This is a genomic window from Candidatus Paceibacterota bacterium (assembly GCA_041666545.1).
Lineage (GTDB): Bacteria > Patescibacteriota > Minisyncoccia > Phycocordibacterales > JBAYGS01 > JBAYGS01.
Genome location: JBAYGS010000003.1, coordinates 1 through 111096, shown reverse-complemented (window position 1 = coordinate 111096; position 111096 = coordinate 1). Strand labels below are relative to the sequence as shown.

Genomic DNA, 111096 nt, shown 5'->3' with positions numbered 1-111096 from the left:
AAGTAATTACCCTCGCTCCGGCTTCAAGAGGTTTTTTGTAGTAAAACTCGGATATCTTCCCAATTCCGATACTCGGAGTCGAGATAAAAACAACTGAATCCTTATCTAGATACCTATGAAAATTTTCCGTGGTGTCGATTATAAAATCATTGGAATCATAAATTCCACCGGTACGAACGATATACTCAGCACTGAAGCCATGTTCAGAGAGAACCTGGCGTAATTCCTTACCGACATTGCCGTATCCCACAAGAATAATTTTCATCGGCTCACTTTTGAAATATATACTCTAACTGTTCAAAGCCTCCGAACCAGTAACACCAGACGCGGGAACAGAGATACGGACCCAGATTCGCCAGAAAAGACAAAATGGCGCTTATGACTTTTAGTGTAAAAAGAGTTAGCGGATTCACATAAGGTGCTTTCAAGTCCCAGCGTATCATCCAAGTGAGTTTCATAGATTTGACCTTTAAAGCGGCGCCGGAAAAACCTCCTTTAAACCCTGGATTAAAATACTCAGCAAAAGTGAAATCAAACCCTCGTTGATGTTCCGGGTGTGTAAACCCTCTCGAAAAGTGTGGTACCCGTATTTCCACCACCCCGTCTTTTGCGAGCAGTCGGTGGACTTGTATCATTATTCCAAACACATCGGATAAATGTTCTAAACAATGATCTAAAACTATGTGTTCGAAGTGATTGCTTGGTAAAACATCTAAAGATTTTGGGTTGTTTAAATCAAGAACTAAATCTGGGTTTTCGCGAACATTAATATCCACATTCAAGTAGCCTTTGAGCGGGAAATGTCCTGAGCCAAGATTGAGTTTCGTTTGCATGCTTGACATATCTATAAATATATTGTGGGGTGACTATCGGGAGTTGAACCCGAACTAAAAGCTCCACAGGCTTCTGTGCTACCGCTACACCATAGTCACCATATTGCCAAAACTATAAGCTATTTATAGCTAGGCGGTTGCTCATTTATACCACTTTTATGATTACTTAGTCTAGCCAAGGCATACAAAAGTGAAGAGAGGCGGTTTAAATATGCCAAAGTCGATGGCCCCACTTTTACTTTACCTTCTTCATTTACCCCTACCACTCGCCTTTCGGCTCGGCGCGCTAGAGTGCGAGCGAAATCAAAAGTGGCTCCGAGCTCGGTCCCGCCGGAGATAAAGAAGGTTTTAATCTGTGGTAATTCCTTTTCGGCCGAATCAACAAGAGATTCAATTTCTTTAACCTTCTCTTCAGTAATACTTTTCGGCGCTCCGGCTAATTCGGCTTGCACAATAAAAAAGTTTTCTTGGACACCATGAATGACATCTTCAAATCTTGAATCCTGAATCTTGAATCCTGAATCTTTCGCTTTTACTTTAACCAACCCTAAAAGCGAGTTTGCCTCATCGAGCGATCCTAGTGCTTCGGCAATCGCCGAACTTTTAGAGATTCGCTGATCACAACCAAAGGTTTTGGTAGTGCCGTTATCGCCTTTGCGGGTGTAGAGCATGCAAAGATTATAGCAAAAATTTAAAGATTAACTTTTGAACCATTACGCACGATTGACAATTAATCAAAATTGTATTAGGGTCAACAGCAGAACTGTCCCTAAACAATCGATTTGGAGAAAAAATGAGACTTAAATTCGACCCGTTTGCTTTTGAGTATCTCGAGATTGATGGCGTGCCAGTTTTTTACAAAAAGCTACCCTGGTGCCCGACAATCCACACAAGAATTATTCTGAAAATTGGAGCGGTAGATGATCCTGTCGACAAAGAAGGTCTGACTCACTTTCTTGAGCATATGCCTTTTGAAGGCTGCCGGATTTTCCCTAATCGTGAACTTGTTCGAAAGTTCACGGAAAAATTCACACTTGATTCATTCGGGGCATACACTGGTCACAGTGAAACTGCCTTTCGATTCAGAACCAACGAAGATAACTTTTTGGGAGTAATGACGGGGATTAAAAATGTCATCTTTCATCCCCTACTCGAACCAAGCACCGTTGCTGGAGAGCGTAAAGTCATCATTAATGAGGCGTGGGAAAAACTCGGTAACCATTCAGTGATAGAGCTAAGAAAACGGACGAGAAAAGATCTGTTTCTTGATCACCCGAGTTCTAAGTTCGACCGCCCTTTGGGATGGCCGGATACAATTGCCCAAATTACTGATGAAGACATCTCCGCTTGGCACAAACAGTGGTATCACAGAAACAACCTGGCTTTGGTGTTTGTTGGAAACCTCAATACCGGTTTGGTCCGTGAAGCGGCAAAGTCAATAGCCATCAACCTGCCTTGTGGCCAAAAGCCAACCTGCGTAGCTACGCCCTTATGTTGGCCGGCACCGCGCTCTAGCGGTTTTACCATTGAAACCCGAAAACTCTATGGAGCAACGGCCAAAATCAGTGAGCAAGCCACCCTACAGATCTCTCGTGTCATCGGCAAGTCTAGCGACCCTGAAATACTGGAAGCGGCGCTGGAGATGTTTAACAGGGCCGCAACCCAAGCAATAAGGGGCAAGCTAAAGGCGACCTACGATGTCGATGCTGGCGCCGTTGACTCACGTGATCATTCACTAGTTAGATTAGAAACCAGGATTCCGGCAGATATGGTCGGACCCACTAAGAATGTGTTGGCTGAAATCCAAAGCGAAATAGCCGACAGAAAATTGGCTGACCTATTCGGACAAGTACGGCAACAGCTAATTGATGACGAGATCTATTCAGAGATAACTGGTGGTCAAATTATCAACGCCGCCACTAACCAAATCGTACATGATGGCACGGTAATAGACCTGAACAGTAAAATCGAGCGACTACAAAAACTGTCTCACGAGGAAGTCTGTTCCTTTGTCGAGAAAGAGTTCGATCCTAGCAGGCTCTACACGATTACCGGATTACCTTAGCATCCAAGCACCCTAACTGGGTGCTTTTTATTTTGTGCACGGGAGAGGAAGAGGGACTTGGTCACAAGTTTTTGCCTGCTGAAAATTGTCGCGGGAGAGGACTTTGTCACGGATATTTTTCTGCTGAAAAATTCCGCGACCCCGCCTCGCGCCGTCGCGCTCCGGCTTTCAAGTCCTCACGAAAGCTCTCCCAGAGCTTTCTTCCCGCCGCAAAATCAAAAACGCCTCTCGGCGTTTGATTTTGTGCGCGGGAGAGGACTTGAACCTCCAAGCCTTACGGCACTTGCTCCTAAGGCAAGCGTGTCTGCCAATTTCACCACCCGCGCATTTGTTTGGCTATTATGTACGAGAAATCCGCTTTTTTCAACTAAATTCAACTAAAAATCCCTCCGTAATTCGGAGAGATTTTTACTTAGTTTCTGCTACAGCCTCTTTGGTTTCGGTAGCGGGAGCTCGGGATTCATCTTTTTCCTTCATGACATTTCGCATACTGCGACGAATTTCCTTGGCCGCCTTCTCGCGAATATAATAGAGCTTGGCTCGGCGAACCTTGGCTCGGCGAACAATCTCAATTTTGTCAATTGCCGGAGAATACATTGGAAATGTTCTTTCCACACCCACTCCATCAACAACCTTTCGGACGGTAAAAGTGGCACCAGCCTCGCTACCATGCTTCCGTGCCAAAACTAGACCATCAAAAGCCTGCGAGCGAGTCTTATCGCCTTCCTTGATTTTCACCCAAACCTTAACAGTATCGCCAGAGCGAATACCTTGCTTGGCGCGCAGAGCCATATCAACCGATGAAATTTTGATTCCCTTAGTCATATCTTTAAGACCGCTACTTTAGCATATTGGTTTTCCCTCTGCAACTTCCTTTGGTTCTAGCCTTTAATGGCAGTAAGTTCAATGGCTTTTTGGAAATCTTCTGGATATGGAGCTTTGAGTGTTACCTCTTTGCCACTTACCAGTTTGAGTTTGATGGCCAAGGCATGGAGAGCTAGCCTCTTGAAGCCTAGCAGGCTTTTTTTATCGCCATATTTTTTATCACAAATTATCGGGTGCCCGATTGCCTGTAGATGGACTCGAATTTGATGAGTCCGGCCGGTTTTAGGCTGAACTTCCAATAAACTAAAATCGGGGCTGGAAATAATTGTCCGATAGTCAGTCTCCGCCTCTCTCAACTTACCCCGCGTATCTTTACCGGCTGACCAAAGCCGAAAGTCTCCCCTTTTCCGGCCGATGGCCTTATCAATTTTGCCTTGCTTTGGTTTTATCTCGCCAACCACAAAAGCTTGATAGGTCTTTTCAGCTGTCCGATCCAAAAACTGCTTCTGAAAAAAAACAAAAGCTTTTTGATTTTTCGCGACCAAAATTAAACCCGAGGTGTCCTGATCAATCCTGTGCAAGATACCGTTGCGTTTGGTCTCACCACCATTGGCCAATTTTACGGAACCACCAACACCCGGGGTTTCTGGATAATTATCAGCCAGCCAGTCGGCAAGCGAGGTTTCCTTGGTTTTACCGTCGGCGTGTACGATTAAACCGGCCGGCTTGTTTACAGCCAGGAGATCATTGTCTTCGTATAAGATTTGAATAGTAGGAGTCATTCGTGTGCCCTTTTTGTAAGGGTTCTTAACTTTATTTCCCGCGGCGCCTTTGGCGCGTTGCGAATTCGGCCAAAATGTCTAAAAATTCCTTTTCGCTGAAATCCGGCCAGTAGGTTTTTATGAAGAATAATTCACTGTAAACCCCTTGCCATGGCAAAAAACCCGAAAGTCGCTCTTCCCCACTGGTCCGAATGATTAGGTCAGGATCCGGCATTGGATAAGTTTGCAAAAATTTATTGAAATACTCCTCACTAATATCATTTTGATTCGGCTTCTCGACCACGATTTTTTTGACGGCCGACAAAATTTCCTGCCGACCACCATAGTTCAGAGCAAAGTAAACATTGATATCAGCATTTTTGGCGGTCTCGGCTGTAGATTTTTTAAAAGCGTTTTGCAAATCAGCAGAAAATTTTGAAAGGTCGCCGACAAAGTGAAGCGACCCGCCTTCTTTGGAAAAATTCTCCAATTCCTTTTTTAAAAATTCGCCAATTAAGTTCAAAAGATAAACCACCTCGGTTTGTGGCCGTTGCCAATTTTCAGTCGAAAAAGTGTAAAAAATGATGTGTCTGACACCAACCTTTTTGGCCCAGCGGATAGTCTGCTTCAAGGTTTCGCCACCGGCCCGATGCCCTTCAACGACTGGTAAATTTTTAGTTTTAGCCCAGCGCCTGTTGCCGTCCATGATAATGCCAACACACTTGGGGATCGATTCAAGATTCATGATTCAAGAATTAGATTAAAAACTAAAGGCGATCAAATAAATTCCGGTAAATAATTTCAAAATTATCGAATATTTGCTTTGGTTCGGACCAGGTCTCGGAAATTCTCTCTACCTTAGCCAAAGCTGGGCCTTTGCGCAAGTAAGTCAACAATTGGTTTAGTTTGGCCTCTTCGCCTTGAGCTAAAACCTTGACCGACTCGGCTTCAGTATTCTGTACAAAACCTGACAAACCAAGCTTCACCGATTGGCGTCTCACAAAATCCCGAAACATGACCATCTGCACCCGGCCAAAGATTTCACATTCCAACTGTTTTACCATCGCTATAGTATAACTCAAATGGATTGATAAATGCTCCATTTTGGCTATACTTATGCCCTGAGCACTCTTAGCTCAGTTGGTAGAGCGTTCCCTTCACACGGGAGAGGCCAGAGGTTCGAATCCTCTAGAGTGCACACCACATATAAAAGCGCGATTAGCTCAGTTGGTAGAGCGCTTCATTTACACTGAAGATGTCGCAGGTTCGAGTCCTGCATCGCGCACAAATTGTTTAGTCTAAAGATCTAATATTGACACCGGTCATTTGGTTTTCTGATTTTAGTCCTTTCAAAATCTCGAGGCCATGATCATTCGATTCTCGGATTCGTTCATGAACGTCTTTATCGACAAAATACACCTGGACACCCTTACCTACCATGGCATCCAACGTAGATGAGTACTCTATTTTTTTATCAGGTTTTATTTTTTTCTTGCTGGTCCACTCGTATTCACCGAGACCTTTATTGGGGTCCTTTTCGAAACTGGCACTCGGCAGAATGTAAACATGGCCACCATTATCATCTCGTTTAAATATTTCTTTGGTGCCAACAATAACCGCGTAGGGTACATCACCAGACTTACCACTTTCCACAACACCCGCGGCCATAAAAATGGTCGCTAGTGCTAATTCTTGGGTAGCAAAAACAACAGGACCTTCTCCCGGATCTCTTACACTTTCATTTCTTGGCTCTAATTCCTCAATATGCTTATGTGCAGAACCATGATACAAAAAAGGTGGTTTTTCCGGAGTCGGGACATTTTCATTTTGACCAACACGACCTGTAAACATACTTAATTTATATACAGCTAATTCTGTGCCCCCGGGGTGAATCGAACACCCATTAGTGGCTTAGAAGTCCACAGTTCTATCCATTAAACTACAGGGGCAATCGTCTGCAAATATAGCAAAGGATTGATTTTTAATCTATCGATTCAAATCTTTCACTGCAAGGAGGGGTCAACATAAATTGTGCCGCCATTTTTGATTTCCTTAAGTTTCAAGGCCTTGCGGTCCATTGCGTCTAGAGCCTGCTTTACTTTCTCGCGGTCGATCGTTCCCAGATTTTCGGTGGCCGGTTTACTGACAGTAAAAATTTCTCCACGATTAATCTTTACAAATAAATAGCCGGAAAAAGCCAAGAGTAATAAAGCCACCACCAGAAAGCTACCGAAAATTATTTCCCAGGCACGGTTCGGGTCGCGTTTGGCTTGGACAAACCAGGCTCCAACCCCTTTGGAATCTGCCCCTACCGCCTTGACCAATTGATTAATATTTTTTAGATCCATAGAATTTATTTTCTTTTTAGGACTTCCAGTGAAAAGGCCACCTGCCAACTGACGCCAGTTTTGGAGTCGACTGATTTATTGAGAGAGACCTGCTCGAAACGCAGGCCATAAGGTAAGTTCTCCAAAGCACTAAACAATCTTGTAACTTGTCGCCAAGAACCGCTAGCCGAAAGCCGGACTGCCAAAATTTCCAAAGTATCAGAGCCTAAACCGGACAGACTCTTCACATCAAGCGAGCCGATTGCCACCGTCGTGCCAAGGCTTACCCCCAACGCCTCCAGCTCGCTCGCAAAATTGGCCACCCCATCGGCTGCCACCACCGCCTTCGCCAATTTGGCCCGATCAGAAGAAGTATCGGCCAAAATTGATTTGATTGAATCTAGTCTTGTCGCTTTTTCCGCCAGGAGATCAATTTCATTTTGCAGGCTCGAAGCAGCTTCCCCGTCGCCCTTAATATGATTGAAATAAAAATAGTAGCCAACGAGTCCGCCCAAAGCCAAGCAGACAGCGAGCGCCAGAAGAGTTTTAGTTGTAGTATTTTTCGGTTTCATATTTTAAAAAGTTGCGGTCGTGCTAAGCGAAAAGTTGAGATCTTTATTTTTGGCCAATTCTGAAACCGGCAGAACGACCTTGGAAAATATACTTTGTTTTTCAAGATTTTTGGCAAGCTCGAGCAGAGTAAAGCGATCATCCGCTACCCCGCCAAATCCAATAGACAACTCATTGTCCTTAGCACCTTTCCCTAAATTCAAGGAATTGATAACTACCCCTTTTGGTTTGACATTTATCAATCGTCCCAGAAGCATATACCAAGAGACTGGCGACCGGAACTGACCAAGCAAATCTAGCTCAGTTTTCGCTCTTGCCAAAACTGGACCCAAACTGCTTGTTCCGCTTGAGATTTCATCGGCATGTTCCGATTTCAAAGTCGCCTGAGCACTATTCACTTTGTACGAAGAAAGAATGTCAATCGGATAAAGAAAAGCTAAGGCCAGTAAGGTCGCCAAGAAAAGCAAAAACAAGGAAGTGGTGGTAATCCGAAAATAGTACTCCCTCTTAATAATTTTCGCCTGTTCTTCTGGTAAAAGCTTGAACATATTTTTAAATTTCAGCTATAACTCTTTCGGTAAAGCCAGCCCGATAGCGGTCGCATAATTGAGCGATTCGCTCTGGCTAATATCCGGAATACAATCATCGAAATCAAAAGCGTTGAGCCAAACATTACCGACCGCCACCTCAACCCCAAGCGCGGCGCGCATGTAGACATCAAAACCAGGAATGGCCGAATCCTGGCCACAAAATACCACTCGACTGATATCCTGCTCGACACGGTTATGAATTTTCTCGTGTGAATTCCAATAAATCATAATCCGACTAATCTCATCCTTGAGAGCCGCCAAAACAGTAGTGAGCGAAGCGAAAACATCAAGATTTTCTTTATAGCCGGCCAAACCTTTCTCCGCTTTTAAACGACGCGCTACTTCCGGTGCAATTTTAAGAGTGTTCGCCAGAGTTTTAGTAAGCATTTCACCGCTAATACTTAGGGTTGAAGTAAAATAGATTAAGTTGCCGATAGCCACAGCTAAAACGGTTTTGGTTTCTTTGAAAAAGACGATAATCGTGGCCCGTGAATCATTCTTTTTTAGCAAAGTCCGCACAAAAGCCCTGGCCTCCACTTCAAAAGAAATCGGAGTCAGCCCCGCCAATCCCAAAACATTGGAAAAATCCACAACAAACTGGCGAGGGATAGCCGAGACACTGATTTCCAGCTCATTTCCAGATTTAGGCCCGCGACTTGGAATAATTTCGTAATCAAAAATTACTTCGGCCGGCGACAAGGGCACATTTTCTTCCAACTTGAATTCCAAAAGACTACGCACCTCTTTGGCTTCGACTTTGGGAATTACGGTTCTAAATAAATAAGCTTTTTCTTCCGGCAGAGCAACTCTAGCAAATTTGAGACCGGTTCTCGCTTTGACCTGTGTCAAAATCTCTGATAATTCCTTGGGCTTTTTAATCTCCCCGCCAACCACTAATCCCTCTGGGAGAATAATTTCGCCAAAATTTTTCAGGACCGGCAGACCGGAACGGCGGCCAAACTCAACAAACCGGATTGCCCGATCAGAAACATCTAGACCGACCGCCGGCATTGCCAAAAATTGCGGGGTTGGGAAAAAACGCAGAAAAGATTTTACAAAAGACGCCATATAATATGCCTCTATTATAACTTGTCTTTCTTCAAAGGAGAACTAAGCGCTGTGCTTTTGGCGCCAAACCTGCCAGATTTCCGAGATAGCCGGCAAAAATGAGGTTAAAATAATCAGAACCAAAATCAAAGTGACATACTTTTCAATCCCGGGCACAATCTCGCCAAGAAAATAACCGCCTCCGGCAAGCAAAACCGTCCAAGCCAGACCGCCAAAAATATTATAGGTCAAAAATTTCCGATAATCCATCTGCCCAACCCCAGCCACAATCGGAGCAAAAGTCCTGACAATCGGAATAAACCGCGCCAAAACAATGGTTTTGTTACCATACTTTTCATAGAAGTTTTTGGCGCGCTCAACGTGTTTTTTGTGAAAAAATAACGAATCTTCGCGCGTAAAAATTTTGGGGCCGATTTTCCGACCAAAGGTGTAGCCGAAGGTATCTCCCAGAACTGCCATCAAAAATACCCCGGGTAAGAGGTAATAAATATTCAGATAACCCTGCGAGGCCAAAAGTCCGGCAGTGAATAGGAGCGAATCACCAGGCAAGAAAAACCCAAAAAATAACCCCGATTCGGCAAAAATTATGAGCAAAACTCCGATAAGTCCGAGAGCTTTGATTAAAAATAGCGGGTCGAGATAATCTAACATAATGTAAGAAAGATAAAATAACAAATTTCAAATTACAAGTTCCAAATAAATCTCAATCTGCAAAAAAAGAAAAATTTATTCGGTGCTTGGTGCTTTTACTTCGCTTTTGTCCCTATAGGTATCTCGGCCGATGGTTCAAGCAAAGAAAACTTGCCATCTTCAGTCGACAAAGCCAAAATCATCCCATTACTCTCCAGACCTTTGATTTTTCGCGGCTCTAGGTTGGTGACAAACATGCACTTCTTCCCCACCAAAACCGAAGCGTCCGGAAAATAGAGCGAGATTCCTGAAATAATCTGCCTGACATCTTTAGCCTCCTGAATTTCCACCGTGCCATCTTCTTTTTTAACTTCGGTTTTGAAGGAGCCAAAATCCACCGATAACTTTACCAGCTTATCGGTTTCAGGAACTTTTTCCGCGCTCAAAATTTGCCCGGCTTTCATTTCAACTTTCACAAAATCGTCATACCCGATCTTTTCTGCTAAGATTTCTTCCTTTTTTAATTTTAAATTGTCATTTTCCATTTTGATTTTTCAAATTTAATTTATCAAGATGTGATTGCAAGATAATTGTTGCTGCTGACGCGTCAATCTGATTACTCCCGCCTTGAATCTTAGAAGCTTGGTGCGAGGTCAGAAATTCTGGCTCATTGATGACATTAAGACCGGTCGCTTTAGCCAAAGACACACTAAACTCTTCGGCCTCTTTCATTATGGCGTTTGGTTTACCGGAATAATCTCGCGACTCACCAATTATAACCCTCTCAATCTCCTTCTTCTCACAGATAGAGGCGATTTCACCAATTAAATTCTTATTATTTGGTAAAGTTTGGTCAGGAAAAGCCATTTTTCCACTCTCGTCGGAAATCGCCAGCCCTACCCGCTTTTCACCATAATCAATCCCCAAAAAACGCATCTTTGTATATTACACTAAACTGGTCGCGCTGGCATTAAATTGCAAAACCAACCTTTTTTGCTATTATGGCCTAGTTCTTCCGGGAGGAGTGGCAGAGTGGTCGAATGCACCGGTCTTGAAAACCGGAGCCCTCGTAAGGGGGCCGTGAGTTCGAATCTCACCTCCTCCGCTTTTACAAAAATGTGCACGCAAGTGCCATTTTTTGTTAAGCGGAGGAGAGCAGTGCTGGGGAGCACTGCGTGTGAGATTCGAAGCCCGATTGAGCCGAGCGCTTCGCGAACCAATCGGGGTACGCCGAGATCTTAAAGAAGCAAAGCGACTATTAAAATCCAAGTGCAGTTTTCGGAAAAGCTGCCTGAAACTGTAAGTTTCAAAAAACGTACTCGTGGTCTCACTCCCTCCGCCAAAACGAAACACCCCGAGTTATTGAAACTCGGGGTGTTTGAAATTAAAATTTTATGACTCCGCCTCCTCGCTTTTATTTTTATCACGCCTCACAACAAAGAAAATATAAATTATTTCCAAAATTGCGAGTGTGTTTAAAATCAAAATTGCAACAAACCATTTGGTATCATTTCGCTTGGCCGCCATCCACAAGGCATAACCTTTCCAAGGCAAAACCCAGACGATACTCAGAATCAAAAACCAGAAAATTTGTGGATCAGTTGGCATACGACAATGATACCAAAAGACTGACCCGAAGCAAAGCCAATCAACTGCTCGAGCTCACTAAAGTTATGCTACAATAGTTTAAATATGCCGTTAGCTATTTTCATTATCATCGCAGTTCTAGGTTTCTGTGGCTTCGCCGTTTCCCATTTTATTTACACCGAAAAGCAGAAGCCGACCCCAATCGTCTGTCCGGTCGGTTTCGATTGTGATGCCGTGGTTAGGAGCAGGTTTGGCTCCCTGATGGGTGTCAGACTGGAAGTGGCGGGTATGGCCTATTATGGACTTATCGCTCTATGTTATACCTATTTTGTTTTTCTGCCGTCAGCTAATTCGCCGACAGTCGCTTTACTTTTATTTCTGATTAGCGCGGGAGGATTTTTAATGTCATTTAGCCTGTCTTTGGTCCAAACCTTCATCATCAAACAGTATTGCACTTGGTGTTTGGTGTCGGCTTTCATTACAACCGCGATTTTCATCCTAATGTTTATAAATCTTTAGTCATGAGAAAGTCTTTACAGTGGCAAGCTCTGGAATATCCAGTCAAAACTAGAACTTCCGACTGGTATGTCGCCACGGTTATTATTATTGCCTCGCTGGTCGTCAGTGCCATTATTTTTGGCAACGCCCTTTTTGCCGTCCTCATTGTCATTGCTGCCGCCACCCTTTTTATGCACACCCGACGCCCGCCAAAATTGATTACTTTTGAAATTAATCAGGAGGGCATCCTTTCCGGGGAGATTTTCTATCCATTTGGCAATCTTTTAGCTTTCGGAATTGATGGTGATGAGTCGGGGCCGAAATTGATCTTGAAAGCACAGAGCGGTTTTTTGCCGATTATCACTCTACCTTTAGGAGAAGTCGACATAATTGTGGTCAAAGACTATCTCAACGACTACATCAAAGAAGAGCCCCTGCGAGTTCCCTTCTCCGAACAAGTGATGGGATTTTTGGGATTTTAGAGACTAGCTGTGCTAGCTTCATTAGCTTCACTAGCTTAATTAGAAGATTGGTTTTGATATTCTTTGGTTTTTAAGCTAAAGTAAGCAAATTCAATATATGCTCCCGTCGTTCAATGGATAGGACACTCCCCTGCGAAGGGAGAAATGCAGGTTCGATTCCTGCCGAGAGCACAAAGCGAGTCCGCGAGGTTTGTGCTCTCGGAGCAAGCAAACGATTTTGCTTGCGTCAGGAATCGAAGCCCCGTTGAGCTTATTTTTGCGTCCTCGGCGGACGACAAAAATAAGCTCAACGGGGTACTGAAACTGTAAGTTTCGAATTTCCTGCCGCTCCTACCAACTCTTCATCCTGCTCTTGTCGTTCAATGGATAGGATGTTCCCCTCCGAAGGGAACGATGCCAGTTCGATTCTGGCCAAGAGCACATGATAGAAAAACATGAACTGCTTCAGGTTTTTTGATACATATGCTGGCCAGCGCCCTGTTTTGCTAGCAGGCAAAACCGGCGGGGCAGGGTCGTGAAATTTTGCAAGCGACGGCGAGCAAAATATTCCTGACCACCCGAAACAAAAATTCCGCTTTGGGCGGAATTTTTGACTAAGAGTTCTTCTTGAGAAGCTTGGCCAACCGAGATTTCTTTCTGGAAGCGGTATTTTTCTTGATAGTCTTCATCTTGGCCGATTTATCCAGAGCTTGATAGGCTTTAGGAAGCAAGGCCTTGGCTTCGGAGACTTTCTTTTGGGCCACCAGTTTGCGAATCTGCTTTACCAACTCATCGGAAGCTTTTTGTCGTCGTAAGTTGAAAACTCGCTTTCTCTTGGAAGCGCGGAGAGCTTTTTTGGCTGAAGATGTGATAGGCATAAGTTAGTTAGTAGTTGGTAGTGAGTAGTTTGTAGTTAAAGACATCAGAAAAACGAACAAGGGCAATACTAACAGAGACTTTCAAAAAATGCAAATTTATCCATTCCTGTGGAATTATCTGATACTTTATACTATATACCTTATACTATATACTTAACTTCATGATTTCCCACCTAAGCGGTACCGTAGCCGACACCACTGAGCGATATTTGGTAATTTCCGTTGGTGGAGTGGGATACAAGGTCTTCGCTACCGCCGAAACTATCGCCAAAAGCCAAAAGAGTGAAGTTATCTCACTTTGGACTCATTTAGCCGTCCGAGAAAACGCCCTGGACCTTTATGGTTTTTTAAACAAAGAGGAGCTTTCTTTTTTTGAACTTTTGATTACGGTCTCTGGCATCGGTCCGAAAACCGCTCTGGGAATTTTGAATGTGACAACTGTCCCCTCTTTACGAAAAGCGATTATCTCCGGCGAGACTGCCCACCTCACCAAAGTTTCCGGCATTGGCAAAAAAATGGCCGACAAAATTGTTTTGGAACTCAAAGGCAAACTCGGTGTCGATACAGAAGCTGATGAAATGAGTTTGCGTGACGAAATTGATGCACTTGAAGCCCTGAAGGCTCTTGGCTATAAGCACCAAGAAGCCCGTGAAGCGCTAAAAGAAGTCGATCTAAAAATTGCTGATACCGGCGAAAGAATAAAAGCTGCATTAAAAGTTTTAGGTAAATAAATGAAAGAAAAAATTCTAAGACAAATTGAGAAAATAATTCCGGCTAAGGCTTACAACTTTTTTCAGCCGGCCTATCACTACCTGATGTCGCTTTTGGGCGCGATTATTTACCGCTTCCCTTCTCGTAAACTGATCGTCGTTGGTGTCACCGGCACCAAAGGAAAAAGTTCGACTACCGAAATCTTAAATGCGATTTTAGAAGAGGCCGGATTTAAAACTGCTCTACAAAACACAGTGCGCTTTAAAATTGACCAGAACTCTGAAGACAATAAATTTAAGATGTCGATGCCGGGACGATTTTTCATGCAGAAGTTTCTTCGCCGAGCCGTGAAGGCGGGTTGCCAGTACGCCATCCTTGAAGTCACCTCCCAAGGCGCCCAATTTTCTCGCCACCGCCTGATAAACTTTGACGGACTGATCGTCACCAACATTTCTCCGGAACACATTGAGGCTCATGGCTCATTTGAAAAATATAAAGACGCCAAACTCTCAATCGGTCGGGCTCTGGCCAAATCCAAAAAGAAGCGAAGAGTTTTGGTGGTAAATGGCGACGATAAAGAATTAGCTCTATTTCTCGCTCTAAATATTGCGGAGAAAATCAAGTTCTCGGTCAAAGATGCTGAACCGTATGAACTACACCTTCATGACACCGATATTACAATCGACAAGACCTTGATCACCTCTCACCTTTCCGGTCTTTTTAATGTTTACAATATGCTCGCGGCCATTACTTATGCCAAATCGCAAAGTATCGGAATTTCGGTTATAAAATCCGCCCTGGAAAGATTCAAAGGGATCCGCGGTCGAGTGGAAAATGTAAAGATTTCTGACAATCAGAAGTTTGAGGTAATTGTTGACTACGCCCATACCGCCGATTCCCTAGAAAAGCTTTATCAGGTTTTCCAAGATTCGCGAAAAATCTGCGTCTTGGGAAACACCGGTGGCGGCCGAGACAAATGGAAAAGACCGGCCATGGGGAAAGTTGCCGATCAATATTGCGATGAAATAATTCTTACCAATGAAGACCCTTACGATGAGGACCCGAGAGCAATCGTTGAGGAAGTGGCTAAAGGAATCGCCGACGGACAATATAAAATTATTATGGACCGCCGCGAAGCGATTCGCGAGGCTTTGAAACTCGCCCAAACTGGCGATACGGTTTTAATTACTGGCAAAGGCACCGACCCCTGTATCTGCGGGCCAAACGGCACCAAAATCCCTTGGGATGATGCGACTGTTGCTAGAGAGGAATTAAAAAACTGCTAGAGAAAAAATAATAGAAAAACACCAAGAACTAATCTTGGTGTTATGCAAAACAATAAACCCTGACTATCGCCCCACCCGGTCGCGCATTTTCGACAGGGCATTCTTGATAGCTGGCCTCGAAGCAACCCTGACCACAATGTCCATGCGGGTCAGGTGATAAAGGAAGTCAATCGTGTCGAGGTCCGACGGATCGTTCAGCGCCACCTTGCAGACACCCCGGGTACCACCAGCACTGATTTGGACCGGAACCACCTGGCGTTCCTTGAAGAACTTGGCGCCAACACTTCTGGGTAAACGCCTTCTCCAGTTCTTAGCGACGACGACCTTGTCGTCCTCGATGACCTCGGCGCCGAACTGGGCCGCCCTGGCCTTGGTGACCTGCCACTCAGTCAGCCGTCCGTGTTTCATGAGCCATTCGACCACCCCGCCCTTGCGAAGAGTTTGGGCCCGAACTTCATCCACCTGCGCTTGCTTGAGAAACCCCATATCAACCAGGGCATTAAGAAGGTAATCCAAGCTGACCTCCGGCTTTTTTGCGCTCATACTCCAATCCTTTCACTTTGAGTTAACCGCACTTAGATTGATTTATAAAACCAACCCCTTTCTGAAATCAGACTATATTAAAATTCATTTGTTTGTCAAGTCATTCTTCCTTAGACGCCTTACGCCCCGACGCTTTAGACGGGGTCCCGACCTTGTAAAACAACCGTCGGAGCTATACCCTTATAATCATGCCCGAACTTCCCGAAGTCCACACTACCGCAACAATGCTAGACCGGCTGATTTCCGGCCTTACTATTTCTGATGCTTGGACCGATTATGGCGGAAAAATTCATGAGGGAAAAGATAATATTAAGGACCCGAAATTTTTCCGAAAATTTCGGGTCAGCGTAATTGGCGCGAAAATTAAAAATGTCGAAAGGCGCGGTAAAAATGTTTTGATAAACCTCTCAAACGGTCAGACAATTCTGGTTCACATGAAAATGACCGGCCAACTCCTGTACGGAACGTACAGGCGAGTTCCAAGTTCCAAGTTAAAAGTTTCAAGTAAATCCGAAAAACTAAAAGCTAAAGGCCAACAGCTAACAGCTTCCCCTTGGATCGCGATTGCGCCCGAGGCGCTTAAAGACCCCTACAGCCGATTCGTTCATTTAGTTATTTCGTTTACAAATGGCAAACATTTGGCTCTCTCCGATGTGAGAAAGTTCGCTAAAGTCACTCTCCTACCAACCAAAACCGCTCACGAAACTGGGCATTTGGCCGACATTGGCCCAGAACCCCTCGAAAAAAGTTTTGATTTCAAAAAATTCCAAGGCCGTCTATTCACTTGGCCCAAAAGCAGAATCAAACAGGTTCTCATGGACCCAAAAGTTGTATCCGGCATTGGCAATATTTATTCTGACGAAATTCTTTGGGACTCTGGCATCCATCCCCTCTCGATTGTCTCTAAAATTCCTGCACTAAAGCTAAAAAAGATGTTCGACTCAATGAAGCTGATTTTGAGAAAAGGCATCCAATTTGGCGGTGATTCAACTTCGGATTATCGCACTCCACTCGGCACCAAGGGCAATTTCCAGTATCACCATCAGGCTTATCAAAAGACTAGCGGAAAATGTGGCAAGAAAAGATGCTCCGGTATCATCACCAAACTCAAACTCGGCGGTCGCAGCGCTCACTTCTGCCCCAAGCATCAAATTCTTTACTCTTAGATTTTTCTTTCCCCATACTATATACTTAATACTATATACCTAATACTATTTCGATGGCCGATAAAAAAACTAAACCAACTCAAAGCGCCGGCAAAGACTTTATGTCTTTGGTGGCCATCATGATTCTCATCATCATCGCCTGGGTTTGGACCGGTGGCTATAACCGACCAATTGCCACTCAAGGACCGTATCTCATCCCACCCACAACTATTGGCGAAAACAGCACCGGCTATGGCAGTCTACCCAAACCTTTGGAAGGTCTAGTCGGTAGTGGCGGTACCGGCCCGACCGATTCGAACACCGGCCAAACCAACAATAATCAAGCACCCCAAACTCCTACCGGGCCAGCTTCGGCTGTAGCGGACATTTTGCCAGACAAAGGTATTTCGGTTTACGCCGATTTGGTCTTAATAGATAGCACCTATGGCGCTATTGCCTCTAACCCGCAACAGGAATACATCACAATCAGGGCCGCCAGCAATAATGCCAAAGGGGTTAATATTACCGGGTGGAAAATTGCCAGTGGCGCAACCGGTAACGGTTATCCTATTGGCGGTGGCACCCAAATCTTTCGTTCCGGCCAATTAAACTCTGAAGGCGCTATTGTCCTTACACCGGGTGAACGAGCGATCATCTCAACCGGTCGGTCGCCGGTCGGCTATTCTTTCCGTGGGAACAAATGTTCAGGCTACCTTAACCAATTCCAGACCTTCACCCCAATAATCAACTATCAATGTCCGGCCGCCAGAGACGCCAACATCCCGCTTGACCCGCAAAGCTTCAATGACACTTGTCGCGACTACATTGACAGAATCAGTCTCTGTCAGATGCCAACTGAGATTTTTCCGTTCAAAGCCGGCAACACCTGCCAAGACTTCATCACGGCTCACTTTAATTACAACGGTTGTGTCGACGATCACCTAAACGACACCGATTTTTACTCGACCTCCGAATGGCGGGTTTTCTTAAATCGCACCGACGAAATTTGGAAAAGCAAACGAGAAATCATTAAACTTATTGACTCGGCCGGCAACACGGTCGATATCTCAAGCTACTGATTCAGAATTCTAAAAAGCGCCACTCCGGTCGCCACGGAAACATTGAGCGACTCTTTTTGGCCACGCATCGGGATTTCGGCTACTAAATCGCAAAGAGCTAAAGATTTTTTAGTGATTCCCTTGGTTTCTTCACCCACGACAAAAGCAACTTTTGCTTTAATCTTTACCTTTTTATAATCAACTGAACCGTTGCCTTGTTCGACCGCAATCAATTGATAATCAGCTTTTTTTAGTTTTTTTAAGACAACAGTCAGGGTCGAAACCGATTCCCAAGCCACACTCTTCTCCGCACCCAAAGCAGATTTAGCCAAATCTTTGCGAAATCGGCCAAAACGATCAATCGGCGCAGGTGTCACACCGACTAAATAGATTTTATCAACAGCCAAAGCGTCGGCAGTCCGAAAAATCGCGCCAACATTATAGACACTTCGGATATTGTCTAGCACGAGACAAACTTCTTTTTTTTGTTTTGACATAATTAAATATAAAATCACTCCACAATCACCAATGACCAAGAAACAATAACCGAACAAATTCCGATTAACAATACTCGGTAGCGTCTACTTACCTTGGTTATTGTTTCTTGGTTATTGTTTCTTGGTTATTGATTATTCATTATGCTATCATAATGCCATGTTAAGTATTTTTCCAAATTTATTGACCTACGGACTCGCCGGACCGACGCTTCTTCGGATCGTGGCCGGTTTGATTATTATTTATTCCGGTTACCAGCTTTACAGGAGTCTCTCGGCCCCAAAATCAATTCTGGCCAGAATAATTGCCCTCTTAGAGGTTTTGGGCGGAATTTTTTTGGTTATCGGATTATTCACCCAACCAGTTGCCTTAGTTTTGATTTTGATTTTGCTAATTCAAGCATTGAAATCCAAAACTCCGAGATGGGCCGGTGCAATTGTTTACAATAAGCGGGTTTACTTACTACTCATCGTAATCTTGCTTTCACTTTTAGTTAGCGGCCCGGGTTTTCTCGCCTTTGATTTGCCGCTTTAGTCGACTGGTAGCAGCTAGTTTATAGTTTATAGTAATTGGACAAAGAACTATTTTTTGATATAGTTCTTCTACTTTTTTATCCGCCCGTAGCTCAGTTGGTAGAGCGGCTCCCTTTTAAGGAGAAGGTCGTAGGTTCGATTCCTACCGGGCGGACTATGTAGCGAAGCGGAATGGTCCGCCCGAGGAGACATGTTATGTCTCCGTGTAGGAATCGAAGCCTGTTTGAGCATTTTTCTAAGCTTTCTCACGCGCAAGAAAAATCCAAACAGGGCACTGACCCTGTAAGGGTCGAACTTCCTACCGGGCGGACAAGATAGAAAAAAGCGGACTGCTCCGCTTTTTTCGATACTTGTCCGAGCCGGAGGCATGTTTTGTGAGCAAGCAAAACAGCCGAGGCGTGGTCAGAAAATTTTGTGAGCGACGGCGAACAAAATATTTGTGACGACAAGTCCGATTTCGATACTTGTCCGAGCCGGAGCGACCTAAATTTCTTCGAGCTATGCGAGTTAGAAATTGGAAGTACCCTTGCGGTGCGATGCCGAGCCAGCAGGCGAGGCCGCGAGGCGGGGGCTGCGACCGAGCTTTGCGACGGCAAAGCGAGAGTTGTGGCCGACAAGATTAGATCTCGGCTTTTGGATTTAAAAAACCCATCTTTCCCAAGACGAGTTTTGTTTTCCCTACTCCATCCCAAACGCTTTCTGCATATTGTGGTAATAGGCCAAATAGCGTTTGGTGCGACTGAGATTTTGCTCGGCTCGCGAGCGATACTTATATTTTTTCCAATCGAAGTAGGTTTCTTCGAAGTAGTCGATGAGGTAGCGGGCCGCCAGTTCAAGGGTAATCAGTGCCACCGCATCTTTAACCAGATCATCCCCGATAAGCTTTCCTCCTCGCCACCACAAGTTATGTTTCGATCGATAAGCTTTAAGAGCTAAGTTAAACCGATTCAGGTTAAACTCGGTTTTGCTTTCACGACACCAACTGCGAAAGGCATCGCCCAGATCCAGAAGCTCGTGACCAAGCATCACGGTATCAAGATCAAACATCCCAACTACTTCCCCATCACGAAAAAGAAAATTGTCGAACTTTGGATCGCCGTGAATTAGAGTCGGAGACAAATCGGTCGGCAAATAATGCTTCGTGATTGAGCCAACAATATCGTGATAAATTTCCGTCACCCACATCGCCTTCTCGGCATACTCCTCACTTAAGAAAACGCGGGAGAGCTTCTCGATTATCTTCCGAGTCTCGTGGAAATTTGGGATTTTAAACTTCGGCTGAAGCGGGCAACAGCCCATTATCCCGTGGAATCTACCGAGTGCGGCGGCCGCCTCAACCACAGTCTTGTCACTCACCTTTACATCTTCATCATGTGGGATGTAGTAGCACACTTTCCAAAGGGCGCCGCTGATTCTAGCCGACAGCACATTGTCTCTGACTTCCACAATCTTGGGGGCCAGAAAGTCGTTGAGTAGAAGGTGCCTAGCCACGACATCGTGATCCTCGACCACTGCTTCGGTGAAAATCGGATTTAACTTTTGCGCCATAAAATGACCCCGGTCCGTCTTGAGATAGTAGGTATCATTCACCAGGCCTTTTTCATTTTTCACAGCCGACTGAATTCGGCCTAGGCCATAAATTTCCGCAATTTGATTGAGTTCGGTTTGATTCATAATTTTTTCGGTTTGAGATTAGGAACTGTCTACTAGCTTTAACCTCGTTTGAGGCAGTTAGTTACCTAAATATTTTTAAAGAACAAAAAACCGCTTTGGTACAGCGGCAACAAAAACTAACCAGTTTAAACCGTTAAAACAAACTTCTCGAGGGAAATTTCAAAGTCCAGCTTACCTCGATGAGCGTCGTGATAGATTGAAACCAATTTTTCAGCCATTTTTTTAATTTCGGCCTTTTCAAAACTGCTATTCCCTTTGGTGAGTAAATCTTTTAGTTTCCAAAACAAAATTCCACAAATTTCTTCCGGTGGAAAGTCTTTCGAAATTGCCTCGCGGTACAGGAGCCAAAGTTGTCGTCGATCACGCCTAGCCAAAACACTAGCCAAATCAAAGATATTAAAATCATTAAGGGAAACTGCTTGACCGCCACCCAGGCCGAATTTTCTCGCCTTCCCTTCACCACTTTCAAATTTCTGAACCTTCTCAGCAACTTTTTCGAGTTTAGTTAGAGTCGCCTTGTCGACTTTCCCTTCCAGCCAGATGAAAGCATTTTCGGAAGCGCCGATTTCTTTATAAAATTTTAGAACTTGCTCTTTGATTTCAGCATCTTCAAAAAGTGAGTCGAGAAAAACAATGTACTTATTCGAGAAAAGTCCTTGCCCTAGAACCAGCTCCTCAAGTTTGGCCAAATCAAAACCATCAGTTTCCAGTTTAAAAAGCGACGCCTCCGGGCGCTTCTTAGCCAAACTTTCCATTAACTCACGAGCTTTCTCTCGCGCTTTGTCCTTATTTTCGCCGTAGAGGAAAAGAAGCATAGGTAAAGTATATAGTATAAAGTATTAGGTATATAGTATAAAAAATAGTGAAAAGAAAAAAACCGACAATTTGCCACTGTCGGTTTTATAAAATTCACCTCATAACCTCGACGCTAAAAATGATCTTGCCCCTCCCGTCGTCGGAGTAATTCGAGACCGAAACCCAAAGCTTGGTCCCGTCTCTCAAAGTGACTTCAAAACAAAAGCTGGTACAAATCTCCACATTAGCGCCGACGCCACGATAATAACCAATCAACTTCTCTGTAATGGTGGCGCCCGAGACCGGAGCCTCAGGAACAATGGTAAAATAGGCGTCGCGGGAGTGGCCACAGGGATTATTCGCCGGAGAGGCATTAAGCTTGCCCCCTAAACAACTAAACATGTGGTCACACAAACTCTCGGGGATTGTTGCGGTCATTTTTAACTCACTTTCTTTAAGGTTTCCTCTTTCAGCCTACATTTAATATTAAAAATGTCAACCATACCCACCTGTCCAGTCTTACACCTTGCCAATTACAACAATTTCGTTAGACTTGTCCCGGAAACAGTTCTTCCGACATATAAAATATGAAGCTTTTTGGATTCATCGCGGGCTTCGGTGTCATTTTCGTCTTAATTCTAATTGCCTTCCCTTTTTTCGGTGATTTTTCTCCGGACACTGAATGGGCAAAAATTGCAGCCACAGTAATCACGACAATGCTAACTATTGGTGGCGCCCTCTGTCTAATTTGGAAACTCGCAGTCACAGTCACCAACAAACTGTTAGGCCGAGAGTGAGCAATTTAAAAACCCTTAAGCCGCCCCGGCAACCCTCGGGCGGTTTTTCATTGCCTACCGCGAGAACCGTTCTTGCGTGTGCCTACTATAAGTCAGGAGCTTTTGTTGACAGGTGCTGAGTTTAAGACTAATCTGAAAATAGAAAAACCACACTGAAAAGGAAACATGCGTAATGTAGCTTTGAAAGTTGCCGTGGCAGGATTTTGCTTCGCTATCTGGCCCCTCTTTATGAATCGTAGCGGTCTACGGAGCAATATCGCCACAGGGATCTTCACCGCCGTGGTTCTTGCAATCGTCTCACTACCAGCCATAAACCAACTTGAGGACCTGACTAAAGCTAAGTGGCTGATGATTTTGGCCGGCGGAATATTTGGTGCCGTAGGAGTCATGGCTTTCAACAGTGTAATAACGCAAGCAACCCTGAAAGAGGCGGGTACTTTGTTTATGGCCACCGTCATGGTACAGATCGCCGTGATCGCCACATACCAAACAGTCATGTCCGGCGACCTCAGTCCCAAAAGATTAATCGGCTATTTGTGTGCTGGTCTCGCCGCCTTTCTTTTGCTTCGATAGCCCAACAACCAAGTCGCTCTCATCGCGCCGTCCGCTTCGGACGGCTTTTATTTTCTACCGCAAGAACCGCTCCTACGAGCCAGTCCTTGCGAGCCGTTGCTTAAAATATTTAAGGTGTTAAGCTAAATTCAGGCCCAACCTGGAGGTTCTATGATTAGTAAAAAAGCAAAAAGATATATAGCGGAAATCGCCAAGAAATACAGCCCCGGAATCGCAAAGGAGTTAAGAATTGCGATTGAAGCAGACTTGAAACAGAATCCCAACGCCAAAGAAGCGGACTTGTGTCTGGCAAATCTCGCCAGAATTTTGAGTGATAAAACAAGAAGCTCAAATTTAGCAAATGTGCCGTTTGGTCTCTGCACTGCACCAGTTGGAACTTTTCGCCTTGTCCGAAAAGCACGCCGATTATCTTAGCAACACCCCCGAAGCGCTACCCGCTTCGGTTTTTTATACCATATACTTAATACTATATACCTTCTACCTTCTTCATCTCCCCCCACCTCTCCCCCTCGGACGCTTCGGCGACACAGACGATGCCGGCAACTTTTTCGGGTGGAATAACTGATTCCATAATTTTTTTGATAGCTGGAGCGATTTTGGAAATTAAATCCTCGCGAACTTCATAAACCAATTCGTCATGGACTTGGAGAATCGGAAAAACTTGTTCCTCAAGTTTTTCCGATTTGATGTATTCGCAAATTTTAATCATCGCGAGCTTCACAATGTCGGCCTCGGTGCCTTGAATCGGCGCGTTAATCGCCATTCGTTCAGCAGCGGCACGAATAAACGGTAATTTAGAATTAATTCCTTCAAAATATCGCCTTCGGCCAAAAAAAGTTTCGGTGTAACCTTGTCTCGCGGTTTCAGCTTTCACCTTATCTAAATATTTGGCCAAACCTGAAAACTTTTCAAAATAGTCGTTGTAAAATTTCTGCGCTTCCTCACGAGTTGTGCCGGCGCCCAGATTAGTCCGAAGCGCATTCACCCCCATCCCGTACATCACGCCGAAATTAATCACTTTGGCTTTGCGACGCATATCTTTGTGGACTTTGTCGCCCGGCACACCGAAAACTTCCGCCGCCACCGCTGTATGAACATCTTCGCCGTTCTTAAAAATCTCAATCAACTTTTTATCGCCCGACAAAAACGCGGCAATCCGGAGTTCAATCTGCGAATAATCGAGCGCCAAAAGTTTAAAACCTTTTTCGGCAACGAAAGCTTGTCTAATAGCTCGGCCCAATTCAGTTTTGTTGGGAATATTTTGCAAACCCGGATTTTCCGAGGCCATTCGCCCAGTCGCGGCGCCGGCTTGCAAAAAATGCGTGTGTAGCCGGTTATTCTTGTCCACCAGAGTCGGAATCGTGTCGATATATGTGGAAAGCAATTTGGCAAATTCGCGATACTCCAAAATCAAACTTATAATCGGATGCGACTCTCGCAATTTTTCAAGTTCGCTTTCCTTGGTAGAAAACGCCCCAGTTGCAGTCTTTTTTTGCCTTTTGCCAGCCAAGCCCATCTTAACGAACAAAATTTCTCCCAATTGTTTCGGGGAAGCCACATTAAATTCCTCACCGGCCAATTGGTGAATTTCTTTTTCCAAGCCATCCAGTTTCTTATGATATTCAACCGAAAGTTTCTTGAGAAGTTCCGTATCAATCTTCACTCCCCGCTCATCCATCGCTTTTACGACAGGAATCAAAGGTTTCTCGATTTCCTCATACACTCTCTCGCTTTTTCTTTGCCTGAGTGTTTCAAAAATCAACTTCTTGGCTTTTTCATAATCATCCGTCCGGCCAAAATTCAAAACATCCTCCATGGTCGGATTGGTCAGGTTAGAATTGACGACCCAGAGGGCAAGCGAGGTTTCGAAGAAGTCGGATGGTAAGTGAGTAGTGGGTAGTGAGTAGTGTGTAGTTTCTGAATTTTCTGACTTTATGATTTGAGATTTATTTGGAACCTGGGTTTTTGAATTTGGCGCTTCTTTATTTAAAGTTTCCTTAAAGCGTGTCCCGAGCGCTCGAAATTCCAGTTCGCTGAACAATTCCTCGGTTTTTGTAACGTCCAAACTTTCCTTCCAGGTCTGCTCCGGCAATCTGAAGTCAATCGGCGCGTCTCTACGAATTGTGCCAAGCATTTTGGAAAATTGCGCCTCTTCTTCGTTGGTTTTCAGAAGCTCAACAATTCGGGGCGTAATCCCTGCCTTAAGTAATGGCTTTTCGTCTTTTTTAATTTGTTTATAAATCTGTTCAACCGAACCGAAATTGGTAATCAAAATCGTGGCGGTCTTCTCACCAATTCCTTTTATCCCCGGAATATTATCCGACGGGTCCCCGCGCAAACCTTTGTAATCCGGCAAAAGTTCCGGCCCAAAACCAAACCGTTCAATAACACCTTTTTCGTTATAGATAATCGTGTCTTTAATACCTTTTTTCAGAGTATAAACTCGAACCTTGTCGTCCGAAACCAACTGCAAGGTGTCCATGTCGCCCGAGGCAATCACTATGTCTACATCAGCTTTTAGCTTTTGGCTTTTAGCTGTTAGCTTTTCGACAATTGTGCCGATTATGTCATCCGCTTCAAAACCTTCCTTGTCATAAATTGGAATATTAAAAGCGGTGAAAACGTCACGCGAGCGCCTCATTTGCGACACCAGTTCCGGGTCGGCCTTGGCTCGGCCGGCTTTGTAGTCTTTGAAAGCTTCGTGGCGATAGGTCGGCTTGGGTAAATCGTAAGCGGCAATCAAATAGTCGGGCTTCAAATCAGCAATAATCTTGATGAGCATCGCTGAAAGCCCGTAAAGTGCCCCGGTCGGTTCCCCTTTGCTTGAAGAAAATTCCGGCAAGGCATGGTAAGCGCGGTGCAGTATCGCGTGAGCGTCGAGTAAAACCAGTCTTTTTGGGGTAGATTTAGGATTCACGAATTAGGAATTATGAAAAATATAGCTACATTCTAGCATTTAGAAAAATAAAAGCCCCCGCACTGATTGGTGCGGGGGGGTGGCATAAAACACAACAACTAACTGAACAGGTCTCCGCGGACCGCCTTCATGATTTTCTGTTTCATCCGTTCACTTTCGGGATCAGCCGGCTCAAGTGGCAGACTGAATGCGTGAGCAATGCCGGCCGTGTAGTGGGTGATCATTGCTGGCTCGGTAAGAACTGGCTTGATTTTGTGAACAAACTCTTCGACCACCTGCCACAAGAGTCGGTTTTGCCGACCAGATGCTGCCGGTAAAAGTTCCGCGACCGTTCCAAAAAAGGCTCGGTACTCCACACAACGCAACTTCTGCTCCTTAGCGTGTGTTGTTAGAGATTCACAGAGATGGCCCTCCTTTAAATATTCCGCGACTGCGCTCGAAAACCGACTCGCGACATCCGGGCTCATTCTGTCGAGTGGCAATGCTTTCATGTAAGCCAAGGGCAATATGATTGTCGGGCTGACATGCATAGTCGGATTCTTGCGTTTCGGGTCAAGTCTGATTTCCCCCTCAAGTAAGCCGACCAGAACGGCGTGAATCTTGAACTCCATGTCTTTTACCGTGGCAAGAGTCATGAAGTTGAGGAAGGTGTACTCGAAATTTTTAACGAATGCAGCCAAGAAATCCGGGCCGGCGGCCACGGCGATAAGCGTCACTCTTCGAATGTGCTCAAAGGAACATCCTCCACTTTCGCAGAGTAGCAACGAGGCCAGAGCTCCAGTTTTTTGGTCATCTGACTGATCTGAGGAGATAATCTCCAAAGCTTTAGTGAGAGGACTTTTTTCTTGCTCGGCGAATAAGGCACCAACAATTGACGCGGTATCCATCTTCATACGAACCTTTTCAGGTTATGTTCTCCACCAAATCCTTTTCAAGACTTGGTTTCTGAACAATTTTGCCTAATCTTTTGCCTTTTCAGAACAAAAGCCTCGGCGGTTGACTGACAATGAACTTTGGCCAATTAGCCAGGTCCTTTACTACCCTACAGTTTTGTTGGGTAAAGTCAAGGAGTTTGGGGAGATTAAAAGCCCCGCGTTTGCAGCAAACGCGGGGCGAATTTTCACTTTTTCTTTTTCTTCAATAGTTCGCCACCAACCGGCAAATTGGGCTTTGGTCCGGCTCGGTGCCGCATCATCAGCCCGAGGGCAAAATGAACAGTCTGCCATGCCGAGTGCCACTCCAAATTGCCGAGCAGACTCTCGCAGAGCATCCGACCAAGCTCCTCGCCCATCAAACCAAACTTCTTGCGATCGGCCTTGATCACTGTGAGGACAAAGTTGATTGTCTCCGCCCGGCCCCACTCACCATCTTTGCCAGAATTGGCTGGAGTGATGAACCTTCGAAAGAGCAACGCCAAATTTTGATCTTTGAGATACTCGTTCAGACCTTTTTCTTTCCCAATCTGAAGAAAAGTAGTAAGGCTTTGTGCTACTGCTTCTTCCAAACCGGGACTAATCGGCTCACCGGCCTCGGAGAGTTCGTTAAGACCAAAAATCATACCGATCGTGCACCCGTGAGAGAAAATCGCCTCATCGCTGGTCGCCGACCCTTGATAGTTCGCGCCAAGACTCTTTAGCCAATCGATGGCTTCCGCCGGATAGCCGAGCATCACCATTGCCACAATGCTTCGAATGGTCAAAACTCGTTTGAAAGGCAGAGAGCCCATAGCGTCCGGACCGTTTTTGTCGGCCAGCCGATGAATAGCCTTTTCCACATTCACAATTTTGGCCGAGAATAGCCCGTCTTCCGCCAGAGCGGCGTAAGCGATACCCATCGGCTCGATAACCAACAGGTCTTTGCACATCAAATCAAAGGCTCGTTTGGCATTTTTCACTGGTATTCCTTTCTTGTTTACCGAACAGGCATAGCCTGTTTTAGGGTCACCCGAGCAATTGTTATTGCCTTAGGGTTTTGGGTTTACCTTCCTCCTCAAGATTACCTCAAACCGAGCCGGAATTAAAGCCAAAAATCAGTAGAAATTTCTCTGGTGTTTTCGTCAATAAATTTAAAATCAATCCTTACATAGTCTTTCGGTAGAACATCGGCCACTTTTTCCGGCCACTCAAGCAGAATCAGATTTTCTTGATTATTTAGTAAATCAGCAAAACCAAGCTTGGCAAGATCACTGCCACGGTCGAGACGGTAGGCGTCAATATGTGTGAGAGTTTTGAAGTTGGGAAGTTTTGAAGTTGGGAAGTTTTGAAGAATAAGTGGGTAGTTTTTCATAATGACAAAAGTGGGGCTGGTGATGTTTTCAGTAATGCCTAAATTTTTCGCAATCAGTTTAACAAAAGCGGTTTTTCCAGATCCTAAATCACCATGTAGACCGACGACCGTCGCGTCGTTTTCTTTTGGTTTAATTTTATTTAAAAAATCTTGGGCGAATTTTTCGGTTTCGGCCAAACTTTTGCTTATAATTCTCATCCAGTGATTGTAGCTAAATTGAACAAAAAGAAAAGCGCATCTTGCGACGCGCTTTGTGAAGAACTGAGTGGCCTAGTCCCGACCGAAGAGCCGGAACACCTTCGTGCTCCCACCCGGGACTCCGTAGTCCTGCGGTCCGAGCCTTTGGCTTACCGACTCGAACCGGACATACGAGGTCGGAGCCGCGCCGTCCGGGACATAAGCCCCGTAGGTCGGCTGACTCACTCGGCTGTAGCCGTAGTAGGAGCCTTTCGAAGTGTTTGGCCTCGAGCCCCAACCGTAAGGTTGGTAGGAGTTGTCCCAAGTGGATGCGCTCACCGACTCCGTAGTCTGGTAAGGCACCCCACTGAACTGGGAGGCGCCGACCGCTCCGTGGGTCGCGGCATACTCGGCGATTTGAGGCCGGTACTCGGTGAAGAGTGGACCAAACCCGGTGGCTTGGCCAACTTTTCGCCAGAACCCGCTTTTGGCAGGAGCGGGCTGTTGCGATACGGCCGGTGACCCGACATAGACCTGCACATTGGCCGGCACCGTCGCCGCCGGAGCAGTGGTGATGTACCCATTCGGAGCTTGATTGCCTCCAAACGGGCGGCTACCACCGAAGCTCCGATGCCCTCCGAATGAGCGCTGATTGGGATACCGGTGGGCTGATCTGCTGCCGACTCGCGTCGGAGCCTGAACAACTGGCACCGTTCCAGACTGCGTGGATGTGAGTCCGGCTGCCGGAATGATTTGCTCTCCGGTCGCAATCTTCGCAGCCATTTCTTTTTCTTGGCGCCGAACTTGCTCACGCTCGAAGAGCTCCTTAACCGTGAGCTCTTTTTGCGGCACGATTTTCGGCCTCGCCGGAGTTTGGTGAACCGCTTTCGGTTCCACCGGCTTCATGACGATTTCCTGATTCACTTCGGCGCCGTGAGCCAGAGCTGACACGAGCAACATTACAACGAACATGAGATTTTTCATCTGGTCCTTTCCTTGTGCCGACTACTAAAAGTCGGCACAAACATGGTTTAGGTTTCTGTATTCCTACCTATAGTATATCAAATTTTAAGACTAAAGTCAACCCCGTTAGAGATCCTCTGTTTAGAATGCTCTAAAAAACCTTATTCAAAGCCATAAAATAGAATGCTGCTACTAGCATATAGCTACGGTCATCTCTGATGACCTATCTCTAACGGGGTCAATAGCAAAGATACGGCTTAGTTGAGCATTAAAAACTGTTGAGAACCTTTACGAATAAGGCATGCGAATATAATAAAAAAACCCCTCACCCGCAAAGGGGTGGGGGGGTGGTTTGGTGCCGGACCGACTCACTGTCGAATCGTAATCCGGTAAAAGACCGAGCCGGGGTCAACCTTGATGGTCCCGTCGGCGTAGGCAGTGTTGCCGATTTTCGCCTCGTAAGGAATTTGGTTGTTCGAGGCCTCCGCCGGAACCTCCTTCTCTTCGCCCGGCTTCAGACTGAATTTCAGCCGCCCGTTATTGAGGGCAATGGCCACGACCTCTTTGGTCCGGTTGATAAACAAGACGCTGTAGTCCGGGCGCCCGGATTTCAACACTGGGACCGGCGCGACCTTGGGCGGAGCGGGCTTCTGCGCCGTTACCGCCGTTTTGGCCGGGGCCGGAGCGGGTTTCGCTTTCGCTGGAGCTGGGGCCGGTTTGGCGACCACCGGGGCCGGAGGCGGGGTATTGTAATAATAGTTGTTCACGACCGGAACCGGCTTTTGGCCCTGGGAGAGCGGGGACTTGCAACCAACAAACACCAGACTCAAACAAAGAACTGCGACATAGTTAACGATTTTCATTGAACACCTTTGGTTGAAGGTTCTCCCGCCACCCTATCACAAAACAAAAAGTTGTCAAGCCCCGCCGGACGTCCTCGGCCGGCGGGGCTTTCCCTCCCCCTTTTTCTTGCGTTGTAAGCCCGTCTAAAAAAAGCTAAAATTAGCCGTATGATTGATTTTAATGACGACAAACAGGAGGAACGAATCAAAACTCTTTTAAGGAAAGAGGCGGAAGATTCCGCCGAATTGCTGTCAGGTAAGTATGGCATCGCCTACGGTAATCTTTTGACCGCCCCGGTTAACAGCGACGCCCTCCGACTTGTGCCGGAGGCGGAAGCACGAGAAGCTAAAATGGCAGTCTTTGACATTTCCGGAAAAAAATTAAAGGTAGCGGTCCTCTCCCCTCAATTCGACAAAACTCTGTTGGTTTTGAAAAAACTCGAAACAGCCGGCTATGCACTAACCCTTTTCATGGTTTCAGCCACAAGCCTGGAAAAAGCCTGGTCGCTTTATGCCACTCTTTCTTACGCCAGCGAATCCAAAGCCGGCGCTCTTGATATTTCCGCCGAGGAAGTCGCTTCGGTTATGAAAGATGTTAAAAATTTAAACGACATCACTTCAAAAATCTATGAACTGTTAAAGGGCACCAAGGGTTTTAAAATTTCAAAAATTTTAGAGGTAATTTTGGCCGGAGCTTTGGCTATCAACGCTTCCGACATCCACATCGAACCGGAAGAAGAGTATGTCCGAATTCGCTTTCGTTTGGACGGTGTTCTAACCGATGTAATTAAATTTGACCGCCAAACTTACCGCTTACTGCTTTCGCGTATTAAATTAATCTCCGGCCTAAAGCTCAATGTCGGTTCAGAAGCCCAGGACGGTCGTTTTAGTGTAGGGGTGAGCGACGCCGATATCGAAATTCGAACTTCGGTTCTGCCCGGTGCCTACGCTGAATCAATCGTGATGCGCGTTTTGAATCCGAAATCAATCTCGGTGCCACTCGAACAACTCGGGATGAGTGAAAAACTTTTGGAATTGGTCAATAAAACCATTAGCAAGCCCAACGGCATGTTGCTCACCACCGGCCCAACCGGTTCCGGTAAAACCACCACGCTCTATGCCCTGCTTCGGAAACTCCACGATCCAAGCATTAAGATAATCACCATTGAAGACCCGATCGAATACCATTTACCGGGAATCGTGCAAACTCAAACCGACAGCGAAAAGGGCTACACTTTCCTTTCTGGCCTAAGGAGCGCTTTGCGACAAGATCCGGATGTCATCATGGTTGGTGAAATCCGAGACAGCGAAACCGCGAGTGTGGCCATCAACTCGGCACTCACCGGCCACTTGGTCTTCTCAACTTTGCACACCAATAATGCCGCCGGGACCTTCACCCGACTGATTGATCTTAAGGTCAACCCAAAAATTATCACTTCAGCTTTGAGTTTAGCGATGGCCCAACGTTTAGTTCGTAAACTTTGTCAGGCTTGCAAGAAGGAGGCGCCGATCGAACCGGCCGACCAAGAATTGTTCAAGAAAATCCTAAGTGAGCTTAAGGATCCGCTCCCACCAATCGAGAAAATGTTTGTGCCGGTCGGCTGTGCTGTCTGCAACAATACCGGCTACAAGGGCCGCGCCGGAGTTTATGAGGCCATCATTACCGATCAGGCGATCGAAAAAGTGGTCGAAGCCAGCCCAAGCGAGCGAGAGATTAAAAAAGCTTCGGTGGCGCAAAATATTCCCGACATGCGACAAGACGGAATTATGAAAATTTTGGCCGGATTGACTTCACTTGAGGAGGTCAAACGAGTGATTGATTTGGAAGCAGAAATGTAAGACTGTCCACAGTTCCTTGCAAGAAAAAGTTTTTGGTGTTGCAGTCGCTATCCCCAGTTGCCAGAGGGCTAAAGCCGTGAATAATGAGAGATAGAAAACGAAAGGCCCCGGTTAAAACGAAATGTTCTAACCGGGGCCCCAAATCCAGATGTTAAATCTCTAAGTAATACTTTTAGCATGACGCCAAAAGCTAAACCGCTTTTACAAGGATAGTATCAGCCTAATATCCGAAGATACGAAACCAAGACGTCCTCTAAAAGAATTTAAAGACCGTGAAATCCATTACTTAGAGATTTAAATTCTGGATTGCCCAGCTTAAAATCTCATGACCCCTATTTCTGGAGCCCATAATGACCGCGTCTCGCCTCTTTCAAATAACAGTGGTAGTCTAGCATAAAACAATTTATATGTCAAGCCTGAATGAAAAAGCCAACAAAATAGCCAAGGAACCGGCCGAGGAAGCATTTTTAGACCAGACCCTGCGTCCAAGTCGTTGGCAGGAATATATTGGCCAAAATTCGGTCAAAGAAAACCTGAAAATTCTCCTCACGGCCGCTAAAGAGCGCAATCACCCGCCGGAGCATATCCTTTTTTACGGGCCACCAGGCTTGGGGAAGACCACCCTTGCTCACCTAATTGCCAAAGAGCTCAATACCCAAATGAAAGTCACCTCCGGACCGGCAATCGAAAAAGTCGGTGATTTAGCATCAATCATCACCAACTTGTCGGCCGGGGATATTCTTTTCATAGACGAAATCCATCGCCTAAATCGCTCCATCGAGGAAATTCTCTATCCGGCGATGGAATCAGGAAGTTTGGATATTATCATAGGCAAAGGACCTTCGGCAAGAACTATCCAACTGGAGCTGCCGCCTTTCACTTTAGTCGCCGCCACAACTCGTGTGGCCATGCTCTCCTCTCCCCTCCGCTCCCGATTCTCCGGCGGAACTTTTCGTTTGGATTTTTACACTGACAAAGAGATTGCCGAGATTATTAAAAGATCGGCCAAAATTTTGGGAGTTGAAATCAGCGACCAGGCAATTTTTGAAATCGCCAAACGAAGCCGCTTTACGCCACGAACTGCCAACTACCTCTTGAAGCGCTGTCGAGATTTTGCTCAAGTTAAAAAGGGCGAACTCAATGAAAAGAGCGCGCTTGAAGCTTTAAGTCTTTTGGGAGTAGATGAAGCCGGCTTAAATGGCGCCGACCGAAATTTGCTGATAACTTTGATTGAAAAATTTGGCGGAGGGCCGGTCGGTTTAAATACTCTGTCGGCCGCTCTTTCAGAAGAGGAAGCCACGATTGAAGAAGTCCACGAACCGTATTTATTGCAACTCGGTTTTCTCGAACGGACTCCGCGTGGCCGAACCGCGACCACGAAAGCCTATAATCACTTGAAGCTGAAAGGTTCCGGGAAACTGCTGTGAAAATAGATTCAAGAAAAAAATAGATTCACGAATTTAGATTCAAGATTCAAGAATGAAAAAACGCGGACAGCCGCGTTTTGTTTTTACCTCACTGGCGAAGCATTTGTATCAAGTAGTCCACTGCCAAGGAAAAGGCGAACAGGCTAGCTGCGAGTGCGAGCCAATACCCGGTATCGAACTTCTTCCGGTAGAATGGTGGAAACTTGGAACAAAATGTTTCCCACTTCTCGGCGAAAAACTGGTCAAGATAAGCCTTGCTTAAACATTTCACAATAAGCCTTTCATTTAAAGAACTTTCCATTATTATAGCACTCAGAGAAAAGGCCAGGATGGTACTGACCCGACTCATCGGCTATGGGAAAAGTCGACTAAGTGTCGTCACCGTTATCGCAACCCAAGCGGCAAAAACAAAGGCGAGACCGGCACCTTTTCCATTAAGTAGCGGTCCCCAATGCCTCAACATAAATGCTGGCCATTTTGGCTTCATACTTTACCTTTCATTTAAATGAACTGTTTTTAAAAGTATAGCACCAGTACGAATATTTAAAAGGCCGGAAACGCAGATGCGTTTCCGGCCAAGAAGCACGGTAGAAAATCTAGATGGTTATCACCTCGCGAGCCCGTAAGCGTGGAGAGACACGGCCCGCATCATACCAACCGACCTGAAACTCGCCGTTATACCAGCGTGCGCCAGGAACACCACCATCGGAATAGCGCGAACCTGAACAAATCGTGGCCGTAGCCGTATCCAGATGCTTGCCGGTTTCCCTGAAATGTTTGACCTCGTGGAGCATTCGCTCAAGCATGGTCTCGCCACAAATACCTTGTCCTTTGAGCTGATTGGCTGAGAGACTTTTGAGATTCTCGTCGGCCTCTACGCTATCCTTAACCCAAATGGCATAGGGTTCGGTGGGGTGACGCTCATTCTCGGTCACCGAGATGTCCAAGTTGTTAGCGTAGCACTGGCACGGAAAATGCCCAGCACAGGCGTTATAGACATGAGTCATTGACAGTCCTTGGACCACTATGATGAAGCGATTGAATTTCGCACGACGGAAAGGAATTTTGACCTTCCAAAGCAACTGGGTTTTGATACCGAAAACCAAGTCATAAAAACTCTCCCAACCTTTGATCCAATTGATAGTCTCCGGCTCCAAGGCAAATATCTCCGGCTCGCTAAAGCCGTGTTGAAGGGCCGGCACCAGAAGCCCCGGATGCTGAAGGAAAAATCGCTCTTGTTCTTCGGTCAGCGCAACTTTAGGCAAATTCGCCATTATCTTAAGACCAAGGTCGTAGGTGGTTTTTCTGATTTGAGGGGTCTTTTCAACATTTGCGGGTTCTGTATTCATACAGGTTCCTCGTTGATTTACCGGAGCATTTTAAAATGCTTTAGGATTATTTGTTAAGAACAGTCGAAAACAGCTCGAGCTGTAATTCTGTCTACTCCTGTAATATCTTAAACCAATCGACTAGTCAAGTAGCCTGGGGTAAATATTAGGTATAAAGTATAGTGGTCTTTCTTTTACTACTCACTACCCACTACTAACTACTCACTTCCCATGTCCGGTCACAACAAATGGTCAAAAGTAAAAAATAAGAAGGCAGTTTCGGATGCCAAGAAAAGCAAAATCTTTTCCAAATATTCCCGTTTAATCACTTTGGAAGCTAAAAAAGCTAACGGCAACACTTCTTCGCCTGGCTTAAAGAGCATCATTGAAAAAGCTCGCGCCGCTAACATGCCGAGTGATAACATTGATCGTGCCGTGAAAAAGGCTACCGAGGCCGGCTCGCAAAATATGGAGGTAATTGTCTATGAGGCCTATGGCCCAGGCGGAGTAGCTCTCATCATTGACGCTTTGACCGACAATCGCAATAAGGCCGCCCAGGAAATCAAATTTATTCTTTCGGAGCACGGTTCTGCCCTCGCCGCGCCCGGGAGCGCCAGTTGGGCCTTCGAGAAAACCCACGAAGGCTGGATGCCGAAAACCATGGCCCCGATTTCCGAGGAAGATGGCGCCAAGCTTGAGGCTTTGATTGAGGCTTTAGAGGAAAATGATGAGGTCCAAGAGATTTTTACCAACGCTGAGTAAGTTTTTAGTTTCGCTTCGCTTGAAGTTTAGAAGTTCAGAAGTTTAACTTCCCAACTTCCTAACCTCAAAACATCCAAACTCCTATGAGAATCCTCGCGATTGATCCCGGATATGAGCGCGTTGGCGTTGCCGTTTTGGAAAAACTGCCAAAACGAAAAGAAATCGTGGTTTATTCTGAGTGTTTCAAGACTTCAGCCAAAAAACCTTTGGCGGAAAGAATTTTAGAAATTGGCCGGGAGGTTAAATCAGTCATTTCTAAATATGAGCCGAAAGCTTTGGCGATTGAGAAACTTTATTTCGAAACCAATCAGAAAACCGCGATGGGAGTCGCCGAGGCACGCGGGGTTATTATTTACGAAGCCTCAGCGGCTGGTCTGAAAATTTTTGAATACACCCCGCTTCAGGTAAAAATTGCTGTCACCGGCTACGGTAAAAGCGACAAACGGCAAGTAATGGCGATGCTGCCAAAATTGATTGTTCTGACTGACAAAAAACAACAAGATGACGAACTTGACGCGGTGGCCTTGGGGATAACTTGTTTGGCGAGCGAACACGATCTCCACAAGGAGTAAACAGCTTCTCCACAGCTAATCCACAAGAAAACCCCGGCGCCGTTATCGGCGCCGGGGTTTTCATTTTTACTATTCGTAGGTCTCACCAGTATAGTCGTCCTCCTCAACATCTTCCTCATCAATCGCATCTTCAAGACTGATGGTGTCGCTTGTTAGATCATCACTGACAACAGTGTCATCGTCTCGGCTTAAATCTTTTGGATCAAATTCGTCATTCATACCTAGTTTAAATTTTAATTTGCCGCTTCACGGCCTGATATGCCTACTTTTTACCAAATCTAATATTTTTTGCAAACTAGAAAAAAACAGCTCCCTGTGGATAACTGTTTTTTCCTTACTTTTCAACCTCGATTTTAATAAATCTTTTTTTCCCAATTTTCAGATTAGTGGTTTTTTCCACCTTCGCAGTTGGATTACTAATTCTAGTTTTACCATCCAAATCCTCGATCGCTCCTTCGGAAACCAGACGACGAAATTCGGTTTTTGATTCCACCATCTTCGCTTTGAGTAAAACTTCGGAAAGCAAATCCGGAGCAGTTTTTACCGTCAAAACATTTTCGGGAATCGCTCCGGCTTTAAACGTTGCATTGAAATTTTTCACGGCCCCTTCAGCCGCCTTAGCGTTGTGGTAAATTTTCACCACCTCAAAAGCCAGCCGACTTTTAACCTCCTTAGGGTTAACTCCTTTAGTCAGGCTGCTCACGAGATTTTTAACTTCATTCATCGGCAGAAAAGTTAGGAGCTCCAAACCGATTGGGATCAGGGTGTCCGGCCAGCTCATAATTTTTCCAAACATTTCGTTCGGCGCATCACTTAAAGTCACCATGTTGCCTTCGGTCTTCCCCATTTTCTTGCCAGAGGTGTCTTCCAGCAGTTTGCTGGTGATTACAAACTTTTCTTTGTTTTTGATTTTTTTGAGCAAATCGCGACCAACCAACATGTTAAAGGTTTGATCGTTGCCACCAACTTCCCCGTCAACATCCATCGCCACGGAATCGTAGCCCTGCATCAAAGGATACAGAAACTCATGCAAATAAAGGTCTCGACCCTCACTGATCCTTTGCTGGAACATATCACGTTTAATGGTTTGAGCGTAAGTCAGGTTTGAGGCCAGCTCCAATAGACTGGTTAAGGAAAGTTTGTTGAGCCATTTCGAATTGTAACGAAGTTCGGCCTTGTTGGTGCCGGTAAATTTCAGAATTTTTGAGGCTTGTTTTTTGTAATTTCGGCAGTTTTTCAACACTTCCGCCCGAGTCAGTTTTTGCCGAGTGGCACTTTTGTCGGTCGGGTCGCCAATCATGGCGGTTTGGTCCCCGATTAAAAGAATAACTTGGTGGCCTAAAGCTTGAAATTCAGCGAGCTTCATAATCGGGATGGCATGCCCCAGATGCAGGGTCGGCCCGGTCGGATCGATACCGAGATAAATTTTTAGTTGGCGCCCACTTAGCAAGGCCTTTTTAAGGAATTCCGGGGAAGGAAAAATTCGCTCGACGCCGCGAGTCAAAAGCTCCTCGATCTTATTTGGGTCACGCGACAAAGTCGGCACTCCTTTAAACCATCTGAACATAACCCTAATTTATCACAAAACAAAATATGATACTATGGACGAGCATGAGGTTAACCTTTAAGCGTTTCGAGAAAACCTTCAGAAAAAAAGCTTTCTGGCACTTCGCAGGAGCGGCCGTTTTGGTCTTGGCAGGACTTTTTATTTTTTGGATTTCCACCTTCACTGTGCCGGATTTGCATTTTTTTGAAAGTAACAAAATAGCCGAATCAACTAAAATTTACGACCGGACTGGTGAAGTCTTGCTTTATGATGTTTTCGCCAACACCAGGCGAACCATCATCCCATACGAGGAAATCTCGCGAAACGTTAAGAACGCAACGGTTGCGATTGAGGATAATGAGTTTTACCAGCACCGTGGCATTAAATTCACCTCTATTGCTCGCGCCATTTTGGCAAACATCCTCGGTGGTGGCTTTTCCCAAGGTGGTTCAACGATTACCCAACAGGTTGTTAAGAATTCTATTTTAACTACCGACAAAACCATTTCCAGAAAACTCAAAGAGTGGGTTTTGGCCTGGAAACTTGAGCAACAACTAAACAAAGATCAGATCTTGGCTTTGTATTTAAATGGCGCGCCTTACGGGGGTAGCATTTACGGCGTAGAGGAGGCCAGCAAAACTTATTTTGGAATTTCTTCCCAAAATTTGAGCCTGGCCCAGGCCGCTTATCTCGCCGCGATGCCTCAAGCCCCGAGTTATTACTCTCCTTACGGCTCTCACCGTAAAGATTTGGACTCCAGAAAAAATCTGGTCCTGGCCAAAATGTTGGAGAATAAGTTTATCAGCCAAACTGACTTTGATTCGGCGAGCCAAGAAAAAGTCACCTTTGCACTTCAATCTGATACAGGGATTAAGGCTCCACACTTCTCACTCTATGTTAAACAACAGCTTGAAGAGTTGCTTGGTAAACGCGCCTTGGAACAAAACGGTTACAAGGTAATCACTACTCTCGACTACGGCATGGAAGCCAAAGCCGAAGAAATCGTGAAGCGACACGCACTCCAAAATAAAACCACCTTCAACGCCGAAAACGCCGCCTTGGTGGCAATTGACCCGAAAACCGGCGAGGTTTTGGCGATGGTTGGATCTCGGGACTATTTTGATAAAGAAATTGACGGTAATTTCAATGTGACTTTAGCCCACCGCCAACCCGGCTCGGCTTTTAAACCTTTCGTCTATGCCACAGCTTTTATGAAAGGCTATACGCCGGCCACTACTGTTTTTGATTTGCAGACAGAATTCCAAACTACCTGCAACCCTGACGGCACGCCGATTATTGCGGAGCACGAGTCGGAATGTTATATGCCAGAAAATTATGACGGCAAATTCCGCGGTCCGGTTTCGCTACGAACCGCGCTTATTGAATCACTGAATATTCCTTCAATTAAGGTCCTCTATTTGGCAGGTATCAGAGACTCGCTGAAAGTCGCCAAAGACATGGGAATTTCAAGCCTTGGTAACGCCGACCAGTATGGTTTGACCTTAGTTTTGGGTGGTGGCGAGGTTTCTCTTTTAGAGCTGACCTCTGGCTACAGTGTTTTTGCCAATGATGGTGTAAGAAACGCGCCAATCAGCATTCTACGGGTCGAGGACCCTAATGGACAGGTTGTTTACGAACCGAAAAGAAGTCCGTTCCAAACTATTCCTCAAGATATTGCGAGAGAAATTAGTGACATCCTTTCTGACAACACCGCCAAGACTCGACCTTACATCGATTTTTCGGGTCAGGCGGTCGCCGCCAAGACGGGCACTACCAATGACTACCGAGACGCTTGGGTAATCGGCTACACACCAAATTTAGCAGTTGGCGCATGGGCAGGTAACAACAACAACAGCCCGATGGAAAAGAAGGTGGCTGGTTTTATTATCACCCCTCTTTGGCGAGAGTTTATGCAAGCTGTTTTACCACAGCTTCCCGACGAACAATTTACTAAACCGAATCCAATCGACTCCAACCTAAAACCGCCACTTCGTGGTTTTTGGCAGGGTACCCAAAATTATTTTGTTGATAAGTTATCTGGTAAACTGGCGACCGAATACACCCCAGCTGAACTGCGCGAGGAGAAAGTTGTGCCAGATGTACATTCACTACTTTACTGGGTAGATAGAAACAGCCCTCTAGGCAGCGCGCCTGCCGACCCGACAACAGACCCACAATTTAACCTGTGGGAGGTGCCGGTGCGAAAATGGGTCGCGGATCAACAAATCAAAGAGAAGGATCTATCAATTATCCCTACCCAGCTTGATGATATTCACAAACCGGAGTACGCCCCGCAGATTAGCGTACTTTCGCCACAAAACGGGGCGGTTTTGCGAGCTGACACCCGAGTCACCATCTCGATTTCGGCTAAGTCCAGATTTAATCTCACCAAAGCCGACTACTTTATTAATGGTTCCTTTGCCGGTTCGGCCACCCGGACGCCTTTTAGTTTCTCTTTTGTCCCTAATGAAATCGACAGTGTCAGTGACTTTAACACTTTAAGGGTGGTGGTTTATGACGCGGTTTTGAATCGCGGTGAAGTCTCCAGCAACTTCTTAATTCAAAAATAGTTTAAAGAAATTTTACTTGATATCCAAAATTTTTGGTTTCTGAATTTTTTGTCTGAGTTTTTCCAAAATTTCCTCCTTATGAAGAAAGATTTCGCTCTTCGCCACCGCCGGGGCGGAAATGTTTACAACACCGTTCGCAAAACGGATTGCTTTGCCCTCCAAACTAAAATGCAGCACCTCTTGAACCGCGACTTTAGTCTCTTCAATAATCGCTTGCTCGCCATGACCGAGTTTGGCGAATTTGCTTAGAAAGTTGGAGATATTGAACATTATTTGTTCATTGGCATCACCAAGTAGAGAAAGGAGCGATCGCCCACTGCAGTGATCACCATGGCTCGATTTTGACCGCTAAAAGAGAGATTTATGCTATCGGAGTCAATCGACTGGAAGGAGTCAGAGATGTAGCGGTAGTTAAAATTTACATCAACCTCTTCTCCAGAAAGAGCGGCGTCGAGATTCTGCTCGTTCTCCCCCAACTCCGCAGTCTTTGAGCTAATTTTAAAAGTTTTACTTGTTGGTTTGATTGAGAAATTAATTTGGTTGAACTTTCCGGAAAAAATATTTGAGAGTTTAAGTGCGTTTAATAAGTCTTGTTTTAAAACTGTCGCTTCGGTTTGTTTTTCTTTAGGAATGATTTGTTGATAATCCGGAAACAAACCGTCGACAAGGCGGGTGATGATAGTTAAACCTTCGGCTGAAACCGCCATTTGATTTTTGTCGATTTTAATTTCAACTTCCCCATTAATTTTCTCGAGGAGTCTGACAATCTCGTTGGCGTTTTTAACTGGGACCAAAATAGGGTTAAAGTCTAAGTCTTTTTTGATTTTGATTTTCTTTTCAGCCAGACGGAAGGAGTCGGTAGCGGCAAAAACCAGAGACTCACCGTCACCCCGCAAAGAAACGCTGGCCAATTCCGGCTTCAAACTGTGCCCGGCCGAGCTGTAGGCAACTGAAACTAGTCCTTTAACCAAATCCTTGGCCATCAAAGTAAAAATTTGACCGCTAACAACTTCCGGCAAAGAAGGGAACTCCTCAACAGGCAGAGTCTTAATCAGGGCGGTGTTGTTTGGTGCCACCAGTTTTAGGTTGTTCTGGCTAAGTTCTAAACGGATGTTTTTGCCCCCAGACAAATTGGTGGCAAACGAGGCCAGAGCGGCGGCCGGTACAACTGTCCGGCCGGCCTCCTCAACTTTGGCCGGCAAAACAAACTCGGCTGCGACATCAAGGTTAGTGGCTTTTAAAACCAGACTGCCTTTTTCCGCTTCAATTAAAATTCCAGAAAGAACCGGCAGAGTTTGGTGCTTGCCTGCGATCTTCTCCAGTTTGTTTAAAACTTCCGCCAACAAATCTTTTGAACAGTCTGCTTTCATATTTAGTAATATAATCTTTTATTATGATTAGCTCTGGGGATATGTTGATAATTTTTTAAACCTCTTCGTTGAGCCAGTTTTTGATTTTTCTTGTCCTTTTTTGAAACTAACTCTTTGTGGGGTTTGGTGAGAGGAAAAAGTTTCTTCTTTTTCTCTACCTCTTACCAACAAACAATGAAGTGGCTACTAACAACTTATTAGATGGGTTATCCAGAACTTATCCTCACCCTATCATCGCTTTTAACTGGTTGATTTCCTGGGCCAAAATGTTGTTGTCGCGTAATTCGTTCTTAATCTTTTCGCATGAGTGGATAACTGTGGTGTGGTCGCGACCACCCATTTTTTCACCAATCGAAGGGTAAGAAATGTTTAGCTCTTCTCTCAAAAAATACATAATCACCTGGCGTGGCTTAACCACCTCCTTTCTACGGGTCTTCTCGTAGATGCTACCCTCCTCCACATTATAAAAGTCGGCAATCGTCTTAATTACATCTTTAACTGAAACAGATTTTTTGGGCCGGCTGTTGTTTTTAATTAAGTTTTTAATCTCTAAGATTGAAAGATCCTTCCCTCTTAATTGGGTTTGGCAGATAATCAAGTTCAAAACCCCTTCTAATTCCCGAATGTTGCCTTCCACTGTAGTGGCTAAAAACTCAATAATGTCTGGGGCGAGGGAAAAATTCATCAAACCGGATTTGGTTTTCAAAATTTGGAGTCGCGATTCAAAGTCGGGCGGGTAAATTTCAACAATCATGCCGGCGTTAAATCTGGACCGCAGGCGATCTTGCAGGTCGAGCATCAAGTTCGGGTGTTTGTCAGCCGAGAAAATAATCTGCTTATTGTTATCGTAAAGAGTGTTGAACAAATGGAAGAGCTCCTCCTGGGTTTTGTCTTTGTTGGAGATGAATTGGACATCATCCATAATTAAAACATCATATTTTCGGTATTTTTCCTTGAAAACATTGGCTTTTCCGGTGTTTAGGGAGTTAACAAAATCTACCGCAAACCTCTCTGAGGTCAGATAAAAAATCTTCTTCCCTTCCAAAGTGGTCTTAATGTGGTTGCCGATGGCCTGAATTAGGTGAGTTTTGCCGTGGCCAGTCGAACCATAAATAAAAAGCGGGTTGTAAGCCAAAGGCTTCTTTAAAATTGCCTGGGAGGCGGCGTGAGCGAATTCGTTGAACGGACCGACCACGAAAGTTGAAAAGGTGTAACGAGGGTTCAAGTTGTCGTCTTTGTTGATGTAGAAGTCTTGAAGGGGTAATTCGTTGCCGGGGGCCATTCTTGGCAAGGCCTGTGGCGCGTCAGCTTGCCCTCTCCGGCCGTCACTCTTGGCCACTACATACTCCAAAGAGCGGATGCGCTCATCAAGACCTCTTAAAGACTTTAAAATCAATTGGTGATACTTTTTTGAGAGCCAGTCCTTAACAAAAGCGTTCGGAACCCCTAAATAGGCCGCACCCTCGTCTACTTTGTCGATAAAAGTGTCCTTAAACCAAGTTGTGAAGTTGGCTTTTGAAACCGAAAGTTCCACTTCTATCAAAACTCGATCCCAGAGTGACTTGTTGTCGAACATAATTGGAGGCATAAAGGATTTTAGTGGGTAAAGTATATATCTATCCAAGCGATTATAACACTTGTGGACAAGGTTAAATTATGTTAATAATATGTGTATAAGCTGTTAATAATTTATTTGAGTTTTTCTCTGCCAACAGGTAGGGTTAAGACTTAATTTTTAAAAAAATGTCTTTCACTTATAATCCCAAAAAACGAAAACGCGCCAAGTCTCACGGATTTTTGGTACGCTCCAAGTCGACCGGTGGCCGGAAAGTTCTCAAACAACGCCGCCAAAAAGGACGAAAGAAAATCTCGGTCTAAATTTCGTCACCCGATTTTATGTTGGCCCGAAGTCAAAAAGTCTCCAAACAACTTTTCGGGGAAATTCTTAAATCTGGCAGAAACTTCCACTCCCCCAACCTTTCCCTACGCTTGTTGCAAAGCTTCGAGGGTAGAAAGGTAAGTTTTGTTGTTGCTAAAAAAGTTGCCGATTCCGCAGTGAAAAGGAATTTACTGAAGAGGCGCGGGTATTCAATTGTTCGGAAACTTCTTCCCAACCTAAGGGAAAATTTCTCGGCGGTATTTTTTTTAAAGCCAGGTGTCGGAAAACTTAATTTTAAAGGGATGAAGAAAGAAATCGAGGATATTTTAGCCTCAGCCGGACTGCGGGTGGCTTAGTTTGAAAAAACTCCCAAAATAAGCTAAGATAGGTCGATGATTTCGACCTTGTTTCAAGCCATTTTTTACAAACCGCTATACAACGGGTTAATTTTTTTATTCCATGTTCTCCCATGGGCAGATGCCGGTTTAATTGTGATTTTGTTTACTGTCTTGGTAAAACTAATCCTTTTCCCTCTTTCCAAGAAGTCAGTCGAGACTCAGATGATTATGAAAAAAATCCAACCAGAGCTCGACGCTTTAAAAAATAAACATAAAGATAACCGCGAGGAGCAGGCTCGCGCGATGATGGCTCTCTATAAAGAGAAAAAGCTTAATCCGCTTGCCGGAATATTTTTGGTCATAATTCAGATTCCAATCATTCTCGCTCTTTACTGGGTCTTTTTAAATGGCGGTTTGCCACAGGTTAATGCTGGCTTGCTTTACAACTTTGTTCCAGTGCCGGATTTAATCAGCATGAATTTTTTTGGACTTTTAGACATCTCGCAGAAAAGTATTTTCGTTGCCCTTTTGGCCGGTGTCAGTCAGTTTTTCCAAATGCGTTATGCCTTGCCGGCCACTCCGGCCAAATCCGACAAACCTTCCTTCAAAGATGACTTGGCTCGGAGCATGAGCATGCAGATGAAGTACGTAATGCCGGTTTTCATTATCATCATTGCCTACCAACTGCCGGCCGTGGTCGGATTTTACTGGGTGACTAGCAATCTCTTTGCAATTGGCCAGGAAATCGTGGTGCGACGGCGTTATCGACTTGACCAAAAGCCCGCCTAGGCGTAGAAATAAGCTATGGAACCGAAAGTTAAAACAATCATTGAGGAACTGCTTAAGAAACTTTCGATTGAGACTGAAAGCATTGAACTTGTAAATCATCAAATTCTAAAAAGGCCGATTTTTGTGGTTCGCAGCAAAGAGTCAGGTCTTTTAATCGGACAAGGAGGTGAACACTTTACCGCTTTCAATCACCTGGTGAGAAAATTGGCCGGCAAACAGCTGGGTGAGGACGAGACTGAATTTTCGGTTGATGTTAATGATTATCAAGAGTCGATGCTCAATCGTTTGCGCGCTAAAGCAAAAATCATGGCAGACCGTGCCGTCTCCTTCAAAAGTAGTATCGAGATGGACCCAATGACCTCGTTTGAGAGGATGTTGGTTCACACACTGTTGGAATCTGAACCGAATGTTGTCACCGAATCAACTGGAATGGGTCAGGGTCGAAGGGTGGTCATCAAATATATTGAAAACAAAGAGCCGGCCGAGTTGGCGCAGGAGTTTTAAAAAAGAGGCACTCGCCTCTTTTTTGTTTATTCTCTAACTGTAAGTTGTGAGTCTCATTGCAGTTCCAAAAGCCAGAGACTCAAGTCTTTTTTGTTGATGAAAATTAGACTCTTTTTGTCTGGGCTTAGCACTGGTGAAATGACATCAAAATCTTCCCCTGCCGTGAGACTAAGGGATATTGTGAGATTGGTGGTTAATGTGGCGGTATTCACTTCCCAAAGCGAATCCCTGAAAGAGACAGCACCCCGGTACCAACTGTCAGGATAGACCCCTTCGGGGATAGAGTCCGGCACAGCACAGTAGACAGCCTGGTCATCCTTCCAAACACATTTTTCTGGCAAAGTGCTGATTGGTAGGCTGTTTAGACTGTTGTCCTTCTGTCTCCATGTGCCGATTGTTAGTCCGTTGCCACCAATAAGGGCCAGATCGGCTTTTGCGTTCGCTAAGGCAGTGAGCCCTTTAAAACCTTCCGCAATTTTTTTAATCTCGCTGGTTTTTGAGTTTAGCAGGTAGGCAAAACCCGGTGAAGTACCGCTCGGTTTATTTGTAAGCAGGATAAAAGTGTCGTTTGGCCAAGAGGCCAACCATTCCGATAAAAGTGAAGAGAAAATGTTGATTCGGCTCTTACCACTCTTTTGCCAAACATAACCGGTGGCACCGGCGGTCTCTCGCGACAAGTAGAAAGCCTTATCGCCGGCGGGGTTCGTTGCCAGGCTTGAGATGTTTTTTGGCAGGAAAGTTCCAATAAAATCCTGACCGGTAGTTGAAGCCAGTTTTATTTCATAGGTTTCAATGCTCGGGCTAGTCTCTCCTTTTAAGTATCTGGCATATACAGTGTTGCCGTCGGGGCTCCAAACGGCCTCATAAACCTTAGGAATTGTCGTGTTAGAAATTCGCTCCGGCTCTCGGTCGGTGGCGAGCATCTCATAAATGTGGCCGGTACTTCGGTCGGTAAAGCGGATGTCACTAGTATTGTTTTTAGAGAAAATGATTGCTCCCGCTGTCGGTGAGGCCCAGATTTTCCTCAATTTAGGCAAAGGTTCGGTCGAGGGCAGTTCGGTCGAAGGCAAGGTGGTAGTACTGACCCCTAATCCGCCACCAGTCCCGCCAGTTATCGGTGGTAGGTCCTGATTGCCGAAAGGCATAAAGATGGAAAGCCCGTTGTCTTGCACAAATTTCTGGCCAGTCGGAGTTTGCAAAAAGAAGTAGCCGAAGATAGCGATGGCTATTATTAAGATTAATATTATTATAAGAACCCAAATAACTTTTTTTGACATTTTAATTAGTTTGGATATTGGTTAAGTCTGGCGACGGTTTCCTGGTGAATTCGGTCCGCGTCGGCTCCATAACCGTTTCTGTCCAGAAAAGTTGTCAACTCCTTGAGTTTCTCCAGAATTGCCACACGGTTAGTTGCGACCTGATTTTTAAGTCCGTTTGAAAAGTTCTCCTGAAGTTTTGGGAATTCAGTCGCGAAAAAACTTTGAGTGTCGGCGATATGGGCGGTTTTTTGTTCGTCTAGTCTGGTCTGCTTAACTTGCTCGGCTTGGTTTAATAAATCAATTGCCTCTTCCTCAGTTTGGGCTACTTCAATTTTGGCGTTAATGTCCGAGATTTGTCGGTTGGCTTGAGCGTTGGCCAGGCGGTCGGCTTCATTCATCGCTGCGTCACTACCAATCGGTTCCACCCTATGAGAAGTTATGTTCCCAGGGTTTAAAATAGTATTAGGGATGGTGATAATTTGTTTGTTGATTGTCTGGAGGATGAGGTAGGATGCTAGGACCAAAACTAGACCATAAATCGCTTGAGTCCACTTCTCTTTCCCTTCTTGTTTGTCGGTGATTGCGTCGGTTGAGAGATATTGAAAGCCGCCCCAAACAATCATTAAGACGGCCAAGATAATCGCTAGACCGATTACAGTGGAGAAAAACCTAGTGAGATATTCACCAAAAGTGATACCACCGGTGCTGCCAGTAGGAAGCCCTAAAAAAGACGGCTCCAAAGGGATATAATTGACAGGTTCAGCGGCTTGAGCAGTAATGACTGAAGAACTGAAAAGAAAAACCACATAAATTATTAAAAAAGTCTGCCGTAAATTTTTAGACATTTTTTTCATTAGAAGGTTGGGTTAGCACCTTCGCTAGAGAAATTCAAGGTCAAGGTTTGTCGGGCCGATTGATAAATTTTTTGGCTGTTGGTTATTTCCAGGCTCAAAATCGACTGGCCAGTTTGGGCCTTATCATTTCTTAAGGTGACCTCGCCGTTCTCGTTATCTCCTACAATAACACCGTTGAGTTGCCAGTCGTAGGTGGTTTCCAGAGTCGTTTTTTCGTGACCAGAGAAGAAATATGGTTCAGCGGCTAAAGTAATTTCTGAACCGCGTAAAGTAAAGGCAGAGCCCATGGCTTGATGATACATAATGCCGTAGAGCGGGTTGTTCTCATAAAATAAAATACTAGGAGTCAGAGACCTTAATGAGAGACGACTTTCTGCGACTAGTTGACTGTCGGCGGTCATCGCTTGGACACTTATGGTGGTTAGAATTGGCAAGAGCGGGCCGTCAACAATTAAAGTGGATTTGCCATAACCGGAAAGATTGCCCAAAACCTGGTCGTCTTGTTTCCAGGTATAGATTAAATTGCCGGCTGAAATAGTTTTGCCACTCGAATCTTTAAAATTTGGCACCGCAATAATCCTCAAACGGCCCTGGTTGGAGAAAAGGGCCTTGCCTTTATAAAAAGGCGGGGTATAGGTTTGGGCTTCCCACAAAAGGTCCACTTCAGATGGGCGTAAAGCAAAGACTTTGTCGATTGATTCGCCGGTTCTGGCTTTGATGCTTAGGCCAACCGTGGTTAAAGAGCCAACCGCCCCGAGTTTAATTTTGAAAGTTTTGTTGCCGGTCCCCTTTTCCGAGAGCTTGCCGTTTACTGACCAAGTAATTGAAGCTGAATTTAAGTCTACCAAATAACTTTCAACTGAAATCGAAACAGTATCGTAAGCTCTTGGTCGTTCTGGATTTTGAGTGACCGAGAGATTTTGGGTCAAATCGATGGTCTGGGCGGAGGAGAGAGCTCCATTCACCAACAGAAACATCGTGAGAGCAACAAGGATTAGCTTTTTCATAATTAACACTTTCAATTATATCATCAAAGTCTCATTATGTTTTCAAAACTGCGTAATGTTTCAGTCAAATTACCTTATCTTCTGTCCGGAAAAACTCCAGAGGAGTTTTGGTGTAGGTCGTCGCCTGTTTTTATCATTTCTTTGAATTTTTCTCGCCGGCGTTCGTTGCCGGCTTCTACTATATCTGGTCCACCAGGACCAGACTGCAGTTCCGCCAATTTTTCTTCTGGGGTGTCATCGATTGAATCTGGCCCTCGTAAGCTCCTGTCTTTGATTGATCCAGTATCTACGCCACCAAATGCCTTATGGGCGATAGGAGCAGAATTATATTCTTGAGTTGCTGATGTCCCATCTGTATCGCTTTGACCAGAGTCTGGTCCAGACTCCTCGGATTCTTCGCCGTCCTCATCTGCCGGTGTTTCGTCCGGCTTCTCGGATTTACCTTTGGACTTTGAGTGGCCACGTTCCGCCAACTTGCCCACGGCACCAGTTGATTCCTTTAAGGCATTAACCTTATCCTCTGATTTTACCATGATAATTGTCCTGACTACAAAAAATGTCAGGGCCGGCAAAACATTTAATATTGGGACTGCCTCGATTATTATTGAAAACGCCAGCGTACCGGCCTTTTTGCCGATATTTTCACCGTCCAAAAACTTAACTCCCTTTAAAATAAACCAAAAGCCCATAACTAAAAAGCCAGTCAATGAGACCAAATCGCTTAAAACTTGTCCTGCGTAAGGTATAAGATTTACTAGTCCGCCAACTAAATCAAAGAGGAAAAAGGCGGCCGCAATCATCAAGCCGGCAGTAGTGTTGTCGATACGCTCTTTAACAGCCATGTTTAAGAATTAAGCTCGGCGCGAGCCTTTTTGATAGCTAGAATTTGAGATGGGTCCGAAGTGATAATCTGGTCCTCGGTGTATGAAGCGATAGTTTTGATGGCAACATGTTTAAGGCCGACGAAGAAAATCCCTTCCCCGACATCAGATTCCAGAAGTAAATATTTTTCCTCATCTGTTAGGTTAAAGACTTCCTTCAGTCGGTCTATAACGGCCGGTGATTGTTTGAGTAAAATTTGAATTGAGGAGTTGGTGACAATCGGTAAACCGTAAGGCGAACGCAAAAAGTCATCAACATCTTGGGTGATTGTGGCCAGGCCTAAATAATATTTTCGTCCGCGTTTGGCGAGGCTCAAAAGAAACGAGGCGGTATCATCGGATTTCATCATCCACCAAGCCTCGTCAATGACCAGTAGGCGTTTCTTCAGGTGTTTTCTGATGGCATTCCAAATATAATGAGTGACGATGTACATCGCGACTGGTTTGAGCTCCTCCTCCATGTCTCGCAAAGAGAAAACAACAAATTTTTTGTCGATTTCCACATTACTCGGCCGATTGAGGAAACCGGACCAGGTGCCTTTAGTGTATTTGGTGATTCTTTGTACCAACGATTCCCCGCCCTCCATGCCGGCCAAGACCAATTCGAAATCTGAAAGTAGCGGTGGCTCAATATTGGCAAAGTTGGAATCGGGCGAGATGTCTTTCAGGGCGTAGGTTTCGGTAATGGCCCGGTCAATAATCGCGTCTTCTTCCGGGGTAAGCCCACCCATCATGATTCTAAACAAGCCGACCAGGTTGATGATGTTGGAACGCAAAACATCGGCCGGAGACTCGTCTTCGCTCGGCGTCGGTAAATCGAAGGGGTTAATGTGATGTTCGGAAGTTAAGGAAATATTGAAGTATTTGCCACCGGTCGCCTCGGCCATGTATTCGTACTCTTTTTCCGGGTCAATTACGATGACATCGGCGTCAAACATCAGAGTTCGCAAAATTTCCAGTTTAGTCGCGTACGATTTTCCGGCGCCAGATTTGGCGAAGGTAATCGAATTGTAGTTTTCAAGCGAGAAGCGGTCGAAAAGCACCAGACTGGAATTGTGGCGATTAACGCCGTAAAGGATGCCTTTATCTGAAGTTAGGTCGAAAGACACGAACGGGAAAAGACTGGAAAGAGGGGTGGAATTGAGCTTTGAGTGAACCTGGAGTTGGTCGTCGGCAATCGGTAGCGAACTGATATAGCCCTGCTCTTGTTGGAAAAGGGCGGGTTTTACATACACAAGTTTAGACTCGAGAATTGATTTAATTTCTGATTCAATTTTGTCCAACTCATTGTCGTTATCGCCGTAAATGGTGATATAGAGGCCGACATCAAAAAGTTTTTCCTGGGCTTGTTGCAGGCTATCGCGTAGTTGTTCCAAATCGTGATAAGCAGTATCAAGCATCGGGTCTCTCACCAAGCCTTTTGATTCCCTGGCGCTGATCTGGCTCTGCACCTCGGCGACTTTCTTCTGGAATTGGCGCAGAACTTTGACGGTGTCGATTGGGTGCACAAAAATCGAGACATTAAAAACTTTGTCGAGGTTGATGATTGGCGCAAACCAAGATTCCGAAAGGAAACGAGGGTAAGAAATCACAAAAAATGACCGGACAATCTTTTCGCCCAAATTAAGCTCCTTGGGACTGATTTTGAGGGCGGAAGGTGCGATAATATCTTGCAACTCCAAAACTCCGGATTGATAAATTTCCTGTGGCAAAATTGGAGAAATACCTGAGACCGTTTTCTTTTTGGTAAATAAGTTACTTAAGAAACTCATAGGTGTAAATAATCAATAACCAAGAAACAATAACCAAACAAACATCAATAACCAGTCATACAATTATACTATACTTGCTTGTCCTCGCATTTCTTAATAATCGCCGAAAAGATATTTCGCAGTTCAGTCGCTTCCTTAGCGAGGGGCAGTATCACTGGTTTGAAATTAGGATTGGCCGTCTCAATCAAATCAAACCAATGGAGTGTTTCCTTGATTTCCTTGCGGGATATTTTCAAACGGTGGATAAAGTCTCTCTTACCCAGTGAGTCATTAGCTTCACGGTAATTAGCTCCAATAGAGCCGGAAGAACCGACAATTTGTCCCATTAGGCGGTTGTTTATCGGGTCTTTAGGTAATTTCCTGCAAAGTAGGATGGTTTCTTTTGCAAAATCTGTCGTTCGCTTTTCTAAATCAAACTTATGAATCATGGATGTAGATAATCAATAACCAAGAAACAATAACTAAAGTTTTCAGGTTTCTGTTATTGGAGTTTGCTTGGAATTTGTTTCTTGGTGTTTGGTGATTCCAAGTAAAATAGCCACTATTTTACTTGGATCGGTTTTTCGCTCTCACCCGGATTAAAAATTTTGTAGAAAAGCTCGATAACTTCCTCAGTGCCAAGCTGTACCACTCTGATGCCGGATCGAGTCAGCCCTTGGGCCACGACAGAAATTCTTTGGTCGAGCTGGCTCCTGTCTTCCTCGAAGTTTTCCATCGAGGTCTGCGGAGTCACCTTTTCGGTTTTTCGGCCCAGGAGGCCCTTTGAACCCGAACCGAGAACTGATGGGGTGTAAGGAATGACTACAAAAAAGCTTTTGCTCATAATACTGGTGTTTTCGGTAAAATTCTTGATGAACTCGATATATTCTCGGGTCTGGATTTTCATTAAATCCGAAAGCTGTTCTTTGTACCGGCTTTCGAGTAGGGCAATATATGGCCTGATATCTAGTCGGCGTGATTGGATGAAAATTTGTACCGAGAAGTCCAATGAATTCAAAAAGTTTTGGAATTGAGAAATGATAGCTTGCTGTTCATCGGCCGATTTCAACGCAAAATTCAAAGAAGAAGCCAAAAGAATTGCTCTTAAACCGCCATTTTTCAAAACGGCGATGCCGTCTCTGACTTCCTTAATCGGAACAAATCCTTGAGTTGTTTCTGAACTGCTCGCTTTTGCCATAAAGCCATTTTATCATAAAACCCAATAAAGAAGCACCAAATAACAAACACCAAGCTCCAAATAAATCCCAAAACAGAGGAAAATCAAAAAAATATTATGACGATTAGGTCCATTATTTTCCTCGCATGGTCTCGGAAGTCCCAGGGTTCTCAACATTTTTGATGTCCAGGCTCCAGGCCAGATCTTTTAATTTGCTGTCAGAAAGTTTGGGGACATAAAGCCCGGAAACCAGGTCTTCTTCACTGCTCTCCGTCTTCTGGACTACCGGTTTATCTTTTTTCTTCCAAATGTAAAGTTTGTTGCGTAGGAAATATTTGGCCGCGACTTCAATAATATAGGCAAATGGTCTGTTGTTGATCTTATAAAAAGCCAAAGCGATACCAAAGCCCAAGGAGGCAATGATTAGGGGTACGGCCACAAAAATATTAAGGAATCGGTAAAAAATGAAAGCCAAACCAGCGCCACCCAAAAGGTAGATGAACTGTTTCAGGGTGAGAGGCCCAAAAATTTTGTCCTCGATTTCTATGAATTGCGGTGTTTGGAAACGCATAGGAGTTGGTAGTGAGTAGTGGGTAGTGAGTAGTTAGTGAAGTGAGTAAATTAACTTATTTAACATTCGCATGATTTCGTTTAAAAGGTTTTCTATGACAGTATAGCTATTCAAATTACCGAAAGATAGTCTTTTGGCTAATTCCAGCTGAGTTTCCAGTTCTGCTCCAGACCCATAAGAGATGTGTAGAAATTGAATAAATTCTTTCGTCCCCTTCCTGCGTTGTCCTTCGGCGATATTCGATGGGATTGCAATTACGGCCCGTTTGATTTGTGAAGACAAGCCATAGACCTCGTCTCTTGGGAACTCTTTGGTTAAATTATAAATCAAAGTGGCCAGCTCCATAGACTTTTGCCAAACAATCAGATCTTTGTAAGTTTTGACTTGCATTTTAACTACTCACTACCCACTACTCACTACAAACTAGCTTACCGGTTCTCTATACGGATCAACTGTCCCATATTGCTTCTTCAGCATTGAGGGTGGAGTTGGTGGTTTCGGAGCAACTGGCGGCAATTTTGAAGGTTCTGGCTCAATGATTTTAGTTTCTTTAGCGATATGGACAACTTTACTCATTTTATCCTCAAGGATATTTACTCCCATGCTTTCCACTTTTAGTTTTGCCGATGTTTCGAGTGGGGCTTTCGTTATTTCAGGTGATTTTGGCCAAGCGTTGATTTCTGCCGGTGCATTCCCCATCGGTCCGGTCGGCAAGTTGACTGGCGCCGGTGCGGTCGCCGGTTTGCTTTCGCTAAGTAAGGTTTGCTTATCGGCGGTGACTGCTCCGGGTTCCTCAATCCCCTTCAACACATCTTCGTGGTTTAAGGTGGTGGTTGATTCACTGTCCCATTCCGGCTTGATTTCTTTTTCTTGAATTTTCCGGAGCGATTCTCGGATTGGCAAAAAGATTTGCTCGTTTACTTGAGCGACAATCTTTTGAGCGGTTGTTGAGTTGACTCCGAGTTCGTGTTCGATTTCTTTGGCGAAACTCACGGATTTAATGACACCGAGCATTACCAGACCAACCATTTGACCAAGGGTACCCATTTTATCAATCATCAAGCCGTTATCTTTGCCGATTTTTTGAACAGCGTTGGCGGAGTCAACCGAAAACATCGCTTCCTGAACATCTTTTGGCAGGGTTTTATAAATTTCGTTTAGTTTTGTTGAGTCGTATCTCATGTTTTAGGTTTTATGCCCACAAAACACTACCAGGGCCACTATCCATGAAGGTGTGGGTAGGTGTGCCTACAGCACCAAGGTTCAAAATGTGTTGTCTAATTGCGCGACGGTCAGCCTGAGTAATGTCGGGGTTGTTCTGTAGATTTTTAAGCTGTTCTGGTTCCAGGCTCTGAGCAGCGGTTGAGTTGTTAACAAAAATCTTTGGATCAATAGACTTAAACTGGTCCTTGTCTAAATTACTGACAATTCCAGGGATAGCAGCAGGATTGGTTGTTGCGAGATTGGAAATTGACTGGCCCAATCTGGCGTTATCAGCTTTGACCTGTGCCTGAGCTTTAACTTTACGATCCTCCTCGGCCTCCTTTGCTAGTTCTTTTGCTGTTCTTGGTTTTCCAACATCGCCAACAAGACTGCTTATACCCCCACCGGCCATCGTTGTTGCCCTGAGGTCAAAGCTAGACTGGCCGACAGCATTCGTGGCTTTGAGTGCTAACCTGCTGGCGGCGCCAACGGCCCCAGATTTGGCAGCCATACCCTGCGCAAATTTACTGCCGCCAAAAGATTGAGCGACTTTGCCGAAGGTTGTTCTGCCGAAGGCTCCCGCCATCCCAAACGACATCTTGCCGGCCGCCTTCTGTGCCATATCGGCCCCGTGAGCGCCCATTCTCTTGGCAATAATCAAAGAAGAAAGCATCAGGATAATCAGAATTACATAATTCATAATTATCGAGACACTGGTTAAAGCCATTCCTCCGAAAGCGTCGGTAAAAGAGGCACCGGCCGGTACAGGAATCATCGTTTGGATACCTCCGAGAGCCTTCAAAACGACATAGGTCATAACCAAGTAGGCCGGAGCAAAAAATGACTGATTGAAAAGTTGGGTCCACCATTCTTCAGAATAACTTTGGGTTTTGGGTATGAGAGAGCCGATAAAAGCGATTGGTGAAAGAATCATCAGGAGTATCAAAACTACCGTTCGCACGGTAAAGAGAATCGCGGCGGCCGCGAAGACGAAAGCCGCCACCAAGAGCAAGATTATGCCCATTATCATCACGATAATTTTCTTCGAAGCAATACCGGCTGTATCTCGAAGGACACTTTTATCGCCAGAGCCCGGGTCGTAGGTGCTCGAAAGTTGCAAGCCATACATAAATTGGCTCGAGATGTTGTCCAAATAAAAATCTGGGTTAGATATATCAGTAGTATAGTTTGGCCGAATGGCTTTATAAAATTGTAAGGCCACCACATTTGAAGCGTCAATCACTACCCGACTGATAAAGAGGCTGAAGTTGATAAGCAGGGCGACCACAATCAATCGCGTGATTAAATTTTTATCAACCGGCAAGCTGATAATCATTCTAATACCGTAATAAAGGAGGATGAAAATGAAGAAAACATTGGCCAGGTCGCGGAAAATTGTCCAGCCGATAGTGACAATATTAGTTCTCGACAAGAGGGTGGCCAAGTTCAAACTGTAGTAGACAGAAAGGTCGAGCAGGGCGCCGGAGACCCAAGTAATCCTCGCGACTAGCCAGAGGATGATGTAAGTGACCGACGACATAAATTTATCGAAGACTCCGCTTGCCACTGTGCTGATTAGTCCACCCTCTCCACCCGGGGTGTCAGACGAACCTCCGGCTGTAGCCGCCAAAGCATGGTCGGTGTTTATCAGTAAAGGTGAAAAGGCCAAACCGCAAAGGATTACGGCAATCAGGATATATGGCAGATATTTTTTGAGTCTGGTCATTTTTTATTATTGAGTTGCTCCCCAACCGCCTTGGGCTTGTCTGTCAGCAAAAGGGAAGTTGGCACAAGCTTCAATCTTTGTTGAAATACCTGGCGTACCTTGTGGACCTGGTGTTCCGTCCATTAATGTTGCCATCTGAGGACGAACTACGGAGTCGCGTTCGTATTCGGCGTCAAGTAAGCTGTCTTCTCGGTGTAAATCATTTCGACTAGTCAGGGCTTGATATTGGTTTGACAGTTGTTGAGCTTTGCCTAACAACTGGACATTGGCGTTCGCGTCTGCCAGGCTCAAGTCTGCTCTAAGTGAGCCGTCAGCATTGATAAACAACTCATTTTGAGCCAGGGTTGTGTTGATTTCGGTCTGAAGAGCAATTAAACCGGTTTTAATTGTTTGGGCGGTGGCTATGTCTAGTTCAATCGGGGCTTTTAGTGGGGTAATTGCTTGTTGGATTGTCGTCTCGGCGGCGGTCATCCTAGATCGGGCAGTCGCAGCCTCTGTTTGGGTCAAGCCATTGATTAGGGTGTTGCTCTGGACTTGGTAGACCTGTTGGTTGTTGCAGTATTGTCCTTCATATTGTACGTTGCCAATCAAACAGTAGATGCGAGTTTGGGTTTGGTTTTGGGTAATGATTTGTGTGCCGTTTACTTTTTCGTCATAACATCTTCTTAAGTAAATAACCGAATCTTCCGTGGTGTTTAGAATGTTTAAGGATGATATCTTGGTGGCGATGTACCTAATTTCGTTGCTAATCATATTGTCAAGCTCAGCTTTCACACCAGTCATGATATTTTTCAATGAGGCGTTGTCCTGGACTCGGGCAAGGTCTGAAGTTAAGGGTGCTCCTCCACCTGTTGACGCTTGGCTTGCTCCTTTTAGACCCCCTGTGTTACCTACCGTGTTAGGTCTATTTGACCCGCCGCCTGCCACTTGAGTAACCATCTGGACTACCAAGGCATTTACGATTTCATTGAAGTCGTCGGCCAAGTTGAGCTGGTCGATACCGGAACCCAAGGCTTTTTTGAGTTGGTCATTAATCACGCTACCAGGAGTGGCGATGTCACAAGTCTGTTGGCGTCTAACCTGGCCGGCACCGCTGTTTACCGGTCCGACAAATCCCGAGCCGACGGCGTTCGCGGTTGTTCCCGGCAAAGTTGGGCCGACGAAACCGGAGTCGCCCGGCAGAGGGACATCGCGACAATTAGTTTCCCAAGATAGAAAACCGCCACCCCAGTCAAGTTTCTTTGACTCCAAAATTCTCTGGCCGGCGATGCGAATTTCCAATTCGTTTTGTGATTCCAAATAGGCGCCAAAAACATTATTCTGCGGTTGATTGGTGAGAGTCAGCCAACTACCCCAACCACCATTTCTAAAGTTGCCATCGGTAAAACCGGAGACGCTGTTTCTCACATTGTTGACAACGCCGGTAAAAGAACAGGTCACTTTGTCATAGAAAGGTCGATACTTTAAACCTAAAGCCAAACGGATGTCGAGGCGGAAAGGGTCGCAAAGGAAGCCAAGCTCCGAACCTTCGATCAAGTCGCCGGCAATTCGGTCGGCGGTATTGATTAAGAATTGTGTGGGATTGGTGACGAAGGCCGGACTGCCGTTAAAACCAGAGTTAATCCAGTTGACGATGCTCGTTGTCAGTTGGCGGGCGATGCCTTTGGCTACGGTGTAAGCGATGTTGTTTAAAACATAAGTTCTCACTTTCTCGGCATTGGTAGAGAAAGCGGTGGCGGTGTTTTTGACTAAGTTTTTGGCGTCACCTACAGGGACGACACTACCAAGCCCACCTGCATCTTGGGCATTAGCAGAATTCGCCGAAGTCGCGAAAACCATTGGCATTACAAAAGCCAAAACAAGCAACCCGGTAAGGAATTTTTTACCAATTTTCCAAAATGTTTGGGTCATTCTTGTTCCTGTATGGCTAAATTTTAACACGAAAAGGTTTTTAAATAGCTAAAAGTTGCCCACAAGCGCGTTCCCTGGGGCGGTCGGTTCGAAAACGATGCCCTTAACCTGGAAAAAGCTCCTGAAAGCGGTCAAGCTTGATTGCAAAGAGGTGACAGCGCCCTCGTAATTATTGATTCCTGACAAAGCGGCGATCGGGTCAGTAAAGAATTGTCGCAAAGTTTTGATATTAACCAAGACTTTTTCCAAACTATTGATGAAAGCGATGTGGATTGAGATGGCCCCTGTTGGAACTTCTATAGTCAAAACAGCTTTGATCAAATCTTGGTAGCCGGTGATTATTGGGTCCAGCTCTCCGATTTTGTTCTCATCTCCGGACTGGGCCGCTTCGTTTAAAATCGTAATCTCGTTTCGGGTGTTTTTCGGACTAGACGAAATAATGGCCCCGCCAAGCAGGTTGCCATAATTTTTTAAGGCAGCTGCCGAATTGTCTTGGCTCACCTTTAGCTCGGCTGAAGAATGAACTTTAGCAGAAATAGTCGTCTGGTTCTCCGCCAACATACTATTGATAATGATTTCTTGACTCTTTGGGTCCAAAGTCTCACTGCCCTGCTTGAAAGCTAAATAACGGGCAAAAAGTTCGCGCGAGAATTTGTCAGTCTGGCTAAGTTCCTCGTTTGCGGAGATGTTAGTGACTTGTGTGATGTCGTCCGATTTTTGCAAGATATCGTTTGGTCCCTGAATCAAGGGATTTCTTCCGGCCTTGACTTCGTCACTATCATTTGTGCCATCGCCGTCAGTATCAGGATTCATTGGGTCAGTCCCCCAAAGTGACTCTTCCCAGTCTTTCAAACCATCACGATCAGAATCTTTTTCTGTCACCAGACTAGCCACTTGTTTCAAGCCACTGCTATCAGAGACGATATTTTGTTGACTGTCTTTGCTAACGGAGAAATACCAAGTTCCGCCGACAATCAAAAGTGCCAGAACAATGCTTGCCCATAAAGTGAGCCGATTGTTTTTCATCAGCTAATTATATCAAGCGTTTTAAAGTTTTCCTAAAACGATAAAGCGAGGGGTGGTGTATAATATAAATGTTATGGTAAATGTAATAAAAAAATTACTCACGGTTTCTCTTTTGGCACTAGCTTTGGTTTTATTAATCTCGTCAGCAACCGATTCTCAGGCTGCCGGCAACGAGACTCCTTTTGGGGGCATGCACCTGCTCACAATGGGTTCAAGTGTTTGTACTTGTAGTGGCAACTCCCATTGGATTTTGGATTATAGAACCAATTCAGTTATCAAACTTTATTATGCCCAAGGAGATTCAAAGTTATATCCGAATAATAATGTTGAAGGTCGTTATCAAGTGGGCACTTATCGCAAAGGCAATGCCCAAGCTTGCAGTATCAGGGTTTATACATCGTGTGTCGATCTTCAAAATGACGGCACCTACGGCAGTAAGCCGGGCACGGGTACAACCAGGTAAAGATAAGTTGGCGGTGTTTCCTTGCGTATCAGGCGATTAGTTTGGCCAGCTGTTGCCAGTCTTTGATTTTCAGGTCCTCGGCTCGGATGGTTGGGGACAATTCCAACTGCCCTAGAATTTTTGTAATCTTCTCCCTCTTATAACTGCCGGCCAAGTTGGCGACTAGCTGTTTTCTTTTATGGGCAAATCCAAGATGAATCAATTTGAAAAAAATCTTTTCACTGCAGTCTTTAAAAAAATCTCGCGAGATTTCATCAATGGCTAAAATTGCCGAGTCGACTTTCGGTGGCGGGTTAAAAGAACCGGCCTTAACAGTTTTGATGTATTTTGGTTTGCCAAAAGCCTTGACGCTAAGCGAGAGCAAGCTTTCCTTGTTGTCTCTGGCCAGAATCCGGTCGGCGACCTCTTTCTGCACCAGCAAAACCATTTTTTCCGGCTGATTTTCGGTTTCCAAAAACTTTCTGAAAATCGCACCGGTTAGATAATAAGGGATGTTGGCGATTAGTTTGTAATGAGTAGTGAGTGGTGAGTCGTCAGTCAGAGAAAAGTTAAGAATGTCGGCGCTCACCAGGGTCAGCTCACCGGAAGTTATTTCTTTAGTGAACTTTTGCTGCAAAACCGGCATTAGTCGGCTGTCTTTTTCGACTGCGATGACTCGGCTGGTCTTCTGAAGTAAGGCTCCGGTCAAGACTCCTCGACCGGGCCCGATTTCTAAAATAATTTCATCCTTTTTGATTTGTCCAGCATCTATAATGGCCTTAATCGCGGCTGGCGAATTTAAGAAATGTTGACCCAGTGATTTCCGTGCGTACATCTTAGTTAATCAAAATAAATTATCTTCTCGGCCGGCAAATCCCAATTACGCTCCTCGGCTTCGAGGAAAATATCATCGATATCGGTGATAAATTCTGACGGTGCGTTCATTTGCGACGAACCGAAAATGGTTCGACTGCTGGAATAGGAAAGGAATAGTTTTTTGCGCGCTCTGGTGACGGCCACATAAAACAGGCGGCGTTCCTCTTCTTCCTCCCCCGCCGAAATACGGGCTTCGCCGATTTGGCGGTGTGGGAAGAGATTGTCTTCCAAGCCGGTGATGAAAACGCTATCAAATTCCAAACCCTTGGAAGCGTGGACTGTCATCAGCTTAACAGCTTTTTCATCTTTGACCAGCTCGTCCTGGTCGGTCGCAAGCGCCGCGTCTTCCAAAAGTTTTTCTGTGCCGGTAGGAAGTGGTAAATGATCATAACGAGTTGCCAGAGTGGCGAGTTCTCGTAAGTTTTCTAGACGCTCGTGGTCCTCCTCTGTACCGTTTAGCAACTCTTTTTCCAAACCGATTTCTTGCAAAACAAATTTCACCAACTCAGAAGGAACTTTTAAGCTGACTGCCTCTTTGATGTTGGCCAAGTGCTCTCTAAAATCTTCAACCTTGGCCCGGGTTGCCGGTGGCAAAGTTGCCTCCTGCTTGGCCAAAATTTTTATCAAAGTGACCTTGCCGATGCCCCTTGGTGGAACATTGATAATCCTTTTCAAATCGGCCGAGCTGTCGGGATTTAAAGCACCACGAATAAATGACAGGACATCCTTCACTTCTTTTCGTTCAAAAAAACGCGTGCCTAAAACTTGGTAAGGAATGTTGTGTAGCAGAAAAGCTTCTTCCAAAACTCGCGACTGAAAATTGGCTCGGTAGAGCACAGCGATTTCTCTAGGCGAGGCGCCACTTTGGATTAATTCCAGAGCTTTGTGGGCAACAAACTGAGCTTCATCAGTTTCGTTAATCGAGGCATAAAGGCCAATTTTATCCCCATCGCTTTTGTCGGTAAAAAGTTTTTTGGCAGTCCGGATTTTGTTCTTAGAGATGATTTGGTTGGCGACACTTAAGATATTTTTGGTCGAGCGATAATTTTGTTCCAGCAGGACCACTTTGGTATTTGGGAAATCTTTTTCGAAATGCAAAATGTGGGAAATGTTGGCGCCACGCCAAGCATAAATTAACTGGTCTTCGTCGCCGACGACACAAATATTATTAGTTTCACCGATTAACAATTTGGCAATCTGGTACTGGACCTTGTTGGTGTCCTGATATTCATCAATGTGGATATACTTCCAGATATCTCGGTAATGTCCCCTAACTTCGGCGTCGGTTTTCAATAATTTGGCAGCTTTTAAAAGCAAGTCGTCGAAATCGAGCGATTTTTCAGCTTTCAAAACCTTTTCATAATTTGCCCAGACGGAGGCGACGAGCTCGGAGAAGTAATTTTTCGAACTCTCCGCCTCAAAATCGCTCAAGGTCCTCCCCTCGCCTTTTTGCCAAGAGATCGCATTCAGAAATTTCTTCGGTTCGTAATCTTTTGGATCCAAACCGGCAGACTTTACAGCTTCTTTGACGGCGCGAAGCGAGTCGTTGCGGTCAAAAATTGTAAAATTTCTGGTCAGGCCAAGTTTCAAAGAATTTTCTCTGATGATGTGGACACCGAGCGCATGAAAAGTGCTCACAAAAGGCTGTTCAGAAAAGGCAATTGGTAGATTGAGCTCGGAATCCCCTCTGATTAGACCCATAACCCTTTCCCGCATTTCTTTGGCGGCCTTGTTGGTGAAGGTGATGGCGAGAATTTGATGAGGTGCTACGCCAGATTTAATGAGGTGAAGAATCCGATGGGCGATAGTTTTGGTTTTACCGGCTCCGGCTCCGGCGATGATTAGTAAAGGTCCTTCAAGGGTTGTAGCGGCCTCGTGTTGGCGAGGATTTAGACTTTCTAAGTGGGAAGACATGGGGGAAGTATAAGGTATAAGATAGAAAGTAGAAAGTATTTAAAAAGCCGTGCGAAGCGCACGGCTTAAAAGAGATCTGTCAGTTCAGTCGAGCAAACCACAATTGGTTGCTTTGGCTGTAAACAGTGTAAGAAGCGCCGGGCTTAAACAGTTCGTCCGGCTTTTGTCCAAGGATCAGACCGTCCAGACTGTAGAACTTGCCATCCTCATTGTAGAGTACGGTTTTTCCATCGACAGTGATCACAGCTCTTGGTCGAAAGATCTTGTTTTTGAATGAAACCAGTTCATTAGAGATCGGTTGGCCGTATCTCGGATTATCTGAAAACCTTTCACTCAAGAACCTGCCGGGAGCATAGAAAACTATCGCCGTGAGGACAAGCAGGACTAAACCCGCACTGAATCTGGTTTGCCAATTCCAATTGCGCGTAAGTGCTTGGATTTTGTGAAAGGGCTCACGAATCAAACAATCGAAACCTGATCGATAGACTAGGTAGAACATGAGAAGGCCAACCCAAGAATCAATCGTAAGTAAAACACTGCCGGTGAGTGACAAAAACTCATTTTTCACAAGTTTCCTTTCTTTTTGTTTTAGGACGAGTCTGTGTATAATTATGCATGTCTCTGTTAAAAAGTCAAGAACAGGCACGGCCGCGCGCAACGCGCGGCCGTGCCTGTCTTTGGTTTTTCCTTATGCTCCATGCTCTATGTTCCATTTTCCTAAAGGTGGACAACTGGTTTGACCTTAAAGTCTTTAAAAGCTAGTATGGATATATACCGAAAGGGTTGTTTTGCCGTTTATATGGCTTTGTTGAGCCATATATGTCAGAAATGGCTGTAAATCAGGCTTTCTCGGGAAACTTCGAAGCACGGCTATGTAGAGCCGTAATTTAGGAAATCCTAAAGATAGAAAGGTCAAAGCTTCAAAGTTTTAGAGAGTATAAATTAGGCTTATCTCTAAATCTCTAAAATATTCTGGCTCAACTGGCGCAATCTGTAAGGCCAACCAGATGAAAATATGGCTCAACCAAGGCTTTTCCAAAATGAAGCCGATTTTGGTTTTCTCAACTATTACCGCTACCGTTCTATTTTTAAGTTTGATTTTAGCTCCGCGAACTGCAAACGCGGGGCTTTTAAGTTTTATTTCTAGTTTGGTCAATAATGAGGCTGAGGCCGGAACTAACGGGTCGGTAGTTAATTCTCAAAATATGCCCCTGCTTCAGGCGACCCGGAACCCTAACCCGAGCTTGTCCAAGGGTGGTGACATCACAATCGTGGCAAGCTCCGCCCTACTTTCGGAAGCTGGCCCGGCCGGCACCTTGGCGGACATCGAAGATCCAAAATCAAGTCAGATTAGTGTCTACGTTGTTCATTCTGGCGATTCACTTTCCGGTATTGCTAAAATGTTTGGTGTTTCAGCCAACACGATTATTTGGGCCAACGACATTACCGGTCCGATTCAGGTCGGTCAAAAATTGATTATCCTACCTATCTCCGGTATCAAACACACCGTGGTTAAAGGTGAAACTCTACAGAGCATTGCCAAAAAGTACAAAGGCGACGCGGGTGAAATCAGACAATTTAACGGTTTGGATCAAGGTGCCAGTTTGATAGTTGGTGATACGATAATTATTCCCGATGGTGAAATGGCCGGCTACAGTGTTTCGACAATCAGTAGCACCTCAAAAATCCGTGGCGCAGGTGGTCCAGACTACGGCACCTATTACATTTGGCCGGTTCTTGGTGGCAGAAAAACCCAGGGCTTGCATGGCTATAACGGGATTGATATCGGTGCCTCAAGAGGTACACCAATCATGGCTGCGGCGAGTGGCCAAGTCATCATCAGTCGTTCCTCGGGTTGGAACGGTGGCTACGGCGAATATATCGTTATTGCCCACGCGAACGGTACTCAAACTCTTTATGGGCACCTTGATACCAATGTTGCCTACGAAGGTTCTTATGTCGTGCAAGGCCAGATTATCGGCTATGTCGGTTCTACCGGTCGTTCAACCGGACCGCACTTACACTTCGAAGTCCGAGGCGCGCAAAACCCTTTCAGATAGGTATTGGGTATATAGTATAAGGTATATGGTATGAAGAAAAAGAAATCCAAAAACCGCGTGAGCGGTTTTTTGTGAGTTCTTAATTATCTGGATATTTGTAGATTGGAATAAAATTGGTAGATTGGTATTACATTCTCTGTTTCGGTCGGTACTGCAAAGCTTCGAAAATATGTTCTCGCTCTACCGCGTCGCTTTTTTCTAAATCGGCAATGGTGCGAGCCAACTTTAAAACTCGGTGATAGGACCGGGCCGAGAGGTCCAACTTTTTTGCCGACTTGTTAAACTCATCTTTGACTTCTTTGGCCAAGTCGATCAGCTCAATTACATCTTTGGCGCTCATTTCTCCATTGGTTTTAATTGGTCTCTTAGAATCCTTAAATCGTTTAGCTTGAATTTCTCTGGCTTCAGCAATCTGCTTGCGTACGGTCTTGGTATCAGCGCCACTTTTTTCTCGGCTGGTTAGTGATTCATGATCAACGCTTGAGACTTCAACCCACAAATCAATGCGATCGATAATTGGTCCGGAAATTTTTCTCTTGTACCTTTCAATGTTCGAGGCACTACAAATGCAGGGTTTGCCAGAAATGCCAAAATTACCGCAAGGACAAGGATTCATTGCAGCGATTAAAATAAACTGCGCCGGAAATTGGGCGGTGCCTTTGATTCGGGAAACACTGACCACCCGGTCTTCAAGTGGTTGACGCAGACCATCGATGACTCGTCTTTCAAACTCCGGAAATTCGTCCAAAAACAAAACTCCTCGGTGGGCGAGAGTAATTTCTCCTGGCTTCGGCACTGTACCACCGCCGACAATCGCAACATACGAGGAGGTGTGATGTGGACTTCTAAGTGGTGGCCGAGTCACTAAGGTTTCTTTAAGTGTTCCGGAAACCGAATGGATGGCCGTCACCTCCAAAGCTTCTTCAAAAGAGAGGCTTGGCAAAAGATGGGTAAAAGCTCGGGCCAGCATGGTTTTGCCGGTACCGGGCGGGCCGTACATTGCCAAGTTGTGGCCACCGGCGGCCGAAATCAAAAGTCCTCTTTTGGCGCTTTCTTGACCTTTGATATCTGATAAATCCAAACCCCGCTCCGGCTCCTCATAAATAACTTGGGTTGGTGGAGTGACTTCTAGCTCAAATTTCAAAATTCTCGGGCTCTCATCTGTTTTGTCGAGGCTTTTCTCGATTAGGTGGGCAATAATTTCTAGTAAATTGTCGGCACCAAAAATTTTTATGTCAGAAATTAAAGCACCCTCCGTGGCGTTTTGTTTTGGCAGATAAACTTCCTCAATTCCGCGTTTTTTGGCTTCCGAGACTAGGGCTAAACTGCCGGCAATCGGTTGAAGTTTGCCATCGAGGGATAATTCTCCAAGAAACAGTCTTTTTTCCGGGTTAAAACGAATTAGTTTGGTAGCTAAGAGATAACCCAGAGCAATTGCCAGGTCAAAATTGGCACCCTCCTTTTTGAGTTCCGCCGGTGCGAGCGCTACGACCGTCCTCTGGTTCTTCTGTTTAGGTGAAAGAAAACCGCTGTTCTTGATAGCGGCCGAAATGCGGTCCCTGGCTTCTTCCACCGCTTTGTCCGGCAAGCCGACAATCGAAAAAGAATTCAGGCCTTTTGATAAGTCGGTTTCAACTTTGATAATCGCCGCGTCCAGATAATTTGTCTGGGCGGAAAGAACTCTTGAGAAAGACATAGTAATCAAATAACAAAATCCAAGAAACAATAATCAAACAAATTCCAACCAACTTAATTTTGGTTATTGTCTCTTGGTTATTGGTGTTTCATTTCGTGTGTTCAATACAGGTGGTGGCAGAAGGGTTGGCCTCTAATCGTTTAGGGTCGATGGCTTTTTTGCAGACTTCACAGGTTCCGTAAGTGCCGGCGGTAATCCTGGCGAGCGCGTCTTTGACATTGTTGTAACGGATCTCCAAATCTTTGAGAATGGCGGTGTTGTCTTCAAATTCTTCAATGGTGTCGGCAACTTCATTGCGGTCGGCGCTATCGGCGTCGATGTTTCCCGGTGTAGCTTGCCAATCGGCCGGGTTATTGGGATTTTTTTGGCCAATGCCATTAAGTTCGGTCTCGAGGGTGGCGAGCTCAGCTTCTAATTTGGTTTTGAGTTTTGTTGTATCAATCATTTCGCTATTATACTACAGCGAGCTCACGACACAAATCCACGAATAGTTAAGAACCCTTACAAATAGGGCACACGAATATAAAAGAGGTTAAGAGTTCGCGGGTATTTGTAATCGGTGTCGAGCGCTACCTCACCAACGAAGCGGTGGCAAGGCGTTCCAAAACTTTGCCGAAAGCGTTTTCGCTTGGGGTGATCAAAATTGTCGATTGGTCCAAAATTGAATAAAGGATTCTGGTTCGGCCGGTTGCGGTTCGCAAAATTCTTACATCTTTATTTTTAATTACCGTATCACTAAAGAGCTGGTCGTTGAAAAGCAAAGCGTTCGTGGAGGCGGTGGTTGTGGCGACCGAAGTGTCGTTTGGATAGGCCAAGAGGTCAGAAAAGTCGTAGGCTAAATCTTTTTCCCACTCTAACATTGAGGCGTAAGCCTGCTGGAAGGAATCAACTTTTAAAATCAAAAATGGCCGATTACCATCATAAGAGACCAAACCAAAAAGAAAGTCGTTGGAAATGGTACGCAAAAGCGAGTCGGGGATATTTTTAACCAATAATTTTAAGAATTGCTGGGCTGGTAAAATTTGTTTGCCGGTCGAGGCGTTGGTTTGGGTGAAATAAAAGCCCAAAAATGAGCCGAGTGGTATTTTGCTGTTGGAAACCTCATTCTGCAAAATTAATTTCAGACGGGCCGTGTCGATAAGGTTTAGGTCGATTCCCTTCTGTGATTCGGTTGGAATCAAAGTTTTGATCTCCTCGACTATGACCGTAGTCGGCGGTTTGACCGAATTGACGGCAAAGAAAATCGCCGTGATTCCACCAACGACTAAAATCAAACTGATGATTGTGACGATTAGAGTTGTGTAGGATTTCGGCTCCTCACCGGTGGTAGTTGAGACTCTTTCAATCGGGGTGGCGGCTCGTCTTTGACTTTCGGCGGTGGCGATTGAGACTGTTGAAGTGCCGTGAGATTTCATAAAAGCGGCAACATCACCTTCGTAGGTTCGCAAAGGCTTTAGCTCCGCGTCTTTGTTGTCGTGGTTGCCGTTTAAATCGCTAAAAAACGGGCCGATTGTTTGGCCGTGTAAAGATGTCGGGGTTTCCGGTGTTGTTGGTTTTGGTGGCACCGGGGGTGGTGGCATCGGCTGTGTTGGCGGTTTCGGCGGGATAGCTGAGGTTTCGGGCTTTGGTGTCGCGGAATTACCCCCAAGAAATTGGCTAAGTTCAGGATCCATTTGGAAATTATACGATATAAAGCTTGAAACATGAAGCTTTAAAGTAGACCGGCACACGACACAAATTACGAATGAAAACGAATGACACGAATGGAAAACCGCCAAGTAGTTACATGTAAATGCTTGGCGGTTTTAAACTTTTCAACTTCCAAACTTCTAAACCTCTAAACTTTCCCCGGCTGTTTCACGAAGTTCGGGTCGGCTTGTTTGATTGAGAGACTGATTCGGCCTCGCTCATCGATTTCTTTAACGACGACCGGTACTTTGTCGCCTTCTTTCAGGACGGCGGTGACCCGGTCGACTCGGAAGGGCGCGATTTCAGAAATGTGTACCAAACCTTCGGCGTTGTAGCCGATTCTCACAAAAGCGCCAAAGTCCAAGATTTTTACCACTTCACCTTGGAATTTTTCACCGCGTTTGTATTCGTGTGTCATTTCCTCAATAATCTTTTTCGCTTTTTCAGCTGAACCATTTTTACCGGTAATGAAAATTTTGCCGTCATCCTCGATGTCGATGGCCTCCACTCCAGTTTTTTCCTTGATGTCATTGATGGTCTTGCCACCGGAGCCGATGACGCCGCCAATCTGGTCCGGTTTGATTCTGATGATTAGGATTTTTGGCGCCTTGGCGCAGATTTCCGGTCGCGGTTCCAGGATGGCCTCGGTGATGACTTTCAAAATTTGAATTCGGGCTAGCCGAGCTTTCTCGAGAGCTTCCGGAAAAATGGAAAGCGGAATACCGCCGACTTTCACATCCATCTGCATAGCGGTGATGCCTTCCAGTGTGCCCGCGACTTTAAAATCCATATCGCCATAGTGGTCTTCCGGTCCCTGAATGTCAGTGAGCACTTTATATTTCTTACCGTCCTCGCTAAGCATTAAACCGGAAGCGATGCCGGCCACCGGTTTCTTGATTGGTACACCGCCGTCCATCAAAGCCAGAGTCGAGCCACAGACCGAACCCATTGAAGTCGAACCATTGGAAGAAAGAGCTTCCGAGACCAAACGGATGGTATAAGGAAATTGCTCTTGGTCAGGAATTATTGGCACGAGGGCTTTTTCCGCGAGAGCGCCGTGGCCGATCATTCGGCGGTTGGTGCTACTGGCTCGGCCGGTTTCACCGGTTGAGAATGGTGGGAAGTTGTAATGGTGCATGAAACGCTTTTGTACATTTTTTTCTTCAATTCCGTCAATAATTTGGGTGTCGGAAGGACCACCCAGGGTGAGCGCGGTCAGAATGTGGGTTTGACCTCGATAGAAAATTCCTGAACCGTGAAGAATTGGCGAAATTCCGCCGGCTTGCGCGTAGAGTGGGCGGATTTCATCAATCTTCCTGCCGTCAGCTCGGCGATTATTCTCAATCGCTTCGGTGTGGACGATTTCATTGGTGGCATCTTCAAAGAGATCGATCGGTAGGTTGATATTGGTGCCAGGAAATTTCTCTTCAACCGCCGTGAGCCACTCTTTCTTGAGTGCCTCAATCGAAGTGTCACCCGGCACACCAGTAAAAACTTGCTTCTCGAGTTTAGCGAGCACGATTTCTTTGAAAAGCGGGGTCAGTTCTTTCGGTGTTTCCGGCTTCGGAATTATCAATTTCTTTTTGCCGATTTCTTTGATGATTTTATTTTGAAAATCCTGGACCTTTTCGATTTCTTCGGAAGCAAATTGCAAAGCTTTGGCGACGGTTTCTTCCGGGACTTCGTTGCCACCGAGCTCGATCATGTTGATTTTGCCGTCTTTGCCACAGGCCACAAGTTCAAATTCCAGATTTTTGTCTTCGCGGATTTTGTAGCTGGGATTGATGATGAAGTTGTCATCGCCTTTCATCTTGGCCAAGCGAATTGCGGAAACTGGCCCGTTCCAAGGGATATGCGAGGTTCCAATCGCGAGCGAGGCGCCCCAGATGCCGAGCATATCCGGGTCGTCCTCTTCAATCGAGAGCACCGTGATGATTGATTGGATTTCGTTTCGAATCCAGTGATCGAAAAGCGGGCGGATGGTGCGGTCGACAATTCGGCCGGAGAGGATTGCTTCGTCTGACGGCTTACCTTCCCTTCTCACAAATCGCGAGCCGAGAATTTGACCGGAAGCGTAAAACTTTTCCTCATAATCAACTGTGAGCGGTAAGAAATCTTCGCCATCGCGAGATTCTTTTGACATTACTGCGGTCGCCAACACAACTGTGTTGCCGTAGCGCAACATCACTGAACCGTTAGCCCTTTCGGCCAAGTCGCTGAAGGTTGCGGTCAAAGTCTTGCCGCCGACTATCGTGGAGAATTCTTTTTTCTTCATAGATTGTTGATACCAATCTACAAATTTCATGCCAATCTACTAATATCCGAATGACCTCATTCGTAATTCGTGGATTAGGATAAGATTCGTGGATTAGTATTTTATTTTAATAATGATGACACTATAGCAAAAAGCTGGGGAAATAAAAATGCCCCGCACAGGCTGCCTGTGCGGGGCGGGAATCAAGTTTCTTTAACAATGGCTCCGACGGTAATCAGCCTTTGTCGTAAGGCATAAGCTGAAATGCCGAGGATGGCGCCGAGTAGCGAGAACAGGATGAGCCTCAACCAATCATAGCCGGAAGCGGCCTCGAATGATCGATAGAAAATTCCTTCCAGAAAAATGGCCGTCGCCGCGCCTTCGCCGGCCGCCAAGGCTGGGCGAGTGGCGATTCGGACGAAGATCATCGTCGGTAGGTCGAGGAGTACGATTAAGCCCGTGAGTGCCAAGAAGAAGAGTGACAGAATCAGGAATAAGTATGCCCCGATTGTGGTCAAGACCATTCCCAGAAAGGCCGTGCAGAGCATAGCCAAAATTCTGTCCAAAGAGACCTCTCTCTCGTTGGTGCTTTTTTCCTTGAACTTAGATTCAAGCCAATGAAAGAAGGTCTCCAGTTGGTTATCAATGAAGGCAAAGAATCTGTCGAGCCCTAAGCTATTCCAAAGACGCTGTTTAGACGCCCATTTGAAAATTTCACCCTCATAAATCGCGGAATTAAGCATTTTGCACAGTGGCCAGGCTAACTCGCCTCTGGTCCCGGTCAGTTCCTTTAATAAACTGTTATCTCCGGTGAGAAGGGCCATGAAAGCGGAGAATGAAATGACTGCAAACAAAAGAGGCACAAACCAATTCATTAGGACTGTACCAGCTGGGTCGTCGCAACTAAGGCCGGCGATAAAAGGCTGTGTCAAAGTTAGGCAAAAAGTCCCGAAAATAATTACCATGACGCCGAAGTCTTTTATAATTACAATTCCATTTCTCTTAAGTCGGGAACTGAAATTGTTGGGATCCTTGTTTTGAGTCGAACCACTTGGTGCCAATACCAACTCTTTCAGTCTCAAGTGGATCTGCCGGGGCGCAGCCCTCAGGATAGTTGTGACTTCGCGGTAAATTTCGCCAACAGTCCGGCAGACCCGAAAGGGATTTGCCATCAGCACTCCGGTCACGAAGCCGGTCGCCATGCCAACGAGGAGCCCCCAAAAACCGCCGATTCGGTGGCCGATGAGAATTCCCAAGGCAGTGCCAATCAAAGCGCCACGAATGATTTCCAGCCTGTCATTATTAAGGTTCACGGTGTCCTTTCACGGCCAAGTGCCTGTCGCACTTGGCCACTTGTTGAGGTTTCTGAAATCAATTCTCCACATAATTGGGTAAAAAGCAACAACACCCCGCACTTTTAGTGCGGGGTGTTGTTCCGGTCTTTTTAGGCCACTTCTTCCGAAGCTCCTGTTGAAGGTCCGGAATTTTTTCTCATCGGTCTCCGGGCGCGGTTGGCACTCGGATTTCCTAAGAGATATTTTCTTGGATTGGAATCGAGGTCGAAGAAATCATCGACGGCCTCGGTCAATTTGCCGGAAGTTGATTTACCGAATGAGACGACTTCAACTTGGCAGCCTTCATTCATCTGTAGATATTCGACCAAAGGAATGAAGTCACCGTCGCCGGAGATGATGATAACGGCATCAAGTTTCGGTGCCATTTTAATTGCGTCGACGGCGAGACCGACATCCCAGTCGGCTTTCTTGGCGCCGGAACCGAAAATCTGCAAGTCTTTGGTCTTGGTTTCAATTCCAACTTTAGTCAAAGCTTCGAAAAAGCTTTTCTCTTCGCCACTTTCGGTGGTGATGACGTAAGCCATCGCCCTGATTAGTTGTCTTCCTGCCAAAGCGTCTTTGACGACTTGGCCGAAGTTGACACGCGCGCCGTAAAGATTGCGGGCGGTGTGGTAGAGATTTTGGGTATCAATAAAGATCCCAACTCTCTGACTACTGTGTTTGATTACAGACATATTATTTAAATCAAAATGCAAAGGTCAAAAATGAAAATGACAATGCAAATATTAAAATTATTAAAAATGATTTCTAAACCAATTATACTCCAAAAAGAAGATATCCGCCTTTGGCGGATATTCTTCGAGATTTTACTTCTTCAAATCGAGTTTCTTGAGAATAGCGTTGTAGCGTCGGACATTTTTCTTTTGCAAATATTTTAAATGAGTCTGGCGTTTGGCCACCATAGACAAAAGTCCCCTTCTGGAATGGTTATCTTTTTGATTTTTCTTCAAATGGGAAGCCAGCTCCTCAATTCTTCGGCTTAAAATGGAAATCTGGACCTCCGGTGAGCCGGTGTCCTTATCGTGGATGGCCACTTCCTTGATAACTTTGGCTTTTTTGGTCTTTGAAATCATGTGGAGAACAATAGCATAAATGGTGTTTCTAAGCAAGTATGCGAATAGCGAAGCCACGAATACGCACACATGAATAGTTAAGAATCTCCACTGGTAAAGCATCCTAATAAAAATGAGATATATAAAATCCCGCCAAGTTGGCGGGAAGGATTTTGTTAGGCAGCTTTTGGTAAAGCCCCCATGTCGAGATTTGCTTCGACGAGTAGCCGTACCAGAGGCGGTATGTCGACGCAGATATCCTTGTAGCGGACGAGCCGGTAGTTTGGCACATCTGGGTCTTGGATCAGTCTCGTGATTTTGGCATCACAGTGTGCGATGGCCAAAAGTGGTCGCCTCCGTTTCTCAACTTGCACGGCCATTTCCCAGCCGAGTCCAATTGCCGGATGATCGCAGATGGCAATCAGTAAGTCACAGACATTAACACAGTCGGTAATGTCGTGAACATATACTTCGCGGCAGTCGCCACGAGAGAGTCCCAGAAATTCCAGGACTTCAACCCCGGGGATGTCTCTCAGTATCGATTTCAGTCTGTCGACTTGTCGCTTGAATTCCTCGGGGGCGTGAGTCAGACTACAACCGACATAGATCTTGAGAACATTATTTTTTATCATAAAGTACTTCTCCTGGCCTTAAACCTAGCATAACAGGGCTCAACTTCAAGTAATATTGTGCGACACTAAATCTGATATAATTATTCATGCGATGGCCGAGCTAAAAACTTTAAAGCAGGAGTTTCTGGAATATATTGAAATTGAGAGAGGTCGCAGTGTTAAGACTGTCGAAAATTATGACCGCTACCTCAATCGCTTTTTGGGTTTTGCCAAAATTACTGATCCGAAAAATTTAACCGAGCAAGTAATTCGAGATTATCGTCTCTGGCTCAATCGGCAGAGCAACAATCGAGCCGAGGAAGCCGGTACTTTAAAAAAGAAAACCCAGAGCTATCATTTAATCGCTCTGCGCGCCTTTCTGAAATATTTAGCCAAGCGAGGTGTGAAAACTTTGTCACCGGAATTTATTGAATTGCCTAAAATCGGTGAAAGGCACATTGATTTGATTTCGACCGAAGAGCTACACCGTTTACTTGAGGCACCAAAAGGTGACGACCTTAAAGCGTTGAGGGATAAGGCCATTTTAGAGCTTCTGTTCTCAACCGGTTTGCGTGTCTCCGAGCTCTGTTCCCTTTCACGTGATTTGGACTTAAGTTCGGATGAATTTTCCGTGCGCGGTAAAGGTGAAAAAATCCGAGTAGTTTTCCTTTCTCCTGGCGCCAAAACCGCGCTTAAAAAATATTTGGACAAAAGGCCAGATGTCGAGGACGCAATGTTTGTAAAAGTTGAAGGAAAAGAAAAAGCTAAGAACGAGGAAGCCGGACTCACGAAGCGTTCGGTTGAACGAATTGTAAAATATTATGCAATCAAGGCTGGAATTTCTAAAAAAGTGACACCCCATGTGATCCGGCATTGTTTTGCCACTGACTTGCTTAGTAATGGTGCCGACTTAAGAAGTGTGCAAGCTCTTTTGGGACACGCCTCCATCAATACCACCCAGATTTACACTCATGTGACTGACAAACATCTGCGCGACGTGCATAAAAAGTTTCATGGCAGAAACAATGGCTAAAGAAAAAGGCCCGACACTTGGTGTCGGGCCCAAAGGCTTTAGTCTTCGCCATATTTGCGATCGCAAGCCTCGATTCCCATGCCGAGGCGGAAGCGTCGAATGGCCGAAGCTGGTTGCTTCACAGTCCTCGCGATCACGGCGTCGGGAAGTTGTCCGAGAAACGGTCGAACTTTGCTCTGCCAATTCGGCGTCGGGGGTTCCTCGTAGTCCAACACCCCAATCAGACTCAAGGCCGACTTCAGACTGCCAAAATGGATGAGGGCTGAGCGGTAGACTCCGTGTTCGCTTTTCTCGAATTTGTCCCAGGATTTTCCTTGGCTTCGCCAGAATTGGAGTTGGGACAAAGTTTGGCACGGGCAAAGAAAAATTATTTCCGCCCTCGTCGAACCTCTGTGGGCCAAGAGTCGAGCCTGGAATCGGTGTTTGCATTTCGGGCAACGAGTTGTCGGGTCGGTCGGGACCGGACGGAAACCCCGTAAGATTTCCACAGACGTGAGTTCGTGTCTGCATTTCGGACAGACGGCGTTCGGTTGGTAAATGAGCTGGCCACTGTCGTAAATCGTGGCGATTAGTTCCTGAGTCAGTTCAAATTTCTGAGCCAGACGTTGGTTGAGCAACTGTTGCGGCGACAATTCCTGTCTTTGCACAAATGAGAGTCCAAGAGACATCGACATATTAGGACCTTTCGTTGAGGTTTTCTATTTTTGAATATATAGTTTTTTTAAGTTTTGTCAATCACTTCACGGGGGTGCTATTATTGAACAATGAAAATCATTTCTTGGAACGTAAACGGCATCAGGGCAGTAGCCAAGAAGGGTCTGTTCGTGCCTTTTGTCGAAAAATATCAGCCGGACATTTTGTGTCTGCAGGAAACGAAGGCGAAACAAGAAGAGTCCCCTATTGATCTGCCTGAGTATGAAGAATATTGGAACTCGGCTGTGAAAAAAGGTTATTCCGGCACAGCAATTTTTAGTAAAACTAAACTCTTAAGCGTTTCAAATAATTTTCCCGGAAAGATTTTAAAAAAATACGGTCCCTTGGCTGACAATTACGGTGATCCGGCCACCGAGGGTCGGGTTATCACTGCCGAGTTTGAAAAATTTTATGTCGTCACAGTTTACACGCCGAACGCCAAGGATGATTTGTCGAGAATTCCCCTCCGACATAAACATTGGGATCCGGCCTTTCTCTCTTACTGCCAAGATTTAGAAAAAAACAAGCCGGTAATTTTTTGTGGTGATTTGAATGTGGCACACACGCCAGATGATTTGGCTCGGCCGAAAGAAAACGAAGGCAACAAGGGTTTTACCAAGGAAGAAAGGGCCGGCTTCCAAGCTTTTATCGACGCCGGTTTTGTTGATACTTTCAGATTATTCAATCAAGGCAACGGCCACTACACTTGGTGGAGTCACTTTGCCAACGCCCGCGCACGAAATGTTGGTTGGAGGATTGATTATATTTTGGTTTCCCCTGTCCTAAAATCACGAGTCACTAAGGCTGAAATCTTGCCGGAAGTTTTAGGCTCTGACCATTGTCCGGTTTTATTGGAATTGAAATAGTTAACTCCCTGCCTTTATTGAGAATTACTGATAAATTTGGTGGTCGCCGATGGTCAAAAGCACCGCTTCATTTTTCGAGAGATATTCAAAAATGATTCTAATTTGATAATTAACCGAGAAGCTATAACAAGTCTTAAATTGGCCGTGCAGTTTGTGAACCCGAAGCAGTTTATGGTTGGTTGGGTTTCTGAAGAGTTCGATTTTTTGGAAAACTTCACCTTGTAGCTCAAGGTTTAGCCGATTTAGTTTCTTGATGAAAGTCGCTTTATAGGCAATTTTCATACCGAGATTATTTAATCTTCTTCATTAGTTGCCGCAAATTTCCTCTAAGCACCGGCTCTCTTTGGGCCTGTAGAATCTCATTTACTGCCTCCTCTTCGGACATTCTCTGAATGGCATACCGAACTACCGCGGCCTTGTTGGCAGACTTGCCGCTTTTCACCTGTTGATTGATAAATGCTTCAAGCTCGGGAGTTAATGGCACAGATAGAGTACTCATAGGGTTTTATAATTATATGATAATTTAATATGATATTATCATATATCTATCAAATTTCAAGCAATTTTGAGATTAAATAGGTTTAAGTCTGCGGGTCAGTTTATCTGAACTGGAAGTAAAAAGGCCCGCAACGGAGTTGCGGGCCTGTAAGCTTCAAAAGCAGAATTTTTCGACTACCAAAGGTGCGAAGAACAAGACTGCTCCGATGACGGTAATGGTCAGTCCGTCTGGGATAGCATCCCGGTTTCGTAGGGCTGATCCCCAGAGGGCATAATTGAATCCAACCATCATCAGGACGAAACCGAGAAAACAACTCAGAACACCGACAATTTGAATCAGGACAATCAACCAGTGATACATATCAGTCTCCTTTCAGTTGTATTTGCCAACGAAACCTTTCTCGTCCCAAACTTCGATGTAATAGGTTTCGTCGTCAAGCTTTGCGACTAGAAAGGGATCATTTCGTACCCTGTAATTATCGACTAACTCATCTACCAAGAGCTCGGCTTTTGGACAGCGAGTCTTGATTTCCAAAGCTGTCGCTAAAGCTTCTTCCGGTACGAACCCGCCATATCCGGCTAGTGACACAGTCTGCCAAATCTTACTCGGCGGGCCGGTGAGATAATCCCCGATCCAACCGACTATTGAGCCACTCGCGATGGCGGTCAGATATTTCACAATCCCGCGCGGAATGTTGTTTTTCAGGGTGCGTCGCTCCTCCCAACTGGTCCGGTCATCATCTTCGTTGTTAAAAAGACAACAGGATGTGACCATTGAAAAAAACCAGACCACAAAGCCTAGCAGCCCCCCACCATCGCTACTGGTGTCCCCGACTAGACGACTAAAGAAGGTGCAATCTGCAACTACCGCCACTATGATTGGGGTGAACCAGGTCAGAAACCACAACACCGGATGATTTTCCGTCGAGAAGCGGAAACACCAAGCCTTTTCCTTTTTCCATTCGTCTACCGACTGCCAAGTGAATGGTTTGATGCCGGCGACACGGAGTTCCTTAGCGAGGGGTTTTTCTTTTCTCAGGTCACCAATCCGTTCGCGTTCCTTCAGAAGTTTCTGGTGAGTATATCCAAGTTGCTTCTCGGCTGATTCAAGGGTCGAATTGCCGAGCGCCGCTTGCAGGGCTTGCTCCGCCTCTTCATCAGAGACGAATTGTTCCGGGAGAGTTTGTCTTTCAAGTGTTGCTTCCATGGTTTTCTTTTTTTAAGGATCTCTGTTCAGAGGAAATCCATTTGGATTTCTAGGACCCTGATTTTCTGTGTATATAATATCAAATTTTGTCAAGTATGTAAAGTTGTCGTCGAATCTCGACAAAACAGGCAAAAAGCTTTATACTAAAGGATATGTTGGAATTTTAGAAAATAATTTTATGTTTAAAAAAATTTTTAAGGAGTTAGGTCTGTCAGAAATTACCCAGCTGGTTTTTAATGAGCTGTTGAATAATGGCCCGACCACTGCCAAGCTTTTGGCCGGGAAAATCTCAATCCCCCGCCCTTCTGTCTATGATCATCTCAAAATTCTTATCCAACACGGCCTGGTGATGGAGCGAAGCGAGGAAGGACGGAAAATTTTCTCAATTGATGACATCAAAAATCTCGAGGAACTTTTGAATGACAAAATTAATGATTTGGAAAATGAGAAAAAACAATTTAAAGAGGCTCTGCCAGTGCTTTTAAAGAAAGCTAATTTTATTGAACCGAAAATAAAATTTTATTCTGGGAAAGAAGGGGTGAAGCAAGTGATCAATCACATTATGCTTAACCGAAATATCGATACGATCCTGATGTGGCCGATGAGTGAGATGATGAAAGTGCTGGGAGACGAATATCTAAAAGATTTGAATGTTAAAAGGGTCCAAAGAAATATCGCTCTCCGGGTCATTTGGCCAAAGGACAAGATTTTGGATACCAAAAAATATCCGTATCTTGGCTCTGGAGAAGAACATTTGCGAGATTTAAGAATTGCTCCGCCTGGTATGACTTGGGACATGGGCTACTGGATGTATGAAGACAAAGTAGCCTTTTTGTCGTCTGAAAAAGAGGGCTTCGGTTTTGTTGTACAAAGCCAGGATTTTGCCAAATTGATAAAAGTTCAGTTTGATGAAATCTGGAAGGCTTCGACTGAAGTTTCAAATTAAAAACCCAACTTGCGTTGGGTTGGTTGCTCAGGCGACAGCCTTTTTGGCGCATAAACTTTTCAGTTTCTCCGGGGAGATTTCTGCGAGCGCGCTCTCGGGAAGGAGTGGCCGGACCTGGGCCAAGCTCGCATTCTCCGGATTGGGGTGGCCGTATTGTCCGGCTAGCCTGGTGATATGATTGCCTAGTCGGGCGATATCTTCAGTTTCAAGGTGGGTCGGATCGGGGTGGCCGAGTTCTCTGGCCCGATTGACCAAGCCTCGCCTGGCACAGATGTGAGACCAGTTAAGAGTTTTAGTAATGGGCAAACCCAGTTCGACCGCTTCTCGGTGAAGTGTCTCTTTGCTGATATCCAACTCTGCTGTGGGCATAGGACGCCTTTCTGTTTGTTTTGGTTTGAAGTGAACCCTATCAAAAAGCTATCACTCTTGGCTGGTTTGTCAAGGCTTTGCCGGCGGATTGGGCTTGACACAGGCACTGTTTGGTGGTAGTATCGCAGACAGAACAGTCTTGTCGCCTGTTTTGCAGAGAGAAGTGTTTTCTCAAGGGCGTAAATCCTTGTGGGAATGTGGCCTGAAGCTACCTCCTGCCACGAAGGCAAGTTCATCAAACACAAAAAAAGAGAAAGGTCAGAAATGAGAGATGTTAAAGTTCAGGCGCCCAAGGGCACCATCACCTACAACGAATTATGTGAGTCTGATGTCTGGCAGTTTCACCGCCAAGGTGAGTTGCCGGACTTTCTACCGGTTATGTGGGCCAAGACGAACCTGGCCAATCCACTACTTGCAAAAAGTACGGAGTCGTACTATCAGGCCATTTTCGGTGGCCTGATAGGGGGGATTTCCAACTTAGGTCTGCTTGTAATTAACGCCCAGGTGCCGGAAATTATGAGAATAATCTCGTGCTACCTCGGGGTGGCATTGATCGTGGTCATGTTCTGCCTGGTCTTTGGCCGGAAATATGGTACAGCCAGAGGCTGTACCGGTACCTATGCCCAAGATGTTTGTAACCTCTTCAACCGCCTTAGTCACTCGTTTGCCGAAGCGGGTAAAGTCATGGTTTCGATCAAAAACCTGAATGCCCAGACGGCGAAAGGTTTGATCGAGGATTGGCTGATCAGGTTGCTGGTCGAGGCCCACCAATGCCAAGAAGTTACCACGACGAATACGAAGGGGCTTAGTTTTGAGGAGTCGTTTGCTCTGATGGTTAGGGTGGCGAGCATTCACAATGAGTGCCAGTTAATCGCCAATGCAGGGTGTCGGTTTGGCCTGGTTGAACGCGACTTGGCGAAATACCATCAGGCGGCCGATGTGTTGATTAAGGCAAAAAAAGATGCGGCAGAGGCAGAAGCGAAGGCTGAAGCCGAAGCTGCGGCCGCCAAAGCCCGCTTGCCCGGTCTCGCTGAGGAGTTGATTGGGAAACCGCTCGCCTCCAAGGCCTGATCCGAAGTTTGCAGTTTCACACCCGTCGCCATAAGTGGCGGGCACTCCCAGTAGTGATTTTGATATCGTTCCACTTTGTGGAATCGGGTTTAACCCAATATCAAAATCTACTACTGGGTTTTTTAATTTAAGAAATCTAAAAGGCCAGCGTGAAACGCTGGCCGATGTGAATCAGGCGAACCTGATTTGAATCCAGTGCCACCAACTCGTGAGGCCACCGTGTCGCCGGATTTGGCGAAGAATTTTCTTGCTCCAATAAGACTTCCGGGCTTTGTGAATTTCACTCATGAAACCTCCACTGGTTAAAGTTGAAACTGATCCAACATCTTTCTGATGTTAATGATACTCCTCATAAAGGACATTACAAGAAAGTTATGAACATGTGTCCTTTATCGCCAGCGTCTGAAATATCGACCAGGCTCTTCTCTCTAGTTTCTTTTCCATTGGAGTGAAGCCGTATTTTAAAAAACATTGCGGAAATCGACGGATTGAGCATAGCAATTTGTCAGCAGACAAATATGCGTGTTTTTTAAAATATGAGCGAACGGGAGTTTATCCACAGTTTGTCCTTTACATGTCTTTTATATCGATTATACTTAAGGACAGAAACGAGCTAAAAGTTTTGCCTCAAACAAACTTCTCCACAATTGCTCGTAATAATTTTTAGTTCTTTTTGTTCAGTGTCGGTAAGGACACATATCAGTTAGTGAGCTGGCCAGCTCCCGAAAGGATTTTCTGGGCTAGCGGAGCAGAACAAAGTAGTACGCAAAACTTGCAATCACTTTAAATTTTGTCTTTCTAGGTATTGCGTCACAATCTGCATACGTAGTTCTGGAGCTCTCTTTCAACCGCCACAAAGCATCGCTTGAGTGGCGGTTTTTGTTTGTTAGGTGATTAAAGGCCCGCGCATCGGATGCGCGGGCCTTTTCTTCTTCTTGTGTTCCCTAACTACTCACTACCAACTACTAACTACAAACTAGTTATCTCACCTTATGCTTCCCTCTCAATTTTTTAATCTCTTTCTCCTCCTCATCCTCCTTTTTCAACTTTCCAGCTTCTCCAAGTTTCTCAAGTTCCTTAATGTTCAATAAAGCCAACTCCTTAGCCCTTTTTTCGAGATGGTTGGAACTATTCAGGTCGGGGTTTTCCAAAGCCTCGCTAAGCAAAGCGTGCAGGATAAAGCCAATTTTCGGTCCCGGCGCTTCGCCGGTGAGCTCCATAACCTTGGCGCCACTGATTTTGAGCATTCCAACGGAAATCGGGGCTCGCAAAGCCTCATCGATCATGGCGTGGTACTTGCGAAGTCGGTAAGGATCCTCTTTTGGTCGGCCCATCCCAATACGGTCACAGATTCTCACGTCCATCAGGTGCCAAATATTTTCTTGTCCGACATTCCTAATCATTCGGCGAACTGCGGAGAGCGTAATTTGTTCGGTATCGGAAAAAAACATGTGCCAACGCACCAGTGCTCGAACTTGGTCAATGAGCTTTTTCGGAAATTTTAAATTATTCAAAAATTTAACGGCAATTCTGGCACCGATAACTTCGTGGCCGTAAAAAGTGTAGTCATTTGATTCTTTAGAGAATCTTCGGCTCTCCGGCTTGCCAATATCATGGAGCAAAGCAGTCAGTCTAATCTCTAAACTGTAATTTTTATCAGCGGCATGTTGCAGAGCTCTCAAAGAATGCTCCCAAACATCATAAATATGTGACTTGTTTTGCTCGACGCCAAACATCACCTCAAATTCCGGCGCTACAAACTTAAGTAGTCCCAGTTCTTGAGCCAAAAGCAGGCCTTTCATTGGTTCTTTGGACATAATGATTCGGGAAAATTCAGTTTGAATTCTCTCCTTGGCGATTTTTTCGAGCAAGCTGGCGTGGCTCTGAATAGCCTTTTTTGTCTCATTTTCGATTTTAAATCCTAACTCGGCGGAAATGCGGACGGTGCGAAGCATTCGCAAGGCATCCTCGCCAAATCTCTCGTGCGGATCACCCACAGCTCTGATGATTTTTCCGGTCAAATCTTTTTGTCCGTCGTAAAGGTCGGTCAACTTGCCTTTGTAGCTATCTTCTTCGGCACCAAATTTTTCAATTTCTAGCGCCAGAGCATTAATTGTAAAATCGCGTCGCTTCAAATCATCCGATAAAGATTTTCCCCACTCAATTTTGTCCGGTCGTCGGAAGTCACTGTACTCCCCTTCCAGTCGAAAAGGCGTCACCTCGACAACCTTCAAAGTTTCGTCAGTAGCGGTTTCATTTACCACCCCGACAGTGCCGAAATTATTTTCATAAAAAGTTTTGGTAAAAAGTTTAATAATTTCTTCCGGCTTGGCACTGGTGGCGACATCCCAATCCTTTGGTTTGAGATTCAAAAGTAAATCACGCACACAACCGCCCACGAGATAGGCTTCAAAACCGCCTTTTTTCAGGGTTTCTGCAACAGTGCTGATTTCTTTCGGGATACTAAGTTCGTGGTCGCTAGTTTTGGCTTTCACTTCCCTATTCTACAAAAGCTTTTCTCTTTTCGCTAACTTTCTGGTTGTGCCTTCCGAACCTTCAATATATAATATATGGCATGAAATCTAGGTTAGAAGAGAAGGCTGAAGTAATTAGGCTTAGAAAGCTCGGCCACAGTTATAAGGAAATTTTGCAACTTGTGCCGGTGGCGAAAAGCTCAGTTTCCCGCTGGCTGAATCATCTTACTTTGACCCCAAAAGAGCTCAGTTATCTGAATAGAATGACTGAGGAGCGAAAGGATGGCGCTAGGCTCAAAGCCGCTTTTACTAACCGTACTAAAAGACTAAAAAGAGAGGAGGAGATTCAAAAAATTGCCAAAAGAGAATTTGCAAAGTACATCAAAGACCCATTGTTTGTGGCCGGGGTCTTGCTGTATTGGGCCGAAGGTGCAAAACAGGGCGGTTATTTTTACTTTGTTAATTCTGATGTGGAAATGCACAAAGTTATGCTCAAGTGGGTTAGAAAATATCTTGATCTGGAAGGATTTGGGACTGGCTGGCGATTGTATATTCATAAGCCGTATGCAAGGGAAAATTGTGAGAATTGGTGGGCGAAATCCTTAGGCGTTGATGAATCAAAATTTGAGAAAACAGTTTACAAATTTACTCCTCACAAGATAAAGAAAAACCCAACTTACAAAGGATGTATGAGATTTTCGATATACAGCCGGGCCATTCTGGTAAAAATGTTCGCTTGGCAAAAACTGTTAATAGAGTATTATAAACAAGTTTGATGTTTATGCGCTCATGGTGAAATGGATATCATAAGTGACTTCGGATCACTTGTTGTAGGTTCGAGTCCTACTGAGCGCACAAGCCAAAAAATCTCCCCTGCGGGAGATTTTTTCGGACTTGTGCGAGGCGGAGCGTTGCCGAGCCAGCAGGCGAGGCCGCGAGTCCGGGTCGGGAAAATTTGTTTGCGACGGCAAACAAATTATTCCTGACCACAGCAAAGCCAAAAAATCTCCACTGCAGACTGTTCTTTGCATGTTTCTGTTTTGAAAACAGGTTCGAATGGCGTACAATAAAGGCACAATTATATGAAAAACCCACAAGAATCAGCAGAAAATTTATTAGAGACCGAAATCGGCATGTTTCATTTGGAAATGCCGAGACTCGAAGCTGAAGCAAACGAAATTATTGAAATCTCCAATGTCTCGGATGAGTTAAAGGGTAAGTTCCGCGTCGTCCTTGGTGACTTGGTGGCCGAAACTTTAAAAGAGGTCAAGAGTCCGGAAGACTCGGCTTTTGGTGCTGACCCGTATGATTTGTCTCGCTCGGCGGTCTCAAGACTGATTCAGCTTGTTGATGAAAGAGATCACGAACAAAATGAGTTATTTGAGGCCGTTAAGTCGGTAATTTGGAAGACCTGTTACTCGGCAAAAAAGTGGAAGTGGCCACCGGAGACTAAGATATAAGCCTGGCCACATTGGTATTTAAAAACGGATGAAACTTCATCCGTTTTTACAAGTGTTGCTCAAGGTTTAAACTGTGGAGGGTACTAGTAAGTGGTCTTCTTCTTTTCCCAACTGAAGCGCCAGATCGATTTCTTGGATTTTTCTTATGGCGGTTTCGTCGTAGTCGGAGCCTCTCAGGGGCCACCTCTTTCTGAAGCCGATGCTTTTCCACGGTCTTTCTGTCGGCAAAATGCCCTCCTGCGCTTTTTTGTTCATGTTGAGCCTTTCCTTGTTCATCCTAGCATATATATAAAATACAAAAAACTGACTTCTGGTCAGTTTTTGTATCTGTGCGGGCACCGGGAATCGAACCCGAATTTCTACCTTGGCAAGGTAACGTTCTACCACTAAACCATGCCCGCTAAATTACTGACACAGTATAAACTAAAATCTATTTTTATCAAATCCTGATTAAAAAATTTAAGCCTTGCGCAGACTCCCCGACTGCCCTATCATTAAGAAAGCAACAGAAAGGCACTTATGAAACAACCCGTTTCGTTCTTTGTTGATATTTTCAGACAGGATTACCCTGCCGAAATTGTCGAAGCTTTCTCTGGAATGTTTCCCGACCCGACTGTGAAGATTAGTCATACGGAAGCGGTGAATAAAATCGATCAAGCCTGCCTCGGTGACTCCAAGCCGAGGAAGTTCAAGGCTGCGCCCTGCAATACCAGACGCTTCCGGTTTAAACTCCCACTTTCCCGAGCACGGAAGTAAGCAAAACCAATTCAAACGACCGAAAGGTCGTTTTTTACTGCTCAAGGGTATAAGTTTCCCATGAAACACCATTCCAAAAGGACATTTTAATTTGTAAAGATTTTGGGACAATTATTTAACCAAAAACACGCAGGAATAAGGGTTTTCTGACACTACCTGGGGATAACTCTGTGCACAGTGTTGATTAAGGACAAAAGCTAAAAGACACTCTTTCCTGTCCACTCTGCCTAAAAAATGGCTCTAAATATAGACAACTTGTTAAATTGCTCTAAATCTACCAGACTTCTCATGATTTATGACAATATCCCCTAAAAACGTTTCTTAAGAAACGTTTTTAGGGGATATTGGATGTTTCATGTGAAATCTTTTAAATTCCCTAGGCTCAGCAGTTCTTCTGTTATTAGCCATTTTGCTATTAAACTATTCCTGTGTTCCACGTGTAACATAGGTTATAATTGCTGAATGTTTGGCCGAATTAGTAAGAAACAGATAGGAAATCTTGGTGAGGGAATTGCCTGTAACTTTTTGATCAAGAAGGACTTTTTGATTTTGGCCAGGAATTATTGGAAAAAATGGGGAGAAATAGATATTGTGGCTGAAAAAGGGGAGATTACTCACTTTGTTGAAGTTAAGACTGTTTCACGTGAAAACTCGGAAAGCGACATGGGAAAAGTTCCACGTGAAAACTTGGCAGATAATTCAGGTAGTTATCGGGCTGAAGATAATGTGCATCCTTGGAAGTTGAAGAGATTGTCCAGAACCATTCAATCCTATCTTCTGGAGAAGAATTTTTCGGATTATCAGAAATGGCAGTTTGATGTTATCACGGTGCAGGTTAATCTTGGCGATAAAAGGGCCAAAATTAAGCATTTAGAGGATATTATACTTAGTTAGGTAGGGAAGGGTGTTTCATTGAGCAGGTGGCTCTAAAGGACATTTTAAAGCGAGATGTCCTTTAAAATTTTGAATTAAAAAGCGGTTAAGAACCCTTACGAATAGGGCACACGAATATATAGGCCTTTTGGACAAGGTCCCGGGGTATTTGGCCTATAGTTTGTTTTTGCTCGGGCGCTGTGTACAATCGGAATTGTCCACGCGCTTCTCACTAGCCAAAATAAAAACGCCCGGCACACTTGTGCGCGGGCGTTGTGAGGAGTTTAGCCTGGTTAGGCCAGACTCCGGAAGAAGGTCCCGCCGTGACCGCGGCGGAGCCGAACCAGCGTGCCGGCGACCTCAATGATTTCCGCAGTCAGCAGTTGCCCACTGCTCGAGCGGAATTGCGCCTTGGCGGGTTCGAAGTGTTTCCACTTGGTCACCCTTGCCTCGCGGAGGCGAACGGGGAGAGGGGTCTCCACTTCGACGGCGAGCATGCCACCACTCGACGCCGTCTTGGGGGCCTCGATGACGACCACCGGAGCGGTCGGCTTGACCGCGGCGGGCAGGGAGGGCGCGAACTGATGCCGCGAGACCGGGATGACGCTTTCCTGCGGACGGGCACCGAAGATGCCAGCGAAGAGATGTGCGAAAAAGGACATGAGTTTCATAGTCTGATTCCCTTTCTTTCCCCAAAAAATGGGGATTTTGTTGATGTTTTTGGCCCTAAAATGGGCACGGACTGTCTGCCTAGTATCTTAGCATAATACTGCCCGTCTGTCAAGCTGTTAGTTTGGCTCTTTGTTTTGTCGGGGCGCCGAGAGTTTTGATCCTTACAGGATCAGTACCCTCGTTGGATAAATTTTTCCTCTGAGGACAGACTCAAATTTATACTCAACGAGGCTTCAAATCTCTCTCGCCCGTCTCTCCAGACGGGCTCGCGCCCCTAAAACAACTCTACAATTTGTCGGGGCGCCGAGATTTGAACTCGAACTGCTTGCTCCCAAAGCAAGTATGCTACCGTTACACCACGCCCCGATATATTTTCTTTTTCTAAACCCTAATATCCTAGCACGACAAGATTGGTTTTGCTATTATTTTGAAATAATGAAAAAATTTACTAGGACAACTGAAGATTTTGTTTGTGAAAATTGTGGCGCTCACGTGGAGGGTGATGGTTTTACGAATCATTGCCCGAAATGTCTGTACAGCAAACACGTGGATGTAAATCCCGGGGATCGAGCCGAAGTTTGTGGTGGTCTGATGAAGCCGACTTCGGTAATTAAGAAGGGTGGTGAGTATGCCGTGGTGCAACAATGCGTGCGTTGCGGTTTTGAAAGAAAAAATAAAATCTTGCCAGGAGATGATTTCGAGACTTTGCTCAAAATTTAGGTGAGTTGATTTGGTTGATTAGCAAATCGCGCAAAGTATTTTTGGTACTTAGCTCAAACTGATTGGACAAAACTGCGCTTTCGGTTTTTCCCGGTGCCAAGACGGTCTCCAAATCTTTACCAGTCTGCCGTTTCAAGCTCTCTCTGATATGAGAAATTGTGATTGCCATCAGATTGTGTTCACTGGTGTCGCCATTAAGAGTACTAGTCACGACAATACCCAGAACTTTGCCGTCTTGACTGATGGCGGCTCCGCCGGAAGAACCCTTTTGGGCAACAATACTTCCGCCCAAGGCGATTAAGTCATTACTGCCTTTATCAAAAGTGTAGATATCCCCGATTGGGACGATTGATGAAACAAAAGGTAAATTAAGGACAGTTTCAATTTCAGCGACCAGTCCGGCCGGATAGCCGACAACTAGGACATCTTGACCGACTTTCGGCTCGGTATTTATTTCGACGGGCTCGAAATATGGGAAACTGGTCGGTAAAGGTTTTGATTCATTGGCTGTGCCGGTGATTTTGAATATTGCGAAGTCATCTCTCCCTGTGCCGGTCGGATTGGTCTCAGTTATATCTTGGACATTATCCCTAACCCAAGTCTCGGAAATGTAAATCGGCTCTAAATAGTAGCGATGCCTGGCCGGAGACCCTGTTCGGCCTACGCAGGTGATAAAATCTTTTACCTCAAAATCCTTCAACAGAAAATACTGGCCGATGTGAGCCACGCTTAGAACCAAGCCATCCGAATTTACAATCACGCCGGTTCCGGAGATTGGTTCAAAAGTACCGCTACTTTTGGTGGTGCAAAAAATATTTATTACCGCTTCACGAGCTTTGGTGTCGAGTTCCCGAAAAGTAAATTTGGGTTCGGCTGGCTTGGTGGGCGTGATCGTGTCGATTGTTGGAGGAATAGCTTCAACTACCGGTTCAGTTGGCTTCGTGGCGATTTTTTCGACTGGCTTGGCCGACTTAGAATCAGATTTTTCCGACAGATCAGAAGCTGACGGTTTGTCCCAGAGGTCGGGAGCGGTCGTTGAAGCTGAAACTGTGATTAAATTTTGTGGTGGTAGGGTTGGCAGAACAGAAAGATCTGGGGCCTTGATCAAACCCGTTGCAATCAAAAAAGGCATTAAGAACGAGGCGATTTTTAAGCTTAAACTCTGCCAGAAATCGAACATTCGGCTATTATAGCAAAACGATAAAACCCGGCCATTTAAAAGTAAATTTAACTTTCAGTTTGAGCATTTTTTTGCTAGGATAGCCCCATTGCGGGTATGGTTTAGTGGTAGAATGACACACTTCCAATGTGTAGACCCGAGTTCGATTCTCGGTACCCGCACCAAATTTATGACAGCAGAAATGCCGACAAATCCAGAAATTGAACCGATTGCCTCGGAAACTTTGGACGAGCAGAAGTTATTTAGCAGTGACCCTTATGAGGTTCTTGGTGTAGCTCCGGATGCGGAGATGTCTCAAATTAAGGAAGCACGGAATGAATTAGTGCAGGAATTTCACCCGGATGTAAGTAAACATCCGCGAGCCCATGAAATTACTCAAAATATAAATTTAGCCTTTCAAAATATTAAGGCTGGTAGCGGAAATCGGACCGAGCAAAAAGGCCCAAGTTCTACAGATGAATCTGTGGCCGGTAGTCCCGTTGAGGGCTTTGTTTCGGCGGATGAGATTAGGCGTGAAGATTTTCAGAGTGATTTTTTCCGCGCAATTCGATCCCCTAAACAGTTCAGAGAGTTTTGGTTGGAAGCTCAGTCGCAAGGTTGGCAATGGAAGCAAGTTACTGAACTAATTAATACCTATGAAGCTGAAGATCTTATAGTCAGCGATTTCGTAACAATGATTGAGGTTAGTGATGATGACAATTCCGATAAGTGTCTGGCTTATATCGGTGAATGGAAGAAGCTCGGTATAAATTTGGATAAATTAGTCACACTTGAGCCGGTCTTAAAACGTCTGAAAGATGTAGCAGTGAATGTAAAAATAAAAATTCAAGGTGAAGACAACCCTGAGAGATTATTGTTATTTATTGATTCTTGGAAAAAAGCCGGTGTTGATTTGAGTTATGTGGTGAATACCCCTGAAGCCAGAGCAGCCCTTGAGCATATAGCTTTGACCTATAAGGTAAAGATACGCGGGGCCGATGGGAATGCGGAACATTTTTTAGATTTTGTTGAGGCGTGGAAAGCGGCCGGTGTTGATTTGACTTACGTTTTGAATTTAAAGTTAACCAATGAATTTTTGGAGGAAACCACGCGATCTGTTCGAAGAATTGATGGTATACCGCTGTCACGGCGTTTTGTCAGTAACTGGCAAGAGGCCGGTTGGGTACCTAGTCAGGAGTTTTTAAGGCTTGAGAGCGAAGTCAAAAGTTACCAGGCCTAAAAGCTTCATGTCTCATCCTTTGGCAAAAACTGAATTTTAATGCTGGCGTGATATAATATTTTTATGTTAGAGAAATATCTCCAAGATATCGGTTTGAATGAAAAAGAGGCTTCAATCTATTTGGCCCTGATGCAAAGCGATAACGCTTCGGTGATTGATTTGGCGGCTAAGACCAAGATTAATCGCACGACTGTCTATGTGGTTTTGGATTCACTTGAGAAAAAAGGTTTAGTAAGCGAGACAACTGTTGGCAAAAAGACGCACTATCAAGCTGAACCGCCGGAGAGGCTGGAAACTTTTGTCGAACGACGAAAAATTATTCTTGAAGAGCAGGCCAAGCGTCTCAAAGATATTATTCCCCAGATTAAAACGGTCCAACGGGAGACTGGCGCTCGGCCAGTTGTGAAGTATTTTGAGGGACGAGAGGGGATTATTAGTTCCAATGAGGAGTTTTTTGCCGACGCGGGCCAAGCCGGTGTTACTTATTTGATTTATCCAAGAGATTTGCTTGATCAGATTTTTACTCAGGAGGAAAGACAAAAGTTTAGGAGTGTCAGAATAAATAAAAATATTAAATCGAAAGTACTTTATACCTATGAAAAAGGTGAAGTTAATTCTGACAATACAGGGGACCGCGTTAAAATCGACGGTAAGAAGTATCCAATTTTATGCGATATCAGCATCTATGAAGATAAAGTAATAGTTAGTATTTTAGGAAAGCCGCTATCGTCAATTTTTATTAGGAGCAAAGATTTTGCTGAGACATTAAAAAGTCTTTTCAATTTAGCTTTTGATAATATAAAAAAATAGGGCCCAGTCGCAATGCGACTGGGCCCCGAGGTAGTGGTTGGACGCCAACCACAACATGATCTCTTACCCTAATTGGGTGTACAGGACGATCTTCCTGTAGCTTTTATTTCGTTAGTCCCGCATTTTTTGATCTTTCTCTTTCCGCTTCAGAGGCAACGACACAGCGAATTGGCCGTGTACCCCTCTCCGACGCTTATGGCCCGGAGAGGGGTAACGACAATGTCGCTTAGTCGCTCATAAGCACCTCCTTTTTGGAAAGTTCGGTACGTGGCGTTGTTTTAAAGAACCATTTGGTTCTGCCACTCCAACGGAGAGTATAGCAGGTTCGAAATCAAATGTCAAGCGATTTTGACATTTTAACAGATTTGGCTGTTCAAAGCCCATATCTAAAGCCATATATTAGGATATTTGACGATTTTAAGCCATATTTTAATGTTTTTGCGTTTTGACAGAAAAATTTAATTAAAAAATTATAAAAAAATTAGTCAAAAATATCTTAAAACTGTTTGCCTCAATTAACATCATACTCTCTAAAAAACCCTTAAAACAAGGGTTTTTTAGATTTTAAAAATATGAAATGTCAAAATTGCTTGACAAAATATTAAATCTGAGTATACTGTGCACATAACAGTTCGTTGAGTTTAAAACAGAGTCGTCCCGTTGCGAGCACCTTGCCCAGATAATTTACGCAAGGTGCCGGCAACGGGACAACTAAGTCCCGATTTATCTTCATACTCCGAAGATTGTTCACATTGATTGGCTAGGCCATTTCTTTGATGACTAATCCCAGTGATGGGAGGAGAAGTGCTTGCTGTGGTCATTCCGAGGCCCGCCCAAAGGGGTAGGGTACAGTTTGGACAGGCATAAAAGTAGTGCCCGTTGGAAGCGGGACGCGTCGAACTTTGATCGGCGCGCGATTGAATCCAGAAATCCACTGGATAAATCGCTGGCAAGGATTGCCGAAAGTGAGTGGCTTCACAAATCCAAGTTTTGAATCAAGGAGAAAGCATGACCTACGTGGTCCTGCCGGACGGAAGTGTGGTTAGCTGGAGCGAGTACGTTGCCTCAAAAGGTAACTAGCTCGTAGACCAGTCCCACTTCTGCCGGCAGCATGGTTAGAGCCTAAGAAGCTTCACCGGGGAAACGAGTCTCGCCCGGCAACAGAAGGAGACAAACGTGCGCATCGTTAGCGCTTGCGCTTAGGAGAAAACCTAAAGTAAAAACCATCGAGTTTGGACTCGATGCTCTGTCTCGGAATATTGTTCCGACTGATGAGCTCGGCCTAAATCACTAGAGTGATTGGTCAAGAGAGCGAAACAGAAAGTTCTTTTAAAAATTATTCATAGCAATTTGCGTCTGATTTTCGGAGGCAAATTGCTATGAATAACCAAAAACAGCAGGTAACGACGATGAAGAAGGTGAGAAAGCTCACAGTCTTTGTCGGGAAAACCCAAGGCCCCCCAAAAGGAGCCAAAGGTTACAACCGCAAACGTGAAAACCAAAACTGGAGGAAAGAAATATGAGTGATAAGAAAGTCGAAGGTGGTAGCGGTGGCAAACGTGGGCATTCCAATATGTGCCACTGGTCTACAACGGAGGAGATCAAAAAAGAAACCAAAAGTCTCCGTCGTCGCGAAGGTAAAAAAATAATCCGTCGCGAGCTTAGTCAGTAGTGATGCGGAAGTGCTCGCGGTCGAGTATCGGTTGGAAGGACGAAAGCACGTCAACATCATCCCTGACGGAGCCGAGTAGTTGTCACTGGGGGATTACAAATCCCCCCTCTTATCGAGTCCATTATTTGGCGATAGTGGATTCGCAGGGGAAGTAGTTCTTAAAAGTTGGAGGTGATTAGACTTCTCTTGATTTAAAGTTTTGTCCCCGCTTTTCCTTAAAAGTGGTGAGCCCCCAAGAGCAGACTTGGTGCTAGCGGAGTAAAGCGCTCCGTACGGCCTACCACCTGAGAAAAAAGGTAGCCGCGCTACCGGTAGTAGCAGGGTATTTTTAAGAAGACAAAGAGCGTAGTCTGCCAAGTGGTAGATTGGAAATATTGCTTTTTGCAATACGCTTAGCTCGAGAACCAGTTACCTAACTCGAGCACTTTATTGGACTCATAAAATTGTTTATGAGTCCACAGAGTGAAAGTTCTTCAAAATCAAATCATCTGCGCAAAGAGTGCTTGGACAATTCGAGCATTGTTTGCGCAGATGTGGGAGAGACATCCGAGCGCCGACCAACGTGCAAAGGCACGCGTCGCATTTGATCACGGAGCAGGATAGGGTTTGCAGACTCGATTACCTGGAACCGCGTACCCTTGGCGTTTTGACCAAGGGACAATCAAATGGAAACCGGCTGCAACCGGATGTCGACGGGATTGACCCGTGACGGTAACTGCTAAGATGCAGCATAGTTGAGCACCCTGGCTCGTGCTGACGGCAAACCACTCTTCCGGCCGACCACATTCCACACCGAGAGACTCGGGTGGCGGTGGTCGGTCGCTGTCTGCGGATTGAATCTGCACTGATGAGTCCCTCCGCCTTCGTTTGAAGTTGGGGTGAAGGACGAAACAGAAAAACTGGTTCTTTAAAAAATATGAAAAATCTGAAACGCCAGGCCGAGCGTGGCACGCTTAGAGTGTGTCCAGGTTTTAACAACGACTCGGTCTTCGAATGTTTCGACAGGATTGCTGGCGGTCTCGAATCAGCCCGGGTTAAGTTGGAAAAGCCGGAGGCTTTGCTTCGGATGCGAGCCGGCCGGTCTGCGAACACGATCGAGAAGTGTGCCTTGGCGATTTGTCTGGCCAAACTGGCTGGTCAGTTCCGTTCGACGGCTCACGGCTTTGAAGTCTACGGCCTTCAGTTTCGCCGGCAGATTTCGTCCGAGGCCGACGCCGCGTACGTTCTGGCTCGGATCCGATCTCGGGCTTAGATATTTCGAAAAATATGGCAGATGGAGCGGTGTTCTCGATCTACGACAAGGAGTGCGCTCCGGATATCTTACGCGCCGTCTGTCGCCGATTCCCTAAGTTGGGATTCAAGGTGACAGTGGCGAGCGGAGTGACCGGAGGGACGCGAGCTTTCGTAGTGCAGGGCGATGTGACGGTTGAGGAGTTGAACTCGGTGGTGGCGGAGGTTGAAAAGGAGATCGAATATCCTTGCAGCCGATTCCAACCGGGCGATTCTCACCCTGATATTCCCTGGTAGAGTACCTAAAACTGCGGCTTCGGCGCGCGGAGCAGAGCGACTGCTTGGCAACAGAATTGTCGCGACGGGCGATTTCGATATCGCCCAATTTGTTGAGTCTACCACTTAGGTGGCGGATTCATTGATTTGAAACTAAAAAACACCCGAGAGGGTGTTTTTTAGTTTTCTTTCGAAGGAAAGCTTTTTGGTAGTTATTCTCGAATCTTGAATCCAGATTCTTGAATCTACTTGACGGCGTCTTTCAGTGCCTTTGCTGCGCGGAATTTCGGTACTTTCATGGCTGGAACACTGATTGCTTCACCAGTTCGAGGATTTCGAGCTTGGCGGGCGGCGCGGGTCTTTACAGAAAAGATGCCCAAACCGGCGATTGAAACTTCCTCACCTTTTTTCAGAGCACCAACAATGGTACTGAGCATAACATCAACAGCTTGCTCGGCCTGAACTTTGGTTCCGCCAAGTACGCCATGGACTGCTTCAACAATACTTTGTTTGTTCATGTTGTTTTAATTTAGGTTTGTAAAGTCGACCGATTTGTTCTCCAAACCCGGATTCTCGTTAGAAAATATAGGTCCAAGGGTAAAATCTTGCGGTATCGGACCTATAGTTTGTCTTCGCTCGAACGCCATGAAAACTAAGAAGTTTTCGCGGCGCTTCTCGCTAGCCAAAATAAGGGTTTTTGCCTCTTGAATATTATATACCCCCCACTTTTTGTTGCAAGGCAAGGTTAAGAACCCTTACAAATAGGGCATGCGAATGTAAAGACAGTGTAAGAACCCTAACAAATAGGCTTATCTGCCGGCAGGCAGGTATAAGTATATGTATAGGGCCAAAATTAGGACTAGAACAAGGCCGGCACAAGCTTTCGCTTGTGCCGGCCTTGTTCTAGAGTCGTGAATCTAGATTCCTGAATCTACTACCGGGCGAATTCTATGGCTCGGTTCTCCCTAATCACCGTCACCTTGATTTCACCTGGATATTTAAGCTCATTTTCGATGCGGACCGCGATGTCCCTGGCCATATTCTTGGCTTCTAAGTCAGTGACTTGTTCCGGGAAGACGAAAATTCGGATTTCTCGGCCGGCCTGAAGGGCGTAAGATTTCTCGATACCCTTAAATGAGTTGGCGATAGCCTCCAAATCCTGCAAACGCTTCAGGTAATTCTCGACACTGTCGCGTCTGGCGCCCGGACGAGAACCGGAAATGGCATCAGCCACCTGTACAATGATTGATTCCGGAGTTTCATAAGGGTATTCCTCATGGTGAGCCTGCATGGCTTTCACAATTTCCTCGGAAGCGCCAAATTTTTGGAGAATTCTTCGGCCGATTTCGACATGAGTACCCTGGACTTCGTGGTCGACGGCTTTACCGATGTCGTGAAGTAAGGCCCCGGCTTTAGCGACGGCCACATTGGCGCCCAATTCTTCAGCAATCATGCCGGCAATGTGGGTCATTTCAACCGAGTGTTGCAAAACATTCTGGCCGTAGCTGGTTCGGAAGTAGAGTCGGCCCAAGATGGCGATAATCCTCGGGTCCAAATTGAAAACCCCGGCTTCGTAAGCGGCTTGCTCGCCTTTATCTTTAATAATTTTTTTAATTTCCAGTTCGGCATCCTTAACCACCTTCTCGATTTTGGCTGGCTGGATTCGGCCGTCGAGGATCAAGTTTTCCAAGGCGACACGAGCCACTTGCCTACGGACTGGATCAAATGACGATAGGGTAATGGCACCCGGGGTGTCATCAACGATAACCTCAACACCAGTTGCTCGCTCAAAGGCTTTGATGTTTCGGCCCTCCTTGCCGATGACCTTACCTTTGATTTCATCATTCGGAATTACCACCATGGTGGTGAAGACATCGGAAGTGACATTGTTGCCCAGACGGTGAATGGCGGTGGTAATAATTTCTTTGGCCTTGGCCTCCAATTTTTCTTGGCCGGTCATTTCCAGTTTCTTCAAACGCACTGAGAAGTCTTCTTCAGTTTTCTTTTCCAAAGTTCGGAAAAGTTCTTCTTTGGCTTCTTCTTCTGAAAGTTTGGAGATCTTCTGTAACTCGGATTGCTTCTGGGCTTCCAGTTTGTCGGCTTTCTCTCGAATTTCTTTTATTTCTACGACCTTGGTTTTAAGCGACTCGACTTCCTTGTCGATATCAACTTGGCGTTTATCCAAAAAGCGCTCCTTTTCAATTAAGCGGTCCTCGGTCTTTTTAGTTTTCTCCTCTTTCTCTTTGATTTCTTGCCGGATACCCTGCATGGTTTCCAAAGCTTTGTTCTCGGCATCAACGACTACCAGTTTGGCCTGCTCTTTGGCTTCAAGCATCATCTGCTTGATTTGCAATTCAATCGAACCCTTCTTACCGAGGGCGACAATGACGCGCAGATAATAGCCAAGACCGAGACCGATTAGGCTTGCTGCTCCGACTATAAGCAATACAATTTTTAACGACATATTTCGGGGGACCCGATTTTGCCGTTCTTTTATTTAGCAAACCACAAAAACCCGAGTGGGCCTTAAATTAAGGAATGAGACTTGGCGGTGTATTTAGTTTCAGGCTAAGCAAGGCTAGTTTCATCTTTGGCGTTTCTAAAAAAGAAGTCAAAATCGAATCAAATTACAATAATATTAACGTCCTCATATTACAGAATGGGGACTCTTTTGTAAAGGCGTTAAGAACCCTTACGAATAGGGCACACAAATGGAGGCAAGCAGTGCGAACACACAAAATAAACCAAAAACTCGGCCTAGGCCGAGTTTTTGGTTTTTAGAATTTCATCAATGACGCCATATTTTTTGGCTTCCTCGGCGGTCATAAAGAAGTCGCGGTCGACATCTTTTTCAACCTGGCTGATAGGCTGGCCGGTGTTCTTGGCGAGAATTTTATTTAGTCGCTCTCGAGTTTTCAAAATGTGCTTGGCGGTAATTTCAATATCGGAAGCTCGGCCCTCGGCGCCGCCCCAAGGCTGGTGAATCATGACTTCAGAATTCGGTAGGGCAAAGCGCTTACCTTTTTTGCCGGCCGAAAGCAGAACGGCTCCGCCAGAAGCGGCGATACCGATACAGACAGTGGCGACATCATTTTTGATGTGGTTCATGGTGTCGACCATGGCGAGTGTCGCAGAAACCGAGCCACCCGGTGAGTTGATATAAAGCCAGATATCTTTTTTCGGATCCTCGGATTGGAGGAAGAGCATTTGGGCAATGACAATGTTGGCCGAGTTGTCATCAATCGGGCCGCCAAGGAAAATAATATTTTCTTTCAAAAGGCGCGAGTAAATATCGTAAGCGCGTTCGCCGAAAGAAGTTTTTTCGATTACGGTTGGGATTAGATAAGACATAAGTTTGGAAGTTAAAAGTTGATAAGTTTAAAAGTTTGGGATCTGGACAGAGAAAGCATACCAGAAAGTCTAACTTGACACAAGGGGTGGATGTGGTAGTCTATTAAAAGAGACCGAAAAAACATTCATAAACTATGAGCTTCCTAAGCTTCCTCTGCCGGTGTCTTTTGAGCCTGTTAGTCACACTTGTGGCCTTGATACCAGCCTGGATTTATCTCTTGGCCAAGTCATTTTTTGTCCCTGAAGGCTTTTGGCAGAACTTGGTTTTGGCCGGGCTAAGTATCTGGATACTCTGGGGCATTCAATGCGTTCTGGCAGTTGTGGCGTTTTTTGTTCTTGTTGTCATCTGGTTTCATGACTGCCGATAAGGATAATATGCATTCTTCACCACTGTTTCCACATGTACAGAAATTGATGCAGCCTGATTGCCTGTCGTCGGAAGAAAAAGCGGAGAGTGAATGTCGAGAAAAAAAGCACCTGCTGGTGCTCTGGTTCTTTCTTGCCGCGCTCGCAGTGTTTAGCTTGGCTTCGGCGGTGTCCTGATAGGACACATAAGTTCAGGTTTTTCCAAAGCTCGACATCTAGGTGTCGAGCTTTTCTTTTTTTGACTTTTGAATACAATTGAATCTGTCAGCTTCAAACCTGCCTGCCGGCAGGCAGGCTTCTAAACCTCTTAACTTCTAAACTTCAAAACTTATCAACTTCTAAACCTGTATGAAGATTCACAATTTTTTTGTCGAGGAAAAACTAGCTGGTAAAAACGAGGCGGTTGTCGCCGATGCTGTTTTGGTGCACCAATGGCTTAAAGTCTTGAGGTTTCACATAGGAGAAAGGGTAAATTTGTTTGATAATTCCGGACAAGAATATTTGGCCGAAATTGTTTCACTGGACCGAAAAGTGGCCAATCTAAAGCTTATTTCCTCTAAGTTAAATGTTAATTGTCCTAAGACCAATGTCACCCTGCTCTTTTCCTTGATCAAGAAAGATAAGCTGGAGTGGTTAATCGAGAAATGCACGGAAATCGGTGTTTCACATTTTCAGCCGATTATTTCCGAGCGTTCCGAGGTTAAGGGTTTTAATTTGGAACGCGCGCAAAAAATTATTAAAGAGGCCTGTGAACAATCCGGGCGAGCAATCTTACCAACCGTCTCGGAACCGATTTCACTTACCAACGCTCTTAAGTCTGTTCCACAACCCGCATTTGCTTTCGACTCTTCCGGCTCTTCTTTTTCTTCAACTACAAACTACTCACTACCCACTACTAACTTCTTTATCGGTCCCGAAGGTGGCTTCACACCGAACGAAATTGAAATGTTTAAAACTGCCGGCGTAAAAATTTATTCTCTTGGTTCACAAACCTTGCGTGCCGAAACGGCCGCTGTTGCGGTGTCGACTCTCTTACTTCTAGGCAAGTAAAATTCCAAATTTTGTTGGTTTGACATACTAGCATTTAGTATGTTATTATATGTAGTAGAAAATCTTAAATCTGAATTCTGAAAATTCTGCGAAAGGACCTTGAAATGAAAAAATTGAATATGTTGAAACGGGCCTGGCAACTTTGCCGGCCTTTTCATTGGTACTTGATTGGCGCGCTTGGATTTATCTTTGCGAACCAACTGGCTTCGGCTGTCTCCCCACTCATCCTTGGTTCCGTGGTGACTGCGGTCTCGACTCACAATGCTGAGCTCGCGATTGCTCTCTTTGCGACCTGGGGGATTATCGGGACAATCAGGCCGAGCATTGGCTACTTGCGCCAGCGTTATGAAATAAAAAACTTGGACTACGAAATGCAGCGGCACTTGTCGCGAATTTCGATGAAAAAGTTTTTTAGCATTTCGCTTGGTCAACATCATCTTGGTCACTCGATGATCAAAAGGAGTGTGATGAGCAAGGGTGAAGCGGCAATTTCCGGAGTAGTGGATGTAGCAATCTACGATGTGATTCCGGTGCTCCTGTCCATCATTTTGCCGATTGGTTTTTTGCTCATCAGGATTCCTTTGGTTGGTGTGGCTGTCGCGCTTGCTTGTGTTGGGTTTACGATCTACACAATCAAGTACAATCTGATGTTTGTGCCCAAGTTGCGCGTGCTCGATACTCTCGGCAACCAAGCTGCGAAGAAGCAAGGTGAGATGGTGGCGAATGTTGATGTGATTTGCGCCAACGCGCAAGAAGAAAGAGCGCGTCAAGAGATTGATGAGGAGAATGTCAGGCAGAGCAATTCCGGCCGGCCGGTCTGGCTTTCTTATGCTGGCTGGTCTCAGACCGGCCAGTGGTTTATCTCCTTGGCGCAAGTGGCGTGTGCCAGTCTCTGTGGCTACTTGGTTTACCAAGGTAAAATCACGGCGGGCGACTTTGTCGCTGCGCTCATGTGGATTGGCTCGGCGCTTGGCGTGCTCACCAACATCGGTCACATTCAAAGGAGTTTGGCCAAGAGTCTGCCACCGCTTATCAAATATTTGCGGTTTCTGGATTATGAGCCGGATATCGTATCGCCGGCGAAGCCGGTGCCGATTGCGCCTCTCAGAGGTCAGATTGAATTTCGCAAGGTGAACTTTTCCTATCGACCCAGAACTACCGAGGATGACCTCGATGGCGAAGGTGATGAAGAGAAAAATGAACCGACCGAGATTCCAGCACTCAAGGAAGTATCCTTCGTTCTCAAAGAGGGCAGGCGCTATGCGTTTGTCGGCAAGTCCGGAGCAGGCAAGTCGACTCTGGTTGGCTTAATGCTTCGGGCCTACGATCCGCAAGAAGGTCATGTCCTTGTCGATGGTGTTGATATCAGGATGCTCGACTTTCGGGAACTGCGTCGAAACATCGGCCTGGTGCCCCAAGAAGTCGCACTCTTTGATGGGACAGTAAAGTACAACATCACCTTCGGACTCAACGGCTCGGCTGATAAAGTGACTGAGGCAGAACTTGAGCAGGTTGCCAAACTGTCTCGGGTTTCAGAGTTCTCCGGTCGGCTCGAACAAGGCTTTGAGACAATTATTGGTGAGCGGGGACTCAAGCTATCTGGTGGTCAAAGACAGAGGATCGGGATTGCTCGGGCACTCATCAAAAACCCACGCATCCTGATCTTCGACGAAGCTACTTCGAGTTTGGATACCGAAAACGAAGCTAAAATTCGCGAGAGTATTCGCGAGGCTTCGGTCGGCAAAACCACCATCATCATTGCTCATCGTCTGGCGACAGTGCGCGATGCTGATGAAATCCTGGTCTTCGATGACGGTTGCTTGGTCGGTCAAGGTTCCCACGCGGAACTTCTGGCCACCAACGACTTCTACCGGCGTCTTGTCCAGAATCAGGTGATTCTGGCTTAAATCAAAACACAAACCGCCCCTTGGCAACTCGGGGCGGTTTTTAAATTTGACTTAATTCTAATAGTGATGTAGTTTGAATTTAGAAAGGTTAACCATGCAAATTCCATACATCGGGATTACGGATTTTACCAGCCAAAAGCAGGTTCTTGAGATGTCTGAAATTTTTCTCAAGCATCGGCTCTGCACTTCGCGTCAGTTGGCCGTTGGGGTAATGATGAGTTATAAAACCCTCAATAATATCCCAAGTCGTTGGTCGGGAGTTTTTCCAGCCAAAGAGTCGATTGCTGAAATTTTTTCCGGTCGGAGCCCGGCTTATGCTCAAGGTGCTGTAATGAACACAATTCATTACGCTGATTATGAAAACAGCGCCGACCTTCTGTCTCAGCTGAAGCGAGTAGCGGAATACGGTGGTCCGAATCTTCATGCCATCCAGCTTGATATGACTTGGCCTGGTCCGCGGGCGGTTTATAATTTTAGGAAATATTTTCCTAAGGTGAAGATTATTCTCCAAATTGGTCCTAAGGCGTTTGAGTTTCTTGGTAGCGACCCGCGAGGAATCATAAGCATGGTATTTTCTTACGGGGGGTGTGTCGACTATGTCCTGCTCGACAAGAGTGCCGGCAAAGGCCAAAGTCTTGAGTGGGAAGGGTTGCTGCCTTTTGTGAAGCATTTGATGCGACGGGTTGATCTTAATGTGGCGGTCGCTGGTGGCTTGGGGCCGGAGACGCTTCATCTGCTCGGCGAAATTCCTAATGTGTGCTCGGACATAAGCATCGATGCCCAAGCTAAGCTTCGGCCAAGCGGGTCGAGTCTTGACCCGATTGATTGGAGTATGGCCGGAGACTACCTGAAGAAAGCCTTGCAAGTTCTTTCTTGAATCGAAATTCAAACCCCCGCGTGTTTTTGCACGCGGGGGTTTTATTCATTGCTATTCTTAATTCTTGAATCCTGAATCCAAATTCTACTTCTGGCTTTCTAGGAAGTCGAAGACTTTTTGATTGGTGAGAGCGGTTTCGAGATAGGCTCTAACTCGGTCGGGGCTCGCGTCTTTGTAGTGCTCGAGCATTCTTTTGGTTTCGGCCTCAAGCTCTTCTTTGGTCGGTGCCAATTTTTCTTGTTCGCTGATTTCAAAAAGAATTAATTCCATTTTGGCACGCTTCAGGGCTTCGGGTTGCCATTCTTTTCTCATCTCCTCCCAGGTTTTCTTGATGTGCTTCAAATAGTCGTCCGCCTTGAGACCGGTTTTTTCAATGTCATGCCTCAATTGGGCTTCCATTTTGTTGAGTTCGTTGTCAACCAAGACTTTCGGGATTGGTAAATCAGTTTTAGTGGAGATATTTTCAATAATCGTTAGCCGTTTGGCGTCCTTGGCTTTGACGATCTTATCTTGCTCAATATTTTTAGCAATTTGGCCTCGGAAATCCACGACATCCTTGAAATTGCCAAGTTTTTTCACAAATTCATCATCGAAAACTGGCAAGTCCTTGTCCTCGTGGTGATGTTCGCCTTTTGGTTCCTCCTTGCCTTCAGCTTTGAGATTCTGGTGGAGCACCTGATGACGGAAAAAGCTTACAACCTCATCAATTTCTTTTTCTTCGACTTTAATGGCTTCCGGTTTTTTGCTATTTTCGGTGCTGGCGATTTTTTTGTAATCAGGCAGTTTGACTTCCGGCAGGATTGCGAGTCTGACTTTAAATTCGAGTGGGTTGCCAGAGGCACACTTGGTGATGGTAATTCCGGGTTCGCCGATAATTTTTAATTTAAGCTCGGTGAGCAACTGGGGCAAGATTTCCTGGATTAAAACGCCGGCGGCTTCGTAAAGTACGGCGACCTCACCATAACGCTTGATAAAAATATCTTCCGGCACTTTACCCTTACGAAAACCATCTAGCTCGACATCTTGGAGCATAGCTTTCAAAGCTTTAGCCCGATGTTTTTCTAATTCGCCGAAGGGTGATTCTATCAGCACCTCGATCTCGGAGTTCTCGAGTTTTTCCTGGTTTTTGATTACATAGTTTTGCATGACTTTGAGAGTTTAACCCTAAGTCAGAGTTTTGACAAGCGAAAATCAAAAAACTCGGCCAACCATGGCCGAGTTTTTTGATTGATTATTTCAGGTTCGGTATTTCAGAGTTGATGGCGGAAGTCTCCTTGTCAAGATTGGTAAGGTTGGTGTCGGTTAAATCTTGCTGGATAGAATTTAGGCTATCAGAGTTGCTCTGGGTTCTTAGGCCCTCAATGTCGGCTGCGCCTTGTTCCAAAATGGTGTTGGGAGTTTGCGACTGCTGGGTGGTTTTCTCGGCGTTTTGACTGAAGAAGTAGAGGGCACCGGCCAATAAAACAACAATGATGATGATAATTCCGATTGTCGGTCCAGCCTTTGATGATGAGTCTTGCGGATTATAAGTTTGGTTTTCCATATTATTTAATTAGTGTTGCTAGAGTCGTTGTCGGTTGTTGTGGCCGTAGCAGAATCTTCCCGATTCTCTCCGGGTTTAAGGGAATTCACGACATCGACCAGAGCGGCATGGGCCGCCTTAACACTGTCTCTTGCGGAGTCGATTAGTTTCTTGGCGGAGTCCAATGTTTCCTTCGGCGTATCAGAAGTCAAAATTGAGGTTAGTGCCGCTTCAATATTTTGAACTTCGGTTTTGGCCGCCATGATTCTTGCCTTGGCCGTGGCCAAGAGGTCCTTCGCTTGGCGAACATCAACTTTGGCAGCTTCGAGTTTTACAATTCGGGTGCCGATTCTGTCTGACAAAGTGTCCAATCTCTCAACTGCGGCTTCAAAGCGGTTAATCATTAGGCTGGCATAAGTCCGGATTCGCTCTCTCGATTTTTCCATTTGCTCTAAACGTTTGACCTCTTTTGCTGCATCTCGGACGGTGCTCGAGGCTAGGTTCCTATTCTCAATTCGTTCTCGGTTTTCTTGCCGATTTTTTTCAACATCAGCAGTATTGTCGGAGTCATCCGAGTCATTATCCTTCCGGTCTCTAAGTTCGGTCCGTTTGGATTCAACCTCCTTTATCATTTCGGCTCTTTTGATTTCAACCTCGGTTCGAATCTTTTCTGCTCGTTCCCGCATCTCACTTTTAATTCTTTCAATTCTGGCTGGGTAGTCGCTGTCACTATCATTTGCCACATCTTCAGCCAGAGCCAACTGCGGTAGGCCGGATGCCAACAAAGTCAAAAGAAAAATGCTAGTTAGGATTTTTTTCATAACTTTTAATTATTTAATAATTAATTCAAATTATAACAGGTTTTGAATTTAAAAAAACAACCCCCGCCCAATGATCGGGCGAGGGTTGTTTTAGTGTGGTTTTAGATAATGAAGGCGGCTATCAATAGGGCCACAATGTTTAGAATTTTGATCATCGGGTTGATTGCCGGACCAGCGGTGTCTTTGTAGGGATCACCAACCGTGTCTCCGGTGACAGCCGACTTGTGAGCGTGACCGCCTTTACCGCCGTGGTTGCCTTGCTCAATGTGTTTCTTGGCGTTGTCCCAAGCTCCGCCACCGGATGTCATAGAGATGGCCACGAATAGGCCAGTCACAATCGATCCGACTAGTAGACCACCAAGAGCGACCGGACCAAGAATGAATCCAACCAAGATTGGCACGACGACAGGGATTAGGGCCGGTACAATCATTTCTTTGATGGCGGCAGTGGTGACAATGTCAACTGATCGGGCGTAATCCGGTTTGGCGGTCCCTTGCATAATGCCGGCAATTTCTCGGAATTGTCTGCGGACTTCGTCTACGACTTTGCCGGCCGCTTTGCCGACTGCTTCCATGGCCAGAGCGGCGAAGTAATAAGGCAGGAGGCCACCCAAGAATAGGCCAACAATGACTTTTGGATCACCCAAAGAGAAACTTAGGTTAGCTCCCAAAGCGTTGATCTCTTCAGTGTAAGAAGCAAAGAGTACTAGAGCGGCTAGGCCGGCTGAACCGATAGCATAACCTTTGGTGACAGCCTTGGTGGTGTTGCCGACAGCGTCTAGTGGGTCAGTAATATCGCGAACCTCTTTCGGTAATTCGGCCATTTCGGCAATTCCGCCGGCATTATCAGTAATTGGACCATAAGCGTCGATAGCTACAATAATTCCGGTCATTGAAAGCATGCTCATAGCGGCGACGGCGATGCCATAAAGTCCGGCGAAGTGATAAGTGGCAAGAATACCAGCGACGATAGTAAGAAGTGGCAAGGCGGTGGCCTTCATTGAGATGGCCAGTCCCTGGATCACATTGGTGCCGTGTCCTGATTCAGAGGCTTTAGCGATTGATTTGACCGGTGCGTATTTGGTTGAAGTGTAGTATTCGGTGATGATGACCAAGAGAGCGGTGACCACTAGGCCGGCGATGGCCGCGTAGAATAAGGCGCTTACCTCATAGATTCCGTTGCCACTCATCAACCATTTGGTGACTGGATAAAAAGCGATGGCAGCCAAAACTCCGGCGGCGATTAGTCCCTTGTACAAGGCCCCCATGATGTTGTTGGACTTGTTAAGTTTGACGAACCAAGTGCCGATGATTGAGGCAATAATGCCGACGCCACCCAAAGCAAGAGGGTAGAGAAGAGCACCCTCGAAGTTTTTGAAGGTGAGAACGCCGAGTAACATTGTCGCCACCAAGGTGACAACATAAGTTTCAAACAAGTCAGCGGCCATGCCGGCGCAGTCGCCAACATTATCGCCAACATTGTCGGCGATGACGGCCGGATTTCTCGGGTCATCTTCTGGAATTCCGGCTTCAACTTTTCCAACTAAGTCGGCTCCGACATCAGCGGCTTTGGTAAAGATACCGCCACCGAGTCGGGCGAAGACTGAAATTAGACTGGAACCGAAGGCCAAACCAATTAGGTATTTAACATCGCCAAAACCGATATAAAGCAAAGTGACTCCGAGTAGGGCCAAGCCGACAACCAAAAGTCCGGTGACTGCTCCGCCTTTGAAGGCCAAAGACAAAGCTTTGGCGAGTCCTTCCCTGGCAGCCTCGGCAGTTCGCACATTGGCGCGAACAGAAATATTCATGCCGATGTAGCCGGCGATAGCCGAAAAGATGGCGCCGACCAGAAAGCCGATGCCAGTTCGAAGGCCTAAAGCGAATGACAAGATTACGAAAAGAATCACAGCGATTAAGCTGATAGTCTTGTACTGACGATTCAGATAAGCTTTGGCGCCGGTCTGAATGGCGGCGGCGATTTCCTGCATGCGGGCATTGCCGGCGCTCTTCTTTAGAATGAAACGGGCGAGCAAAAGGCCGTAGACGATGGCCAGAATTCCGCTAACTAGGGCAAAAATAATTGTTGGACTCATAAATGATAATTGTTAATTAAATTATTAATACGAAGTATAAGCACCAAATAATAAATTACAAGTTCCAGATAAACTTCAAATTCAGAAAGCACCAGCCCAAAGTTTTCCTATTTGAGATTTATTTGGTTTTTGTAATTTGGAGCTTGTAATTTTACTCTACGACAATATCTTCTTTCGAGTGAATATCTTTGGTCGGTTTTTTCTCCTTGTCGGCCTCGACTTCAGCCTCGGCCAAGTTTTCACCTTTGGTTGAGCGGATGTCAATTTTCCAGCCGGTCAATTTGGCGGCGAGTCTGACATTTTGTCCGCCCTTGCCGATAGCTAAAGATTGCTGGTCCTCGGCGACTTCGACAGTGGCTTTGTGTTCAGCTTCGCTGATTTCTACGCCCAAGACTTTGGCCGGAGAGAGGGAATCCTCAATAAATTGCTTCTGGTTTTCTGACCAAGAAATAATATCAATTTTTTCACCGCCAAGTTCACTCATGACGGTCGAGACACGGACACCGCGCTGACCGACCATTGAACCCACTGGGTCGATGTGGCTGTCGGTCGACATGACCGCAACCTTGGAACGAGAGCCGGCTTCTCGGGCGACGGCTTTGATTACCACCGCGCCGTTGGCAATTTCCGGAGCTTCAGTGGCAAAGAGTTTTTCCAAGAATTTTGGATGAGATCGAGAAAGGCGCAAGAGAATACCGCGAGGCGATTCTTCAACTTTGTAGAGATAGGCGCGAACTCTCTCGCCCTGGCGGTAGTGTTCGTTAGGGATTTGCTCTTCGTATGGTAGCAAGCCGGTGGCTCGTCCCATATCGACGAAGATGTTTCCGCGCTCAATTCTCTGGACAGTACCGGTGACAATTTCACCCTCGCGTTCGCCGTATTCACCCATGACAGAAACTTTTTCGGCTTCGCGAATTTTCTGGATGATGACTTGTTTGGCGGTTTGAGCCGCAATACGGCCGAAATCGTCTTTATATTCCAGAGGGAAAATGACCTCATCGCCGACCGCGACACCCTTTTTGATTTTCTTGGCATCTTCAATCATTAAATGATGTTCCGGATTGAAATAAACGCGCTCGTCGCCTTCCGGCAATTCCACTGCGCCACTTCTAATATCATCTTCTTCTTCCGGCATGATAATTTTGGTTTTATCGACAACAACTTTCACCTGGGAGAAATTACTCTCGCCGGTTCTGATGTCGAAGGTGGCTCGGACAATTTGTCCCTTCTTGCCGTACTCTTTTTTGTAAGCCGTGGCTAAGGCCATTTCGATGGCTTCCAAAATTTTCTCACGCGGAATACCCCGCTCCTCTTCGAGCTGGTCTAAAACCGAATTGATTACTTTGAGATCAAACATATGTTGAGAACCCTTACGAATAGGCCTGCCTGCCGGTAGGCAGGGCACACGAATAAGACGAACGAGATCGAATTATCGGGCCGAGTCCGTGTTTTGGTAAAAATTAATAATAAAAAAGGTCCGCCTCGCGAGCGAACTTTCAGGATACTAACCCCATAAGCTTAGCAAATTGTAAGCTAAAAGTCAAGCAGTTGTTAAGAACCCTTACGAATAGGGCACACGAATATCAAGATAGTTAAGAACCCTTACAAATAGGCCTGCCTGCCGGTAGGCAGGGCATCCTAATAAAGTCGTTGCAGTCAAAATGGCTTTATCCCCTTAAATGTAGTTTTACCGCTTCTTTTCTCGATAAAATTGGGCTAAAATTGAGAGTGAAGTTTATTTTACGAATCTTTTGACTAAAAAAAGCAAAAGTTTTGCCTTTTTTGCTATTCTGATTATTTCAGCGGTTTTGGTGTTGGGGAGTTTTGTATCAGATTCGGCAGGTGCCGCTGGTGCAGTCGCCACTAGTACGACGCAGACTTTGCCGGACACGGAGGCTCCGATAGGTAGTCCGACGACTCAAGGGGCCCCTATAGATATTTGGATTTCCCCAATTGCAACCGGCAAGGCTGAGTTGGGAACTGAGGCGAGTCCGTATGTTGCCGATACTTCGACCAAATTCGATCAGTTAATGAGAAGTTTTTCTTATAGTTGGGGTAGTCGAGCGATTAACAATCTCGAAAACAAAGTTATTTTTCATTTGTTGCCGGGAACCTTCAAGACTGCCGGGCAAGCTCAGTTTCTTTCATCAGCGCACCCGCGTTATGCCAACCGGGTCACTTGGGAATTCCACGATAATTGGACACTTCAGGGCGCGGGCGCCGACAAGACTTTTATAGAACTGGATTCGACGGTGTGGGCGAACCCCTCGGAAGACCTTGATATTTTTATTATTATGGGCGAGGGCCGAGCTTACAATCAAGAAGTGCCGGCGCGTTTTGAAAATCAATTTGTTAAAGATCTAACTATTGATGGTAATTTTTCTCAAATTATCGGCGGTTTCAAAAATAATAATAAAAAAATCAGAATTAGTGGCTTATCAATCTATGGCGATCACTCATCTGTTGAGAATATTCGGGCAACTGATTTCGGTTCAAATTATAGCGATTGGGAGTCATTCCCTGTAATGATTTCCGGAGCACAGGCTGATACAGCTCCAAATAATTATGTTTTTGATGCGGGTTGTCAGGGTTCAGAATGTTCCCATATCACTAATTCAGTTTATTACGGCTCGGTCGACCCTAATGCGACTTCACAGATCACGGTCTTTACAATCACTGGTTCTTATAATGGCAATCCCTATGACAGGAGCAGAGTTGATAATTTTCGCGAGTATGCTTATTTGACGGGCAATCGGGTAGAGCTTGCAGACAGTAAGACACCAATAAACTCTATTTCACAGGCTTGGCTGACTAAGACAGGAGACGGTTTCCTTGGCGGTGAAGGTAATTATGTTCAGGGTTATACTCTTTACAATGTTAAGAAAGGCTTGGTTCAAAACAACAGCACCCTAAATGCGAGCGCCGGTTATTACACGGATTTTTGGAGTCAAAGCAATATAGATATTATCAATAATAAATTTGAAAGGGCGAGGAATGGCGTGGTACTGCAGACTGCTCCAGCGGCTAATTTCAATCATACCAATTACAATATCTCTAACAACACAATAACCACAATCCCGTCTCAAGACGGCGCCCGGGCGGCAATCAGAATAAGGCGAGCCGTGTTTGATAGCGAGCCGTTTACATTCTATCCGCCCGCAGAGACGATTGCTCCGAGGTTTATAAAGAATATCAAAATCAGCGGTAACTCGATTATGCTCGCCTCTGACCCGTCGGGGCCGGTTGCCAACACGGGAATTATGGCGCAAGAGGTTGAAGGTTTGACCGTCACTGATAACATTCTCGATAGCCGTTTCCGAACCGCGATGGGTTGGCCGGATCCAGCCGTTATCACTAATCGAGCGTTTGAATTTAGCCCTGTCGAGAGAAAAGACGGTTCTGGAAATGTAATTGCCAGTTATCCAACCACTATTACTGCAAAATCCGGCAACAAAGATGAAAAAGGGGTGACATACGATACGGTGGTAGTCGCTGCCGATGCGCCGTGGGGGATTAGTGCTTATGCTCAAGCTTGGTATGGTCCACTTGGACGAAATTTCTTCGGTAACAATGTTATTGCCTCGGGGATGAAATATAATTTTGATTTGACTCAAACTGCTGTCAATAATCTTGACCAGAGTGGCAACTTGATTACTGCAATTACGGGAAATGTGATCTCAACAGCCTCGCAGAAAACAAATTTAAATCTGTCAGCGCCGAGTATTCCACCGTTTGTTCCGCCGATTCCGAGCAGGGAAATTTGGATTGACGATCGAACCGACGGCCTTCCTGGGACCGGGACGCAAAAGGACCCTTACGATGGGAGCACTGCGGAAAAATTTGATTCCATTCTTAGGAATTTTAGTTTGGCACGACAAACAAATTTGGCCGTTCATTTGATGGAAGGCACTTTTCACACCCGCGGAATTTATAACGATATTTTGTTTGGTACCGTACCTTTTAATGTTGGTTGGGCGTCATTTAGTGGCTGGAATATCGAGGGGGCAGGGATGGGTAAAACCAGTTTGGAAATGGTCTACCCGTATTTACTTCAGGGTGACGGCTACAATCATATAGTTGGAAGTATTCCAGGCAGTACCAATCAGCATATTTCGGATTTAACGATTAATTGTAATTTACCAAGAGACAATACGATTGACACAATCAATGGTGTAAGTTTTGGCGGAGATTCATCGCGGATCGAAAGAGTGCGCGCGATTAATTGTGGGGGAGGAATCAGGGAAGGTTTTGTCCTCTCAATTGCTTCAAATGATGCGCACGATTCAAACGATAACTATATTTTGGACAATGTAGTAGAGAATAGTTTCGGTAAATGGTCTACCGCGATTAATCTTTTTCATAGTAATGCCACTTGGGTAAACGATACCAGAACGAGTGGGGTCATGGCGGGAAATATTGTTCGGAATGCCCACAGCGCCGAAGGCGCGAGTGTTGCTTACGGGTTGGGTGGAATTAGGAATGTGGTTATTTACAATAATTATGCCGAAGCCGTTGATGGCGGAGTCATTCACGATACCGCGAATGGCGAGGGAGCTGTCATCAGGAACAATCGTTTTGTAAATTTAAATAATTTTGGTTTCAATATTGGCGGAGGGTGGTTGTTCAAGGGCTACAAGATTACCGATAATCTGATTACTCTGAAGTCTCCATCTACAGGGGTACTTTTCAATGGTGGCAGAGTTGAGGATGCTGTTGTTGAGCGTAATGTCATCGATTTTGTTAATTCTGCCAATCCGATTCCTTTTCCTGGCATGGTTAGCACTCCTCCTGCTACCGTAAATATTTCTTTGGACAAAAGTCTGGCTTATGTCGGGTCCGGCGTTCGCATAACTTGGACGGCCACTAATGCCTCTTCTTGTTATGCCTATGGTGGTTGGAGTGGTCCGAAGAGCGCGACTGGCGGGACCGAAGATTCTGTCACCCTAAATACCGATACCACTTTCAAAATAGTTTGTCTGAATCAGGTCGGCCGGAGTGTAATGGCACAGGTTGTCGTCTCAGTAGTCCCACGACCGGACGAGGTCCCGCCAGTTATCACGACAGTCCCGTCTGCAGACCCAATAGTCTCGGTCACTACCGATGAAGAGGCGACTTGTAAGTACGACATCTTTCCTGGTAAATCTTACGACTCGATGACTTACGCCTTTACAGATTCCCAAGATAAAAAAACTCACAGCGCAGTTTTAGGTGTCCTTGCGGTCGGCACTAATAATTATTACATTCGTTGTCGAGATTTGGCTGTCACGCCGAATGACAATCTCCAAGATTACATTATCAGCTTTGTTCTAAGGCCAAATTTCGGTTTTTCTTTGAATCTTGATGGTGACAGAACAATTACTAAGGGCGAGGGTAGCGAAGTTTCAAATTTGGTCACTGTGACCAAGAATGACTCGGTTGATACCAGGGCAGTGGCGTTGAACATCTCCGGGTTGCCGGAAAATTCTGAATATAGCCTCGGACCCTGCACCCCTAATCCGACCTGCACCAGTCTTTTGAGTGTAGTTTTGCCGACTGATGTGACCCCGGGTAATTATGAGGTGACTATTACAGGTTTGGTTTTAGACCTTGCCCCAGTCACATCTAAATTTAACCTCAAAGTTGAGGCGCCAAGTATTATTCCGGCAACCATCTCTCTCACAAATTTTAAGCAAACATATAACGGTCAAGACAAGGCGATTTCATACGAGACGAATCCACCGGGGAAGGAGGTTTCAGTTGTTTATAGCCCAATCAATCCTAAAAATGCTGGCACTTATGCTGTGACAGCCACAATCATCGATCCGGCTTATCAAGGGGAGACTACGGGTGAGCTTACAGTTGAGAAAGCTGACCAGACGATTACTTTTGATGGTATTGGAAGTAAAAAAACCACTGACACTTTTTCGGTGACACCGTTTGCTCGGTCGACCGCCGGTTTGCCGGTTAGTTTTAGTGTGGTTTCTGGTCCGGCCAATGTTGCTGACGGGGTCGTAAGCTTTAGCGGTGCCGGCGATGTGACAATTCGCGCCAGTCAAGCCGGAAATGAAAATTACAAGGCGGCGGTAGATGCCGATCAGACTTTTAATGTCGGTAAAAAGGTGGCGGTTATCACTCTCACTAATTTAAATCAAACCTATACTAGAGATGAGGTTAAATCGGCTTCCTTTACAACCGCTGATCCAATTTCAGCTCAAAATGTTTCTTATGTTTATCATCGAATTAATTATTTAATCGACGCTATCAAACTGTTGCCAACAATCGAGACAGATCCAACTTCTCCGGTCGAAGCCGGAACTTATCAGGTGGTGGCGACGGTCAATCATCCCGATTATGAAGGTCAGGTTATTGATCAGCTGAATATTGCCAAAGCCGATCAGACTGTCACCTTTAATCAGGTTCTCTCTGGTCGTCAGGTTGGAGATAAAATTAATTTAATCGCCGAGAGCACTTCCGGCTTGTCAGTTTCTTTTGAGGTGGTAGATGGACCGGCGACTTTAAATGGCAATGAACTTAGCTTAAACGGCGCTCAAGCTGTGACGGTTGTCTCGAGACAGTCTGGCGATAGTAATTACCGAGATGCAACAGATGTCTCAAAAACTTTCTCGGTCGGTAAAGCTCCGGCTTCAGTTGTTATTAATGACGGTCAAGATCTGGTATTTACTTACGGCACGCAGGATAAATCGATTCCGGTGGTTACGACCCCGACCGGTAAAAGAATTGTCCTGACTTATAGTCAGGAAAATCCCACCAACGCCGGCACTTACTCGGTGACCGCGACAATTGACGATTCAAATTATGAAGGTAGTGCAACCGGCCGATTGATTATTCAGAAAGCCCCCCAAACCCTCACCTGGAATCAAGACTTCACTGGCAAGAAAGTTGGCGACACCATCACTCTCTCGGCTGTCTCCACCTCCGGTCTACCAGTTGATTTCACCGTCTCCGGCGTCGCCT

119 protein-coding genes and 13 tRNA genes (1 of these 132 only partly in view) are annotated in these 111096 nt (G+C 45.5%); 50 read left to right on the top strand and 82 right to left on the bottom strand.

The features are described from left to right. The 4 genes from WCT25_03540 to WCT25_03525 all read right to left on the bottom strand — a co-directional run. Positions 1-265, bottom strand: the 5' end (the start) of a protein-coding gene (locus tag WCT25_03540; GenBank protein ID MFA6536472.1) for a hypothetical protein. It extends 590 nt beyond the left edge of the window; only the first 265 of its 855 coding nucleotides appear in the window; its start codon is at positions 263-265; the stop codon falls past the left edge of the window. 4 nt (positions 266-269) lie between these two features. Further along, positions 270-833 (bottom strand): class I SAM-dependent methyltransferase, encoded by a 564-nt coding sequence (locus tag WCT25_03535; protein MFA6536471.1) that lies wholly within the window; start codon positions 831-833, stop codon positions 270-272. 25 nt (positions 834-858) lie between these two features. After that, positions 859-932: transfer RNA gene (locus WCT25_03530), tRNA-His, on the bottom strand. A 20-nt stretch (positions 933-952) separates the two neighbouring features. After that, a complete protein-coding gene (locus tag WCT25_03525) occupies positions 953-1504 on the bottom strand; it encodes a cob(I)yrinic acid a,c-diamide adenosyltransferase (protein ID MFA6536470.1) in 552 nt (183 codons plus the stop codon). A gap of 122 nt (positions 1505-1626) precedes the next feature. Here WCT25_03525 and WCT25_03520 point away from each other — a divergent pair, with 122 nt between their 5' ends. Continuing rightward, on the top strand, positions 1627-2898 hold the full coding sequence (locus WCT25_03520) for a pitrilysin family protein (GenBank protein MFA6536469.1): 1272 nt from the start codon (positions 1627-1629) through the stop codon (positions 2896-2898). Positions 2899-3142: 244 nt separating this feature from the next. Here the strand turns inward: WCT25_03520 and WCT25_03515 are convergent. The 5 genes from WCT25_03515 to WCT25_03495 all read right to left on the bottom strand — a co-directional run bounded on the left by WCT25_03515 (position 3143) and on the right by WCT25_03495 (position 5587). Next, a tRNA-Leu gene (locus tag WCT25_03515) sits at positions 3143-3224 on the bottom strand. Positions 3225-3306: 82 nt separating this feature from the next. Further along, positions 3307-3723, bottom strand: a complete 417-nt coding sequence (gene rplS, locus WCT25_03510) for a 50S ribosomal protein L19 (protein ID MFA6536468.1) — start codon at positions 3721-3723, stop codon at positions 3307-3309. A 56-nt stretch (positions 3724-3779) separates the two neighbouring features. Then, on the bottom strand, positions 3780-4505 hold the full coding sequence (locus tag WCT25_03505; GenBank protein ID MFA6536467.1) for an RluA family pseudouridine synthase: 726 nt from the start codon (positions 4503-4505) through the stop codon (positions 3780-3782). Positions 4506-4536: 31 nt separating this feature from the next. Further along, on the bottom strand, positions 4537-5229 hold the full coding sequence (gene uppS, locus WCT25_03500) for a polyprenyl diphosphate synthase (protein MFA6536466.1): 693 nt from the start codon (positions 5227-5229) through the stop codon (positions 4537-4539). Between the two features lie 22 nt (positions 5230-5251). Then, positions 5252-5587 (bottom strand): acylphosphatase, encoded by a 336-nt coding sequence (locus WCT25_03495; GenBank protein MFA6536465.1) that lies wholly within the window; start codon positions 5585-5587, stop codon positions 5252-5254. A gap of 22 nt (positions 5588-5609) precedes the next feature. Between WCT25_03495 and WCT25_03490 the strand changes: the two genes are divergently transcribed. Further along, positions 5610-5682 (top strand) — tRNA-Val (locus WCT25_03490). A 14-nt stretch (positions 5683-5696) separates the two neighbouring features. Next, positions 5697-5769 (top strand) — tRNA-Val (locus WCT25_03485). Between the two features lie 8 nt (positions 5770-5777). On the opposite strand, the gene WCT25_03480 is transcribed toward WCT25_03485, so the two are convergent. The 9 genes from WCT25_03480 to WCT25_03440 all read right to left on the bottom strand — a co-directional run bounded on the left by WCT25_03480 (position 5778) and on the right by WCT25_03440 (position 10605). Then, positions 5778-6335, bottom strand: a complete 558-nt coding sequence (locus WCT25_03480) for a hypothetical protein (GenBank protein ID MFA6536464.1) — start codon at positions 6333-6335, stop codon at positions 5778-5780. Positions 6336-6361: 26 nt separating this feature from the next. After that, positions 6362-6433, bottom strand: a tRNA-Arg gene (locus WCT25_03475). A 54-nt stretch (positions 6434-6487) separates the two neighbouring features. Beyond that, complete coding sequence (locus WCT25_03470; protein ID MFA6536463.1) at positions 6488-6832, bottom strand: hypothetical protein; 345 nt, start codon at positions 6830-6832, stop codon at positions 6488-6490. A gap of 5 nt (positions 6833-6837) precedes the next feature. Beyond that, positions 6838-7383 carry a hypothetical protein gene (locus WCT25_03465; protein MFA6536462.1) on the bottom strand — a complete coding sequence of 182 codons (546 nt, stop codon included), beginning with the start codon at positions 7381-7383 and terminating at the stop codon, positions 6838-6840. Positions 7384-7386: 3 nt separating this feature from the next. After that, positions 7387-7929: a PilN domain-containing protein gene (locus WCT25_03460; GenBank protein MFA6536461.1), complete on the bottom strand. Its 543-nt coding sequence runs from the start codon at positions 7927-7929 to the stop codon at positions 7387-7389. Between the two features lie 15 nt (positions 7930-7944). Further along, complete coding sequence (gene pilM, locus WCT25_03455) at positions 7945-9039, bottom strand: pilus assembly protein PilM (protein ID MFA6536460.1); 1095 nt, start codon at positions 9037-9039, stop codon at positions 7945-7947. A 42-nt stretch (positions 9040-9081) separates the two neighbouring features. Further along, positions 9082-9690 (bottom strand): VTT domain-containing protein, encoded by a 609-nt coding sequence (locus WCT25_03450; GenBank protein MFA6536459.1) that lies wholly within the window; start codon positions 9688-9690, stop codon positions 9082-9084. A gap of 95 nt (positions 9691-9785) precedes the next feature. Next, on the bottom strand, positions 9786-10214 hold the full coding sequence (locus WCT25_03445; protein MFA6536458.1) for a hypothetical protein: 429 nt from the start codon (positions 10212-10214) through the stop codon (positions 9786-9788). After that, positions 10204-10605 (bottom strand): RuvX/YqgF family protein, encoded by a 402-nt coding sequence (locus tag WCT25_03440; GenBank protein MFA6536457.1) that lies wholly within the window; start codon positions 10603-10605, stop codon positions 10204-10206. Before WCT25_03440 ends, WCT25_03445 begins: the two co-directional genes overlap by 11 nt. Positions 10606-10687: 82 nt before the next feature. Here WCT25_03440 and WCT25_03435 point away from each other — a divergent pair. Then, positions 10688-10774, top strand: a tRNA-Ser gene (locus WCT25_03435). A 287-nt stretch (positions 10775-11061) separates the two neighbouring features. On the opposite strand, the gene WCT25_03430 is transcribed toward WCT25_03435, so the two are convergent. Further along, on the bottom strand, positions 11062-11277 hold the full coding sequence (locus WCT25_03430) for a DUF5652 family protein (GenBank protein MFA6536456.1): 216 nt from the start codon (positions 11275-11277) through the stop codon (positions 11062-11064). Between the two features lie 84 nt (positions 11278-11361). On the opposite strand from WCT25_03430, the gene WCT25_03425 reads away from it, so the two are divergent. The 4 genes from WCT25_03425 (at position 11362) to WCT25_03410 (ending at position 12656) form a co-directional block, all read left to right on the top strand. After that, on the top strand, positions 11362-11775 hold the full coding sequence (locus WCT25_03425) for a vitamin K epoxide reductase family protein (protein ID MFA6536455.1): 414 nt from the start codon (positions 11362-11364) through the stop codon (positions 11773-11775). A 2-nt stretch (positions 11776-11777) separates the two neighbouring features. Next, on the top strand, positions 11778-12236 hold the full coding sequence (locus WCT25_03420; GenBank protein ID MFA6536454.1) for a hypothetical protein: 459 nt from the start codon (positions 11778-11780) through the stop codon (positions 12234-12236). 99 nt (positions 12237-12335) lie between these two features. Continuing rightward, positions 12336-12407, top strand: a tRNA-Arg gene (locus WCT25_03415). A gap of 177 nt (positions 12408-12584) precedes the next feature. Then, positions 12585-12656 (top strand) — tRNA-Arg (locus tag WCT25_03410). Between the two features lie 173 nt (positions 12657-12829). On the opposite strand, the gene rpsT is transcribed toward WCT25_03410, so the two are convergent. Beyond that, positions 12830-13093 carry a 30S ribosomal protein S20 gene (gene rpsT, locus WCT25_03405; protein MFA6536453.1) on the bottom strand — a complete coding sequence of 88 codons (264 nt, stop codon included), beginning with the start codon at positions 13091-13093 and terminating at the stop codon, positions 12830-12832. Positions 13094-13254: 161 nt separating this feature from the next. Here rpsT and ruvA point away from each other — a divergent pair, with 161 nt between their 5' ends. Beyond that, on the top strand, positions 13255-13824 hold the full coding sequence (gene ruvA / locus WCT25_03400; GenBank protein MFA6536452.1) for a Holliday junction branch migration protein RuvA: 570 nt from the start codon (positions 13255-13257) through the stop codon (positions 13822-13824). After that, positions 13825-15090 (top strand): UDP-N-acetylmuramyl-tripeptide synthetase, encoded by a 1266-nt coding sequence (gene murE / locus WCT25_03395; protein ID MFA6536451.1) that lies wholly within the window; start codon positions 13825-13827, stop codon positions 15088-15090. It abuts the gene before it with no gap. Positions 15091-15153: 63 nt separating this feature from the next. Here the strand turns inward: murE and WCT25_03390 are convergent, their stop codons facing one another. After that, positions 15154-15633 (bottom strand): hypothetical protein, encoded by a 480-nt coding sequence (locus tag WCT25_03390; GenBank protein ID MFA6536450.1) that lies wholly within the window; start codon positions 15631-15633, stop codon positions 15154-15156. A gap of 188 nt (positions 15634-15821) precedes the next feature. Between WCT25_03390 and WCT25_03385 the strand changes: the two genes are divergently transcribed. Together WCT25_03385 and WCT25_03380 are read left to right on the top strand one after the other, a co-directional pair. Next, on the top strand, positions 15822-16799 hold the full coding sequence (locus WCT25_03385) for a DNA-formamidopyrimidine glycosylase family protein (GenBank protein ID MFA6536449.1): 978 nt from the start codon (positions 15822-15824) through the stop codon (positions 16797-16799). Positions 16800-16852: 53 nt separating this feature from the next. Further along, positions 16853-17857, top strand: coding sequence for a hypothetical protein (locus WCT25_03380; protein MFA6536448.1), 1005 nt, complete (start codon positions 16853-16855; stop codon positions 17855-17857). Here WCT25_03380 and WCT25_03375 read toward each other — a convergent pair. Then, on the bottom strand, positions 17851-18333 hold the full coding sequence (locus tag WCT25_03375) for a TrmH family RNA methyltransferase (protein MFA6536447.1): 483 nt from the start codon (positions 18331-18333) through the stop codon (positions 17851-17853). The genes WCT25_03380 and WCT25_03375 overlap by 7 nt on opposite strands. A 157-nt stretch (positions 18334-18490) precedes the next feature. Between WCT25_03375 and WCT25_03370 the strand changes: the two genes are divergently transcribed. Together WCT25_03370 and WCT25_03365 are read left to right on the top strand one after the other, a co-directional pair. Then, complete coding sequence (locus tag WCT25_03370) at positions 18491-18865, top strand: DoxX family membrane protein (protein ID MFA6536446.1); 375 nt, start codon at positions 18491-18493, stop codon at positions 18863-18865. 80 nt (positions 18866-18945) lie between these two features. Then, positions 18946-19018: transfer RNA gene (locus tag WCT25_03365), tRNA-Lys, on the top strand. A 524-nt stretch (positions 19019-19542) separates the two neighbouring features. On the opposite strand, the gene WCT25_03360 is transcribed toward WCT25_03365, so the two are convergent. The 3 genes from WCT25_03360 to WCT25_03350 all read right to left on the bottom strand — a co-directional run bounded on the left by WCT25_03360 (position 19543) and on the right by WCT25_03350 (position 21771). Then, on the bottom strand, positions 19543-20538 hold the full coding sequence (locus WCT25_03360; GenBank protein ID MFA6536445.1) for a phosphotransferase: 996 nt from the start codon (positions 20536-20538) through the stop codon (positions 19543-19545). Between the two features lie 125 nt (positions 20539-20663). Next, positions 20664-21353 (bottom strand): hypothetical protein, encoded by a 690-nt coding sequence (locus WCT25_03355; GenBank protein ID MFA6536444.1) that lies wholly within the window; start codon positions 21351-21353, stop codon positions 20664-20666. Positions 21354-21447: 94 nt separating this feature from the next. Next, positions 21448-21771 (bottom strand): hypothetical protein, encoded by a 324-nt coding sequence (locus WCT25_03350; GenBank protein MFA6536443.1) that lies wholly within the window; start codon positions 21769-21771, stop codon positions 21448-21450. Positions 21772-21920: 149 nt separating this feature from the next. Between WCT25_03350 and WCT25_03345 the strand changes: the two genes are divergently transcribed. The 3 genes from WCT25_03345 (at position 21921) to WCT25_03335 (ending at position 23117) form a co-directional block, all read left to right on the top strand. After that, positions 21921-22130, top strand: coding sequence for a hypothetical protein (locus tag WCT25_03345; protein ID MFA6536442.1), 210 nt, complete (start codon positions 21921-21923; stop codon positions 22128-22130). Between the two features lie 165 nt (positions 22131-22295). Next, the gene (locus tag WCT25_03340; protein MFA6536441.1) at positions 22296-22703 is read left to right on the top strand and encodes a hypothetical protein; all 408 of its coding nucleotides are present in this window, start codon (positions 22296-22298) and stop codon (positions 22701-22703) included. A gap of 150 nt (positions 22704-22853) precedes the next feature. Next, entirely contained in the window at positions 22854-23117 is a 264-nt protein-coding gene (locus tag WCT25_03335; protein MFA6536440.1) for a hypothetical protein, read from the top strand. A gap of 52 nt (positions 23118-23169) precedes the next feature. Here the strand turns inward: WCT25_03335 and WCT25_03330 are convergent, their stop codons facing one another. The 6 genes from WCT25_03330 to WCT25_03305 all read right to left on the bottom strand — a co-directional run bounded on the left by WCT25_03330 (position 23170) and on the right by WCT25_03305 (position 29909). Continuing rightward, positions 23170-25620: a DNA polymerase gene (locus tag WCT25_03330; GenBank protein ID MFA6536439.1), complete on the bottom strand. Its 2451-nt coding sequence runs from the start codon at positions 25618-25620 to the stop codon at positions 23170-23172. 98 nt (positions 25621-25718) lie between these two features. Next, a complete protein-coding gene (locus WCT25_03325; GenBank protein MFA6536438.1) occupies positions 25719-26513 on the bottom strand; it encodes a hypothetical protein in 795 nt (264 codons plus the stop codon). A 227-nt stretch (positions 26514-26740) separates the two neighbouring features. Then, positions 26741-27514: a hypothetical protein gene (locus tag WCT25_03320; GenBank protein ID MFA6536437.1), complete on the bottom strand. Its 774-nt coding sequence runs from the start codon at positions 27512-27514 to the stop codon at positions 26741-26743. A 122-nt stretch (positions 27515-27636) separates the two neighbouring features. Continuing rightward, positions 27637-28104, bottom strand: a complete 468-nt coding sequence (gene tsaE, locus WCT25_03315) for a tRNA (adenosine(37)-N6)-threonylcarbamoyltransferase complex ATPase subunit type 1 TsaE (protein MFA6536436.1) — start codon at positions 28102-28104, stop codon at positions 27637-27639. A 72-nt stretch (positions 28105-28176) separates the two neighbouring features. Beyond that, positions 28177-29067, bottom strand: a complete 891-nt coding sequence (locus tag WCT25_03310) for a hypothetical protein (protein MFA6536435.1) — start codon at positions 29065-29067, stop codon at positions 28177-28179. A 347-nt stretch (positions 29068-29414) separates the two neighbouring features. After that, the gene (locus WCT25_03305; protein MFA6536434.1) at positions 29415-29909 is read right to left on the bottom strand and encodes a hypothetical protein; all 495 of its coding nucleotides are present in this window, start codon (positions 29907-29909) and stop codon (positions 29415-29417) included. A 147-nt stretch (positions 29910-30056) separates the two neighbouring features. On the opposite strand from WCT25_03305, the gene WCT25_03300 reads away from it, so the two are divergent. Together WCT25_03300 and ruvB are read left to right on the top strand one after the other, a co-directional pair. Beyond that, a complete protein-coding gene (locus WCT25_03300) occupies positions 30057-31727 on the top strand; it encodes a GspE/PulE family protein (protein ID MFA6536433.1) in 1671 nt (556 codons plus the stop codon). A gap of 407 nt (positions 31728-32134) precedes the next feature. Further along, entirely contained in the window at positions 32135-33154 is a 1020-nt protein-coding gene (gene ruvB, locus WCT25_03295) for a Holliday junction branch migration DNA helicase RuvB (GenBank protein ID MFA6536432.1), read from the top strand. A gap of 352 nt (positions 33155-33506) precedes the next feature. Here ruvB and WCT25_03290 read toward each other — a convergent pair whose 3' ends face one another. Beyond that, on the bottom strand, positions 33507-33641 hold the full coding sequence (locus tag WCT25_03290) for a hypothetical protein (protein ID MFA6536431.1): 135 nt from the start codon (positions 33639-33641) through the stop codon (positions 33507-33509). Positions 33642-33750: 109 nt separating this feature from the next. Then, complete coding sequence (locus WCT25_03285) at positions 33751-34503, bottom strand: hypothetical protein (GenBank protein ID MFA6536430.1); 753 nt, start codon at positions 34501-34503, stop codon at positions 33751-33753. Between the two features lie 210 nt (positions 34504-34713). Here WCT25_03285 and WCT25_03280 point away from each other — a divergent pair, with 210 nt between their 5' ends. Continuing rightward, the gene (locus tag WCT25_03280) at positions 34714-35244 is read left to right on the top strand and encodes a YebC/PmpR family DNA-binding transcriptional regulator (protein MFA6536429.1); all 531 of its coding nucleotides are present in this window, start codon (positions 34714-34716) and stop codon (positions 35242-35244) included. Positions 35245-35327: 83 nt separating this feature from the next. Next, positions 35328-35816: a crossover junction endodeoxyribonuclease RuvC gene (gene ruvC / locus WCT25_03275; protein MFA6536428.1), complete on the top strand. Its 489-nt coding sequence runs from the start codon at positions 35328-35330 to the stop codon at positions 35814-35816. A 69-nt stretch (positions 35817-35885) separates the two neighbouring features. Here the strand turns inward: ruvC and WCT25_03270 are convergent, their stop codons facing one another. Both WCT25_03270 and tyrS read right to left on the bottom strand, forming a co-directional pair. Further along, the gene (locus WCT25_03270; GenBank protein ID MFA6536427.1) at positions 35886-36035 is read right to left on the bottom strand and encodes a hypothetical protein; all 150 of its coding nucleotides are present in this window, start codon (positions 36033-36035) and stop codon (positions 35886-35888) included. A 115-nt stretch (positions 36036-36150) separates the two neighbouring features. Continuing rightward, positions 36151-37383 (bottom strand): tyrosine--tRNA ligase, encoded by a 1233-nt coding sequence (tyrS, locus tag WCT25_03265; protein MFA6536426.1) that lies wholly within the window; start codon positions 37381-37383, stop codon positions 36151-36153. Positions 37384-37427: 44 nt separating this feature from the next. Between tyrS and WCT25_03260 the strand changes: the two genes are divergently transcribed. After that, positions 37428-39932, top strand: a complete 2505-nt coding sequence (locus WCT25_03260; protein MFA6536425.1) for a penicillin-binding protein — start codon at positions 37428-37430, stop codon at positions 39930-39932. A 12-nt stretch (positions 39933-39944) separates the two neighbouring features. Here the strand turns inward: WCT25_03260 and WCT25_03255 are convergent, their stop codons facing one another. The 3 genes from WCT25_03255 to dnaA all read right to left on the bottom strand — a co-directional run bounded on the left by WCT25_03255 (position 39945) and on the right by dnaA (position 42890). After that, on the bottom strand, positions 39945-40202 hold the full coding sequence (locus WCT25_03255) for a hypothetical protein (protein ID MFA6536424.1): 258 nt from the start codon (positions 40200-40202) through the stop codon (positions 39945-39947). Further along, entirely contained in the window at positions 40202-41302 is a 1101-nt protein-coding gene (gene dnaN / locus WCT25_03250) for a DNA polymerase III subunit beta (GenBank protein ID MFA6536423.1), read from the bottom strand. The genes WCT25_03255 and dnaN overlap by 1 nt, the downstream gene beginning before the upstream one ends. Positions 41303-41525: 223 nt before the next feature. Next, entirely contained in the window at positions 41526-42890 is a 1365-nt protein-coding gene (gene dnaA, locus WCT25_03245; protein MFA6536422.1) for a chromosomal replication initiator protein DnaA, read from the bottom strand. Positions 42891-43045: 155 nt separating this feature from the next. Between dnaA and rpmH the strand changes: the two genes are divergently transcribed. From rpmH to WCT25_03225, 4 genes are read left to right on the top strand one after another with little or no spacing between them, the layout of a single operon-like run. Then, positions 43046-43180 (top strand): 50S ribosomal protein L34, encoded by a 135-nt coding sequence (gene rpmH / locus WCT25_03240; protein ID MFA6536421.1) that lies wholly within the window; start codon positions 43046-43048, stop codon positions 43178-43180. Positions 43181-43198: 18 nt separating this feature from the next. Then, a complete protein-coding gene (rnpA, locus tag WCT25_03235; protein MFA6536420.1) occupies positions 43199-43537 on the top strand; it encodes a ribonuclease P protein component in 339 nt (112 codons plus the stop codon). Between the two features lie 36 nt (positions 43538-43573). Then, complete coding sequence (locus tag WCT25_03230) at positions 43574-44308, top strand: YidC/Oxa1 family membrane protein insertase (GenBank protein ID MFA6536419.1); 735 nt, start codon at positions 43574-43576, stop codon at positions 44306-44308. A 15-nt stretch (positions 44309-44323) separates the two neighbouring features. Next, positions 44324-44812, top strand: coding sequence for a R3H domain-containing nucleic acid-binding protein (locus WCT25_03225; GenBank protein ID MFA6536418.1), 489 nt, complete (start codon positions 44324-44326; stop codon positions 44810-44812). 53 nt (positions 44813-44865) lie between these two features. Here WCT25_03225 and WCT25_03220 read toward each other — a convergent pair whose 3' ends face one another. The 13 genes from WCT25_03220 to WCT25_03160 form a co-directional block, all read right to left on the bottom strand. After that, positions 44866-46089 carry a hypothetical protein gene (locus WCT25_03220; protein ID MFA6536417.1) on the bottom strand — a complete coding sequence of 408 codons (1224 nt, stop codon included), beginning with the start codon at positions 46087-46089 and terminating at the stop codon, positions 44866-44868. Positions 46090-46094: 5 nt separating this feature from the next. Then, complete coding sequence (locus WCT25_03215) at positions 46095-46916, bottom strand: hypothetical protein (protein ID MFA6536416.1); 822 nt, start codon at positions 46914-46916, stop codon at positions 46095-46097. A gap of 8 nt (positions 46917-46924) precedes the next feature. After that, positions 46925-47932 (bottom strand): hypothetical protein, encoded by a 1008-nt coding sequence (locus tag WCT25_03210; GenBank protein MFA6536415.1) that lies wholly within the window; start codon positions 47930-47932, stop codon positions 46925-46927. A gap of 74 nt (positions 47933-48006) precedes the next feature. Beyond that, entirely contained in the window at positions 48007-48774 is a 768-nt protein-coding gene (locus WCT25_03205) for a hypothetical protein (protein ID MFA6536414.1), read from the bottom strand. 2 nt (positions 48775-48776) lie between these two features. Next, entirely contained in the window at positions 48777-50585 is a 1809-nt protein-coding gene (locus tag WCT25_03200) for a DUF87 domain-containing protein (protein MFA6536413.1), read from the bottom strand. A gap of 68 nt (positions 50586-50653) precedes the next feature. Then, a complete protein-coding gene (locus WCT25_03195; GenBank protein MFA6536412.1) occupies positions 50654-51013 on the bottom strand; it encodes a four helix bundle protein in 360 nt (119 codons plus the stop codon). A 113-nt stretch (positions 51014-51126) separates the two neighbouring features. Further along, the gene (locus WCT25_03190) at positions 51127-51762 is read right to left on the bottom strand and encodes a hypothetical protein (protein ID MFA6536411.1); all 636 of its coding nucleotides are present in this window, start codon (positions 51760-51762) and stop codon (positions 51127-51129) included. A 112-nt stretch (positions 51763-51874) separates the two neighbouring features. Further along, entirely contained in the window at positions 51875-52312 is a 438-nt protein-coding gene (locus WCT25_03185; GenBank protein MFA6536410.1) for a PrgI family protein, read from the bottom strand. Positions 52313-52345: 33 nt separating this feature from the next. After that, positions 52346-52702 carry a four helix bundle protein gene (locus tag WCT25_03180; protein MFA6536409.1) on the bottom strand — a complete coding sequence of 119 codons (357 nt, stop codon included), beginning with the start codon at positions 52700-52702 and terminating at the stop codon, positions 52346-52348. A gap of 33 nt (positions 52703-52735) precedes the next feature. Beyond that, positions 52736-53494 (bottom strand): hypothetical protein, encoded by a 759-nt coding sequence (locus tag WCT25_03175; GenBank protein MFA6536408.1) that lies wholly within the window; start codon positions 53492-53494, stop codon positions 52736-52738. Positions 53495-53504: 10 nt separating this feature from the next. Beyond that, complete coding sequence (locus tag WCT25_03170) at positions 53505-55241, bottom strand: hypothetical protein (protein ID MFA6536407.1); 1737 nt, start codon at positions 55239-55241, stop codon at positions 53505-53507. 6 nt (positions 55242-55247) lie between these two features. Next, the gene (locus WCT25_03165; GenBank protein MFA6536406.1) at positions 55248-57152 is read right to left on the bottom strand and encodes a hypothetical protein; all 1905 of its coding nucleotides are present in this window, start codon (positions 57150-57152) and stop codon (positions 55248-55250) included. A 48-nt stretch (positions 57153-57200) separates the two neighbouring features. Beyond that, entirely contained in the window at positions 57201-58178 is a 978-nt protein-coding gene (locus WCT25_03160) for a hypothetical protein (protein ID MFA6536405.1), read from the bottom strand. Between the two features lie 73 nt (positions 58179-58251). Between WCT25_03160 and WCT25_03155 the strand changes: the two genes are divergently transcribed. After that, positions 58252-58641 carry a hypothetical protein gene (locus WCT25_03155; GenBank protein MFA6536404.1) on the top strand — a complete coding sequence of 130 codons (390 nt, stop codon included), beginning with the start codon at positions 58252-58254 and terminating at the stop codon, positions 58639-58641. Positions 58642-58669: 28 nt separating this feature from the next. On the opposite strand, the gene rsmA is transcribed toward WCT25_03155, so the two are convergent. The 3 genes from rsmA to WCT25_03140 all read right to left on the bottom strand — a co-directional run bounded on the left by rsmA (position 58670) and on the right by WCT25_03140 (position 61978). Continuing rightward, positions 58670-59455, bottom strand: a complete 786-nt coding sequence (gene rsmA / locus WCT25_03150; protein ID MFA6536403.1) for a 16S rRNA (adenine(1518)-N(6)/adenine(1519)-N(6))-dimethyltransferase RsmA — start codon at positions 59453-59455, stop codon at positions 58670-58672. A 5-nt stretch (positions 59456-59460) separates the two neighbouring features. Then, positions 59461-61410 carry a UvrD-helicase domain-containing protein gene (locus WCT25_03145; protein MFA6536402.1) on the bottom strand — a complete coding sequence of 650 codons (1950 nt, stop codon included), beginning with the start codon at positions 61408-61410 and terminating at the stop codon, positions 59461-59463. 79 nt (positions 61411-61489) lie between these two features. Further along, entirely contained in the window at positions 61490-61978 is a 489-nt protein-coding gene (locus WCT25_03140) for a hypothetical protein (protein MFA6536401.1), read from the bottom strand. Between the two features lie 439 nt (positions 61979-62417). On the opposite strand from WCT25_03140, the gene WCT25_03135 reads away from it, so the two are divergent. After that, a complete protein-coding gene (locus WCT25_03135; protein ID MFA6536400.1) occupies positions 62418-63470 on the top strand; it encodes a peptidoglycan DD-metalloendopeptidase family protein in 1053 nt (350 codons plus the stop codon). Positions 63471-63597: 127 nt separating this feature from the next. Here WCT25_03135 and WCT25_03130 read toward each other — a convergent pair whose 3' ends face one another. The 8 genes from WCT25_03130 to WCT25_03095 all read right to left on the bottom strand — a co-directional run bounded on the left by WCT25_03130 (position 63598) and on the right by WCT25_03095 (position 72148). Then, positions 63598-65166 carry a YifB family Mg chelatase-like AAA ATPase gene (locus WCT25_03130; protein ID MFA6536399.1) on the bottom strand — a complete coding sequence of 523 codons (1569 nt, stop codon included), beginning with the start codon at positions 65164-65166 and terminating at the stop codon, positions 63598-63600. An 88-nt stretch (positions 65167-65254) separates the two neighbouring features. Continuing rightward, positions 65255-65611, bottom strand: a complete 357-nt coding sequence (locus WCT25_03125; protein ID MFA6536398.1) for a TraR/DksA C4-type zinc finger protein — start codon at positions 65609-65611, stop codon at positions 65255-65257. Between the two features lie 124 nt (positions 65612-65735). Next, positions 65736-66839, bottom strand: coding sequence for a hypothetical protein (locus WCT25_03120; protein ID MFA6536397.1), 1104 nt, complete (start codon positions 66837-66839; stop codon positions 65736-65738). Between the two features lie 164 nt (positions 66840-67003). Continuing rightward, the gene (locus WCT25_03115) at positions 67004-69130 is read right to left on the bottom strand and encodes a polyribonucleotide nucleotidyltransferase (protein ID MFA6536396.1); all 2127 of its coding nucleotides are present in this window, start codon (positions 69128-69130) and stop codon (positions 67004-67006) included. Positions 69131-69312: 182 nt separating this feature from the next. Beyond that, positions 69313-70422 carry a hypothetical protein gene (locus WCT25_03110; protein MFA6536395.1) on the bottom strand — a complete coding sequence of 370 codons (1110 nt, stop codon included), beginning with the start codon at positions 70420-70422 and terminating at the stop codon, positions 69313-69315. A gap of 131 nt (positions 70423-70553) precedes the next feature. Continuing rightward, on the bottom strand, positions 70554-71138 hold the full coding sequence (locus tag WCT25_03105) for an NYN domain-containing protein (GenBank protein ID MFA6536394.1): 585 nt from the start codon (positions 71136-71138) through the stop codon (positions 70554-70556). Positions 71139-71270: 132 nt separating this feature from the next. Further along, positions 71271-71537 carry a 30S ribosomal protein S15 gene (rpsO, locus tag WCT25_03100; GenBank protein ID MFA6536393.1) on the bottom strand — a complete coding sequence of 89 codons (267 nt, stop codon included), beginning with the start codon at positions 71535-71537 and terminating at the stop codon, positions 71271-71273. A gap of 155 nt (positions 71538-71692) precedes the next feature. Next, on the bottom strand, positions 71693-72148 hold the full coding sequence (locus WCT25_03095) for a hypothetical protein (GenBank protein ID MFA6536392.1): 456 nt from the start codon (positions 72146-72148) through the stop codon (positions 71693-71695). Positions 72149-72239: 91 nt separating this feature from the next. Between WCT25_03095 and xerA the strand changes: the two genes are divergently transcribed. Continuing rightward, the gene (xerA, locus tag WCT25_03090) at positions 72240-73160 is read left to right on the top strand and encodes a site-specific tyrosine recombinase/integron integrase (protein ID MFA6536391.1); all 921 of its coding nucleotides are present in this window, start codon (positions 72240-72242) and stop codon (positions 73158-73160) included. Between the two features lie 38 nt (positions 73161-73198). Here the strand turns inward: xerA and WCT25_03085 are convergent, their stop codons facing one another. Continuing rightward, positions 73199-73834, bottom strand: a complete 636-nt coding sequence (locus WCT25_03085) for a hypothetical protein (protein ID MFA6536390.1) — start codon at positions 73832-73834, stop codon at positions 73199-73201. 90 nt (positions 73835-73924) lie between these two features. On the opposite strand from WCT25_03085, the gene WCT25_03080 reads away from it, so the two are divergent. Continuing rightward, the gene (locus tag WCT25_03080) at positions 73925-74719 is read left to right on the top strand and encodes an exodeoxyribonuclease III (GenBank protein ID MFA6536389.1); all 795 of its coding nucleotides are present in this window, start codon (positions 73925-73927) and stop codon (positions 74717-74719) included. A 24-nt stretch (positions 74720-74743) separates the two neighbouring features. On the opposite strand, the gene WCT25_03075 is transcribed toward WCT25_03080, so the two are convergent. The 4 genes from WCT25_03075 to WCT25_03060 form a co-directional block, all read right to left on the bottom strand. Continuing rightward, on the bottom strand, positions 74744-75001 hold the full coding sequence (locus tag WCT25_03075) for a type II toxin-antitoxin system mRNA interferase toxin, RelE/StbE family (protein ID MFA6536388.1): 258 nt from the start codon (positions 74999-75001) through the stop codon (positions 74744-74746). 7 nt (positions 75002-75008) lie between these two features. After that, on the bottom strand, positions 75009-75218 hold the full coding sequence (locus WCT25_03070) for a type II toxin-antitoxin system ParD family antitoxin (GenBank protein MFA6536387.1): 210 nt from the start codon (positions 75216-75218) through the stop codon (positions 75009-75011). A gap of 153 nt (positions 75219-75371) precedes the next feature. Then, positions 75372-75578 carry a hypothetical protein gene (locus tag WCT25_03065; GenBank protein MFA6536386.1) on the bottom strand — a complete coding sequence of 69 codons (207 nt, stop codon included), beginning with the start codon at positions 75576-75578 and terminating at the stop codon, positions 75372-75374. A gap of 12 nt (positions 75579-75590) precedes the next feature. Next, positions 75591-76424 carry a hypothetical protein gene (locus WCT25_03060; protein ID MFA6536385.1) on the bottom strand — a complete coding sequence of 278 codons (834 nt, stop codon included), beginning with the start codon at positions 76422-76424 and terminating at the stop codon, positions 75591-75593. 178 nt (positions 76425-76602) lie between these two features. Between WCT25_03060 and WCT25_03055 the strand changes: the two genes are divergently transcribed. After that, positions 76603-77370, top strand: coding sequence for a helix-turn-helix domain-containing protein (locus WCT25_03055; GenBank protein ID MFA6536384.1), 768 nt, complete (start codon positions 76603-76605; stop codon positions 77368-77370). A gap of 27 nt (positions 77371-77397) precedes the next feature. On the opposite strand, the gene WCT25_03050 is transcribed toward WCT25_03055, so the two are convergent. Further along, a complete protein-coding gene (locus tag WCT25_03050; GenBank protein ID MFA6536383.1) occupies positions 77398-77739 on the bottom strand; it encodes a hypothetical protein in 342 nt (113 codons plus the stop codon). A 264-nt stretch (positions 77740-78003) separates the two neighbouring features. Between WCT25_03050 and WCT25_03045 the strand changes: the two genes are divergently transcribed. Then, positions 78004-78810, top strand: coding sequence for a hypothetical protein (locus WCT25_03045; GenBank protein ID MFA6536382.1), 807 nt, complete (start codon positions 78004-78006; stop codon positions 78808-78810). A 980-nt stretch (positions 78811-79790) separates the two neighbouring features. Here the strand turns inward: WCT25_03045 and WCT25_03040 are convergent. After that, a complete protein-coding gene (locus tag WCT25_03040; GenBank protein ID MFA6536381.1) occupies positions 79791-81305 on the bottom strand; it encodes an HD domain-containing protein in 1515 nt (504 codons plus the stop codon). An 80-nt stretch (positions 81306-81385) separates the two neighbouring features. Here WCT25_03040 and WCT25_03035 point away from each other — a divergent pair, with 80 nt between their 5' ends. From WCT25_03035 to WCT25_03025, 3 genes are all read left to right on the top strand, one after another. Further along, the gene (locus tag WCT25_03035) at positions 81386-82060 is read left to right on the top strand and encodes a helix-turn-helix domain-containing protein (GenBank protein ID MFA6536380.1); all 675 of its coding nucleotides are present in this window, start codon (positions 81386-81388) and stop codon (positions 82058-82060) included. A gap of 7 nt (positions 82061-82067) precedes the next feature. Continuing rightward, positions 82068-82139: transfer RNA gene (locus WCT25_03030), tRNA-Arg, on the top strand. 227 nt (positions 82140-82366) lie between these two features. Further along, positions 82367-82744: a hypothetical protein gene (locus WCT25_03025; GenBank protein MFA6536379.1), complete on the top strand. Its 378-nt coding sequence runs from the start codon at positions 82367-82369 to the stop codon at positions 82742-82744. A 66-nt stretch (positions 82745-82810) separates the two neighbouring features. Here the strand turns inward: WCT25_03025 and WCT25_03020 are convergent, their stop codons facing one another. Then, positions 82811-82999, bottom strand: a complete 189-nt coding sequence (locus tag WCT25_03020) for a hypothetical protein (GenBank protein MFA6536378.1) — start codon at positions 82997-82999, stop codon at positions 82811-82813. Positions 83000-83074: 75 nt separating this feature from the next. Further along, positions 83075-83145 (bottom strand) — tRNA-Gly (locus WCT25_03015). A 118-nt stretch (positions 83146-83263) separates the two neighbouring features. On the opposite strand from WCT25_03015, the gene WCT25_03010 reads away from it, so the two are divergent. After that, positions 83264-83500 carry a hypothetical protein gene (locus tag WCT25_03010; GenBank protein ID MFA6536377.1) on the top strand — a complete coding sequence of 79 codons (237 nt, stop codon included), beginning with the start codon at positions 83264-83266 and terminating at the stop codon, positions 83498-83500. A gap of 462 nt (positions 83501-83962) precedes the next feature. Next, positions 83963-84394, top strand: coding sequence for a YraN family protein (locus WCT25_03005; protein ID MFA6536376.1), 432 nt, complete (start codon positions 83963-83965; stop codon positions 84392-84394). Positions 84395-84666: 272 nt separating this feature from the next. Here the strand turns inward: WCT25_03005 and WCT25_03000 are convergent, their stop codons facing one another. Beyond that, complete coding sequence (locus tag WCT25_03000) at positions 84667-85044, bottom strand: hypothetical protein (protein ID MFA6536375.1); 378 nt, start codon at positions 85042-85044, stop codon at positions 84667-84669. 296 nt (positions 85045-85340) lie between these two features. After that, positions 85341-85411, bottom strand: a tRNA-Pro gene (locus WCT25_02995). Positions 85412-85480: 69 nt separating this feature from the next. On the opposite strand from WCT25_02995, the gene WCT25_02990 reads away from it, so the two are divergent. Then, a complete protein-coding gene (locus WCT25_02990; protein MFA6536374.1) occupies positions 85481-85765 on the top strand; it encodes an RNHCP domain-containing protein in 285 nt (94 codons plus the stop codon). On the opposite strand, the gene WCT25_02985 is transcribed toward WCT25_02990, so the two are convergent. After that, on the bottom strand, positions 85755-86945 hold the full coding sequence (locus WCT25_02985; GenBank protein ID MFA6536373.1) for a serine protease: 1191 nt from the start codon (positions 86943-86945) through the stop codon (positions 85755-85757). The two genes, WCT25_02990 and WCT25_02985, sit on opposite strands and share 11 nt — an antisense overlap. A gap of 90 nt (positions 86946-87035) precedes the next feature. Between WCT25_02985 and WCT25_02980 the strand changes: the two genes are divergently transcribed. From WCT25_02980 to WCT25_02955, 6 genes are all read left to right on the top strand, one after another. Further along, positions 87036-87109 (top strand) — tRNA-Gly (locus tag WCT25_02980). Positions 87110-87114: 5 nt separating this feature from the next. Beyond that, on the top strand, positions 87115-88164 hold the full coding sequence (locus WCT25_02975; protein MFA6536372.1) for a DnaJ domain-containing protein: 1050 nt from the start codon (positions 87115-87117) through the stop codon (positions 88162-88164). A 63-nt stretch (positions 88165-88227) separates the two neighbouring features. Next, complete coding sequence (locus WCT25_02970; protein ID MFA6536371.1) at positions 88228-88974, top strand: helix-turn-helix domain-containing protein; 747 nt, start codon at positions 88228-88230, stop codon at positions 88972-88974. 1519 nt (positions 88975-90493) lie between these two features. Beyond that, on the top strand, positions 90494-90646 hold the full coding sequence (locus WCT25_02965) for a hypothetical protein (protein ID MFA6536370.1): 153 nt from the start codon (positions 90494-90496) through the stop codon (positions 90644-90646). Between the two features lie 916 nt (positions 90647-91562). Beyond that, a complete protein-coding gene (locus WCT25_02960; GenBank protein MFA6536369.1) occupies positions 91563-91898 on the top strand; it encodes a hypothetical protein in 336 nt (111 codons plus the stop codon). A 14-nt stretch (positions 91899-91912) separates the two neighbouring features. Further along, a complete protein-coding gene (locus WCT25_02955) occupies positions 91913-92173 on the top strand; it encodes a hypothetical protein (GenBank protein ID MFA6536368.1) in 261 nt (86 codons plus the stop codon). A 224-nt stretch (positions 92174-92397) separates the two neighbouring features. On the opposite strand, the gene WCT25_02950 is transcribed toward WCT25_02955, so the two are convergent. The 3 genes from WCT25_02950 to clpP all read right to left on the bottom strand — a co-directional run bounded on the left by WCT25_02950 (position 92398) and on the right by clpP (position 95503). Beyond that, entirely contained in the window at positions 92398-92670 is a 273-nt protein-coding gene (locus WCT25_02950; protein ID MFA6536367.1) for an HU family DNA-binding protein, read from the bottom strand. A gap of 416 nt (positions 92671-93086) precedes the next feature. Further along, positions 93087-94616, bottom strand: coding sequence for a ribonuclease Y (gene rny, locus WCT25_02945; GenBank protein MFA6536366.1), 1530 nt, complete (start codon positions 94614-94616; stop codon positions 93087-93089). A gap of 293 nt (positions 94617-94909) precedes the next feature. Beyond that, positions 94910-95503 (bottom strand): ATP-dependent Clp endopeptidase proteolytic subunit ClpP, encoded by a 594-nt coding sequence (gene clpP / locus WCT25_02940; GenBank protein ID MFA6536365.1) that lies wholly within the window; start codon positions 95501-95503, stop codon positions 94910-94912. Between the two features lie 134 nt (positions 95504-95637). On the opposite strand from clpP, the gene WCT25_02935 reads away from it, so the two are divergent. The 5 genes from WCT25_02935 (at position 95638) to WCT25_02915 (ending at position 99703) form a co-directional block, all read left to right on the top strand. After that, complete coding sequence (locus WCT25_02935; protein MFA6536364.1) at positions 95638-95871, top strand: hypothetical protein; 234 nt, start codon at positions 95638-95640, stop codon at positions 95869-95871. A 7-nt stretch (positions 95872-95878) separates the two neighbouring features. Further along, a complete protein-coding gene (locus tag WCT25_02930; GenBank protein ID MFA6536363.1) occupies positions 95879-96046 on the top strand; it encodes a hypothetical protein in 168 nt (55 codons plus the stop codon). A gap of 171 nt (positions 96047-96217) precedes the next feature. After that, on the top strand, positions 96218-96919 hold the full coding sequence (locus tag WCT25_02925) for an RsmE family RNA methyltransferase (GenBank protein MFA6536362.1): 702 nt from the start codon (positions 96218-96220) through the stop codon (positions 96917-96919). Between the two features lie 104 nt (positions 96920-97023). Continuing rightward, a complete protein-coding gene (locus WCT25_02920; GenBank protein ID MFA6536361.1) occupies positions 97024-98826 on the top strand; it encodes an ABC transporter ATP-binding protein in 1803 nt (600 codons plus the stop codon). A 94-nt stretch (positions 98827-98920) separates the two neighbouring features. Further along, complete coding sequence (locus tag WCT25_02915) at positions 98921-99703, top strand: hypothetical protein (GenBank protein MFA6536360.1); 783 nt, start codon at positions 98921-98923, stop codon at positions 99701-99703. An 84-nt stretch (positions 99704-99787) separates the two neighbouring features. On the opposite strand, the gene WCT25_02910 is transcribed toward WCT25_02915, so the two are convergent. The 5 genes from WCT25_02910 to nusA form a co-directional block, all read right to left on the bottom strand. Continuing rightward, positions 99788-100849, bottom strand: coding sequence for a trigger factor (locus WCT25_02910; protein MFA6536359.1), 1062 nt, complete (start codon positions 100847-100849; stop codon positions 99788-99790). An 85-nt stretch (positions 100850-100934) separates the two neighbouring features. After that, entirely contained in the window at positions 100935-101246 is a 312-nt protein-coding gene (locus WCT25_02905; protein ID MFA6536358.1) for a hypothetical protein, read from the bottom strand. Positions 101247-101251: 5 nt separating this feature from the next. Continuing rightward, a complete protein-coding gene (locus WCT25_02900) occupies positions 101252-102046 on the bottom strand; it encodes a hypothetical protein (GenBank protein ID MFA6536357.1) in 795 nt (264 codons plus the stop codon). Positions 102047-102147: 101 nt separating this feature from the next. Next, on the bottom strand, positions 102148-104142 hold the full coding sequence (locus WCT25_02895; protein ID MFA6536356.1) for a sodium-translocating pyrophosphatase: 1995 nt from the start codon (positions 104140-104142) through the stop codon (positions 102148-102150). A gap of 151 nt (positions 104143-104293) precedes the next feature. Further along, complete coding sequence (nusA, locus tag WCT25_02890; GenBank protein MFA6536355.1) at positions 104294-105499, bottom strand: transcription termination factor NusA; 1206 nt, start codon at positions 105497-105499, stop codon at positions 104294-104296. Between the two features lie 394 nt (positions 105500-105893). On the opposite strand from nusA, the gene WCT25_02885 reads away from it, so the two are divergent. Beyond that, a partial coding sequence (locus WCT25_02885) for an MBG domain-containing protein (GenBank protein ID MFA6536354.1) occupies positions 105894-111096 on the top strand: 5203 nt, incomplete at its 3' end.

Excerpts from the sequence above, each read along its gene's own strand:
- WCT25_03440 (MFA6536457.1), bottom strand. The coding sequence starts at position 10,605 with ATGCGTTTTTTGGGGATTGATTATGGTGAAAAGCGGGTAGGGCTGGCG.
- dnaA (MFA6536422.1), bottom strand. The coding sequence starts at position 42,890 with ATGCCTCCAATTATGTTCGACAACAAGTCACTCTGGGATCGAGTTTTG.
- rsmA (MFA6536403.1), bottom strand. The coding sequence starts at position 59,455 with ATGTACGCACGGAAATCACTGGGTCAACATTTCTTAAATTCGCCAGCC.
- WCT25_03350 (MFA6536443.1), bottom strand. The coding sequence starts at position 21,771 with ATGACCGCAACAATCCCCGAGAGTTTGTGTGACCACATGTTTAGTTGT.
- WCT25_03285 (MFA6536430.1), bottom strand. The coding sequence starts at position 34,503 with ATGAATACAGAACCCGCAAATGTTGAAAAGACCCCTCAAATCAGAAAA.
- WCT25_03125 (MFA6536398.1), bottom strand. The coding sequence starts at position 65,611 with ATGATTGATACAACAAAACTCAAAACCAAATTAGAAGCTGAGCTCGCC.
- WCT25_03255 (MFA6536424.1), bottom strand. The coding sequence starts at position 40,202 with ATGTTCAATATCTCCAACTTTCTAAGCAAATTCGCCAAACTCGGTCAT.
- WCT25_02965 (MFA6536370.1), top strand. The coding sequence starts at position 90,494 with ATGAGTGATAAGAAAGTCGAAGGTGGTAGCGGTGGCAAACGTGGGCAT.
- WCT25_03160 (MFA6536405.1), bottom strand. The coding sequence starts at position 58,178 with ATGAAAAACAATCGGCTCACTTTATGGGCAAGCATTGTTCTGGCACTT.
- WCT25_03280 (MFA6536429.1), top strand. The coding sequence starts at position 34,714 with ATGTCCGGTCACAACAAATGGTCAAAAGTAAAAAATAAGAAGGCAGTT.
- WCT25_03070 (MFA6536387.1), bottom strand. The coding sequence starts at position 75,218 with ATGAGTACTCTATCTGTGCCATTAACTCCCGAGCTTGAAGCATTTATC.
- rpmH (MFA6536421.1), top strand. The coding sequence starts at position 43,046 with ATGTCTTTCACTTATAATCCCAAAAAACGAAAACGCGCCAAGTCTCAC.
- WCT25_02920 (MFA6536361.1), top strand. The coding sequence starts at position 97,024 with ATGAAAAAATTGAATATGTTGAAACGGGCCTGGCAACTTTGCCGGCCT.
- WCT25_03420 (MFA6536454.1), top strand. The coding sequence starts at position 11,778 with ATGAGAAAGTCTTTACAGTGGCAAGCTCTGGAATATCCAGTCAAAACT.
- WCT25_03325 (MFA6536438.1), bottom strand. The coding sequence starts at position 26,513 with ATGAAGATGGATACCGCGTCAATTGTTGGTGCCTTATTCGCCGAGCAA.
- WCT25_03290 (MFA6536431.1), bottom strand. The coding sequence starts at position 33,641 with ATGAAGCCAAAATGGCCAGCATTTATGTTGAGGCATTGGGGACCGCTA.
- WCT25_03185 (MFA6536410.1), bottom strand. The coding sequence starts at position 52,312 with ATGCGTTTCCAAACACCGCAATTCATAGAAATCGAGGACAAAATTTTT.
- WCT25_03305 (MFA6536434.1), bottom strand. The coding sequence starts at position 29,909 with ATGAAAATCGTTAACTATGTCGCAGTTCTTTGTTTGAGTCTGGTGTTT.
- WCT25_03195 (MFA6536412.1), bottom strand. The coding sequence starts at position 51,013 with ATGATTCATAAGTTTGATTTAGAAAAGCGAACGACAGATTTTGCAAAA.
- WCT25_03385 (MFA6536449.1), top strand. The coding sequence starts at position 15,822 with ATGCCCGAACTTCCCGAAGTCCACACTACCGCAACAATGCTAGACCGG.
- WCT25_02935 (MFA6536364.1), top strand. The coding sequence starts at position 95,638 with ATGAGCTTCCTAAGCTTCCTCTGCCGGTGTCTTTTGAGCCTGTTAGTC.
- WCT25_03480 (MFA6536464.1), bottom strand. The coding sequence starts at position 6,335 with ATGTTTACAGGTCGTGTTGGTCAAAATGAAAATGTCCCGACTCCGGAA.
- WCT25_03505 (MFA6536467.1), bottom strand. The coding sequence starts at position 4,505 with ATGACTCCTACTATTCAAATCTTATACGAAGACAATGATCTCCTGGCT.
- WCT25_02955 (MFA6536368.1), top strand. The coding sequence starts at position 91,913 with ATGGCAGATGGAGCGGTGTTCTCGATCTACGACAAGGAGTGCGCTCCG.
- WCT25_02900 (MFA6536357.1), bottom strand. The coding sequence starts at position 102,046 with ATGAAAAAAATCCTAACTAGCATTTTTCTTTTGACTTTGTTGGCATCC.
- WCT25_03155 (MFA6536404.1), top strand. The coding sequence starts at position 58,252 with ATGGTAAATGTAATAAAAAAATTACTCACGGTTTCTCTTTTGGCACTA.
- WCT25_03360 (MFA6536445.1), bottom strand. The coding sequence starts at position 20,538 with ATGAATCAAACCGAACTCAATCAAATTGCGGAAATTTATGGCCTAGGC.
- WCT25_03010 (MFA6536377.1), top strand. The coding sequence starts at position 83,264 with ATGAAACAACCCGTTTCGTTCTTTGTTGATATTTTCAGACAGGATTAC.
- WCT25_02985 (MFA6536373.1), bottom strand. The coding sequence starts at position 86,945 with ATGTTCGATTTCTGGCAGAGTTTAAGCTTAAAAATCGCCTCGTTCTTA.
- WCT25_03535 (MFA6536471.1), bottom strand. The coding sequence starts at position 833 with ATGCAAACGAAACTCAATCTTGGCTCAGGACATTTCCCGCTCAAAGGC.
- WCT25_03190 (MFA6536411.1), bottom strand. The coding sequence starts at position 51,762 with ATGGCAAAAGCGAGCAGTTCAGAAACAACTCAAGGATTTGTTCCGATT.
- WCT25_03200 (MFA6536413.1), bottom strand. The coding sequence starts at position 50,585 with ATGAGTTTCTTAAGTAACTTATTTACCAAAAAGAAAACGGTCTCAGGT.
- WCT25_02975 (MFA6536372.1), top strand. The coding sequence starts at position 87,115 with ATGACAGCAGAAATGCCGACAAATCCAGAAATTGAACCGATTGCCTCG.
- WCT25_02960 (MFA6536369.1), top strand. The coding sequence starts at position 91,563 with ATGAAAAATCTGAAACGCCAGGCCGAGCGTGGCACGCTTAGAGTGTGT.
- WCT25_03230 (MFA6536419.1), top strand. The coding sequence starts at position 43,574 with ATGATTTCGACCTTGTTTCAAGCCATTTTTTACAAACCGCTATACAAC.
- WCT25_03300 (MFA6536433.1), top strand. The coding sequence starts at position 30,057 with ATGATTGATTTTAATGACGACAAACAGGAGGAACGAATCAAAACTCTT.
- WCT25_03260 (MFA6536425.1), top strand. The coding sequence starts at position 37,428 with ATGAGGTTAACCTTTAAGCGTTTCGAGAAAACCTTCAGAAAAAAAGCT.
- WCT25_03340 (MFA6536441.1), top strand. The coding sequence starts at position 22,296 with ATGCGTAATGTAGCTTTGAAAGTTGCCGTGGCAGGATTTTGCTTCGCT.
- WCT25_03005 (MFA6536376.1), top strand. The coding sequence starts at position 83,963 with ATGTTTGGCCGAATTAGTAAGAAACAGATAGGAAATCTTGGTGAGGGA.
- WCT25_03215 (MFA6536416.1), bottom strand. The coding sequence starts at position 46,916 with ATGTCTAAAAATTTACGGCAGACTTTTTTAATAATTTATGTGGTTTTT.
- WCT25_03145 (MFA6536402.1), bottom strand. The coding sequence starts at position 61,410 with ATGTCTTCCCACTTAGAAAGTCTAAATCCTCGCCAACACGAGGCCGCT.
- WCT25_03465 (MFA6536462.1), bottom strand. The coding sequence starts at position 7,383 with ATGAAACCGAAAAATACTACAACTAAAACTCTTCTGGCGCTCGCTGTC.
- WCT25_03450 (MFA6536459.1), bottom strand. The coding sequence starts at position 9,690 with ATGTTAGATTATCTCGACCCGCTATTTTTAATCAAAGCTCTCGGACTT.
- nusA (MFA6536355.1), bottom strand. The coding sequence starts at position 105,499 with ATGTTTGATCTCAAAGTAATCAATTCGGTTTTAGACCAGCTCGAAGAG.
- WCT25_03380 (MFA6536448.1), top strand. The coding sequence starts at position 16,853 with ATGGCCGATAAAAAAACTAAACCAACTCAAAGCGCCGGCAAAGACTTT.
- WCT25_03165 (MFA6536406.1), bottom strand. The coding sequence starts at position 57,152 with ATGACCCAAACATTTTGGAAAATTGGTAAAAAATTCCTTACCGGGTTG.
- WCT25_03175 (MFA6536408.1), bottom strand. The coding sequence starts at position 53,494 with ATGAGATACGACTCAACAAAACTAAACGAAATTTATAAAACCCTGCCA.
- WCT25_02970 (MFA6536371.1), top strand. The coding sequence starts at position 88,228 with ATGTTAGAGAAATATCTCCAAGATATCGGTTTGAATGAAAAAGAGGCT.
- WCT25_02930 (MFA6536363.1), top strand. The coding sequence starts at position 95,879 with ATGCATTCTTCACCACTGTTTCCACATGTACAGAAATTGATGCAGCCT.
- WCT25_03060 (MFA6536385.1), bottom strand. The coding sequence starts at position 76,424 with ATGGAAGCAACACTTGAAAGACAAACTCTCCCGGAACAATTCGTCTCT.
- WCT25_03425 (MFA6536455.1), top strand. The coding sequence starts at position 11,362 with ATGCCGTTAGCTATTTTCATTATCATCGCAGTTCTAGGTTTCTGTGGC.
- ruvB (MFA6536432.1), top strand. The coding sequence starts at position 32,135 with ATGTCAAGCCTGAATGAAAAAGCCAACAAAATAGCCAAGGAACCGGCC.
- WCT25_03055 (MFA6536384.1), top strand. The coding sequence starts at position 76,603 with ATGTTTAAAAAAATTTTTAAGGAGTTAGGTCTGTCAGAAATTACCCAG.
- WCT25_03335 (MFA6536440.1), top strand. The coding sequence starts at position 22,854 with ATGATTAGTAAAAAAGCAAAAAGATATATAGCGGAAATCGCCAAGAAA.
- WCT25_03520 (MFA6536469.1), top strand. The coding sequence starts at position 1,627 with ATGAGACTTAAATTCGACCCGTTTGCTTTTGAGTATCTCGAGATTGAT.
- WCT25_03095 (MFA6536392.1), bottom strand. The coding sequence starts at position 72,148 with ATGATAAAAAATAATGTTCTCAAGATCTATGTCGGTTGTAGTCTGACT.
- WCT25_03310 (MFA6536435.1), bottom strand. The coding sequence starts at position 29,067 with ATGAAAAATCTCATGTTCGTTGTAATGTTGCTCGTGTCAGCTCTGGCT.
- WCT25_03210 (MFA6536415.1), bottom strand. The coding sequence starts at position 47,932 with ATGAAAAAGCTAATCCTTGTTGCTCTCACGATGTTTCTGTTGGTGAAT.
- WCT25_03390 (MFA6536450.1), bottom strand. The coding sequence starts at position 15,633 with ATGAGCGCAAAAAAGCCGGAGGTCAGCTTGGATTACCTTCTTAATGCC.
- WCT25_03020 (MFA6536378.1), bottom strand. The coding sequence starts at position 82,999 with ATGAACAAAAAAGCGCAGGAGGGCATTTTGCCGACAGAAAGACCGTGG.
- murE (MFA6536451.1), top strand. The coding sequence starts at position 13,825 with ATGAAAGAAAAAATTCTAAGACAAATTGAGAAAATAATTCCGGCTAAG.
- WCT25_03220 (MFA6536417.1), bottom strand. The coding sequence starts at position 46,089 with ATGTCAAAAAAAGTTATTTGGGTTCTTATAATAATATTAATCTTAATA.
- WCT25_02915 (MFA6536360.1), top strand. The coding sequence starts at position 98,921 with ATGCAAATTCCATACATCGGGATTACGGATTTTACCAGCCAAAAGCAG.
- WCT25_03525 (MFA6536470.1), bottom strand. The coding sequence starts at position 1,504 with ATGCTCTACACCCGCAAAGGCGATAACGGCACTACCAAAACCTTTGGT.
- WCT25_03105 (MFA6536394.1), bottom strand. The coding sequence starts at position 71,138 with ATGTCTGTAATCAAACACAGTAGTCAGAGAGTTGGGATCTTTATTGAT.
- WCT25_03270 (MFA6536427.1), bottom strand. The coding sequence starts at position 36,035 with ATGAATGACGAATTTGATCCAAAAGATTTAAGCCGAGACGATGACACT.
- WCT25_03075 (MFA6536388.1), bottom strand. The coding sequence starts at position 75,001 with ATGAAAATTGCCTATAAAGCGACTTTCATCAAGAAACTAAATCGGCTA.
- clpP (MFA6536365.1), bottom strand. The coding sequence starts at position 95,503 with ATGTCTTATCTAATCCCAACCGTAATCGAAAAAACTTCTTTCGGCGAA.
- WCT25_03170 (MFA6536407.1), bottom strand. The coding sequence starts at position 55,241 with ATGACCAGACTCAAAAAATATCTGCCATATATCCTGATTGCCGTAATC.
- tsaE (MFA6536436.1), bottom strand. The coding sequence starts at position 28,104 with ATGAGAATTATAAGCAAAAGTTTGGCCGAAACCGAAAAATTCGCCCAA.
- WCT25_03120 (MFA6536397.1), bottom strand. The coding sequence starts at position 66,839 with ATGGATCCTGAACTTAGCCAATTTCTTGGGGGTAATTCCGCGACACCA.
- WCT25_02910 (MFA6536359.1), bottom strand. The coding sequence starts at position 100,849 with ATGCAAAACTATGTAATCAAAAACCAGGAAAAACTCGAGAACTCCGAG.
- pilM (MFA6536460.1), bottom strand. The coding sequence starts at position 9,039 with ATGGCGTCTTTTGTAAAATCTTTTCTGCGTTTTTTCCCAACCCCGCAA.
- rny (MFA6536366.1), bottom strand. The coding sequence starts at position 94,616 with ATGTCGTTAAAAATTGTATTGCTTATAGTCGGAGCAGCAAGCCTAATC.
- WCT25_02925 (MFA6536362.1), top strand. The coding sequence starts at position 96,218 with ATGAAGATTCACAATTTTTTTGTCGAGGAAAAACTAGCTGGTAAAAAC.
- WCT25_03225 (MFA6536418.1), top strand. The coding sequence starts at position 44,324 with ATGGAACCGAAAGTTAAAACAATCATTGAGGAACTGCTTAAGAAACTT.
- WCT25_03430 (MFA6536456.1), bottom strand. The coding sequence starts at position 11,277 with ATGCCAACTGATCCACAAATTTTCTGGTTTTTGATTCTGAGTATCGTC.
- rpsT (MFA6536453.1), bottom strand. The coding sequence starts at position 13,093 with ATGCCTATCACATCTTCAGCCAAAAAAGCTCTCCGCGCTTCCAAGAGA.
- WCT25_03470 (MFA6536463.1), bottom strand. The coding sequence starts at position 6,832 with ATGGATCTAAAAAATATTAATCAATTGGTCAAGGCGGTAGGGGCAGAT.
- WCT25_03025 (MFA6536379.1), top strand. The coding sequence starts at position 82,367 with ATGAAAAACCCACAAGAATCAGCAGAAAATTTATTAGAGACCGAAATC.
- WCT25_03035 (MFA6536380.1), top strand. The coding sequence starts at position 81,386 with ATGAAATCTAGGTTAGAAGAGAAGGCTGAAGTAATTAGGCTTAGAAAG.
- WCT25_03180 (MFA6536409.1), bottom strand. The coding sequence starts at position 52,702 with ATGCAAGTCAAAACTTACAAAGATCTGATTGTTTGGCAAAAGTCTATG.
- WCT25_03370 (MFA6536446.1), top strand. The coding sequence starts at position 18,491 with ATGTTAAGTATTTTTCCAAATTTATTGACCTACGGACTCGCCGGACCG.
- WCT25_03375 (MFA6536447.1), bottom strand. The coding sequence starts at position 18,333 with ATGTCAAAACAAAAAAAAGAAGTTTGTCTCGTGCTAGACAATATCCGA.
- WCT25_02905 (MFA6536358.1), bottom strand. The coding sequence starts at position 101,246 with ATGGAAAACCAAACTTATAATCCGCAAGACTCATCATCAAAGGCTGGA.
- WCT25_03050 (MFA6536383.1), bottom strand. The coding sequence starts at position 77,739 with ATGCCCACAGCAGAGTTGGATATCAGCAAAGAGACACTTCACCGAGAA.
- tyrS (MFA6536426.1), bottom strand. The coding sequence starts at position 37,383 with ATGTTCAGATGGTTTAAAGGAGTGCCGACTTTGTCGCGTGACCCAAAT.
- WCT25_02895 (MFA6536356.1), bottom strand. The coding sequence starts at position 104,142 with ATGAGTCCAACAATTATTTTTGCCCTAGTTAGCGGAATTCTGGCCATC.
- WCT25_03000 (MFA6536375.1), bottom strand. The coding sequence starts at position 85,044 with ATGAAACTCATGTCCTTTTTCGCACATCTCTTCGCTGGCATCTTCGGT.
- WCT25_02990 (MFA6536374.1), top strand. The coding sequence starts at position 85,481 with ATGAAAAAATTTACTAGGACAACTGAAGATTTTGTTTGTGAAAATTGT.
- WCT25_03115 (MFA6536396.1), bottom strand. The coding sequence starts at position 69,130 with ATGAAGAAAAAAGAATTCTCCACGATAGTCGGCGGCAAGACTTTGACC.
- rplS (MFA6536468.1), bottom strand. The coding sequence starts at position 3,723 with ATGACTAAGGGAATCAAAATTTCATCGGTTGATATGGCTCTGCGCGCC.
- ruvC (MFA6536428.1), top strand. The coding sequence starts at position 35,328 with ATGAGAATCCTCGCGATTGATCCCGGATATGAGCGCGTTGGCGTTGCC.
- dnaN (MFA6536423.1), bottom strand. The coding sequence starts at position 41,302 with ATGAAAGCAGACTGTTCAAAAGATTTGTTGGCGGAAGTTTTAAACAAA.
- WCT25_03355 (MFA6536444.1), bottom strand. The coding sequence starts at position 21,353 with ATGCTTCTTTTCCTCTACGGCGAAAATAAGGACAAAGCGCGAGAGAAA.
- WCT25_03345 (MFA6536442.1), top strand. The coding sequence starts at position 21,921 with ATGAAGCTTTTTGGATTCATCGCGGGCTTCGGTGTCATTTTCGTCTTA.
- WCT25_03205 (MFA6536414.1), bottom strand. The coding sequence starts at position 48,774 with ATGGCTGTTAAAGAGCGTATCGACAACACTACTGCCGGCTTGATGATT.
- WCT25_03135 (MFA6536400.1), top strand. The coding sequence starts at position 62,418 with ATGAAAATATGGCTCAACCAAGGCTTTTCCAAAATGAAGCCGATTTTG.
- xerA (MFA6536391.1), top strand. The coding sequence starts at position 72,240 with ATGGCCGAGCTAAAAACTTTAAAGCAGGAGTTTCTGGAATATATTGAA.
- rpsO (MFA6536393.1), bottom strand. The coding sequence starts at position 71,537 with ATGATTTCAAAGACCAAAAAAGCCAAAGTTATCAAGGAAGTGGCCATC.
- uppS (MFA6536466.1), bottom strand. The coding sequence starts at position 5,229 with ATGAATCTTGAATCGATCCCCAAGTGTGTTGGCATTATCATGGACGGC.
- WCT25_03130 (MFA6536399.1), bottom strand. The coding sequence starts at position 65,166 with ATGTCTTTCTCAAGAGTTCTTTCCGCCCAGACAAATTATCTGGACGCG.
- WCT25_03045 (MFA6536382.1), top strand. The coding sequence starts at position 78,004 with ATGAGAGATGTTAAAGTTCAGGCGCCCAAGGGCACCATCACCTACAAC.
- ruvA (MFA6536452.1), top strand. The coding sequence starts at position 13,255 with ATGATTTCCCACCTAAGCGGTACCGTAGCCGACACCACTGAGCGATAT.
- WCT25_03460 (MFA6536461.1), bottom strand. The coding sequence starts at position 7,929 with ATGTTCAAGCTTTTACCAGAAGAACAGGCGAAAATTATTAAGAGGGAG.
- WCT25_03495 (MFA6536465.1), bottom strand. The coding sequence starts at position 5,587 with ATGGAGCATTTATCAATCCATTTGAGTTATACTATAGCGATGGTAAAA.
- WCT25_02950 (MFA6536367.1), bottom strand. The coding sequence starts at position 92,670 with ATGAACAAACAAAGTATTGTTGAAGCAGTCCATGGCGTACTTGGCGGA.
- WCT25_03065 (MFA6536386.1), bottom strand. The coding sequence starts at position 75,578 with ATGTATCACTGGTTGATTGTCCTGATTCAAATTGTCGGTGTTCTGAGT.
- rnpA (MFA6536420.1), top strand. The coding sequence starts at position 43,199 with ATGTTGGCCCGAAGTCAAAAAGTCTCCAAACAACTTTTCGGGGAAATT.
- WCT25_03080 (MFA6536389.1), top strand. The coding sequence starts at position 73,925 with ATGAAAATCATTTCTTGGAACGTAAACGGCATCAGGGCAGTAGCCAAG.
- WCT25_03085 (MFA6536390.1), bottom strand. The coding sequence starts at position 73,834 with ATGTCGATGTCTCTTGGACTCTCATTTGTGCAAAGACAGGAATTGTCG.
- WCT25_03445 (MFA6536458.1), bottom strand. The coding sequence starts at position 10,214 with ATGGAAAATGACAATTTAAAATTAAAAAAGGAAGAAATCTTAGCAGAA.